Origin of the sequence: Micromonospora sp. WMMB482 (assembly GCF_019038635.1) — a bacterium.
Classification (GTDB): Bacteria; Actinomycetota; Actinomycetes; order Mycobacteriales; family Micromonosporaceae; genus Micromonospora; species Micromonospora marina.
In genome coordinates this window covers 4,420,574-4,535,281 of record NZ_JAHOPD010000020.1, presented here as the reverse complement: position 1 = coordinate 4,535,281, position 114,708 = coordinate 4,420,574, and the positions used below count along the sequence as shown (strand labels likewise).

Annotated in this window: 100 protein-coding genes (2 of these 100 only partly in view); 53 read left to right on the top strand and 47 right to left on the bottom strand. The window is 73.4% G+C overall.

The genetic code is table 11. The annotated features are described in order from the left end of the window. Positions 1–1,347, bottom strand: partial view of a glycoside hydrolase family 15 protein gene (locus KSK32_RS22525; protein ID WP_216932995.1) — the 5' portion only. The gene continues 477 nt to the left of window position 1, outside the view; 1,347 of the gene's 1,824 nt are visible here — the first part of the coding sequence; the start codon lies at positions 1,345–1,347; its stop codon lies beyond the left edge, outside the window. Positions 1,348–1,458: 111 nt separating this feature from the next. Between KSK32_RS22525 and KSK32_RS22520 the strand changes: the two genes are divergently transcribed. Continuing rightward, positions 1,459–2,046, top strand: a complete 588-nt coding sequence (locus KSK32_RS22520) for a general stress protein (protein WP_216932994.1) — start codon at positions 1,459–1,461, stop codon at positions 2,044–2,046. A 49-nt stretch (positions 2,047–2,095) separates the two neighbouring features. Here the strand turns inward: KSK32_RS22520 and KSK32_RS22515 are convergent, their stop codons facing one another. Then, positions 2,096–2,680, bottom strand: coding sequence for a DUF1684 domain-containing protein (locus tag KSK32_RS22515; protein ID WP_216932993.1), 585 nt, complete (start codon positions 2,678–2,680; stop codon positions 2,096–2,098). A gap of 113 nt (positions 2,681–2,793) precedes the next feature. On the opposite strand from KSK32_RS22515, the gene KSK32_RS22510 reads away from it, so the two are divergent. Both KSK32_RS22510 and KSK32_RS22505 read left to right on the top strand, forming a co-directional pair. Continuing rightward, entirely contained in the window at positions 2,794–3,276 is a 483-nt protein-coding gene (locus tag KSK32_RS22510) for a MarR family winged helix-turn-helix transcriptional regulator (RefSeq protein ID WP_216932992.1), read from the top strand. An 11-nt stretch (positions 3,277–3,287) separates the two neighbouring features. Further along, a complete protein-coding gene (locus KSK32_RS22505) occupies positions 3,288–4,274 on the top strand; it encodes a pirin family protein (protein ID WP_216932991.1) in 987 nt (328 codons plus the stop codon). 44 nt (positions 4,275–4,318) lie between these two features. On the opposite strand, the gene KSK32_RS34225 is transcribed toward KSK32_RS22505, so the two are convergent. Continuing rightward, a complete protein-coding gene (locus tag KSK32_RS34225) occupies positions 4,319–4,447 on the bottom strand; it encodes a hypothetical protein (RefSeq protein WP_256451503.1) in 129 nt (42 codons plus the stop codon). A gap of 138 nt (positions 4,448–4,585) precedes the next feature. On the opposite strand from KSK32_RS34225, the gene KSK32_RS22500 reads away from it, so the two are divergent. Next, positions 4,586–6,175: a phospholipase D-like domain-containing protein gene (locus tag KSK32_RS22500; protein WP_216932990.1), complete on the top strand. Its 1,590-nt coding sequence runs from the start codon at positions 4,586–4,588 to the stop codon at positions 6,173–6,175. Here KSK32_RS22500 and KSK32_RS22495 read toward each other — a convergent pair. After that, positions 6,124–6,861: a hypothetical protein gene (locus tag KSK32_RS22495; protein WP_216932989.1), complete on the bottom strand. Its 738-nt coding sequence runs from the start codon at positions 6,859–6,861 to the stop codon at positions 6,124–6,126. The two genes, KSK32_RS22500 and KSK32_RS22495, sit on opposite strands and share 52 nt — an antisense overlap. A 333-nt stretch (positions 6,862–7,194) precedes the next feature. On the opposite strand from KSK32_RS22495, the gene KSK32_RS22490 reads away from it, so the two are divergent. Next, complete coding sequence (locus KSK32_RS22490; protein ID WP_216932988.1) at positions 7,195–8,016, top strand: SigB/SigF/SigG family RNA polymerase sigma factor; 822 nt, start codon at positions 7,195–7,197, stop codon at positions 8,014–8,016. A gap of 135 nt (positions 8,017–8,151) precedes the next feature. Further along, the gene (hrpB, locus tag KSK32_RS22485; RefSeq protein ID WP_216932987.1) at positions 8,152–10,659 is read left to right on the top strand and encodes an ATP-dependent helicase HrpB; all 2,508 of its coding nucleotides are present in this window, start codon (positions 8,152–8,154) and stop codon (positions 10,657–10,659) included. A 3-nt stretch (positions 10,660–10,662) separates the two neighbouring features. On the opposite strand, the gene KSK32_RS22480 is transcribed toward hrpB, so the two are convergent. After that, a complete protein-coding gene (locus KSK32_RS22480; RefSeq protein WP_216932986.1) occupies positions 10,663–11,388 on the bottom strand; it encodes a PP2C family serine/threonine-protein phosphatase in 726 nt (241 codons plus the stop codon). A gap of 213 nt (positions 11,389–11,601) precedes the next feature. Between KSK32_RS22480 and KSK32_RS22475 the strand changes: the two genes are divergently transcribed. Further along, on the top strand, positions 11,602–14,208 hold the full coding sequence (locus tag KSK32_RS22475) for a glycoside hydrolase family 9 protein (RefSeq protein ID WP_216932985.1): 2,607 nt from the start codon (positions 11,602–11,604) through the stop codon (positions 14,206–14,208). A gap of 44 nt (positions 14,209–14,252) precedes the next feature. Then, positions 14,253–14,573 carry a multidrug efflux SMR transporter gene (locus KSK32_RS22470; RefSeq protein ID WP_216932984.1) on the top strand — a complete coding sequence of 107 codons (321 nt, stop codon included), beginning with the start codon at positions 14,253–14,255 and terminating at the stop codon, positions 14,571–14,573. A gap of 12 nt (positions 14,574–14,585) precedes the next feature. Here the strand turns inward: KSK32_RS22470 and KSK32_RS22465 are convergent, their stop codons facing one another. Then, positions 14,586–15,116 (bottom strand): DinB family protein, encoded by a 531-nt coding sequence (locus KSK32_RS22465; protein ID WP_216932983.1) that lies wholly within the window; start codon positions 15,114–15,116, stop codon positions 14,586–14,588. 737 nt (positions 15,117–15,853) lie between these two features. On the opposite strand from KSK32_RS22465, the gene KSK32_RS22460 reads away from it, so the two are divergent. The 3 genes from KSK32_RS22460 to KSK32_RS22450 all read left to right on the top strand — a co-directional run bounded on the left by KSK32_RS22460 (position 15,854) and on the right by KSK32_RS22450 (position 18,158). Next, entirely contained in the window at positions 15,854–16,186 is a 333-nt protein-coding gene (locus KSK32_RS22460; protein WP_216932982.1) for a hypothetical protein, read from the top strand. A gap of 131 nt (positions 16,187–16,317) precedes the next feature. Beyond that, on the top strand, positions 16,318–17,601 hold the full coding sequence (locus KSK32_RS22455; RefSeq protein WP_216932981.1) for an MFS transporter: 1,284 nt from the start codon (positions 16,318–16,320) through the stop codon (positions 17,599–17,601). Positions 17,602–17,624: 23 nt separating this feature from the next. Then, on the top strand, positions 17,625–18,158 hold the full coding sequence (locus KSK32_RS22450) for a GNAT family N-acetyltransferase (RefSeq protein WP_216932980.1): 534 nt from the start codon (positions 17,625–17,627) through the stop codon (positions 18,156–18,158). A 1-nt stretch (position 18,159) separates the two neighbouring features. Here KSK32_RS22450 and KSK32_RS22445 read toward each other — a convergent pair whose 3' ends face one another. The 5 genes from KSK32_RS22445 to KSK32_RS22425 form a co-directional block, all read right to left on the bottom strand. Continuing rightward, positions 18,160–18,417 carry a UBP-type zinc finger domain-containing protein gene (locus KSK32_RS22445; RefSeq protein ID WP_216932979.1) on the bottom strand — a complete coding sequence of 86 codons (258 nt, stop codon included), beginning with the start codon at positions 18,415–18,417 and terminating at the stop codon, positions 18,160–18,162. After that, entirely contained in the window at positions 18,414–19,994 is a 1,581-nt protein-coding gene (locus KSK32_RS22440) for a Na+/H+ antiporter (RefSeq protein WP_216932978.1), read from the bottom strand. Before KSK32_RS22440 ends, KSK32_RS22445 begins: the two co-directional genes overlap by 4 nt. Positions 19,995–20,031: 37 nt before the next feature. Then, complete coding sequence (locus KSK32_RS22435; protein ID WP_216932977.1) at positions 20,032–20,997, bottom strand: TIGR03885 family FMN-dependent LLM class oxidoreductase; 966 nt, start codon at positions 20,995–20,997, stop codon at positions 20,032–20,034. An 89-nt stretch (positions 20,998–21,086) separates the two neighbouring features. Continuing rightward, positions 21,087–22,499, bottom strand: a complete 1,413-nt coding sequence (locus tag KSK32_RS22430; protein ID WP_216932976.1) for an NADP-dependent succinic semialdehyde dehydrogenase — start codon at positions 22,497–22,499, stop codon at positions 21,087–21,089. Between the two features lie 12 nt (positions 22,500–22,511). After that, on the bottom strand, positions 22,512–22,775 hold the full coding sequence (locus KSK32_RS22425; RefSeq protein ID WP_216932975.1) for a DUF6343 family protein: 264 nt from the start codon (positions 22,773–22,775) through the stop codon (positions 22,512–22,514). Positions 22,776–22,937: 162 nt separating this feature from the next. On the opposite strand from KSK32_RS22425, the gene KSK32_RS22420 reads away from it, so the two are divergent. Continuing rightward, the gene (locus tag KSK32_RS22420; RefSeq protein WP_216932974.1) at positions 22,938–23,537 is read left to right on the top strand and encodes an antibiotic biosynthesis monooxygenase; all 600 of its coding nucleotides are present in this window, start codon (positions 22,938–22,940) and stop codon (positions 23,535–23,537) included. 98 nt (positions 23,538–23,635) lie between these two features. Then, complete coding sequence (locus tag KSK32_RS22415; protein WP_216932973.1) at positions 23,636–24,490, top strand: GDSL-type esterase/lipase family protein; 855 nt, start codon at positions 23,636–23,638, stop codon at positions 24,488–24,490. Here the strand turns inward: KSK32_RS22415 and KSK32_RS22410 are convergent. From KSK32_RS22410 to KSK32_RS22400, 3 genes are all read right to left on the bottom strand, one after another. Then, positions 24,467–25,210 carry an EcsC family protein gene (locus tag KSK32_RS22410; RefSeq protein WP_216932972.1) on the bottom strand — a complete coding sequence of 248 codons (744 nt, stop codon included), beginning with the start codon at positions 25,208–25,210 and terminating at the stop codon, positions 24,467–24,469. The two genes, KSK32_RS22415 and KSK32_RS22410, sit on opposite strands and share 24 nt — an antisense overlap. A gap of 38 nt (positions 25,211–25,248) precedes the next feature. After that, positions 25,249–25,386 (bottom strand): hypothetical protein, encoded by a 138-nt coding sequence (locus KSK32_RS22405; RefSeq protein WP_216936522.1) that lies wholly within the window; start codon positions 25,384–25,386, stop codon positions 25,249–25,251. A 103-nt stretch (positions 25,387–25,489) separates the two neighbouring features. Beyond that, positions 25,490–26,335 carry a peptidase M23 gene (locus tag KSK32_RS22400; RefSeq protein ID WP_216932971.1) on the bottom strand — a complete coding sequence of 282 codons (846 nt, stop codon included), beginning with the start codon at positions 26,333–26,335 and terminating at the stop codon, positions 25,490–25,492. Positions 26,336–26,727: 392 nt separating this feature from the next. On the opposite strand from KSK32_RS22400, the gene KSK32_RS22395 reads away from it, so the two are divergent. From KSK32_RS22395 to KSK32_RS22385, 3 genes are read left to right on the top strand one after another with little or no spacing between them, the layout of a single operon-like run. Then, positions 26,728–27,648, top strand: a complete 921-nt coding sequence (locus KSK32_RS22395; RefSeq protein ID WP_216932970.1) for a proteasome assembly chaperone family protein — start codon at positions 26,728–26,730, stop codon at positions 27,646–27,648. A gap of 38 nt (positions 27,649–27,686) precedes the next feature. Then, positions 27,687–28,484 (top strand): exodeoxyribonuclease III, encoded by a 798-nt coding sequence (locus KSK32_RS22390; RefSeq protein WP_216932969.1) that lies wholly within the window; start codon positions 27,687–27,689, stop codon positions 28,482–28,484. A 25-nt stretch (positions 28,485–28,509) separates the two neighbouring features. After that, complete coding sequence (locus tag KSK32_RS22385) at positions 28,510–28,824, top strand: antibiotic biosynthesis monooxygenase (RefSeq protein ID WP_018784922.1); 315 nt, start codon at positions 28,510–28,512, stop codon at positions 28,822–28,824. A gap of 134 nt (positions 28,825–28,958) precedes the next feature. Here KSK32_RS22385 and KSK32_RS22380 read toward each other — a convergent pair whose 3' ends face one another. Further along, positions 28,959–29,654, bottom strand: a complete 696-nt coding sequence (locus KSK32_RS22380) for a class F sortase (RefSeq protein WP_216936292.1) — start codon at positions 29,652–29,654, stop codon at positions 28,959–28,961. A 175-nt stretch (positions 29,655–29,829) separates the two neighbouring features. After that, the gene (locus KSK32_RS22375; RefSeq protein ID WP_216932968.1) at positions 29,830–30,411 is read right to left on the bottom strand and encodes a hypothetical protein; all 582 of its coding nucleotides are present in this window, start codon (positions 30,409–30,411) and stop codon (positions 29,830–29,832) included. Between the two features lie 139 nt (positions 30,412–30,550). Here KSK32_RS22375 and trmB point away from each other — a divergent pair, with 139 nt between their 5' ends. Both trmB and KSK32_RS22365 read left to right on the top strand, forming a co-directional pair. Beyond that, entirely contained in the window at positions 30,551–31,177 is a 627-nt protein-coding gene (trmB, locus tag KSK32_RS22370) for a tRNA (guanosine(46)-N7)-methyltransferase TrmB (RefSeq protein WP_254188419.1), read from the top strand. Between the two features lie 47 nt (positions 31,178–31,224). Then, positions 31,225–33,729 carry an RNA helicase gene (locus tag KSK32_RS22365; protein ID WP_216932966.1) on the top strand — a complete coding sequence of 835 codons (2,505 nt, stop codon included), beginning with the start codon at positions 31,225–31,227 and terminating at the stop codon, positions 33,727–33,729. Between the two features lie 67 nt (positions 33,730–33,796). On the opposite strand, the gene KSK32_RS22360 is transcribed toward KSK32_RS22365, so the two are convergent. After that, positions 33,797–35,440, bottom strand: a complete 1,644-nt coding sequence (locus tag KSK32_RS22360; protein WP_216932965.1) for a peptidase — start codon at positions 35,438–35,440, stop codon at positions 33,797–33,799. Positions 35,441–35,625: 185 nt separating this feature from the next. On the opposite strand from KSK32_RS22360, the gene KSK32_RS22355 reads away from it, so the two are divergent. Next, complete coding sequence (locus tag KSK32_RS22355; protein WP_194800963.1) at positions 35,626–36,273, top strand: hypothetical protein; 648 nt, start codon at positions 35,626–35,628, stop codon at positions 36,271–36,273. A 208-nt stretch (positions 36,274–36,481) separates the two neighbouring features. Next, positions 36,482–36,655 (top strand): manganese transporter, encoded by a 174-nt coding sequence (locus KSK32_RS22350; RefSeq protein ID WP_254187152.1) that lies wholly within the window; start codon positions 36,482–36,484, stop codon positions 36,653–36,655. A gap of 55 nt (positions 36,656–36,710) precedes the next feature. Here the strand turns inward: KSK32_RS22350 and KSK32_RS22345 are convergent, their stop codons facing one another. The 4 genes from KSK32_RS22345 to KSK32_RS22330 all read right to left on the bottom strand — a co-directional run bounded on the left by KSK32_RS22345 (position 36,711) and on the right by KSK32_RS22330 (position 40,766). Further along, positions 36,711–37,655 carry an ABC transporter substrate-binding protein gene (locus KSK32_RS22345; RefSeq protein ID WP_216932964.1) on the bottom strand — a complete coding sequence of 315 codons (945 nt, stop codon included), beginning with the start codon at positions 37,653–37,655 and terminating at the stop codon, positions 36,711–36,713. Positions 37,656–37,687: 32 nt separating this feature from the next. Continuing rightward, positions 37,688–38,575 (bottom strand): ABC transporter ATP-binding protein, encoded by an 888-nt coding sequence (locus KSK32_RS22340; protein ID WP_216932963.1) that lies wholly within the window; start codon positions 38,573–38,575, stop codon positions 37,688–37,690. Continuing rightward, complete coding sequence (locus tag KSK32_RS22335; protein ID WP_308163701.1) at positions 38,572–39,627, bottom strand: iron ABC transporter permease; 1,056 nt, start codon at positions 39,625–39,627, stop codon at positions 38,572–38,574. The genes KSK32_RS22340 and KSK32_RS22335 overlap by 4 nt, the downstream gene beginning before the upstream one ends. A gap of 92 nt (positions 39,628–39,719) precedes the next feature. Then, positions 39,720–40,766, bottom strand: coding sequence for an iron ABC transporter permease (locus tag KSK32_RS22330; protein ID WP_216932962.1), 1,047 nt, complete (start codon positions 40,764–40,766; stop codon positions 39,720–39,722). Positions 40,767–40,869: 103 nt separating this feature from the next. Between KSK32_RS22330 and KSK32_RS22325 the strand changes: the two genes are divergently transcribed. Next, entirely contained in the window at positions 40,870–41,229 is a 360-nt protein-coding gene (locus KSK32_RS22325; RefSeq protein ID WP_216932961.1) for a YciI family protein, read from the top strand. Between the two features lie 38 nt (positions 41,230–41,267). On the opposite strand, the gene KSK32_RS22320 is transcribed toward KSK32_RS22325, so the two are convergent. Then, positions 41,268–41,735, bottom strand: coding sequence for a cytidine deaminase (locus tag KSK32_RS22320; RefSeq protein WP_254187151.1), 468 nt, complete (start codon positions 41,733–41,735; stop codon positions 41,268–41,270). A gap of 146 nt (positions 41,736–41,881) precedes the next feature. Here KSK32_RS22320 and hrpA point away from each other — a divergent pair, with 146 nt between their 5' ends. Next, the gene (gene hrpA / locus KSK32_RS22315; protein ID WP_216932959.1) at positions 41,882–45,877 is read left to right on the top strand and encodes an ATP-dependent RNA helicase HrpA; all 3,996 of its coding nucleotides are present in this window, start codon (positions 41,882–41,884) and stop codon (positions 45,875–45,877) included. 50 nt (positions 45,878–45,927) lie between these two features. Here the strand turns inward: hrpA and KSK32_RS22310 are convergent, their stop codons facing one another. Then, positions 45,928–46,419 (bottom strand): FBP domain-containing protein, encoded by a 492-nt coding sequence (locus KSK32_RS22310; protein ID WP_216932958.1) that lies wholly within the window; start codon positions 46,417–46,419, stop codon positions 45,928–45,930. A 67-nt stretch (positions 46,420–46,486) separates the two neighbouring features. Between KSK32_RS22310 and KSK32_RS22305 the strand changes: the two genes are divergently transcribed. Continuing rightward, on the top strand, positions 46,487–47,065 hold the full coding sequence (locus KSK32_RS22305) for a TetR/AcrR family transcriptional regulator (RefSeq protein ID WP_216932957.1): 579 nt from the start codon (positions 46,487–46,489) through the stop codon (positions 47,063–47,065). On the opposite strand, the gene KSK32_RS22300 is transcribed toward KSK32_RS22305, so the two are convergent. After that, positions 47,062–47,994 (bottom strand): LysR family transcriptional regulator, encoded by a 933-nt coding sequence (locus KSK32_RS22300; RefSeq protein WP_216932956.1) that lies wholly within the window; start codon positions 47,992–47,994, stop codon positions 47,062–47,064. The two genes, KSK32_RS22305 and KSK32_RS22300, sit on opposite strands and share 4 nt — an antisense overlap. Positions 47,995–48,077: 83 nt before the next feature. Between KSK32_RS22300 and KSK32_RS22295 the strand changes: the two genes are divergently transcribed. The 8 genes from KSK32_RS22295 to KSK32_RS22260 all read left to right on the top strand — a co-directional run bounded on the left by KSK32_RS22295 (position 48,078) and on the right by KSK32_RS22260 (position 56,445). After that, a complete protein-coding gene (locus tag KSK32_RS22295; protein WP_308163807.1) occupies positions 48,078–48,761 on the top strand; it encodes a succinate dehydrogenase cytochrome b subunit in 684 nt (227 codons plus the stop codon). A 1-nt stretch (position 48,762) separates the two neighbouring features. Then, positions 48,763–50,697, top strand: a complete 1,935-nt coding sequence (locus KSK32_RS22290) for a fumarate reductase/succinate dehydrogenase flavoprotein subunit (RefSeq protein ID WP_216932954.1) — start codon at positions 48,763–48,765, stop codon at positions 50,695–50,697. Then, positions 50,694–51,446 (top strand): succinate dehydrogenase/fumarate reductase iron-sulfur subunit, encoded by a 753-nt coding sequence (locus KSK32_RS22285; protein ID WP_216932953.1) that lies wholly within the window; start codon positions 50,694–50,696, stop codon positions 51,444–51,446. Before KSK32_RS22290 ends, KSK32_RS22285 begins: the two co-directional genes overlap by 4 nt. Before the next feature lie 156 nt (positions 51,447–51,602). Continuing rightward, positions 51,603–52,787, top strand: a complete 1,185-nt coding sequence (locus KSK32_RS22280; protein ID WP_216932952.1) for a zinc-dependent alcohol dehydrogenase — start codon at positions 51,603–51,605, stop codon at positions 52,785–52,787. Next, on the top strand, positions 52,784–53,728 hold the full coding sequence (locus tag KSK32_RS22275) for an SDR family NAD(P)-dependent oxidoreductase (RefSeq protein ID WP_216932951.1): 945 nt from the start codon (positions 52,784–52,786) through the stop codon (positions 53,726–53,728). The genes KSK32_RS22280 and KSK32_RS22275 overlap by 4 nt, the downstream gene beginning before the upstream one ends. A 143-nt stretch (positions 53,729–53,871) precedes the next feature. Further along, positions 53,872–55,017: an MBL fold metallo-hydrolase gene (locus tag KSK32_RS22270; protein ID WP_216932950.1), complete on the top strand. Its 1,146-nt coding sequence runs from the start codon at positions 53,872–53,874 to the stop codon at positions 55,015–55,017. Between the two features lie 109 nt (positions 55,018–55,126). Continuing rightward, positions 55,127–55,804 (top strand): sugar transferase, encoded by a 678-nt coding sequence (locus tag KSK32_RS22265; RefSeq protein ID WP_289256362.1) that lies wholly within the window; start codon positions 55,127–55,129, stop codon positions 55,802–55,804. Continuing rightward, a complete protein-coding gene (locus KSK32_RS22260) occupies positions 55,801–56,445 on the top strand; it encodes an acetyltransferase (protein WP_216932948.1) in 645 nt (214 codons plus the stop codon). Before KSK32_RS22265 ends, KSK32_RS22260 begins: the two co-directional genes overlap by 4 nt. Positions 56,446–56,452: 7 nt before the next feature. Here the strand turns inward: KSK32_RS22260 and KSK32_RS22255 are convergent, their stop codons facing one another. After that, positions 56,453–57,964 carry a deoxyguanosinetriphosphate triphosphohydrolase family protein gene (locus KSK32_RS22255; RefSeq protein ID WP_216932947.1) on the bottom strand — a complete coding sequence of 504 codons (1,512 nt, stop codon included), beginning with the start codon at positions 57,962–57,964 and terminating at the stop codon, positions 56,453–56,455. Positions 57,965–58,065: 101 nt separating this feature from the next. Here KSK32_RS22255 and KSK32_RS22250 point away from each other — a divergent pair, with 101 nt between their 5' ends. Both KSK32_RS22250 and KSK32_RS22245 read left to right on the top strand, forming a co-directional pair. After that, positions 58,066–60,522: a Tex family protein gene (locus KSK32_RS22250; RefSeq protein ID WP_216932946.1), complete on the top strand. Its 2,457-nt coding sequence runs from the start codon at positions 58,066–58,068 to the stop codon at positions 60,520–60,522. Between the two features lie 122 nt (positions 60,523–60,644). Then, complete coding sequence (locus KSK32_RS22245) at positions 60,645–61,079, top strand: hypothetical protein (RefSeq protein WP_216932945.1); 435 nt, start codon at positions 60,645–60,647, stop codon at positions 61,077–61,079. Here KSK32_RS22245 and KSK32_RS22240 read toward each other — a convergent pair. After that, on the bottom strand, positions 61,042–62,052 hold the full coding sequence (locus KSK32_RS22240; protein WP_216932944.1) for a DUF389 domain-containing protein: 1,011 nt from the start codon (positions 62,050–62,052) through the stop codon (positions 61,042–61,044). The two genes, KSK32_RS22245 and KSK32_RS22240, sit on opposite strands and share 38 nt — an antisense overlap. A gap of 209 nt (positions 62,053–62,261) precedes the next feature. On the opposite strand from KSK32_RS22240, the gene KSK32_RS22235 reads away from it, so the two are divergent. The 3 genes from KSK32_RS22235 to KSK32_RS22225 are packed head-to-tail and all read left to right on the top strand — an operon-like array spanning position 62,262 to position 65,820. Continuing rightward, positions 62,262–63,392, top strand: coding sequence for a DegT/DnrJ/EryC1/StrS aminotransferase family protein (locus KSK32_RS22235; protein ID WP_216932943.1), 1,131 nt, complete (start codon positions 62,262–62,264; stop codon positions 63,390–63,392). Beyond that, positions 63,389–64,597, top strand: a complete 1,209-nt coding sequence (locus tag KSK32_RS22230) for a glycosyltransferase family 4 protein (protein ID WP_216932942.1) — start codon at positions 63,389–63,391, stop codon at positions 64,595–64,597. Before KSK32_RS22235 ends, KSK32_RS22230 begins: the two co-directional genes overlap by 4 nt. Further along, entirely contained in the window at positions 64,597–65,820 is a 1,224-nt protein-coding gene (locus tag KSK32_RS22225) for a glycosyltransferase (protein WP_216932941.1), read from the top strand. The genes KSK32_RS22230 and KSK32_RS22225 overlap by 1 nt, the downstream gene beginning before the upstream one ends. Before the next feature lie 61 nt (positions 65,821–65,881). Here the strand turns inward: KSK32_RS22225 and KSK32_RS22220 are convergent, their stop codons facing one another. From KSK32_RS22220 to KSK32_RS22195, 6 genes are all read right to left on the bottom strand, one after another. Then, a complete protein-coding gene (locus tag KSK32_RS22220) occupies positions 65,882–67,219 on the bottom strand; it encodes a glycosyltransferase (protein WP_256451502.1) in 1,338 nt (445 codons plus the stop codon). A gap of 53 nt (positions 67,220–67,272) precedes the next feature. Then, positions 67,273–68,595 (bottom strand): lipopolysaccharide biosynthesis protein, encoded by a 1,323-nt coding sequence (locus tag KSK32_RS22215; protein WP_216932939.1) that lies wholly within the window; start codon positions 68,593–68,595, stop codon positions 67,273–67,275. Next, positions 68,592–69,881: an O-antigen ligase gene (locus KSK32_RS22210; protein ID WP_254188407.1), complete on the bottom strand. Its 1,290-nt coding sequence runs from the start codon at positions 69,879–69,881 to the stop codon at positions 68,592–68,594. Before KSK32_RS22210 ends, KSK32_RS22215 begins: the two co-directional genes overlap by 4 nt. 91 nt (positions 69,882–69,972) lie before the next feature. Further along, positions 69,973–70,980, bottom strand: a complete 1,008-nt coding sequence (locus KSK32_RS22205; protein ID WP_216932937.1) for an SDR family NAD(P)-dependent oxidoreductase — start codon at positions 70,978–70,980, stop codon at positions 69,973–69,975. A gap of 48 nt (positions 70,981–71,028) precedes the next feature. Beyond that, positions 71,029–71,925 carry an NAD(P)-dependent oxidoreductase gene (locus KSK32_RS22200; protein WP_216932936.1) on the bottom strand — a complete coding sequence of 299 codons (897 nt, stop codon included), beginning with the start codon at positions 71,923–71,925 and terminating at the stop codon, positions 71,029–71,031. Next, positions 71,922–72,650, bottom strand: a complete 729-nt coding sequence (locus tag KSK32_RS22195) for a sugar phosphate nucleotidyltransferase (RefSeq protein ID WP_216932935.1) — start codon at positions 72,648–72,650, stop codon at positions 71,922–71,924. Before KSK32_RS22195 ends, KSK32_RS22200 begins: the two co-directional genes overlap by 4 nt. A gap of 149 nt (positions 72,651–72,799) precedes the next feature. Between KSK32_RS22195 and KSK32_RS22190 the strand changes: the two genes are divergently transcribed. After that, positions 72,800–73,729 carry an NAD(+)/NADH kinase gene (locus KSK32_RS22190; RefSeq protein WP_216932934.1) on the top strand — a complete coding sequence of 310 codons (930 nt, stop codon included), beginning with the start codon at positions 72,800–72,802 and terminating at the stop codon, positions 73,727–73,729. Between the two features lie 6 nt (positions 73,730–73,735). Here KSK32_RS22190 and pgm read toward each other — a convergent pair whose 3' ends face one another. Continuing rightward, positions 73,736–75,379 carry a phosphoglucomutase (alpha-D-glucose-1,6-bisphosphate-dependent) gene (pgm, locus tag KSK32_RS22185; RefSeq protein WP_216932933.1) on the bottom strand — a complete coding sequence of 548 codons (1,644 nt, stop codon included), beginning with the start codon at positions 75,377–75,379 and terminating at the stop codon, positions 73,736–73,738. A 34-nt stretch (positions 75,380–75,413) separates the two neighbouring features. Beyond that, the gene (gene glgC, locus KSK32_RS22180) at positions 75,414–76,646 is read right to left on the bottom strand and encodes a glucose-1-phosphate adenylyltransferase (protein WP_194800913.1); all 1,233 of its coding nucleotides are present in this window, start codon (positions 76,644–76,646) and stop codon (positions 75,414–75,416) included. Between the two features lie 94 nt (positions 76,647–76,740). Between glgC and glgA the strand changes: the two genes are divergently transcribed. The 4 genes from glgA (at position 76,741) to glgB (ending at position 83,064) form a co-directional block, all read left to right on the top strand. Beyond that, positions 76,741–77,934 (top strand): glycogen synthase, encoded by a 1,194-nt coding sequence (gene glgA, locus KSK32_RS22175; RefSeq protein WP_254187149.1) that lies wholly within the window; start codon positions 76,741–76,743, stop codon positions 77,932–77,934. A gap of 86 nt (positions 77,935–78,020) precedes the next feature. Next, the gene (locus tag KSK32_RS22170) at positions 78,021–78,767 is read left to right on the top strand and encodes a class I SAM-dependent methyltransferase (RefSeq protein WP_216932932.1); all 747 of its coding nucleotides are present in this window, start codon (positions 78,021–78,023) and stop codon (positions 78,765–78,767) included. Positions 78,768–78,853: 86 nt separating this feature from the next. Continuing rightward, positions 78,854–80,974 carry an alpha-1,4-glucan--maltose-1-phosphate maltosyltransferase gene (locus KSK32_RS22165; RefSeq protein WP_216932931.1) on the top strand — a complete coding sequence of 707 codons (2,121 nt, stop codon included), beginning with the start codon at positions 78,854–78,856 and terminating at the stop codon, positions 80,972–80,974. Next, entirely contained in the window at positions 80,962–83,064 is a 2,103-nt protein-coding gene (gene glgB, locus KSK32_RS22160) for a 1,4-alpha-glucan branching protein GlgB (RefSeq protein WP_216932930.1), read from the top strand. Before KSK32_RS22165 ends, glgB begins: the two co-directional genes overlap by 13 nt. Positions 83,065–83,393: 329 nt before the next feature. On the opposite strand, the gene KSK32_RS22155 is transcribed toward glgB, so the two are convergent. After that, entirely contained in the window at positions 83,394–84,470 is a 1,077-nt protein-coding gene (locus KSK32_RS22155) for a phosphatase domain-containing protein (RefSeq protein ID WP_216932929.1), read from the bottom strand. A gap of 82 nt (positions 84,471–84,552) precedes the next feature. On the opposite strand from KSK32_RS22155, the gene KSK32_RS22150 reads away from it, so the two are divergent. From KSK32_RS22150 to KSK32_RS22135, 4 genes are all read left to right on the top strand, one after another. After that, positions 84,553–86,157: a hypothetical protein gene (locus KSK32_RS22150; RefSeq protein ID WP_216932928.1), complete on the top strand. Its 1,605-nt coding sequence runs from the start codon at positions 84,553–84,555 to the stop codon at positions 86,155–86,157. A gap of 16 nt (positions 86,158–86,173) precedes the next feature. Next, entirely contained in the window at positions 86,174–86,977 is an 804-nt protein-coding gene (gene yaaA, locus KSK32_RS22145) for a peroxide stress protein YaaA (RefSeq protein WP_216936286.1), read from the top strand. 109 nt (positions 86,978–87,086) lie between these two features. Then, entirely contained in the window at positions 87,087–87,731 is a 645-nt protein-coding gene (locus tag KSK32_RS22140; RefSeq protein WP_216932927.1) for a hypothetical protein, read from the top strand. A gap of 128 nt (positions 87,732–87,859) precedes the next feature. Further along, complete coding sequence (locus KSK32_RS22135; protein WP_216936284.1) at positions 87,860–88,756, top strand: TAXI family TRAP transporter solute-binding subunit; 897 nt, start codon at positions 87,860–87,862, stop codon at positions 88,754–88,756. Between the two features lie 7 nt (positions 88,757–88,763). On the opposite strand, the gene KSK32_RS22130 is transcribed toward KSK32_RS22135, so the two are convergent. Together KSK32_RS22130 and KSK32_RS22125 are read right to left on the bottom strand one after the other, a co-directional pair. Beyond that, positions 88,764–90,152, bottom strand: a complete 1,389-nt coding sequence (locus KSK32_RS22130) for a HAMP domain-containing sensor histidine kinase (RefSeq protein WP_216932926.1) — start codon at positions 90,150–90,152, stop codon at positions 88,764–88,766. A 10-nt stretch (positions 90,153–90,162) separates the two neighbouring features. Beyond that, on the bottom strand, positions 90,163–90,819 hold the full coding sequence (locus KSK32_RS22125) for a response regulator transcription factor (protein ID WP_216932925.1): 657 nt from the start codon (positions 90,817–90,819) through the stop codon (positions 90,163–90,165). An 84-nt stretch (positions 90,820–90,903) separates the two neighbouring features. On the opposite strand from KSK32_RS22125, the gene KSK32_RS22120 reads away from it, so the two are divergent. Continuing rightward, positions 90,904–91,242: a DUF952 domain-containing protein gene (locus KSK32_RS22120; protein WP_216932924.1), complete on the top strand. Its 339-nt coding sequence runs from the start codon at positions 90,904–90,906 to the stop codon at positions 91,240–91,242. Positions 91,243–91,307: 65 nt separating this feature from the next. Beyond that, entirely contained in the window at positions 91,308–91,850 is a 543-nt protein-coding gene (locus tag KSK32_RS22115; RefSeq protein ID WP_216932923.1) for an acyltransferase, read from the top strand. A gap of 52 nt (positions 91,851–91,902) precedes the next feature. Here KSK32_RS22115 and KSK32_RS22110 read toward each other — a convergent pair whose 3' ends face one another. From KSK32_RS22110 to KSK32_RS22095, 4 genes are all read right to left on the bottom strand, one after another. Then, entirely contained in the window at positions 91,903–93,651 is a 1,749-nt protein-coding gene (locus KSK32_RS22110) for a CDP-glycerol glycerophosphotransferase family protein (RefSeq protein ID WP_216932922.1), read from the bottom strand. Between the two features lie 190 nt (positions 93,652–93,841). Continuing rightward, complete coding sequence (locus KSK32_RS22105; protein WP_216932921.1) at positions 93,842–95,125, bottom strand: nucleotide sugar dehydrogenase; 1,284 nt, start codon at positions 95,123–95,125, stop codon at positions 93,842–93,844. A gap of 3 nt (positions 95,126–95,128) precedes the next feature. Next, on the bottom strand, positions 95,129–96,697 hold the full coding sequence (locus KSK32_RS22100; protein WP_216932920.1) for a glycosyltransferase: 1,569 nt from the start codon (positions 96,695–96,697) through the stop codon (positions 95,129–95,131). Then, entirely contained in the window at positions 96,694–98,310 is a 1,617-nt protein-coding gene (locus KSK32_RS22095; RefSeq protein WP_374226722.1) for a glycosyltransferase family 4 protein, read from the bottom strand. Before KSK32_RS22095 ends, KSK32_RS22100 begins: the two co-directional genes overlap by 4 nt. 229 nt (positions 98,311–98,539) lie before the next feature. Here KSK32_RS22095 and KSK32_RS22090 point away from each other — a divergent pair, with 229 nt between their 5' ends. Next, positions 98,540–99,730, top strand: a complete 1,191-nt coding sequence (locus KSK32_RS22090; protein ID WP_216932919.1) for a glycosyltransferase family 39 protein — start codon at positions 98,540–98,542, stop codon at positions 99,728–99,730. Between the two features lie 4 nt (positions 99,731–99,734). Here KSK32_RS22090 and KSK32_RS22085 read toward each other — a convergent pair whose 3' ends face one another. Further along, the gene (locus KSK32_RS22085) at positions 99,735–101,636 is read right to left on the bottom strand and encodes a hypothetical protein (protein WP_216932918.1); all 1,902 of its coding nucleotides are present in this window, start codon (positions 101,634–101,636) and stop codon (positions 99,735–99,737) included. A 281-nt stretch (positions 101,637–101,917) separates the two neighbouring features. On the opposite strand from KSK32_RS22085, the gene KSK32_RS22080 reads away from it, so the two are divergent. Together KSK32_RS22080 and KSK32_RS22075 are read left to right on the top strand one after the other, a co-directional pair. Beyond that, entirely contained in the window at positions 101,918–103,360 is a 1,443-nt protein-coding gene (locus KSK32_RS22080; RefSeq protein WP_216932917.1) for a glycosyltransferase, read from the top strand. Then, entirely contained in the window at positions 103,357–105,507 is a 2,151-nt protein-coding gene (locus tag KSK32_RS22075; protein WP_254187146.1) for a glycosyltransferase, read from the top strand. Before KSK32_RS22080 ends, KSK32_RS22075 begins: the two co-directional genes overlap by 4 nt. Before the next feature lie 66 nt (positions 105,508–105,573). On the opposite strand, the gene KSK32_RS22070 is transcribed toward KSK32_RS22075, so the two are convergent. The 5 genes from KSK32_RS22070 to KSK32_RS22050 form a co-directional block, all read right to left on the bottom strand. After that, positions 105,574–107,193 carry a glycosyltransferase family 4 protein gene (locus KSK32_RS22070; protein WP_216932916.1) on the bottom strand — a complete coding sequence of 540 codons (1,620 nt, stop codon included), beginning with the start codon at positions 107,191–107,193 and terminating at the stop codon, positions 105,574–105,576. 50 nt (positions 107,194–107,243) lie between these two features. Beyond that, complete coding sequence (locus KSK32_RS22065) at positions 107,244–108,926, bottom strand: glycosyl transferase family 1 (protein ID WP_216932915.1); 1,683 nt, start codon at positions 108,924–108,926, stop codon at positions 107,244–107,246. After that, a complete protein-coding gene (locus tag KSK32_RS22060; RefSeq protein WP_091423607.1) occupies positions 108,923–109,954 on the bottom strand; it encodes a Gfo/Idh/MocA family protein in 1,032 nt (343 codons plus the stop codon). Before KSK32_RS22060 ends, KSK32_RS22065 begins: the two co-directional genes overlap by 4 nt. Continuing rightward, positions 109,951–111,060: a DegT/DnrJ/EryC1/StrS aminotransferase family protein gene (locus tag KSK32_RS22055; RefSeq protein WP_216932914.1), complete on the bottom strand. Its 1,110-nt coding sequence runs from the start codon at positions 111,058–111,060 to the stop codon at positions 109,951–109,953. The genes KSK32_RS22060 and KSK32_RS22055 overlap by 4 nt, the downstream gene beginning before the upstream one ends. Positions 111,061–111,211: 151 nt before the next feature. Further along, positions 111,212–111,844: a TetR/AcrR family transcriptional regulator gene (locus tag KSK32_RS22050; protein ID WP_216932913.1), complete on the bottom strand. Its 633-nt coding sequence runs from the start codon at positions 111,842–111,844 to the stop codon at positions 111,212–111,214. A 155-nt stretch (positions 111,845–111,999) separates the two neighbouring features. Between KSK32_RS22050 and KSK32_RS22045 the strand changes: the two genes are divergently transcribed. The 3 genes from KSK32_RS22045 to KSK32_RS22035 form a co-directional block, all read left to right on the top strand. Next, positions 112,000–112,902: an ABC transporter permease gene (locus KSK32_RS22045; RefSeq protein ID WP_216932912.1), complete on the top strand. Its 903-nt coding sequence runs from the start codon at positions 112,000–112,002 to the stop codon at positions 112,900–112,902. Next, positions 112,895–113,695, top strand: coding sequence for an ABC transporter ATP-binding protein (locus KSK32_RS22040; protein WP_216932911.1), 801 nt, complete (start codon positions 112,895–112,897; stop codon positions 113,693–113,695). The genes KSK32_RS22045 and KSK32_RS22040 overlap by 8 nt, the downstream gene beginning before the upstream one ends. A gap of 104 nt (positions 113,696–113,799) precedes the next feature. After that, positions 113,800–114,708: the 5' portion of a bifunctional cytidylyltransferase/SDR family oxidoreductase gene (locus KSK32_RS22035; protein WP_216932910.1), read on the top strand. The gene runs 594 nt beyond the window's last position; the window shows 909 of its 1,503 coding nt (coding positions 1–909); the start codon lies at positions 113,800–113,802; its stop codon lies beyond the right edge, outside the window.

The window sequence follows — 114,708 nt, the reverse complement described above, 5'->3', positions numbered from 1 at the left end:
CACCGCCGCGCGTACCTCGTCGCGGGCGGCGGCCCAGCGCGCCACGTCGGCGGGCTCGCCGATACGGGAGCCGAACCGGACCGCCCGGTCCAGCGCGGTCCAGCACTGCACCTTCGACGACACGTAGTGCCGCTCCGGGCCCCGCCCCTCCCACATCCCCGCGTCGGGCCGGTGCCAGCCGCGCCCGGCCTGGTCGGCGAGCGTGCGCAGCAGATCGCGGACCTCGGGCGACATCGGGTCGAGGTAGTACCGCATCAGCCAGGCGGCGTCGAGCACCTCGCCCAGGACGTCGTTCTGCCGCTGCCGCCAGGCGTCGTTGCCGACGAGCACCGGCCGGCTGTGCTCGTACCCGGCCAGGTGGTCGAGGTCGTGCTCGGTCAGGTCCCGCTCCCCCTCGACGCCGTACATGACCGGCACCGGCTCGTCCCCGGTCCGGCCCATCGCCCGCGCCACCCAGGTGAACTGCCGGTCCGCCTCGTCCGGGCAGGCGGCCCGCCACAGCGCCTGGAGGGTGAGGCTGAAGTCGCGCAGCCACACGTAGCGGTAGTCGTAGTTGCGGTCGCCGCCGAGCCGCTCCGGCACCGAGGTGGTGGCCGCCGCGACGACGGCGCCGCTGGGTGCGTACGTCATGCCCTGCACCGCGAGCGCGCTGCGCCGCACCTCTTCGCGGTACTCGCCCTGGTAGTCGTGCAGCGCCGACCACGACCGCCATCCGGCGATCGTCTCGGCCACCACCTCGGCGGCGTCGGGCAGCGCCGGAGCGGCGCCGGTGTACGCCGGGGCGTACCCGAGGGTGAAGCGGTGGGCGCTGCCGGCGCGGGCGGTGAACCGTCCGGCGGCGAACCCTTCGGCGATGGTCAGCGGGACGTCGGCGCGCAGCTCCAGCCGGTAGGCGCCGGCGGCCGCGGTCACCACACCGTCGCGTTCGGTCAGGTAGGCGCCGACCCGGCCGTACTCGAAACGCGGCGCGTAGTCCACGCGCATCGGCACCTCACCGGTGAGCCCCTCGACGAGGCGGGCGAGCACCCGGGGCGAGCGCATCCCGATCTCGTGACCGCGCGCGCCGGGCTCCAGCGCCAGCGCGTCGGTGACGGCGACCGTGCCGGCCGCCGTGGTGAAGACGGTACGCAGCACCAGCGAGTCGTCCAGGTAGGACCGGCTGCTGGTGGCCGCGTCCACGGGGCGGATGCTCCAGTACCCGGCATCCTCGTCGAGCAGGCGCCCGAACACCGACGGCGCGTCGAACCGGGGCGGGCACCACCAGTTGACCGCGCCGTCGGTGTCGACCAGGGCCGCGCTGCGCCCGTCGGCGAGGAACCCGTGCTCGCTGATCCGTCGGGTCGCCACGACAGTGGCTACCCGGCCCGGGTGCCGCCATGCCTTGCCACATCGGTCCCGGTCGGCGCGTTACCGCTGCCCGGGGGCGGGAACGCGGCGAGTTGACGAAGGAGGATGCTCATGACCAGACCCTCGACTCCGACCGCGGCCTGGCAACCCGGAATGCCGGGCAGCGACAACCTCCCGTCCGGTCCGGGCGGTCGCCCGACGCCACCGAGCGGGGACGGGCACGGCCCGCAGGCCGGGGCGGCGACCGTCACGATCGGCTCGTACCCGGACTATCCGTCCGCCCAGCGCGTCGTGGACTATCTGGCCGACAACCGGTTCCCGGTGGAGCGTACCTCGATCGTCGGCACGGACCTCACGCTCGTGGAGACCGTGATGGGACGGGTCACCACGGGCCGGGCGGCCCTGCTCGGGGCCGGCACCGGCGCCTGGTTCGGGTTGTTCATCGGGTTGCTGTTCGGCATCTTCACCGCGGGGAACTGGCTGGCGGTGATCCTCGTCGGACTGGTGATCGGCGCTATCTGGGGTGCGGTGTTCGGCGCTGTCGCGCACGCGATGACCGGTGGGCAACGTGACTTCACGTCGGCCAGTTCGCTGCGCGCCGCCCAGTACGGGGTGACTGTGGACGCGGAGCTGGCCGGGCAGGCCCAGCAGATGCTCAGCCGGATGCACCTGACACCGACCGGCGCCACCGCCCGCTGACCGGCGGTACGCGACACGAGGGAGGGCCCCGCCGGGGTCCTCCCTCGTGTCAGTGGTACGCCCGCTCCCCGGCCCGCAGCGGCACGTCCACCCGGTTCTCCGGCGGGGCCAGCGGGCAGGCCCACCTGTCGTCGTAGGCGCAACTGGGGTTGTAGAGGTAGTTGGCGTCCAGGCGGACCCGGTCGCCGGGCAGCACGGTCAGGCCGCGGCCGAACGTGCCCTTGACCGTGTCGGTGAGGTACCGGCCCCCGCCGTACGATCCGTCGCCGCAGGTGCCGTCGCGCAGCGGCACGAACAGCCCGCCCCCGTACGCCTCGATCCACCACAGCGTGAGCGGTCCCCATGGCGTCTCGGCGACCGCCACCCGCCGGTACGTGACCACCCCGTCCGGGCCGCCGGTGTCGATGCGCAGCTCACCGGAGGCGGGACGTAGCGGCGCCTCCACCACGGCCGACGGGTCGGGCGGGTACCAGCGCAGGCCGGTGAAGTCGGGCCGGTCGGCGGGCGGCACCGGGCTGCTCGGGTGGGTGCGGAACAGGTCGTCGCGCGCGGCCCGGAACCCGGTCAGATCGAGGTCGGACAGGTAGAGCCGGGCCATCCGCTCCCGCCAGTCGAGCAGGTCGAGATCGTCCATCCCCCGACCCTAACCGGGCCACCCGTTCAGGTTTCAAGGAGTCGACCCGTCCTTGCCGCCCGAACACGACAGGGACACTTGTTTAAATTTTAAATAGTGCTACTCTCGGAGCCATGATGGAGAGCCTGGACGCCGAGCGGACGGCCTGCTGGCGCGCGTACATCGAGTCGAGCCAGCGGCTGTTCACCCGCCTCGAGGACGACCTGCGCGCCGACAGCGACCTGAGCTTCGCCGACTACCACGTGCTGGTGCTGCTCTCCGAGGCGCCCGGCCAGCGGCTGCGCATGGGTGAGCTGGCCGACCGGCTGGTGTTCTCACCGAGCCGGCTGACCTACCAGATCGCCACGATGCGCAAGCGCGGCCTGGTGGCCAAGGAGGCGTGCCCGGCGGACCGACGGGGCAGTGAGGCGGTGCTCACCGCCGCCGGCCTGCTCGCCCTGCGCGAGGCCGCGCCGCACCACCTGCGCTCCGTCCGCGCCCACCTGATCGACGACCTCGACGACGCCGAGGTCGCCTGCCTCACCCGGGTCTTCGAGCGGCTCGGCCGGCGCCTGCGCGCCGACCACGCCGTGTCGTCCACCCCGGCCGACAAGTAAGGAGTCCCGCGATGCCCGCGATCACCGTCGACGACGTCCTCGTCCTGCCCCGCCTGCCGAAGCTCGGCGAGGCGACCGAATACCGCCCGGTCCGCCGGGTCACCACCGCCCCCAGCGGGTACGAGGGCGAGGGTTTCCCGGTCCGCCGGGCCTTCGCCGGAGTGCCGATGACCGAGCTGGACCCGTTCATCCACCTCGACCAGATGGGCGAGGTCGACTACGCGCCGGGCGAGCCGAAGGGCACCTCCTGGCACCCGCACCGCGGCTTCGAGACGGTGACCTACATGATCGACGGGATCATGGACCACCAGGACTCGACCGGTGGCGGCGGCACCATCACCGACGGCGACACCCAGTGGATGACGGCCGGCAGTGGCCTGCTTCACATCGAGGCGCCGCCCGAGCACCTGGTGACGAGCGGCGGGCTGTTCCACGGCCTCCAGCTGTGGGTCAACCTGCCCAGCGTCGCCAAGATGAGCGCGCCGCGCTACCAGGACATCCGCGGCCGGGAGTCGGCGCTGCTGACCACGCCCGACGGTGGCGGCCTGATCCGCGTCATCGCCGGCGAGGTGGCCGGGCACCAGGGTCCGGGGTCGACGCACACACCGATCACCATCGCGCACGTCACGTTGCAGCCCGGCGCGGAGCTGAGCCTGCCGTGGCGGTCGGACTTCAACGCGCTGGTGTACGTGCTGGCCGGCCGCGGCACCGTCGGCACCGACCGGCGGCCGATCCACCTCGGCCAGCTCGCCGTGCACGGGCCCGGTGAGGCGTTGCGGATCACCGCCGACCGGACGCAGGACTCCAACGCCCCGGCGCTGGAGCTGTACCTGATGGGCGGCCAGCCGATCCGCGAGCCGGTGGCGCACTACGGCCCGTTCGTGATGAACACCCGGGCCGAGCTGATCCAGGCGGTCGAGGACTTCCAGGCCGGCCGGCTCGGGGTGATCCCGACCGGGCGGGTGCCGCACAGCGACGGCCAGGGCGACCGGCCCTGACCTGCTCCGGGCGCCCCGGTTCGCCGGGGCGCCCGCGCGGGGCCTCAGGAGACGGCGAAGATGCCGGCCACCCCGAGGATCACCATCAACAGGACCGCCACCAGCGCACCCCGCTCCCCCTCCACCGCCTGCCGGCGGTCGTCGGTCACGGTGTTCGTCGTCTCGGCGGGCATGCGGTGCCTCCTCGGTTCGCGATCCAGGGGTCCGGCGCACCCCTGACGCGCGGCACCGACGCCGACCTGCTGCTCGACGTGCGGGGCCCTGCCGGGGGTCCTACCGTGTGAGGACGTCGTCGACCTCGGGGGTGAAGCGTGACTCTGCGGGACTGGTTCCTCACCGCACAGGAACGCGCCAACCCGGCATCTGAGTTACCCGTCTGGACCGATGGAAACCTCGCCGAGCCGCTGATTCACGGTGCCGCGTACTTCGACCGCCTGGTCAGCGAGGTGGAGTCGCTGTCGGCGGGTGACCACCTGTTCTTCACCGACTGGCGGGGTGACCCGGACGAGCGGATGCGCCCCGACGGCCCGACGGTGGCGCAGTTGTTCGCCCAGGCCGCCCAGCGCGGGGTGATCGTCAAGGGCCTGATCTGGCGCTCCCACCTCGACACGCTCTCCTACAGCGAGGCGGAGAACCGCGACCTCAGCGAGGCGATCTGCGCGGCCGGCGGCGAGGTGCTGCTCGACCAGCGGGTCCGGCGCGGCGGCTCGCACCACCAGAAGCTGGTGGTGCTGCGCCGTCCCGGCGACCCGCGCCGCGACATCGCGTTCGCCGGGGGCATCGACCTGTGCCACAGCCGCCGCGACGACGCGAGCCACGCCGGCGACCCGCAGCCGGTCGGCATGTCTCCCCGGTACGGCCCCACCCCGCCCTGGCACGACGTGCAGCTCGCGGTGCGCGGGCCGGTGGTCGGCGCGCTCGACACCACGTTCCGGGAGCGGTGGACCGATCCGATGCCGCTGGACTCGGAGAACCCGCTGGCGTACCTGCGGGACCGGCTGCGCGGCTCCGACCTGCGCCCGGACCCGCTGCCCGAGCAACCCGCCGACCCGCCGCCCTGCGGGCCGCACCACGTGCAGGTGCTGCGCACCTACCCGGCGGTGCGGCCCCGCTACTCCTTCGCCCCGGACGGCGAGCGCACGGTGGCCCGCGGCTACACCAAGGCGGTACGCCGGGCCCGGCGGCTGATCTACCTGGAGGACCAGTACCTCTGGTCGACCGAGGTGGCGGAGTTGTTCGCGCAGGCACTGCACGAGCATCCGGACCTGCACCTGGTGGCGGTCGTGCCCCGGCACCCCGACGTGGACGGCCGGCTCGCGCTGCCGCCGAACATGGTCGGCCGGGAGCAGGCGCTGTCGCTGTGCCACCGGGCCGCGCCGGAGCGGGTGCACGTCTTCGACGTGGAGAACCACGACGGCACGCCGGTGTACGTGCACGCCAAGGTCTGCGTGGTGGACGACGTCTGGGCCAGCGTGGGCAGCGACAACTTCAACCGCCGGTCCTGGACGCACGACAGCGAGCTGTCCTGCGCGGTGCTCGACGACACCCGCGACGAACGGGCGCCGGTCGACCCGGCCGGGCTGGGCGACGGCGCCCGGGTGTTCGCCCGCGACCTGCGGCTGCGGCTGTGGCGCGAGCACCTGGACCGCGATCCCGGCGGCGCGCAGGACGACGACCTGCTGGACCCGGCGGACGCGGTGGCGGCGATCACCGCGGCGGCCGACGAGCTGGACGGCTGGCACGCCGGGGGCCGGGCCGGTCCCCGTCCGCCGGGCCGGTTGCGGCCGCACCGCCCGGCGCGGCTGCCCTGGCATACGCGGCTCTGGGCGCTGCCCGCGTACCGGCTGGTCTACGACCCGGACGGCAGGCCGCTACGGGCCCGGCGGGCCGGCACCTGGTGAAGGTCCGCCACCTCGTGCGGCACGTCCGGGCGGGCCGGGTACGCGAACGAGACCCGCGGCGAGTAGAAGCCCCAGCAGACGTGCAGCGGGTTGGCCGGCCGCAGCGCGTGGACCGGGTGCTCCGGCACCGGGAACTCCACCGACTCGACCTCGAACGGTGACACCGGCTCCGCCACGTACGGGTAGTCGGTGACGATCAGCTCGCCGTCGTGGCGGGTGAGGTAGCGGTGGTGGCCGTAGTGCGCCTCGGTGCCGGTGTGCCCGACCCGGGCGGTGACCCGGATCAACAGCGTGCCGTCGGCGGCCCGGGTCTCGGCGATGAGCTGGTCGCCCCGCAGGTCGAGGCGGGTCTCTCCAATCGCGGCCGGTACGCCCCGTGCGGCGGCGTACCGCCGGACCCGCTCGCTGGAGGCGAGGTAGTGCGTCCACCAGCCGCCCGGCGTCTCGCCGTCGGGCGGGTCCATGTCCGCCAGTGAGACTCCCAGGTAGGTCAGCGAGTACGCCCCGAAGCCCGAGGTCTGCGTCTCGTCGTCGACCACGTACTGGTTGACGAAGACCTGTCGCTGCGGGTGCGGGCGCAGGCCCGCGGGCAGCAGTGTGTCGACCGCGCCGGGGTCCGCCGGGAGCCAGCTGAACAGCAGTGTCCGGGCGTTGATGACGAGTTGTGGCGCGGCGGGATCCAGCACGGTGCCTCCGTTGACGTGTCGCTACGGACGCTACGGGCGGTCCCGTCGGCGGGACAACGACAGAAAGGCGACACTTCGCCCACCTGTCGGATTCCACGTTGACCGGTCGGGGTACGACCCGGGCCGACCGGTCAGCGTCATTCGCCACCCCGCCGAGCGCGATATCAACCGGCTCACGTTTTTTCTGGCTGCTTACACCTTAAGTACATCGTACTTTCGGCTAGATTTCCGCAGGACGATCGGGCTATGGTGACTTCCGAACGTACGACCGACATCTAAACCTGAGCGTCACGTCTTTTTTCTTCCGTGGACGAGGTGCAGGGAGGACCAGTAATGACCGCTCCCACGATCAGCGCCCCGGCGACCACGCCGGCCGCCTCCGCGAAGCTCGACCCCCGCTCGCTCACCGACAGCGCCGCCGACCTGCTCGCGGCGATGGCCGCGCTGCCCGCCGACCACCCGTCGCGGCCGGCGCTGCGCGACCGCGCCATCGAGGCGTGGCTGCCGCTGGCGAACCACCTGGCCCACCGCTACAGCGGCCGGGGCGAGCCCAACGACGACCTGGCGCAGACTGCCGCGATCGGCCTGATCAAGGCGATCGACAAGTTCGACCCGTCGCGCGGCGTCGACTTCGCCGGCTACGCCATCCCCACCATCATCGGCGAGCTGAAGCGCCACTTCCGCGACCGCACCTGGGACATCCGGGTGCCCCGCCGGCTCCAGGAGCTGCGCCTGGCGATCTCCGACGCCAACAGCACGTTGCTCCAGACGCTCGGCCGCTCGCCGACTGTCGCCGACATCGCCGCCCACCTCAAGCTCACCGAGGAGGAGGTGCTGGAGGGCCTGGAGGGCGCCCGCGCGTACAACGCGGTGTCGCTGTCCACCCCGACCGGCGACGGCGAGCGGGCCACCGAGCTGGGCGACCTGCTCGGCGGCGAGGACGGCGAGTTCGAGCTGGCCGAGATGCGGGTGGCCCTCAGCCCGGCGCTCGCCACGCTCGACCAGCGCGAGCAGAAGATCCTCACGCTGCGCTTCTACGGCAACCTGACCCAGTCGCAGATCGCCGAGCAGATCGGCGTCTCGCAGATGCACGTGTCCCGGCTCCTGGCCCGGGCCCTCACCAAGCTGCGCGGGCAGCTCGACGGAACGTACTAGCAAGGAGGGCGGCGGCCGGGTCGGCGGACCGGGCGCGGCGGCCCACCCGGCCCGGTCGGCGGTGCGCCGGCCGGGCCGTTCCACGTCCCGGGGGGTGACGCGGACCGTCCGGCGGCGCGGTGCGAGAGTGGGCCGGTGCTCGCCGACATCCCGCTCGACCTGCCGGTGCGCCCGGTCCTGCCGGCGCTCGTCGGCGCGCTGCGCGAGCGCGGCGCCGCCGTCCTGGTGGCGCCGCCGGGTACCGGCAAGACCACCACCGCGCCGCTCGCCGTCGCCGACGCGGTCACCGGCCGCGTGGTGATCGCCCAGCCACGGCGGGTCGCCGCCCGCGCCGCCGCGCACCGGATGGCCGCCCTGCTCGGCGAGCGGGTCGGCGACCGGATCGGGTACGCGGTGCGCGGCGAGCGCCGGGCCGGACCACGTACCCGGGTCGAGGTGGTGACCACCGGCCTGCTGGTCCGCCGCCTGCACCACGACCCGGAGCTGCCGGGCGTGGGCGCGGTCCTGCTCGACGAGTGCCACGAACGGCACCTCGACGCCGACCTGGCGCTGGCGTTCAGCGTCGAGGCCCGCGCGACGCTGCGCCCGGACCTGTGGCTGCTGGCGATGTCGGCCACTCCGCGGACGGACCGCTTCGCCGCGCTGCTCGGCACCGGCGGTCCCGCCCCCGTGGTACGCGTCGAGGCAGCGCTGCACCCGGTCGAGCGGGTGTGGGCACCACCGCCGCGCCCGGTGACGCCGCCCGGCGCCGGGCGGGTCGATCCGGCGCTGCTCGACCACGTGGCCGCCACCGTGCGCCGGGCGCTGCGCGAACGCGACGGCGACGTGCTCGTCTTCCTGCCCGGCGCGGGTGAGATCGCCGCCGTCGCGGGCCGCCTGGCCGGCCTGCGCGAGGTCGCGGTGCTGCCGTTGCACGGACGGCTGCCGGGGCCCGCCCAGGACGCGGCGCTCACCCCGGCCGCCGGGCGGCGCGTGGTGCTCGCGACAGCGGTGGCGGAGAGCAGCCTGACCGTCCCCGGCGTACGGGTGGTGGTGGACGCCGGACTGAGCCGGGTGCCCCGCACCGACCTGGCCCGAGGGCTGGGCGCGCTGGTGACCGTGCCGGTGTCGCGGGCGGGCGCCACCCAGCGCGCCGGCCGGGCCGGACGACAGGCGCCCGGCGCGGTCTACCGCTGCTGGTCGGAGGCGACGCACGCGCGGCTCGCCCCGCAGCCCGAACCGGAGATCGCCACTGCCGACCTGACCGGGTTCGCGCTGGAGCTGGCAGCCTGGGGCACACCGGACGGCGCCGGGCTGGCGCTGCCCGACCCGCCGCCGCCGGCCGCGCTCACAGTGGCGCGGGAGACGCTGACCACACTCGGCGCGGTGGACCACGACGGCCGGATCACCGCGCGGGGGCGGGCGGTCGCGGCGGCCGGCACGCATCCCCGGCTGGCACGGGCGCTGCTGGACGGCGCTGTCCGGGTGGGCGCCGAGCGGACCGCCCAGGTGGTGGCGATCCTCGGCGAGGACACGCTGGGCGGGACGGGAGACGACCTGCCCGCCCGCTGGCGGCGGCTGCGTGACGGCGCCGACCCGGCCGCCACCGCGCGCTGGCGCACCGAGGTACGCCGCCTGCGCGCCGCTCTGCCCACCGACGGCGCGGACGAGCGGGAGCGTCTGCCGGACGATCTGGCCGCGGGGCTGCTCGCCGGGCTGGCGTACCCGGAACGGCTGGCCCGGGCGCGGCGGCCGGGCGGGTCCGCGTACCTGATGGCCGGCGGGACCGCCGCGGAGCTGGCGCCCGGGTCGGGGCTGGCCGGAGCGGCGTGGCTGGCCGTCGCGGTGGCCGACCGCTCCCCCGGCGCGCCCGCCGCCCGGGTGCGGCTGGCCGCGCCGATCGACGAGGCGACCGCCCGGGAGGCCGGGGCGGCGCTGCTGGACGCCGCACGGGAGGTGGCCTGGTCCGGCGGGGACGTGGTGGCTCGCGAGGTGGTCCGGCTCGGCGCTGTCGAACTGGCCGACCGGCCGCTCACCGCGCCGGACCCGGAGCTGGTCGCGGCGGCGCTGCTGGACGGGCTGCGGCAGGAGGGGCCGGGACTGCTGCGCTGGACCCCGGAGGCGACCGGGCTGCGCCGCCGGCTGGCGTTCTGCCGCCAGGCGCTCGGCGACGGCTGGCCGGACGTCTCCGACGCGGCGCTGCTCGCCCGCGCCGGGGAATGGCTGGGCCCGGAGCTGGCCCGCGCCCGGCGCCGGGCCGACCTGCACCGGGTGGACGTGGCGGCGGCGCTGCGGCGGCTGCTGGACTGGCGGCAGGCGGCGCGGCTGGACGAGCTGGCCCCGGAACGGGTAGCGGTGCCCAGCGGGTCGCGGATCCGGGTCGACTACGCCGACCCGGCCGCCCCGGTGCTGGCGGTCAAGCTCCAGGAGACGTTCGGCTGGCGGGACGTGCCGCGCATCGCCGACGGGCGGGTGCCGGTGCTGCTGCACCTGCTCTCCCCCGCCGGACGGCCGGCGGCGGTCACCGCCGACCTGGCGTCGTTCTGGCGCACCGGATATCCGCAGGTGCGGGCGGAGCTGCGCGGACGCTACCCGCGCCATCCCTGGCCGGAGGATCCGACCACCGCCGAGCCGACCCGGCGGGCGGCGCCGCGCCGGCGGTGACTGCTACTCCTCGACCACGTCGGCGATCACGACGGTGATGTTGTCCGGGCCGCCGGCCCGTAGTGCCAGGTCGATCAGCCGGGCCGCGCAGGCGTCGCGTTCCGGCTGCTCGCTGAGCACTTCGGTGAGCGTGTCCGCGCGGACCACGTTGGAGAGGCCGTCGCTGCACAGCAACCAGCGGTCACCGGCCCGGGGCACCATCGTGGCGTACGACGGGGAGACCTCGTCGCCCTGCAACGCCTGGGTCACCACCGCCCGGCGGGGGTGGCTGCTGGCCTGCTCGGCCGTGATGACGCCCTGGTCGACGAGCATCTGCACGAACGTGTCGTCGCGGGTGACCTGCTTGAGCACGCCCTCCCGGTAGAGATAGGCCCGGGAGTCGCCGACGTGCGCCAGCGCGAGGCAGCTGCCGGTGCGGGCGAACAGCAGCGCGGTGAGCGTCGTGCCCATGCCCTGGCGTTCCGGATCCTCCTCCACGGCCTGGCGGATCCGCACGGTGGCCAGTTCGATCCCGCCCTGGAGCGCGGCGACGAGGGCGTCCTCCGGCGTCTCCACGTCCAGCGGGGCGATCGCGTCGATGGCGATGCGGCTGGCCAGGTCGCCGGCCGCCATGCCGCCCATGCCGTCGGCGACCGCGACGAGCCAGGCGCCGGCGTGCTGTGCGTCCTGGTTGCCGCTGCGGATCAGCCCACGGTCGCTCGCTCCGACGGAACGAAGCTTCAGGGTCATGGGTCGCAGCCTGCCAGGTCGAGGGCTCGGATGTCTCTAGGAGATCACTGACATCGTACGTGGCGCGCCGAATCCCGCCGCGCGCGGGCGCGCAGCCCTCATCGGGCCGGATCGATTGACAGGGGCGGAACGCGGTGGAAACATCGGGCTGATATTGGGAGCGCTCCCAGCTTCCGGTCTCCCCCACCACCCCCGAGCACGGAAGGAACATCCGTGACCCGATCCCGTCGTCGGCTCGCCGCGCTCGCGGCCACCACGCTGGCGCTCACCGGCCTCACCGCCGGCCCGGCGAGCGCCGAGGTGCCGCCGGACGCCCCCGAACAACTCCGCAACGGCGACTTCAGCGCCGGTGTCTCACCCTGGTTCTCGTACGGCACCGGCGACCTCGCGGTCGTCGACGGCCGCCTCTGCACCTCCGTGGCGGCGGGCACCGCCAACCCGTGGGACGCCGGCATCGGCCAGGACGCGGTGCCGCTGACCCAGGGCGCCGAGTACGAACTGTCCTTCGACGTCTCCGCGACCCCCGGCGCGGCCGTCAAGGCGGTGCTCCAGCTCGGCAGCGCCCCCTACACCACGTACGCCAGTGTCGACGCGACAGCCACCGGCACCGCGCAGCGCGTCACCACCACGTTCACCTCCCCGGCCGACAACCCCACCGCCCAGCTCATCTTCCAGGTCGGCGGCAGCGCCCAGGCGCAGACGTTCTGCCTGGACAACGTATCGCTGCGCGGCGGGGAGCCAGCACCGCCGTACGAGCCGGACACCGGGCCCCGGGTCCGGGTCAACCAGGTCGGCTACCTGCCCGGCGGGCCCAAGCACGCGACTGTCGTCACCGAGGCCACCGAGGCCCTGCCGTGGCAGCTCAAGTCCGCCGCCGGCACCGTGGTCGCCAGCGGGCAGACCACGCCGCGCGGCACCGACGCCGCCTCCGCGCAGAACGTGCAGACCGCCGACTTCTCCGCGTACCGCACGCCGGGCACCGGCTACACGTTGACAGTGGACGGCGAGACCAGTCACCCGTTCGACATCTCCGGCGCGCTCTACGACCGGCTGCGCGCCGACTCGCTCCAGTTCTTCTACGCCCAGCGCAGTGGCATCGCCATCGACGGCGACCTGATCGGCGAGGAGTACGCCCGCCCGGCCGGCCACCTCGGCGTCGCGCCGAACCAGGGCGACACCGACGTGCCGTGCCAGGCCGGCGTCTGCGACTACTCGTTGGACGTGCGCGGCGGCTGGTACGACGCGGGTGACCACGGCAAGTACGTCGTCAACGGCGGCATCGCCGCCTACCAGCTGCTGAGCACCTTCGAGCGGACCAAGACCGCCGAGACCGCCGACGGCGGCGCCGCCCTGGGCGACTCCACGCTGCGGCTGCCCGAGCGCGGCAACGACGTGCCGGACGTGCTCGACGAGGCCCGCTGGGAGCTGGAGTTCCTGCTGCGCATGCAGGTGCCGGCCGGCAAGCCGCTGGCCGGGATGGTCCACCACAAGATCCACGACCGGAACTGGACCGGCCTGCCGCTGCAGCCCGAGGACGACCCGCAGCCGCGCGAGCTGCACGCGCCGTCCACCGCCGCCACGCTGAACCTGGCCGCCGTCGCGGCGCAGTGCCAGCGCCTGTACGCCCCGTACGACGCCGCGTTCGCCGCGCGCTGCGGCACCGCAGCGAAGACCGCGTACGCGGCGGCCGAGGCGAACCCGGCGATCTACGCCCCGGCCAGCGACAGCACCGGCGGCGGCGCGTACGACGACACGAACGTCACCGACGAGTTCTACTGGGCCGCGGCCGAGCTGTGGCTGACCACCGGCGACAAGGCGTACCTGGCCGACGTCACCGGCTCGCCGCTGCACACCGCCGACGTGTTCGCCGCCGGTGGAGCGTTCGGCTGGCAGAGCGTCGCCGCGCTGGGCCGCCTGGACCTGGCCACCGTGCCGAACACGCTGCCGGCCGGGGAGAAGACGCGCGTCCGCGAGTCGATCACCGCCGCCGCCGACCGCTACCTGGCCACGATCGCCGGCCAGGCGTACGGGCTGCCGTTCCCGGGCAGCGCCGACGCCTACGTCTGGGGCAGCAACAGCAACCTGGTCAACAACGCGATCGTGCTGGCGACCGCGTTCGACCTGAGCCGGGACGCGAAGTACCGGGACGGCGCGGTGCAGGCCGCCGACTACCTGTTCGGCCGCAACGCGCTGAACATGTCGTACGTGACCGGGTGGGGCGAGCAGCACGCCCGCAACCAGCACAGCCGGATCTTCGGCCACCAGCTGGACCCGGAACTGCCGCGCCCGCCGGCCGGCTCGCTCGCCGGTGGCCCGAACGCCGCGCTCCAGGACCCGTTCGCGGCGAACCTGCTCGCCGGATGCGCGCCGATGTTCTGCTACATCGACGACATCAACTCGTACGCGACGAACGAGGTGGCGATCAACTGGAACTCGGCGCTGGCGTGGCTCGCGTCGTTCCTGGCCGACCAGGGTGACGCCGGCGCGGTGCCGGCGCCGTCCTGCGCGGTCACCTACACCACGCACGGGAGCTGGCCGTCCGGCTTCACCACGCAGATGACGGTGCGCAACACCGGCACGACGGCGGTGAACGGGTGGAGCCTGCGCTGGGCCTTCCTCGGCGACCAGAAGGTGGGCCACGCCTGGTCGGCGCAGCTCGGCCAGAGCGGCGCCACGGTCACCGCGAAGAACCTGTCCTGGAACGCGAAGCTGGCGCCGGGCGCGTCCACCACGTTCGGCTTCAACGGGACCGCCTCCCGGTTCCCCAATCCGGATCCCGGGCTGGTCACCCTGAACGGCAAGGCCTGCACGGTCTCCTGACCGAGCTGACCGGACGCCATCGCAGGACCGGGTACGGTCCTGCGATGGCGTACCTGTTCCTGCTCGGCGCGATCACCGCCGAGGTGATCGGCACCAGTCTGCTCAAGGCCACCGACGGCTTCACCCGGCTCTGGCCCACCCTCGGCCTCGCCGTGGCGTACCTGTCCGCGTTCGGGCTGCTCTCGCTCGCGGTGAAGGACATCCCGGTCGGCGTCGCGTACGCGGCCTGGTCCGGCCTCGGCACCGCCGCCATCATGGCGATCGGCGCGGCGTTCCTGGGTGAACCGCTGAGCGTGACGAAGGTGGTCGGGGCGGGACTCGTCATCGCCGGGGTGGTGGTGCTCAACCTCGGCGGCGCGCACTGAGCGCGGCCCGGCTCAGCCCGGCCGCCCCGCCGCGCGCAGCAGCCGGAGCTGCCCGATCTCGGCCACGTTCTTCATCAGCTCGGCGTTCACCCACGCGGCCAGGTCCGCGGCGGTGAGCCCCGCGTCGGCGGGCCAGGGGTACGCGGCCGGCCGGTCCAGGCCGGCCCCGGTCAGCCCGTCCAGCGCGTCCGTCCACTCCGCCCGCAGCTCCCGCAGCCAGGCGACCGTGTCGTTGCCCGGCCCGGGCCACCGGATGTCGTCGCGGTCCCGGGCCGGCCGCTGCCGCACGTGGTCGGCGGCGACCGACCACCACCAGCCGATGTGCCAGGTCAGCCAGGCGACGGTGGGCGCCGGGACCGGGTCCGGCTCGGTGTCGGCCCAGTCGGGACGCCATCCGCCGTCCGGGCCCTGGCGCATCGTCCAGCAGAGCGCGGCCGGCTCCCAGAGGAAGTCCGCCGGCTCCAGCCGGTCGAGGTGGTACTCGGCGAGCGCCCAGGTCAGGTCGAACTGCCGGCGCAGCAGGGCGGTCACAGAGGCGGGCACCGCGCGATCGTGGCACGGCCCGCGCCCCCGGTCGACCGGGTTAACGCGCCTCCCGGGAGCGGCGTGTCGCCCCGGAACAGAAGAGTTGCCTCACCGGCGTTATGCCTCTCAGGCATATTTATGACTGAGAGGCATAACGATCAGAACTCATCCTTCCCGCGGTACCTGCCGACCGCGCGTCACCCCGCTTACGAGAATCCGGTGGACTCGCACCGGCACGTGCGCGACCGTGACCCTCGTGGGCAGCGATGCGGAACGTCGGGTGTGGGCGGCAATGCCAGCCGGTAGCCGCGATGCGCTCGCCGCGCTCCCGTCGGCGGACCTGCGAACGCTGCTCCTCGGCGTGGCCCGCGACCGCGCCGGGGCGGTCCGTCCGGCGCAGGTGTTGCGGCGCTGGCGTGAGGACCGGTTCGTCCGGCCGTCCGCGGCCGACCCCCGTGCCCTGTCCCGGGTGGAGGGGCGGATCTGGTCGTTGTTGCCGCCGGATGTGGCCGGGGTGGAGTTGTCGCCGGTGGCGCCACTCGGCACCTGCGCCGCCGTCGCACCGGTCCGCCAGCACCGCATCGTCTCCGCGGTGCGCGGCACGGAGGTGGTCAGCGACCCGACGAACGCGCTGGCGGTGGAAGCTGCGGCGCGGCGCGGCCGGGCCGACGAGGTGCACCTGGCCGCGACGCACAGGGTGCTGCGGGCGCAGGACTTCGGCCCTGGCGCCTCGGCCCACTTCCGTTTGGCGTGCAGTGCTGGCCGACCTGGTTCCGGCCGCAGCACCTCGGCTGCACGTCACGGTCCTGGACGAGATCGTCAGCGACCGGCTCGCCGACACGGTCCGTCCGATGCTCGGTGACGGGCCGGTTCCGCTGCACGACGAGCCCGAGCGGCAACGCGGTCGCGGCTACTACCGGGGTGCGGCGCTTCGGGTCACGGTCCGCGACGGCGAATGGGAGATCGGTGACGGCGGCTTCACCGACTGGACCGCACGGCTGCTCGGCGACGCCAAGGAGCGCTGCCTCATCTCCTGCGTGGCGACGGAACGCCTCGCCGAGGTGGCGGCTCCCGGACGCACCCCGTGACGGGAGACCGCCCGCGAACGACATGCCTTCCGGCCGAGCCCTCGGGTGTGACAGGCGTCGCCGGTTCCGGGGCGCCGCGACGGCCGGCCCACGCCTAGCGTCGATCGCATGGCCCTCGCCGGACCTCGCTGATGGGACGCGTCTCGCCGCTCCCGCCGCCCGGGCCGCTGCGCACCCTCGCGTACGCCACGCTTGTGAACACCGTCGGCGCGGGGCTGTGGCTGGCGGGCGGGGCGCTCTACCTGACCCGGGACGTGGGCCTCTCGGCCACCTCGGTGGGCGCCGGGCTCACAGTCGCCGGGCTGGCCGGGCTGAGCGCGAGCGTGCCGCTGGGCGGGCTGGCCGACCGGTGGGATCCGCGTACGCTCCGGGCCGTCCTCCAGGTGGGTCAGGCGGTCGCCGCGCTCGCGTACCTGCTGGTGGGCTCGTTCCCGGCGTTCCTGGCGGTGGCGGTGCCGGAGGCGCTGCTCGCGGCCGGCAACCTGGCGGTACGGGCGGCGCTCGTCGCGGCCGTGGGCGGCCCGGACGGCCGGGTGCACGCCTTCGCCACGCTAAGGGCGGTGGCGAACCTGGGCATCACCGTCGGTACCGCGCTGGCCGGGATCGCGCTCGCCGTGGACACGCACCGGGCGTACCAGGTGCTGATCGTCGGCAACGCGGCCACCTACCTGCTCTCGGCGGCGCTGCTGCTGCGCCTGCCGCCGCAACCGGCCGCCGGCGGCACGCGACGCACGCCGGGCACGCGACGCACGCCGGACACGCTGCGGCGCGGCGGACGGCGAAGGCCCGGCGGGCCGCTGCGGGACGGACGGTTCCTCGCGGTGAGCGGCACGTCGGCGGTGCTGAGCACGCACGTCACGGTGCTCGTGCTCGTCGTGCCGCTCTGGACGGTGGACCGGACCGGCGCACCGCCACCGGTGGTCTCGGCGGTGCTGCTCGTCAACACAGTCCTCACCGTGCTGCTCGCGGTGCGGCTGAGCCGGGGCGCGGAGCGTGCCGCCCCGGCTGCCCGGAAGCTGCGCCGGGCCGGGCTGGTGCTCGCGGCGGCGGCTCCCCTGTACGCCGTGACCGGCGTCCTGCCGGTGCTCCCGGCGGTCGTCCTGCTGCTCGCCGCCACGGCGGTGTGGACGGTGGGCGACCTGTGGCACAGCGCGGCCGGGGCGGGCCTCGCCTACGACCTGGCCCCGCCTGGTGCGATCGGCGCCTACCAGGGCGCGGACGGCCTGCTGGCCGGGCTGGCCCAGGCGCTCGGCCGAGGCCTGCTCACACTGCTGGTGCTCGGCGGCGGTCCGGCCGGCTGGCTGGTGCTCGGCGGGATCTTCGTCACCGCCGGGCTGGCCGCCCCGGCGCTGGCCCGCCGGGCGGTCGCGGACCGGCCGGTGCCGGAGGCACGACCCGCCGGGGTGCCCGGCTGAGCCCGGTGTAGCAGCATGGCGGGATGACCGACCGGCAGAGCATCACCATCCGCCCGGGTGGACCCGGCGACGCCCCCACGCTGCTGCGGCTGCTCGACAGCGCCACCGCCTGGCTGGCCGAACGCGGGCGTACCGACCAGTGGGGCGCCGAGCCGGCGTCGATCGACCCGCGCCGCATCGCCCAGGCCGACGCGTGGGCGGCCGGTGACGGCCTGCACCTCGCCGAGATCGACGCGACTGTGGTGGGCGCGCTGGTGGTGGGCGCGGCGACCGAGTACGTGCCGCCGGCCACCGAGCCGGAGCTGTACGTGAACCTGCTGGTCACCGACCGGGCATACGCGGGGCGCGGGGTCGGGGCGCGGCTGCTGGCGTACGCGGCGGACCTGGCCCGCGAACGCCGCGTCGGCCTGCTGCGGGTGGACTGCTTCCGCAGCCCGGACCGGGCGCTCGTGCGGTTCTACGAGCGCTGCGGGTTCACCGCCACCGAGCCGTTCGTCGTGGAGCGGCCGGGCCGCCCGACGTGGACCGGGCAGGTGCTGGAGCGCCGGCTCGGCTGAGTCAGCCGATCTCCTCGTCCTCGAAGCACCAGCGCCACGACTCCCCCGGCTGGACCGACCGCATCACCGGGTGCCCGGTGGACTCGAAGTGCTTCGTCGCGTGCTGGTACTGCGAGGAGTCGCAGCAGCCCACGTGCCCGCAGGCCAGGCAGGCACGCAGGTGCACCCAGTCCGGGTTGCCGATGGCCACGCAGTCGGGGCACTCGGTCGTGGTGTCCGGCTCGGCCGTGCCCGCCTCGGCCAGGTGGCGGCAGCTCATTCGACGGCCTCCTGTCGCAGCATGGACTCCTCCAGATCCAGATCACGATAGGCGCGGGTGAGCACCTTCTCCGGGATCTGCCCGGAGTCGCGGGCGGCCCGGAACACCTCCCGCTCCGCGTCGATCATCTCCTGCCGCAGGCGCGCGTACGCCTGGGAGGGGGTTTCCCGTGCGGTGCCGCCGAGCCGTTCCCAGGCCAGGTTCGCGCGGGAGGTGGTCAGCCCGCGCAGGCGTTCCACCACCGCCGCCGGCGCGCCGGCGGCCAGTTCGTCGAGCCGGTCCCGGGCCGCCCGGCTGGCCCGCTGCTGCACTCCGGCGGCGGACAGCGCGTCCTGCACCGGGTCGTCCGGGGGCAGCCGCAGCCGCCGGGCCACCCAGGGCAGCGTGGCGCCCTGCCCGACCAGCGTCGCGACGATCACCGCGAAGGCCAGCCAGATGAGCAACCCGCGCGGGTACGGCGCGTCGTCGGCGAGGGTGAGCGGCAGGCCCAGCGCGGCGGCCAGCGTCACCACGCCCCGCATGCCGGCCCAGCCGATGACGACCGGGAACTGCACCGGCGGCGCCGGGTCGCGCCGGCGGATCCGGGGCACGAGCCGGGCCAGGTAGGTGGCCGGGAACACCCAGACGAACCGGGCCAGGAAGACCGCGGCCAGCACCGCCGCGGTGATCGCCGCCAGCGATCCGAACGGCTCGTCGAGGTCACGGACCACCTCCGGCAGTTGCAGGCCGACCAGCAGGAACACCAGTCCTTCGAGGAGGAACCGGATCAGCCGCCAGAACGCGGTCACCTGGAGCCGGGAGGCGGCCGACAGCAGCGTGGGCAGTCTGTGCCCGATGCCGAGGCCGGTCACCACCACCGCGACCACGCCGGAAGCGTGGATCTCCTCGGCGGCGAACACCACGGCGAAGGGCACGATCAGCGACAGCGCGTTGTCCAGCACCGGGTCGGTGGTGCGCTTGTGCAGGTAGCCGAAGACCACCACGCCCAGCAGGCCGACCAGGATGCCGCCGCCGGCCGCGACGACCACCTCCCGGGCCACGTAGCCGGCGCCGACGCCGCCCGTGGTGGCGGTCGCCGCGACGATGGCCACCCGCAGCAGCACCAGCGCGGTGGCGTCGTTGACCAGGCTCTCGCCCTCCAGGATGGTGACGACCCGCCGGGGCAGGCCGACGCGCCGGGCCACGGCGGTGGCGGCGACCGCGTCCGGCGGTGCCACCACCGCGCCGAGCGCCAGGCAGATCGCGTACGGCAGCTCGGGCAGGAACAAGTGCACGACGGTGCCCACGACGAACGCGGTGAAGATGACCAGCCCGACCGCGAGCAGCAGGATCGGCCGTAGGTTGAGCCGGAACGCCGGCACCGACGTCTCCAGCGCCGCCACGTAGAGCAGCGGCGGCAGGATGCCCACCAGCACCAGGTCCGGGTCCAGCCGCACGTGCGGGAAGAACGGCAGGAAGGACAACGCGAGGCCGAGCACGACCAGCAGGATCGGCGCCAGCAGGCCGAGCCGGCGGGCCAGCGCCGCACCGAAGGTCGCGATGGCCAGGAAGACCACGACCTCGAACAGAGCATCCACGAACGACGAGCCTAGGCGCCGGAGGGCCGGAGTGTGATCAGGCGGCGGAGCGCAGCTTCGGCAGCACCCCGGTGCCGAACGTGTCGATGAACGCGCGCTGCTCCTGCCCGACGTGGTGCAGGGCGATCTGGTCGAAGCCCAGCGCCACGTACTCCTCCAGCCAGCCGGTGTGCCGGCCCAGGTCGGCGGAGACGTTCACGGACTCGGCGACCTTGGACATCGGCACGGTGGCGCTCGCCACGTCGAAGTGCTCGGGGGTCTCCAGATCCCAGCAGACCGGCGGCGCGAACACGTTGCTGCGCCACTGCTCGTACGCGATCGCCTCGGCCTGCTCCTGCTCGGGCGCCCAGCTCACGTGCACCTGGAGGTGCAGCGGGCCGCGCCCGCCCGCGTCCCGGTAGGCGTCGATCATCCGCCGCAGGTGCTCCACCGGCGCGTTGACGGTGATCAGCCCGTCCGCCCACTCGGCGCACCAGCGCGCGGTGGCGACGCTGACGGCGGCGCCGACCAGCGCGGGCGGCTCCTCCGGCCGGGTCCACAGCTTCGCCCGGTCCACCGTGACGAGGCCGTCGTGGCTGACCTCCTCGCCGGCCAGCAGCGCCCGGATCACGTCCACGCACTCGCGCAGCCGGGCACTACGGACGTCCTTGCGCGGCCAGCCCTGACCGGTGATGTGCTCGTTCGACGCCTCCCCGGTGCCCAGCGCGGCCCAGAACCGGCCCGGGTACATGGCGCCGAGCGTGCCGATGGCCTGCGCGATGACGGCCGGGTGGTAACGCTGGCCGGGCGCGTTCACCACGCCGAAGGACAGGTTCGTGGCCTGGAGCGCGGCGCCGAGCCAGGACCAGGCGAACCCGGACTGGCCCTGCCGCTCGCTCCACGGCGAGAAGTGGTCGGAGCACATGGCCGCGTCGAACCCGGCGCGTTCGGCGTGGATCACCGCCTCCAGCAGCCGGGCCGGGTGGATCTGCTCGTGGGATGCGTGGAAGCCGAACGCCGTCATGGTCGCCAGTCCTACCCACCCCGGTCCGGATGTAAGCAGGGGCCCCTTCTTAACGCCTCCGGTAGAGGAAGGGCCCCCTGTTAACACCTCTACTCGGAGTGCGCGCCGGCGCCCGCGCCGGCCTCGCCCGCACCGATCCACACGGTCTTGGTGTTGCAGAACTCGCGCATGCCGGCGGCGGACAGCTCGCGGCCGTACCCGGAGTTCTTCACACCGCCGAACGGCAGCTCCGGATAGGACGTGGTCATGCCATTGATGAACACGTTGCCCGCGTCCAGGTCGACGGCGAAGCGCTCCTGCTCGGCCGGGTCGTTGGTCCAGGCGTTGGAGCCGAGGCCGAAGCTGGTGCCGTTGGCGACGGCGATCGCCTCGTCGTACGAGCCGACCCGGTAGAGCCCGGCGACCGGCCCGAACACCTCCTCGGCCCACATCCGCATCTCCGGGCGCAGGTCGGTGACCACGGTCGGCGGGTAGTACCAGCCGTCCCCGGCCGGCTTCTCGCCGCCGCAGAGCACCGTCGCGCCCTGGTCCGCCGCGTCGCTGACCTGGGCGTGGACCTCGTCGCGGCCCCGCTCGCTGGCCAGCGGGCCGACGTCGGTGCCGTCGTCCATCGGGTCGCCGACGCGCAGCGCCGCCATCCGGGCGGCGAACTTCTCGGCGAACGCGTCGAACACGTCGGTGTGCACGATGAACCGCTTCGCGGCGATGCAGGACTGCCCGTTGTTCTGGCAGCGGGCGGTGGTGGCGACCTCGGCGGCGGCGTCCAGGTCGGCCGAGGGCATCACCACGAACGGGTCGCTGCCGCCCAGCTCCAGCACCGTCTTCTTGATCTCCCGGCCGGCGATCTGGGCGATGGACCGGCCCGCCGGCTCGCTGCCGGTGAGCGTGGCGGCGCGGACGCGGGGGTCGCTGAGGATCCGGTCGACCGCGTCGGAGCCGACCAGCAGCGTGGTGAACGCGCCCTCGGGGAAACCAGCCCGGCGGAACAGGTCCTCCAGGTAGAGCGCGGTCTGCGGCACGTTCGACGCGTGCTTGAGCAGGCCGGTGTTGCCGGCCATCAGGGCCGGGGCGGCGAACCGCATCACCTGCCACAGGGGGAAGTTCCACGGCATCACCGCGAGCACCGGGCCGATCGGCTGGTAGCGCACGTACGCCCGCTTCGCCTTGACCGCGGCGGCGTCGGCCGGCTCGTCGGCGAGCATCCGGGGCGCGTTCTCGGCGTAGAAGCGGCAGGCGGTCGCACACTTGGTGACCTCGGCCTTCGCGGCGGCGTACGTCTTGCCCATCTCGGTGGTCATCAGCCGGGCCGTCTCGTCGCGCTCGGCGTCGAGCAGGTCGGCGGCGGCGGTGAGCCACCGGGCCCGCTGCGCGATGGTGGTGTCGCGCAACTGGCGGAAGGCGAGGTCGGCCCGCTCGATGGCGGCGTCGATCTGCTCGTCCGACATCGCCTCGTACGTCTTGAGCACCTGTCCGGTGGCGGGATTGGTGGTGGCGATGGGCATGTCGTACTCCTGTCACTCGAACAGCGAGTGCCGCACGCCCGGCTCCTCCCGGCGGCGCGCGGCGCGGCGGCGCTGGATCACGACCAGGTCGACCACCGCCACCACGGCGAGCAGCACGCACACGACACCCAGCCAGACGATCTCCGCGCCGAACGCGAGCACCGCGAAGACGGTCATCACGACCAGACCGAACGTGGCGAGCGCGAGCCGCAGGTTCAGGGCGCTGTTGGCGTGGCCGACCGTGCCGCGGGCGCGGCGGGGCTGTGATCGGGTCATTCCTGGGGGCTACCCCGGCACGGGCGGGGATAACCGGCCGGCGCGGGAACACCGGTGATCCGGGACACCCGGCGGGCAGCCGCCGGATGCTCCCGGCGGGCGGGTGCGTTACATCGGTGCGCCGGTACCGGCGGAGATCCCGCGGACGGTGGAGAGGATGGCATGACCACGACGCAGGCCGTACCCGTGACCGTCGCCGTGTCCCGGCGCGCCGACCCGGCGCGTACCGACGAGGTGGTGGCGTGGATGCGGGCGGGAACGGCGCTCGCGGAGAGCTTCCCGGGCTTCCTCGGCGCCGGTTTCGTCCGCAGCGCCCCCGATTCCGGCGAGTGGCACGTGATGTACCGCTTCGCCGACGCGGACACGCTGCGCGACTGGGAGGACTCGCCGCAGCGGCGCTGGTGGCTCGGCTCGGCGCAGGGCATCGTCGAGCACACCCGGGTGGAACGGCGCACCGGCATCGAGGGGTGGTTCGACCCGCCGGTGGACCACGTGGTCGAGACGTTCGGCGAGCCCGAGCCCGAGCCGGCCGCGCCGCCGCGCTGGAAGCAGGCGGTCACGATCTGGCTGGCGTTCTTCCCGCTCAGCCTGGCCGCCACGCTGCTGACCACCCGGTTCCTCGCCGGTGTGCCGCTGGCCGGGCGGACGCTGCTGATGACGCTCGTGCTCACCCCGCTGATGACCTATCTGGTGCTGCCCCGGATCACCCGGGCGCTGCACCGGTGGCTGCACGGCCGGCCTGCGCCGACACGACAGATGTGAACGACTGTGGTCGATGCCGATAGCCGACAGAACCGCCGCCGGGGCCCCGCCGCGGCATAGGGTCGACGCGCCCGTTGCCGCCGCCGGACGGGGGACCGATGAGACGCTGGACCGCCGCGCTGGCCTGCCTGGCGGCGCTCGTCGCGCTCGCCTGTGACGGCTCCGGCGAGGCGTCGCCCCGGCCGTCCGGCACACCCCGCCCCGGCGAACCCCGGGTGCTGGCCGCGCTCGGCGACTCGGTCACCAGCGGCTACGGCTCCTGCCTGGTGCTGGTGAGCTGCGAACGCAACTCCTGGTCGACCGGGGACGGCCTGCGGGTGGAGAGCCTCTACCGGCGGCTGCGCGCCGACGCGCCGGGGCTGCGGGCGTCCAACCGGGCGGTGCCCGGGGCTCGCGCGTCCGCGCTGGCCGGCCAGGCCCGGTCGGCGGTCCGCGACCAGGCCGACCTGGTCACCGTGCTGATCGGCGCGAACGACGCCTGCCGGGGCGACGTCGGCGACATGACGCCTGTCGCGACGTTCCGCGACCAGGTCGACGCGGCCCTGGCGGTGCTGCGCGAGGGCCGGCCGAAGGCCCGGGTGCTGGTGGTCAGCATCCCGGACCTGTACCGGCTCTGGCAGGTCGGGCACACCGAACCCCGCGCCGTGCGGGCCTGGTCGCGGGGCGTCTGCCCGTCGCTGCTCGCCGACGCCACCTCGGCCGCGCCCGCCGCTGTCGCCCGCCGGGCCCGCGTCAGGGACCGGATCGAGGCGTACGACGGGCAGCTGCGCGCCGCCTGCCGGGCGTACGGGTCACGCTGCCGCTGGGACGGCGGCGCGGTGCACCGCCACCGCTTCACCCTGGACCAGGTGAACGCGCTGGACTGGTTCCACCCGAACGCGGCCGGGCAGGGCCGGCTGGCCGAGGTGGCCTGGAACGCCTCCGGCTGGTCAGGGCCGGCGCGGACCCGGTAGCTGCCGGGGACCGGCGGCGCGGTAGAGGGCGCGGGTGCGGTCGGCCAGTTCCTTCGTGGCCGACGAGTTCGCCCAGGTGCCGAGCACGATCGCCGCGCCCGGCACGACCTTGGCGAACATCCGTTTGGCGGCGCGCACCCCGGCCATCCGGGCCAGCCGGACGCCGAGCTGGAGCATCACCCGGCCCAGCGCCCGGTCACCGGCGGAGCCGAACAACGCCCCGGCCCGCTCCCGCCCTGCGGCCACCCCCAGCGCGAGACGGGCCGTCTCGGCGACCTTGTGCACCCGCTGGAGCACCAGCAGGTCGGTGGCCCGGTCGGGGTGCGTCGGGTCGGCGCCGTAGGCGGCCGCGACGTGCAGCACCAGCCGGGCCTGGGTCCAGGCCAGCACGCCCACGTCGATCACCGCGCCGGGCAGCCCGGCCGCGCCGGACACCGCGCCGGAGAGCCGGGCGTGGTTGACGAACTTGCGGACCGCCTGGTCGGCGAGCTGCTCCGGCGGCGCGTCCGGCCGCAGCGCCCGCTCCCGGGCGGCCCACTGCGCGGCCTCCGGGCCGAGCCGGCGGACCGCCTCCAGGGCGAGGTGCTCCGGCGCGTACTGCGGGTCGTCCCGCATCCGGTCCCACAGCTTGGCCGGTGGCGCCTCGGGCGCCTCCACCGGTGGGACGGGGGCGGCGGGGACGGCGTTGGGCTCCCCGTCGACGGGGGCGGGGTCGGTCACGAAGGGCTCCGGAGACTCGTGCGGCGGGGTGACGCGGGTCAGCGCCGGCGCGACTGCAGCCGGGACGCGATCTGCCGCAGCCGGGCCTGGTTCTCCGGCTTCGACATCTCACGCCGGCCGCGATCGACCAACTGCTGGCCCCGCGGCGACCGCAGGAAGGCGGTGATTCGTTGCATCAGCGACATGAGAGTCCTCCCGTCCCGCGGTCCCCTTCATGTGTACCTGGGACCGGCAAGCCCCTGATACCCGAATCGGCCCTTCGGCAACCACCCGTCCGGGTCAGCCCAGGATCTCGGCCACCACCTCGCCGGCCCGCCACTCGTGCTGGGCGTACGCGTCCGGGAACGCCGAGATCTGCACCGCCTGCGCGGCCACCGAGAGCGGGAGGTTCTGCCAGCCGGGGATCTCCGCCAGCGCGGACAGGAACGCCTTGGTCGCGTACTCGGGGTCCATGAGCTGCTCGACGGTGCCCCAGCCGCTGCTCGGACGCTGCTGGAACAGCCCGACCGAGTCGTGGTCCCAGCCGATCGCCTGGTGCGGGTAGCTCTGCGACTCGGGCAGCACGCCGCTGGCGTAGTTGAGCAGGGTGCTCTCCTGCATGGCGGTCGCCACCGCGATGACCAGGGCGCGGCGCGGCACGCCCATCTCCTTGCCGGCCTGCACGATCTTCTTGGCGTTGTTCATCTGGGTGCGGTCCAGCCCGGCGACCGGGACGATCTGCCGGACCGTCTTCTTCGGCTTGGGCTTGGCGGTCGCCTTCGGGCTGGCCGTCACGGAGGGGCTGGCGCTGGGGGTGGTGGGGGCGGTGCTCGGCCGGGCCATGGCACGGGAGGCCGGGTCGACCGCCGCGCGCTCGGCGACCTCCGCCGAGGGCGCCGGGGCGGCGGCCCGGTCCGGCGCGCCGAAGCCGGCCTGGCTGGCGCCGACCAGGCCCAGGCAGCAGGCCGCGCCGGTGGCGACCGCCAGCTTCGTCCGGCCGGGCCGGGCGTTCGTGGGTGCCCAGAAGCGGGTACGCCGGACCAGTCCCCGGAGTGTGGCCAACCGGTTGGCGGAGGGAGTATCGTCCGAACGGTCAGCCGTGCGGCCGGAGCCGAGCGGGTCGTCGAGGTTGCCGTCGTTACGCATCCGACGAGGCTAGGCAGGGCAAACCGGGATCACCCAGGCCGAAAGGGTGGCCCTCACCACACTTCGGCCGGTCCGGACCGGACGAGCCGCCCCAGCCCGGGGCGGTGCACCACGGACCTCGGATACCGGACCAATCGCCCGGGCGCCGGCGCGCGCAGCGGCCTGGGCAGGAACGCCGCAGACCTCCCGGTCCCACCCGATGATCGACTAACTCGTCCGTTCGGACGATCGGGATATGGGCCGCCGGACCGGGGCGTAGCCGAATCGTGATCATCATCCGGGCATCGGACGTGGCCGTAACGGAATGGACCACCCACCCCGGTACGTTGGCCGAACCGGGGAGGCCGGACGCTCGGCGCTCCCCGTACGCGTCGACAGGGAGGATCCCACCGGTGCTCGATCCACACGAGCTCTACGAACTCACCGACGAGCTGCCCGAGCTCGGCCAGCCGGTGCTGATCCAGGCGCTCACCGGCTTCGTCGACGCCGGCAACGCCACCCGGCTGGCCCGGGAACAGCTCCTCACCTCGCTCGACGCCCGGGTGATCGCCCGCTTCGACGTGGACCAGGTCTACGACTACCGCTCCCGCCGCCCGGTGATGACGTTCGTCGAGGACCACTGGGAGTCCTACGACGCCCCGGCGCTGGAGCTGCACCTGCTGCACGACGACGACGAAACCCCGTTCCTGCTGCTCACCGGCCCCGAGCCGGACGTGCAGTGGGAGCGTTTCGTGGCCGCCGTCGCCGGGCTCTGCGCCCGCCTCGACGTCCGGCTCACCGTCGGGCTCAACTCGATCCCGATGGCGGTGCCGCACACCCGGCCCAGCGGCGTCACCGCGCACGCCACCCGTAAGGAACTGATCGCCGGGCACGAGCCGTGGTTGCAGAAGGTGCAGGTGCCGGCCGGCGTCGGGCACCTGCTCGAGTACCGCCTCGGCGAGCAGGGGCGCGACGCCCTCGGCTTCGCCGCGCACGTGCCGCACTACGTGGCCCAGGCCGAGTACCCGGCCGCCGCCGAGGCACTGCTGTCCGCCGTGTCCCGCAGCACCGGCCTGCTGCTGCCCGTCGAGGAGCTGCGGACCGCCGCCGAGGCGGTCCGGGTGGAGATCGACCGCCAGGTCACCCAGACCGAGGAGGCGGCGACGCTGGTCCAGGCGCTGGAGGAGCAGTACGACGCGTTCGCCCGTGGCCGGGGCGAGAAGAGCCTGCTCGCCGGCGAGACCGGGCCGCTGCCCACCGCCGACGAACTCGGCGCCGAGCTGGAACGCTTCCTCGCCGAGCAGACCCGCCCCGGCGACACCCCGGAGCGCTGAGGCGGGCGGGGCGGGCGGGGATGCGGCAGGCTGGGGGCATGCGCCTGGCGACCTGGAACGTCAACTCGGTGAAGGCCCGCCTGCCCCGGCTGCTCGACTGGCTGGCCACCACGAAGCCCGACGTCGTGTGCCTGCAGGAGACCAAGTGCCCCGACGGGGCGTTCCCGGTCGCCGAGGTGGGCGAGCTGGGCTACGAGGTGGCCAGTCACAGCGACGGGCGGTGGAACGGCGTCGCCGTGCTGTCCCGGGTCGGGCTGGCCGACGTGGCGGTCGGTTTCCCGGGCGAGCCAGGGTTCCCCGAGCCCGAGGCCCGCGCCATCTCGGCCACCTGCGACGGGCTGCGGGTCTGGTCGGTGTACGTGCCGAACGGCCGCGCGCCGGACGACCCGCACTACGTGTACAAGCTGGCCTGGTTCGCGGCGCTGCGCGACGCGCTCGAATCGGAGGTGGGCGGCGCGCTGCCGGTGGCCGTCTGCGGTGACTTCAACGTGGCGCCCACCGACGCGGACGTCTGGGATCCCGCGCTGTTCGTCACCTCCACCCACGTCACACCGGCCGAGCGGGCCGCCCTGGCCGCGTTGCGTGACCTGGGGCTGGAGGACGTGGTGCCCACCCCGATGAAGGGGCCGCACCCGTTCACCTACTGGGACTACCGGGCCGGGATGTTCCACCAGAACAAGGGCATGCGGATCGACCTGGTGTACGCCAGCGCGTCGTTCGCCCGCGCGGTCCGTTCCGCGTACGTGGACCGGGAGGCCCGCAAGGGCAAGGGGCCGTCCGATCACGCCCCGATCGTGGTCGACGCGGACCTGGCACCGGCCGTCGAGACGTTCTGAGGGCGGCGCTCGTTAGGGTGGACGCATGGCTGTCGTGAAGATCAACGCGATCGACGTCCCGTCCGGCGCCGGCGAGGAGCTGGAGAAGCGGTTCGCGGCCCGGGCCGGCGCGGTGGAGAACTCCCCCGGTTTCCTCGGCTTCGAGCTGCTGCGCCCGGTCGCCGGAGACACCCGCTACTTCGTGTACACGCGCTGGGAGAGCGAGGAGGCGTACCAGGCGTGGGCGCAGGGCCCGTCCCGGGCCGCGCACGCCGAGGGCGGCGAACCCCGCAAGCCCGTCGCCACCGGCGCCACCCTGCTGGAGTTCGAGGTGGTCCAGCAGGTCCCCGCCAAGCCCTGACCCTCTTTCCCCTTCTCCGCCGCGCCGACCCCGTCGATCATGAAGTTGACGGCGCTCCGCGTCCGTTTTGTCGCCGCCAACTCCATGATCGACGCGGTTGGTCGGCCGGCGGGTGAAGGGCTGGGGCGGGGCGGTCAGCGGGTGAGGGACGCGAAGACGATCACGTTGTCCTGGTAGCCGGTGCGGCCGCCGACCCACTCGCCGCCGCACGTGATCAGGCGCAGCTCGGCCGGACCCGAGTCGCCGTAGACCCGGGCGGCGGGCAGGTTCGCCTTGTCGAAGTACTCGACGCTGTCCACCGTGAAGGTCACCACGCTGCGGTCGGCGCGGGTCACCTGGATCCGGGCGCCCGGCTTGAGCGAACGCAGCCGGTAGAAGACGGCCGGGCCGCTCTTGGTGTCGACGTGGCCCACGATGATCGCCCGGCCCGGGTCGCCGGGCACCGCTCCCCTGTCGTACCAGCCGGTCTGGTCGTCCTCGGTCAGCGGCGGTACGTCCACCGAGCCGTCCTTCGCCTGCCCGACCGGGGTGACCGGCGCGTTGACCTTGATGGCGGGCACCGCCAGGCGTACCGGCCGGCTCGCCGGCTTCCGGACCGGCGCGGCAGCACCCGCGGGGGCCGCCGCACCCGACCCGCTCGACGCGGTCGACGCGTCGGCGAAGTCGAACGGCCCGGCCGTGCGGCCGAGCCCGGCCCCGGTGGCGAACACGCCGACCAGCACCAGCACCACTGCCAGCGGCTTCGACCAGGAGCTGCGGCCCCGGCCCCGTCCACCCGGCGACGCCGGTGGCGGCCCGGCCGGTGGCGGCCCGGCGGGCCCCGGGCGCAGGGCCGGCGCATCGGCCGAGGGCGGGTACCACGGTCGCGACGCGGCGGGCGAGCCGGCCCGGGACGGCCGGGTGGCGTCAGTGGGCGGCGCGGCGGGCGGAGGCAGGGCGAGGAACAGCCGGCCGGAGCGCCGTGCTCCGGCGGGCGGCGGGACGAAGTGCTCGGCCATGGCGGCCTCAGCCTCCGGCGGCGCCGCGGGCGTGCCGGCGGGACGCGGCCACGCCGAGCCCGGCGCCGACCACCGTCACGGCCAGCCCGACGGGCACCAGCAGGCCACCGAGCCCGGGGCCGGCGGTGCCGCCGAAGCCGGTCGCCGGGCCGCGGCTGGGCAGATGACTGGGCTGGTGGGTCGGCTGCCGGGTCGGCTGGCCGTGCTTCACCACCTGGAGCATGGTCGAGGCGGTCTCCCCACCGGGGCACTCCAGCTTGACCCGGTAGTTGCCGGGCCGGGTGCGCTCGTGCACCATCGGCGAGGCGGTGAGCAGGCCGCGCTGCGGCTGCACCTGGATCTTGCCGAACGCGTCCGAGGTCACGATCGCCGGTACGGTGTTGTTCCGGCAGCTCGCCCGGATGCCGACGAGATAACCGGGCGAGACGGTGCCCGGGGTGACCTCCACGAAGATCACGTCGGCCGGGGGCTGTTCCGGCACCGGTTCGGCGGCGCGCGGCGCGGCCTGGGCGGCCACCGCACCGACCAGCGGGGCGGCGCACGCGGCGACCGCGACCAGCAGCGCCTCACGTACCCTGAACGACCCCATGACCCCTCCCGGCGTACGGGATGAATCCTCTCACCCCCGGCCGCACATCACATCCGATGCGGGCTAGGCTCGGGTCGCTGTGACCCTCCCCGACATCGCCGCCGGCCGCATCCGCACCTTCCATCCGCGTCGCGGACGGATGAGCGAGCGGCAGCGCGACGCGCTCACCCGGCTCTGGCCCGCGTACGGCCTCGAGATCGCCGCCCTCGACGGGCCGTGCGATCCGACGGCGCTGTTCGGACGACGGGCGCCGCTGGTGCTGGAGATCGGCTCCGGCATGGGCGACGCCACCGCCGCCATGGCGGCGGCCGACCGGGACCGACACTATCTGGCGGTCGAGGTCCACACGCCGGGAATCGCCAACCTGCTCGACCTGGTGGAACGCCACGGTCTGGACAACGTGCGGGTGGCCGAGGGGGACGCGCTGGACCTGGTCCGGGCCATGCCGGAGGGCTGCCTGGACGCGGTGCACGTCTACTTCCCGGACCCGTGGCCGAAGACCCGCCACCACAAGCGGCGGATCATCGCGCCGGCGCACGTGGCGCTGCTGCGGTCCCGGCTGGCGCCCGGCGGCACGCTGCACTGCGCGACGGACTGGGCCGAGTACGCCGAGTCGATGCGCCAGACGCTCACCGCCGATCCGGAGCTGGCCGACGTGTACGGCGGCTACGCGCCCCGTCCGGCGCACCGGCCGGTGACCAAGTTCGAGCGGCGCGCGCTGACCGCGGGCCGGGAGGTCTTCGACCTGATCCACCGGCGGCGCTGAACCCGGTTGGCGCGGCATGGTGTGATCCAGGCACGATGGGAGCCGCCATGACTCTCACCGCCGCGCTGCCGAAGACCGCCGATCCCGACACCCTCTACGACGCGTTCGCCTCCTGGGCGTCCGAGCGCGGCCTCGACCTCTATCCCCATCAGGAGGAGGCGGTCATCGAGATCGTCTCCGGCGCGAACGTGATCATGAATACGCCCACCGGCTCGGGCAAGAGCCTGGTGGCGATCGCGGCGCACTTCGCGGCGCTGGCCGACGACCGGACGACCTTCTACACCGCGCCGATCAAGGCGCTGGTCTCGGAGAAGTTCTTCGCGCTCTGCGAGGTCTTCGGCGCCGAGAACATCGGCATGCTCACCGGCGACGCGAGCGTCAACGCGGACGCGCCGATCATCTGCTGCACCGCGGAGATCCTGGCCAACCTGGCGCTGCGCGAGGGCCGCCGCGCCGACGTCGGCCAGGTGATCATGGACGAGTTCCACTTCTACGCCGAACCGGACCGGGGCTGGGCGTGGCAGGTCCCGCTGATCGAGCTGCCGCAGGCCCAGTTCGTGCTGATGTCCGCCACGCTCGGCGACACCACCCGCTTCGTCGACGACCTGACCCGGCGCACCGGGCGGCCGACCGCCGTCGTCCGCTCGGCCGAGCGGCCGGTCCCGCTCCTCTTCTCGTACGCGACCACGCCGCTGCACGAGACCCTGGAGGAGCTGCTGGAGACCAAGCAGGCCCCGGTGTACGTCGTGCACTTCACCCAGGCCGCCGCGCTGGAACGGGCGCAGGCGCTGATGAGCGTGAACGTCTGCACCCGCGCCGAGAAGGACATGATCGCGCAGGCGATCGGCAACTTCCGGTTCACCTCCGGCTTCGGCAAGACGCTGTCCCGGCTGGTCCGGCACGGCATCGGCGTGCACCACGCCGGCATGCTCCCGAAGTACCGCCGCCTGGTCGAGACGCTCGCCCAGGCCGGCCTGCTCAAGGTCATCTGCGGTACGGACACGCTCGGCGTCGGCATCAACGTGCCGATCCGTACGGTGCTGTTCACCGGCCTCTCGAAGTACGACGGGGTGCGGACACGGCTGCTCAAGGCCCGCGAGTTCCACCAGATCGCCGGCCGGGCCGGGCGGGCCGGGTTCGACACGCTGGGCCGGGTCGTGGTGCAGGCCCCCGAGCACGTGATCGAGAACTTCAAGGCGCTCGCCAAGGCCGGTGACGATCCGAAGAAGCGCCGCAAGGTGGTGAAGAAGAAGCCGCCGGAGGGCTCGATCGGCTGGGGCGAGCCGACGTTCCAGCGCCTGGTCGAGGCCGAGCCGGAGCCGCTCACCTCCAGCTTCCAGGTCAGCCACTCGATGCTGCTCAACGTGATCGGCCGCCCCGGCGACGCGTTCGCCTCGATGCGGCACCTGCTCACCGACAACCACGAGGACCCGGCCGCCCAGCGCCGGCACATCCGCCGGGCCATCGCGATCTACCGGGCGCTGCGCGCCGGTGGGGTGGTCGAGGAGCTGCCCGAGCCGGACGAGACCGGCCGGCGGGTACGGCTCACCGTCGACCTCCAGCTCGACTTCGCGCTCAACCAGCCGCTGTCGCCGCTCGCGCTGGCCACCGTCGAACTGCTCGACCGGGAGTCCCCCTCGTACGCGCTGGACGTGCTCAGCGTGATCGAGGCGATCCTGGACGACCCGCGGCAGATCCTCTCCGCGCAGCAGTTCAAAGCCCGCGGCGAGGCGGTCGCCGCGATGAAGGCCGAGGGCATCGAGTACGAGGCGCGCCTCGAACTGCTCGACGAGGTGACCTGGCCCAAGCCCCTGGCCGAGCTGCTGGAGTCCGCGTACGAGATGTACCGGCAGGGCCACCCCTGGGTCGCCGACCACCAGCTCTCCCCCAAGTCCGTGGTCCGCGACATGTACGAGCGGGCCATGACGTTCCCCGAGTACGTGCAGTTCTACGGGCTGTCCCGGTCCGAGGGGCTGGTGCTGCGGTACCTCGCCGACGCGTACAAGACGCTGCGGCAAACCGTCCCCGAGGACGCCAAGACCGAGGAACTGGTCGACCTCATCGAGTGGCTGGGCGAACTGGTCCGCCAGGTCGACTCCAGCCTGATCGACGAGTGGGAGCGGCTGCGCAACCCGTCGGACGTGGCCGAGGTGGCCGCCTCGCTGGACGACCGGCCGCCGGCGGTGACCCGCAACGCGCGGGCGTTCCGGGTGCTGGTGCGCAACGCCATGTTCCGCCGCGTCGAGCTGGCCGCGCTGCGCCGCTGGGATCTGCTCGGCGAGCTGGACGCGGGCGACGGCTGGAACGCCGACGCCTGGGCCGACGCGCTCAAGCCGTACTTCGAGGCGTACGACGCGATCGGCGTGGGACCGGACGCGCGCGGGCCGGCGCTGCTGATGATCGAGCAGGGCCGCGAGACGTGGACCGTACGGCAGATCCTGGACGACCCGGACGGCGACCACGACTGGGGCATCAGCGCCGAGATCGACCTCGCCGCCTCGGACGAGACCGGCGCGGCGGTGGTCCGGGTGACCGACGTGGGTCAGTTGTAGCGGTGTCCGGCTGACGTACGCCGCGGGGGCGGAACCGGTCCGGTTCCGCCCCCGCGACCGTGCCGGATCAGTCGCGCGGTGCCTGGAACGCCACGCGACGACGACGGAACAGGACGAACAGGACCGCGCCGGCCGCGAGCACGGCGGCGCCGACCCCGGCGAGCGTGGCCGCCGGCGCGCCGGTGATCGGCAGGCCGCCGCCGGTGCCACCGTTGCCGTCTCCGGAACCACCGGTGCCCGGGCCGCCGTTGCCGACGGCGACGACGATACGAGCGGTGTTGTTCTCCGGCTTCGACTCGGTCGAGGACGTGGCGCCGTCGACCACGATCGTGCCGTCAGTACCCGGCGTCGACTTGATCTTCAACTTGACGGTGGGCGTGATCCGGCCGTAGCCGGAGGCGACGCTCGGGAACTCGCTCTCGAAGTTGCACCGCAGCTTCGCCGACTCGGGCAACGTGTTGCCCGGCTGGCCGTCGGTGTAGCACCACTCGCTGGGCAGCAGGACGGTGCCGCTCGGCGCGGTGATGACGACTCCGGGGCCACCCCCGTCGGACGGGCCGTTGTTGACGACCTCGTAGGTGAGGTCGACGGTCTGGCCGACCGCGCCCTTCACCGGCGGGACGGTGACGGCGACGTCGAGGGTGTTCTTCTTGCTCCAGTATCGGAAGTCGGCGTAGTTGTCCGACTCGTCGAGCTCGCGCTCCACGACGGACTTGCGAGCCAGGCCCGCCCGTACCGCCTTGGCGTGCAGCTTCTCGGCGGCGGCGGCGAACGACGGGCCGTTGCCCTTGGTGGCCGCGGCCTTCTTGGCCGTCTCGGCCTCGCCGGCCAGGGCAGTGCTGAACGAGGCGTAGTTCTCGTCCGGGCCCGGCAGGTTGCGGCCGAACGTGATGTTGAACAGCGACTCGCCCGTCTCGTCGTCGAACAGCAGCAGCCCCTCACCGGGCTTGAGCGTCAGCGGCACGGGGCAGGTGACCTGGCCCGGCCCGTAGACGTAGGGCAGGCCGACGTTCTTCGGGTAGTAGCCGACATAGGTGCAGTCGCTGTACCGCTCGACGAAGGTGGCGCCGGTGGGCAGGTCCACCCGGACGGTGAAGTCGGTCGCCGGGCTGTCGCCCTCGTTCAGCACCCCGCTGTAGAGCGGAACCCGGTCGCCCTCGCCGACCGGCTTGGACTTGTCGTTCAGGTCCGCGGCGGCGGCGACCAGGTCGGGCCCCGAGGCGACGATCGTGACCGGGAAGCTGACGGTGTTGTCGCCGGGGTTGGCGTCGTCCTGCGCGCCGGCGATGGTCACGCCCACCGAACCGGCGTCGCCGGGGGCCGCACCGGTGCGGCTGGCCAGCGACAACGGGTAGGTGTGCTCGGTCTGGCCGGGCGCCAGGCCACCCACGGTGCAGGTGACCTTCTGGGCTGCCAGCTTGCAGGAGTCGTTCCAGTCCGGCACCGAGGCGACCACGTCGGACGACAGCTTGCCCAGGTCGAGCGTGACGGTCACCGCCGTCGCGTCGGCCTGGCCGTAGTTGGAGACGTACATCCCGACCGTGGTGCCGCTGTTGTCGATCTCCGCGACGGGGTCGGTGGAGAAGGAGACGGACAGGTCGGGCAGCTCGTCGGCGGCGTGCGCCGGGGCCGACGGGGCGAAGAGCGCGGTCGTGGCCAGCAGCGCCGCGCCGACGGCGAGGCGGGGCCATCGGGCCGTGAGGGATCGCATCGATACTCCGAAAGAGAGGCGTGGAAGAACCGCACTCTAGGGGACGGATCGCGCGCGCGGTGTCCCGTCCGGTCGGTGGGCCGACTGCGAACGGGTCGGCTATGCCCCTTTCGCACCCTGGGCGATGTCAGATCCGTCGATTAGAATGTATGTACTAATCGAGCTTCTGACCTGGGAGGATGCTCGTGACCGCGCCCACCTCCGCGACCCCTGTCACCCCCTACGCCACCCTCCTCGGATTCACCCGGTACGTCGACCGCACCGGGCCCACCAAGGCCACGTTCGTCGGCGGGCTGCGCCGGCAGCGAGCCAGCCGGCACGGCTTCAACCCGCACGGCCAGTTCGTCAAGGCGCTCAAGGCCGACGTCGCGTTCCACACCGGCGGCACGCACCTCGCACAGGTCGCGGATCTGGTCAAGCCGCGCTGGCGACCGCTCTACGAGGCGCTCGTGCCGGGCGCGACCCGCTGGCTGCACTCGCTCGGCGAGCCGGCGGGGGTCGACCTGGCCCAGACCCGCGACGCGCTGGCCATGCTGGGCGACCTGCCCGTGAAGATCAACCCGCAGTTCGGCGTCCGGTACGCCGACGGCCGGGCCGAAGCGATCCGGCTGCACTTCGACGAGGCGCCGCCGAGCGAGGAGGCGACGCTCGCCACGCTGCACCTGATGGCCCGGCACATGGACGCGGTGCTGCCGCACGCCGAGCCGGTCCTGGTCGACGTGCGGCGCGGCGAGGCGCACCGGATGCCCGCCGACGTCAAGCCCGAGCAGATCGAGCAGTGGCTGGCCGGTGAGGCAGCGGCGTTCCGGGCCATCTGGTCCACCGCTGCCTGACCGACCGCCACGACCTGCCATCCGGCGATCCGGGCCGCCGCCCGGCCGACGGCCGTCCCGCTCCCCGGGGCGGCCGTTCGCCGTCCCGGGCGCGGCCGGAGCGTGACGCGGGCCGTTCGATGCCTCACCGGTCGGGGCGCTCGTCGAGCAGGCCGGCCCGCCCGGCGAGCGCGGCGGCCTCCACCCGGTTGGCCGCCCGCTGTCCCAGGTGGTGCTGAGCTTCGGCATCCCGTTCGCGCTGATCCCGGTGGTGATGTTCACGCGCCGCCGGGACCTGAGGGGCAGCCTGGTCAACCGCCGGGCCACCACCGCCGCCGCGGTGGCGATCACGGCGTTCGTGGTGGCGCTCAACGCGTTCCTGCTCTGGCAACTGGCCGCCTGAACACACGCGCGCCCGTCCGGCCATGTACGGCTGGACGGGCGCGGGTGATCGGGGCTCAGGCGGCCAGGTACTTCTCCAGGTCGTCCAGGATCTTGCCGGCGGCGCCCACGCCGATGCCGGTCATCCAGATCTCGTCGGAGACCACGTGCGCCTTGCCGGCCTGGACCGCGGACAGGCCCTTCCACAGCGTGCCGCCGGTGACCTTCGCCTGCTCGGCGGCGGCCTTCTCGCCGTACGCGGTCACGAACACCACGTCGCCGTCGGCCTCGGCGATGCGCTCCGGGCTGACCCGGTCCATCCGCTTGTCCTCCTTGCCGGCGAGCATCTGCCGCTCGGGGCGGCCCAGGCCGGTGTCGCCGACGACGATGCCGGAGAACGAGTCCGGCCCGTACAGGCGGATCTCGGTCGGCATGAAGCGCACGATGGAGACCTTGCGGGACGGGGCGTCGCCGAGCTTCGCGCCGAAGTCCTCCGCCCGCTTCTCGTACCCGGCCAGCAGGTCCTTGGCCTGCTGCTCCTTGCCCAGTGCCGCGCCGTCGAGGAGGAAGTTCTCCTTCCAGGTGATGCCCACCTTCTCGGTGAACACGGTCGGGGCGATCTTGGACAGCTCGTCGTAGAACTTCTCCTGGCGGAACTTGCTGCCCAGGATCAGGTCCGGGTTGAGCGCGTTGATCGCCTCCAGGTCCGGCTCGGTGAGCACGCCGACCTCGGTGATGCCGGCGAGCTTGTCCGCGCCGAAGTAGGTGGGCCAGCTCTTCGCCTCACCGGCGGTCGCCGCGCCGACCGGGGTGACGCCCAGCGACAGCGCGGTGTCGATCTTGTCGGTGTCGAGCACGACCACGCGCTTCGGCTCGGCGGGCACCTTCGAGGTGCCCATGGCGTGGGTGATCTCCCGGGTCTCCCCGGTGCCGGTGCCGGCGACGGGGTCGCTCTCCCCGCAGGCGGTGAGGCCGACGCCGAGAGCGAGGGCGGCGGTGAGTGCGACGGCGAGACGACGCATCAGGTTCCTTTCAGCGGTGCGGGTCGACGCGCTCAGGCGTCGCCGACGGGGGCGCCGGCCGGGGCCGGCGTGACGGCCGGAACGGCCGAGGTCTGGGCGGGGGCGGTCTCAGCCGGCGCGGCCTGGGCCGGCGCGGCCTGGGTGAGGGCCGGCACCACGAGCGGGGCACCGCTGACCGGGCAGGGCACGACCACGCAGTCGAGCCCGAACACGGCGCGGACCAGGTCCGCGGTGAGGATCTCGCGGGGCTTGCCGGCGGCCACCACCGCGCCGTCGCGCATGGCGATCAGGTGGTCGGCGTACCGGGCCGCCTGGTTGAGGTCGTGCAGCACGGCCACCACGGTCCGGCCCCGTTCGGCGCGCAGCCGGTGCAGCAGGTCCAGCACCTCCACCTGGTGGGCCAGGTCGAGGAACGTGGTCGGCTCGTCCAGCAGCAGCGCGTCGGTGTCCTGGGCCAGCGTCATGGCGATCCACACCCGCTGGCGCTGCCCGCCGGAGAGCGTGTCCACCGCGCGGTCGGCGAGTGCGCCGACGTCGGCCAGCCGCATGGCCTCCTCGACCGCCCGCCCGTCCTCGGCCGACCACTGCCGCCACCACCGCTGATAGGGCTGCCGGCCGCGCCCGACCAGGTCGGCCACGGTGATCCCCTCGGGCACCAGCGGGCTCTGCGGCAGGACGCCGAGCCGCCGGGCCACGTCCCGGGTCGGCAGGTCCCGGATCGCCGCGCCGTCCAGCAGCACCGCGCCGCGCCGGGGCGTGAGCAGCCGGGCCATCGTGCGCAGCAGCGTCGACTTGCCGCAGGCGTTCGGGCCGACGATCACGGTGAACGTGTCGGCCGGCAGGTCGAGGTCGAGTCCGTCCAGCACGGTGCGGCCCTCGTAGCCGACGACCAGGTCGCGGGTGGACAGCAGCGCGGTCACGACCGCCTCCCTCGGGTGCGCAGCAGCACGAAGATCAGGTACGGCCCGCCGATCGCCGCGGTCAGCACACCGGCCGGCAGTTGGGTGGGCGCCAGCAGCCGGCGGGCGCCCAGGTCGGCGAGGACCAGCAGCAGCGCCCCCAGCAGCGCGGCGCACAGCAGTGGCGGACGCTCGGCGCGGACCAGCCGCCGGGCCACCTGCGGGGCCACCAGCGCGACGAAGTCGACGGCGCCGACCTGAGCGGTGACCATGGCGGCGGCCAGCACACCCGTCCCGGCCAGGCCGACCCGCCGGGCCACCGGCCGCAGGCCGATCCCGCGCGCGGTGTCGTCGTCGAGCGTGCTGCTGCGCAGCGCCCACCCGGCCCACAGCAGCACCGGCAGCAGGACGGCGAGCGTGCCGGCGATCCACGCCGCCTCGCTCCACCCCTTGCCGGCGAGCGTGCCGATCAGCCAGACCTGGGCGCGCAGGCCGTCGATCGGGTCGGCGGTGAGCATGACCACCTCGATCAGCGCCCGGAACGCGAACGCGACCGCCACACCGGCCAGCACGAACCGCTGGGCGGCCAGGCCGTGCCGGGCGCCGAGCGCGAACACCACCACCGCGGCGGCCAGGCCGCCGAGCAGCGCCGCCGGCGCCACCAGCACCGCCGCCGCGCCGCTGGTCAGCGCGATCGTCGCGGCCAGCCCGGCGCCCTGGGTGACACCGATGACGTCGGGGCTGGCAAGGGGGTTGCGGGCGACGCTCTGGATCAGCGTGCCGGCCACGCCGAAGGCCGCCCCGGCCACCGCCGCGAGGACCGCGCGAGGCAGTCGCAGGTCACGCACCACGAGGTCGTACGGGGTGCCCGCGCCGGAGAGCGACCGCACCACGTCCACCGGGGCGACGTACGGCGTACCCAGCGACAGGCTGACCACCACCGCGAGGCAGAGCAGCACGAACAGAACAAGCGCCACCACAAGGGGCCGCCACCGGAACGGCACCACCACCGCCCCGGCCCGCAGCACCCCCCGCCCGCGCGGCCACCTCGCCCCGCCTCGTTGATCTTGCACTTCGGGCCCTCGAGGTGCCGGGAATGCCCCCTTCGTCGGGGCAGCAAGTGCAAGATCGCGGGAGCGGGGGGTGGGGGTGGGGGTGGGGGTGGTCATGTGGTCACCGTCTTGGCTCGGTGGACCAGGAAGGCCAGGAGCGGGGCGCCGAGCAGGGCGGTGACGATGCCGGCGGGGATCTCGCCGGGCGGGGCGATCAGACGGCCGGCCACGTCGGCCGTGAGGAGCAACGCCGGGCCGAGCAGCGCGGCGACCACCAGCGTCCACCGCTGGTCCGCGCCCACCATGGCCCGGGCCATGTGCGGCACCGCCAGCCCGACGAAGGCGATCGGCCCGGCGGCGGCCACCGCCGCGCCGGTGAGCAGCACACCACCGGCCCCGGCGGCGATCCGGACCAGGGCGACCCGGTGCCCGAGCCCCCGGGCCACGTCGTCGCCGAGGGCGAGCGCGTCCAGACCGCGGGCGGCGAGCGCGGCCAGCAGCACCCCGGCCGCCACGAACGGCAGCACCTGCCCGGCCACGCCGACGTCGCGGCCGGTCAGCCCGCCGACCACCCAGAAGCGGTACTCCTCGAACGTGCGGGCGTCGATGCTGAGCAGCGCGTACACGACGGCGCCGAGACCGGCGTCGAGCGCCGCGCCGACGAGCGCGAGAGTGACCGGGCTCGCGCCCGCGCGGGCGCGGTTGGCGACGGCGAACACGAGCAGTCCGGCGAGCAGCGCGCCCGCGATGCCGAACCAGACGTATCCGGCGAGCGTGCCCACCCCGAACACGGCGATGGCCAGCACCACGCCGAACGACGCCCCGGCGCTGACGCCGAGGATGCGCGGCTCGGCCAGCGGGTTGCGGGTGACCGCCTGGAACAGCACCCCGGCCAGCGCCAGCGCCAGGCCGACGACGAGCCCGAGCGCGGTACGCGGCAGCCGCAGCTCCCGGACCACAGTGGTGGCGTCGCCGCCGTCCGGGGAGACCAGTGCGTCCCAGACCTGGTGGACGGGGAGGTGCCGGCTGCCGAGCGCCAGGCTGGCCAGCAGTGCCAGCAGGAGCAGGAGCGCCGCCGCCACGGTGACCGCGACGCGGCGGACGGTGCCGCGGCGGACGGGAGCCCCGGCCCGCGCGGGCCGGACGGCGACGGTGGTCACGAGGGTTCTTCGCCTTCCGATCAGGTGCGCCTCACCCTAGCTGACCTGGTAAGGCGTACCTAACCCGCCGGTGTCGATGCCCGGCACGCCCTAGCCTGAGGACATGCGATTCGACAGGCACACGGTGGTGCTCCTGGTCCGCCCGGACGACGCGCCGGACCTGCCGCAGGACGCCCTCGACCGGATCCAGGACGCCCACCTGGCACACCAGGCCGGGCTGGTGGAGCAGGGCGCGGTGCTCGCGGCCGGGCCGTTCCTCGACGGCGACGACGCCCGGATCCGCGGCTTCGTGGTGCTGTCGGTGGACCCGCAGATGGCCCGTGAGCTGTACGCGAACGACCCGGCGGTCCGCGCGGGCCGGCTGGTCGCGCAGGTGAGCAGCTGGATGGTGCCGGAGGGCCAGGTCCGCTTCGAGCAGGTGCCGGTCCCCCGCTCGATGCTGGAGGCAGCGGCCGGCGACTGAGTCTCGCGGCTCGCCGCGCCCGGACCGGGGCGGGCGGGTCAGTCCTCCGGGGCCTGCCTGCTGCCCGGCACGACCGGCGTCGGCCACACGCCGGCGCGGGTGGCCACCGGCACCTCGACCTGCTGTTCGGACCAGACGTACGTCTCAGGAAGCAGGTCGGCGACCGGGATCGCGCGCAGCCCGTCGGGCGGGCCGACGATCACCTTGATCGACGGGAAGTAGTCGAGCAGCACCTGACGGCAGCGCCCGCACGGCGGCAGGACGCCCCGGCCCCGGTCCCCCACCGCGACGATCGCCTCCAGCTCGCCGGCGCCCTGGGTCGCGGCGGCCCCGAGGGCCACCACCTCGGCGCACGGGCCGCCGGTGAAGTGGTAGACGTTCACCCCGCTGAACACCCGGCCGTCGGTGCTGCGTACGGCGGCGGCGACGGTGTGGTTGTCGCTGCGGCAGCGCAGCTTCGCGACGGCGGTGGCGGCCTGCACGAGCGCCCGGTCGGTGTCCCGCATGATCATCCCCGCCCCTCGTGGGCCTCGTCCGTCGGCCTCGTCGGCGGCAACTTTATCCGGCGGGGACGGCCCGGCCAGGGAGGGCACGCCCGGCGCCGGTAACCCGGGGGCGGTCCGCCGCGCGGCTGCCTATCCTTGGCGACGACATGCAGAATCCAGCCGTACCCGCCGCCCCCGAGACCGCCCGCGACCTGCACCGCCGCCTCGCCCCCCTGATGTTCCGCGACCAGCGGCGGCTCCAGCGGCGGCTCGACGGCGTGCGCAAGCTGCGCGACCCGCAGCGGCGGGAGGCGGCGCTGGCCGAGATCGGGGCCGAGGTGACCCGGGCCGAGGCGCGGCTGGAGTCCCGCCGGGCGGCCGTGCCGGCGATCACCTATCCGCCGCAGCTGCCGGTCAGCGAGCGCAAGGACGACATCGCCGCCGCGATCCGCGACCACCAGGTGGTGATCGTGGCCGGCGAGACGGGCTCCGGCAAGACCACCCAGCTCCCCAAGATCTGCCTGGAGCTGGGGCGCGGCATCACCGGCCTGATCGGCCACACCCAGCCCCGGCGGCTCGCCGCCCGCACGGTCGCCGACCGGATCGCCGACGAGCTCGGCACGGAGCTGGGCGACGTGGTCGGCTACAAGGTGCGCTTCACCGACCAGGTGGGCGACAACAGCCTGGTCAAGCTGATGACCGACGGCATCCTGCTGGCCGAGTTGCAGACCGACCGGATGCTGCGGCAGTACGACACGCTGATCATCGACGAAGCGCACGAGCGCAGCCTCAACATCGACTTCATCCTCGGCTACCTCAGGCAGCTCCTGCCCCGCCGGCCCGACCTCAAGGTGGTCATCACCTCGGCGACCATCGAGACCGACCGGTTCGCGAAGCACTTCGCCGACGCGGAGGGCAACCCGGCGCCGGTGGTCGAGGTGTCCGGGCGCACGTACCCGGTGGAGGTCCGCTACCGGCCGCTGGTCGAGGTCACCGAGGCCGAGGAGGAGGACGAGGCCGACGAGGAGAACGTCCGGGACCAGATCCAGGCCATCGGCGACGCGGTCGAGGAACTGGCCGCCGAGGGGCCGGGCGACATCCTGGTGTTCCTCAGCGGGGAGCGGGAGATCCGCGACACCGCCGACGCGCTGGGCAAGCTGGTGCAGAAGAAGCGGTCCCTGCTCGGCACCGAGATCCTGCCGCTGTACGCCCGGCTCTCCACCGCCGAGCAGCACCGGGTCTTCGCCGCGCACAGCAACCGCCGGGTGGTGCTGGCCACCAACGTCGCGGAGACGTCGTTGACGGTGCCCGGCATCAAGTACGTGGTGGACCCGGGCACCGCCCGGATCTCCCGCTACTCCAGCCGGCTGAAGGTGCAGCGGCTGCCGATCGAGCCGGTCTCGCAGGCCAGCGCCAACCAGCGCAAGGGCCGCTGCGGGCGTACCTCGGACGGCATCTGCATCCGCCTCTACGACGAGGCCGACTTCACCTCCCGTCCCGAGTTCACCGACCCGGAGATCCTGCGCACCAACCTGGCCTCGGTCATCCTCCAGATGACCTCGATCGGGCTCGGCGACGTCGCGGCGTTCCCGTTCATCGACCCGCCGGACCGGCGCAACGTCACCGACGGGGTCAACCTGCTGCACGAGCTGGGCGCGCTCGACCCGGCCGAGACCGACCCGGCGAAGCGGCTGACCGCGCTGGGGCGGCGGCTGGCCCAGCTCCCGGTCGACCCCCGGCTGGCCCGGATGGTCCTCGAAGGCGAGCGCAACGGCTGCGCCACCGAGGTGGTGGTGATCGCCGCCGCGCTGTCCATCCAGGATCCGCGCGAACGCCCGGCCGACAAGCAGGCCCAGGCCGACCAGGCGCACGCCCGGTTCGCCGACAAGGAGTCCGACTTCGTCGCGTACCTCAACCTGTGGCGCTACCTGCGGGAGAAGCAGCGGGAGCTGTCGTCCAGCGCCTTCCGCCGGATGTGCAAGGCCGAATACCTCAACTACCTCCGGGTACGCGAGTGGCAGGACATCGTCAGCCAGTTGCGCCAGGTGCTGCGTACCTCGGACAAGGGTGAGGGCCGGCGGGGCGCCGGTGCGGACCTGCCCGAGGAGATCGACACCCCGAAGGTGCACCAGTCGCTGCTGCCCGGCCTGCTGTCGCACCTCGGTCTGAAGGACGCGCAGAAGCACGAGTACCTCGGCGCGCGGGGCGCGAAGTTCGGGATCTTCCCCGGGTCGGCGCTGTTCAAGAAGCCGCCGCGCTGGGTGATGGCGGCCGAGCTGGTGGAGACGTCCCGGCTGTGGGGCCGGGTGGCCGGACGGGTCGAGCCGGAGTGGGTCGAGCCGCTGGCCCAGCACCTGGTCAAGCGCAGCTACAGCGAGCCGCACTGGGAGAAGAAGCAGGCCGCGGTGATGGCCTACGAGAAGGTCACGCTGTACGGCATCCCGATCGTCACCTCCCGCAAGGTGAACTTCGGGCGGATCGACGCAGGTCTGAGCCGGGAGCTGTTCATCAGGCACGCCCTGGTCGAGGGCGACTGGCAGACCCACCACCAGTTCTGGCGGGACAACCAGAAGCTGCTGACCGAGATCGAGGAGCTGGAGAACCGGGCCCGGCGCCGCGACATCCTGGTCGACGACGAGACCATCTTCGCCTTCTACGACCAGCGCGTGCCCGCCGACGTGGTCTCCGGCCGGCACTTCGACTCGTGGTGGAAGAAGACCCGCCGGGAGCTGCCCGACCTGCTCACCTTCACCCGCGAGCTGCTCGTCAACGACGGCCGGGGCGCTGTGGACGAGGAGGACTACCCGGACGAGTGGCGGGCCGACGGCGTGACGCTGCCGCTGACGTACACGTTCGACCCGGCCGCGCCCACCGACGGCGTCACTGTGGACATCCCGCTGCCGCTGCTCAACCAGGTGCCGGCGGAGAGCTTCGACTGGCAGGTGCCGGGGCTGCGCGAGGAGCTGGTGATCGCGCTGATCCGGTCGCTGCCCAAGCCGGTACGGCGCAACTTCGTGCCGGTGCCCGACTACGCCCGCGCCGCGCTCGCCGCGATCACGCCGGGCGAGGAGCCCCTGCTGTCGGCGCTGACCCGGCAGCTGCGCCGGATGACCGGCGTGACGGTTCCGGCCGACGCGTGGGACCTGGGCCGGCTGCCGCCCCACCTGCGGGTCACGTTCCGGGTGCTCGGCGACGACGACAAGCCGGTCGCCGAGGGCAAGGACCTGCCGGCGCTGCAACGCGAGCTGCGCCAGGAGGTACGCCAGGTCGTGGCCGCCGCCGCGCCGGACGTCGCCCGTACCGGGCTGACCGGGTGGTCGATCGGCGCGCTGCCGCGCACCATCGAGCAGGTACGCGCCGGATTCGCGGTGACCGCGTACCCGGCGCTGGTGGACGAGGGCGCGACGGCTGGGGTGAAGGTGTTCGACTCCGCCGCCGAGCAGGAGGCCGCGCACTGGGCCGGCACCCGGCGGCTGCTGCGGCTGACGCTGCCGTCACCGGCGAAGTTCCTCCAGGGGCGGCTGAGCAACGAGGCGAAGCTGGCGCTGTCCCGCAATCCGCACGGCGGCGTGCCGGCGTTGATCGAGGACGCCACCGGCGCCGCCATCGACAAGCTCATGGCGGACGCGGGCGGCCCGGCCTGGGACGCCGACGGGTTCGCGGCGCTGCGCGACCGGGTCCGCGCCGATCTGGTCGACACCGTGGTCGAAGTGATGAACCGGGTCCGGCAGGTGCTCGCCGCCGCGTACGCGGTCGAGCAGCGGCTCGGGGCGACGCGCAACCTGGCCGTGGTGGCCGCGCTGGCCGACATCCGCCAGCAGCTCGGCGGACTGGTGCACGCCGGCTTCGTCACCGAGGCCGGCTACGCGCGCCTGCCCGACCTGCTGCGCTACCTCACCGCGATCGAGCGCCGGATGGACCGCCTGCCCGGCAACCCGCAGCGGGACAAGCAACAGCAGGATCGGATCGCCGTGGTGCAGAAGGAGTACCAGGACATGCTCGCCGCGCTGCCGCCGGCCCGGCGCGCTTCGACCGCCGCGCGGCAGATCCGCTGGATGATCGAGGAGCTACGGGTGAACGTCTTCGCCCAGGCTCTCGGCACCCCCTACCCGGTCTCGGAGCAGCGCATCTACCGAGCCATGGACGACGCCGAGGCCCGCTGACCCTGCCCACCCTCCCTCCCCCGCCCCGTGTTGGGGACGGAGGGAAGGGGTCACGTGGTGACGCGGGTGATGAAGGCGGTGAGGTGGGAGAGGGTGCGGTCGATCTTCTCCTCGAGGGTGATCGACTCGGGCAGGCGGGCGCCCGGGCCGGCGTCCCTGCGGCCCCGTAGGTAGAGCGAGCAGGCGAGATCGTCGCAGAGGTAGATGCCCACGGAGTTGCCCTGCTGTCCAGCCTTGCCCGCCTTGCGCGCGACCATCAGGCTGACGCCGCCGGCCGGGTTGGTCAGGCACACCGAGCACATGTTGCGGCGTTGCCGCCCGGGCCCGGGGCTCGGGCGGCGCAGGGCGAGGGCGACCGGACGGCCTTGCGGGGCGGCGACCAGGTAGGCACGGTCGGGCGCCTGGGGATCCCGCCAGCCGAGGTAGTCGAGGTCGGCCCAGGGACGGGCGCCGAGGTCGCGCGGGACGTGCAGCCGCTTCGCCTCGCCCTTGGTGCAGTTCACGAAGGCGGCACGGATCTCGGGTTCGGTCAACGGTGTCATACACCCGAGGGTAATTTGCCTAAAGGTATTAGGCAAAGCCATAATGAGTCTTGGTGAGAGGAGACTCATGGCCCGCGCGGGACTCAATCGAGGACGTCTGATCCAGGCCGGGGCGGAGCTGGCCGACGAGGTCGGCTTCGACCAGGTGACCGTCTCGGCGCTGGCCAGGAGGTTCGGCGTGACGGTCGCCAGCCTCTACTCGCACGTTCGCAACTCCCACGACCTGCGGGTCGGGATCGCGCTGCTCGCGCTCGGTGAACTCGCCGACGAGGCCGCCGACGCGCTCGCCGGGCGGGCCGGCAAGGAGGCGCTGACCGCCTTCGCGAACGTCTACCGCGACTACGCCCACCGCCACCCGGGCCGCTGGGCCGCAGCCCAGTTGCGGCTCGACCCGCAGACCGCAGCCGGCAGCGCCGGCGTCCGGCACTCCCAGATGATGCGGGCGATCCTGCGCGGCTACCGCCTGCCCGAGCCGGAGCAGACGCACGCCGTCCGCCTGCTCGGCAGCGTCTTCCAGGGTTTCGTCGGCCTGGAGATGGGGGGTGGCTTCGACCACAGCGCACCCGCTCCGCCGGAGAGCTGGGAACGGGTCTTGGACGCCGTCGACGCTCTGCTGCGCAACTGGCCGGCGGTCGGCGCCACCTAGGCCAACGGTTCCACGCCGGGCGGGAGCTGGCCGGTGGCGGTGGCGTCGTGGACGTACTCCAGGAGGATGCGGCGCAGCTCGCGCCCGGCGTGGGTGGGCACCACGTCGCGGCGGCGGGCCACCGCGATGGTCCGGCGGACGCCGGGCGGGACGAGCCGGGTGACCCGGATGCCGGCGCGCCGGGCCACCACGATGCCGGGCACCAGCGCGACGCCGAGCCCGGCCTCGACGAAGCTGAGCACCGCGTCCATCTCCCCGCCGTCGACGGACAGGGTCGGCTCGAACCCGGCCGCCCGGCACGCCTGGAGGGTGGCGTCGCGCAGGTCGTAGCCCTCGCGGAACATGACCAGCGGCTGGTCGCGCAGGTCGGTGATGCGCAGCTCCCCGGTGGGCGAGGCGCCCGGCAGCGGGTCGACCGAGGCCACCACCAGGCTCTCCCGCAGGATCGGGTCGGCGCGCAGCCCCGGGTCGGCGCCGGCCGCCGGCATGATGATCAGGGCGAGGTCGAGGTCGCCGCGGAGCAGGTCCCGGACGAGGTCCTGTGAACCGCCCTCCTCCACGCGCAGGTCGACGGTGGGGTGCGCGTCGCGGAACCGGCGCAGCACCGGCGGGGCGAGCGAGGTGGCCAGGCTGGGCGTGGCGCCGAGCCGGACCCGGCCCCGGCGCAGCCCCACCAGCTCCTGCACCTCGCGGGTGGCCGTCTCCACGTCGGCGAGGATCCGCTTGGCCAGCGGCAGCAGCACCTCACCGGCCGCGGTGAGTGTGATGTTGCCCCTTACCCGCTCGAACAGCGGGGCCCCCAGGTCGGTCTCCAGAGCGTGAATTTGCTTACTCAACGAGGGCTGGGTGATGCCGACAAGATCGGCTGCCTGGGTGAAATGTCGTACTTCGGCGACCGCCACGAAGTACCGAAGCTGATGGAGCTGCATCTACATAGCCTACGGCTATCAACACTGCGATTTCGATGCATTGGACGCCTGATCGAAGTGCTCTTAGCGTCGAGCCTGTGGTAATCACGAAAACTCGGTCGCCCATCCGCTCGAACGTCGGCCTCAAGGCCGTCATGGCGGTGACGGGCATCCTTCTTGTGCTGTTCCTGATCGCGCACATGCTCGGCAACCTGAAGATCTTCACGGGCGAGACGTCGTTCGACCACTACGCGCACTGGCTGCGGGACATCGGCACGCCGCTGCTGCCGACCACCTGGTTCCTGTGGATCCAGCGCGCGGTGCTCACCGCGGCCGTCCTCGGGCACATCGGCGCGGCCGTCGTGCTGGCGAAGCGGTCCCGGGCCGCCCGCCCGGTGCCGTACGCGCACCGCCGCAAGATCCACGTGAACTACGCGGCCCGCACGATGCGCTGGGGTGGTGTGATCATCCTGCTCTTCGTGATCTACCACATCCTCGACCTGACCACGGGTCACCTGAACCCGCAGGGCGACCCGGCCAACCCGTACGGCAACGTGGTCGCCGACTTCGCGCCGGAGCGCTGGTACGTCACGCTCTTCTACACCCTCGCGCTGGTGACCCTCGGCTTCCACCTGCGCCACGGCGCCTTCAGCGCGTTCCGCAGCCTCGGCCAGCAGACGCCCAAGGGCGAGCGCCGGGCCCGGATCGCCGCGCTCGTCTTCGCCGTCGCACTCGTCGGCGGCTACCTGCTGGTCCCGTTCGCCGTGATCACCGGATTGGTGGCCTGACATGGATCTCTACACCGAGGGCGACCCGATCGCCGACACCCGGGCCCCGGACGGCCCGATCGAGACGCGGTGGGACCGCCACCGCTTCGAGATGAAGCTGGTCAACCCGGCCAACCGCCGCAAGATGACGGTGATCGTGGTCGGCACCGGCCTGGCCGGCGGCTCCGCCGCCGCCACGCTGGCCGAGCAGGGCTACCGGGTGAGGTCCTACTGCTACCAGGACAGCCCGCGCCGGGCCCACTCGATCGCCGCGCAGGGCGGCATCAACGCCGCCAAGAACTACCGCAACGACGGCGACTCGGTGCACCGCCTGTTCTACGACACGGTCAAGGGCGGCGACTTCCGCTCCCGCGAGTCGAACGTGCACCGGCTGGCCGAGGTGTCGGTCAACATCATCGACCAGTGCGTGGCCCAGGGCGTGCCGTTCGCCCGCGAGTACGGCGGCCTGCTGGACACCCGCTCCTTCGGCGGCGCCCAGGTGCAGCGCACCTTCTACGCCCGGGGCCAGACGGGCCAACAGCTGCTGCTCGGCGCGTACCAGGCCCTGGAGCGGCAGATCGGCCTGGGCAACGTGGAGATGAACGCCCGCCACGAGATGCTCGAACTGGTCCTCGTCGACGGCCGCGCGCGCGGCATCGTGGTCCGCGACATGGTCACCGGCGAGATCAGCACCGAGATGGCCGACGCGGTCGTGCTCGCCTCCGGCGGCTACGGCAACGTCTTCTACCTCTCCACGAACGCCAAGGGCTGCAACGTCACCGCCTCCTGGCGGGCGCACCGCAAGGGCGCGTACTTCGCCAACCCCTGCTACACGCAGATCCACCCGACCTGCATCCCGGTCTCCGGCGACCACCAGTCGAAGCTGACCCTGATGAGCGAGTCGCTGCGCAACGACGGCCGGGTGTGGGTGCCCAAGGCCAAGGGCGACCAGCGCAGCCCGCGGGACATCCCCGAGGACGAGCGGGACTACTACCTGGAGCGGATCTACCCGTCCTTCGGCAACCTGGTCCCCCGCGACATCGCCTCCCGCGCCGCGAAGAACGTCTGCGACGAGGGACGTGGCGTCGGCCCGACCGGCCTCGGCGTCTACCTGGACTTCGCCGACGCGATCAACCGGCTCGGCCGCAAGGCCATCGAGGCCAAGTACGGCAACCTCTTCGAGATGTACGAGCGGATCACCGGCGAGGACCCGTACGAGGTGCCGATGCGGATCTACCCCGCCGTGCACTACACGATGGGCGGCCTCTGGGTCGACTACGACCTCCAGTCGAGCATCCCCGGCCTGTTCGTGATCGGTGAGGCCAACTTCTCCGACCACGGCGCGAACCGGCTCGGCGCCTCGGCGCTGATGCAGGGCCTGGCCGACGGCTACTTCGTGCTGCCGAACACGCTCGCCAACTACCTGGCCTCCGGCCCGCTGGACCAGGTCGACGCCAGCCACCCCGAGGCGGTCGCGGCGCGGACCGACGTCGAGGACCGGATCAAGCGGCTGCTGGCGATCAACGGCGACCGCACCGTGGACTCGTTCCACCGCGAACTGGGCCAGATCATGTGGGAGCACTGCGGCATGGAGCGCTCCGAGGCCGGGCTGCGCAAGGCGATCGACGAGATCCGCGCCCTGCGCGAGCAGTTCTGGCAGCGGGTGCGCGTCCCGGGCGACGGCGAGGGGCTCAACCAGTCGCTGGAGAAGGCCGGCCGGGTGGCCGACTTCTTCGAGCTGGCCGAGCTGATGTGCATCGACGCGCTGCACCGCGAGGAGTCGTGCGGCGGGCACTTCCGGGCCGAGTACCAGACCCCGGACGGCGAGGCGCAGCGCGACGACGACCGGTTCGCCTACGTGGCGGCCTGGGAGTACACCGGCACCGGTGAGCCCGTGCTGCACAAGGAAGACCTGACCTTCGAATACGTCCACCCCACGCAGCGGAGCTACAAGTGAACCTGACCCTGCGCATCTGGCGCCAGCACGGCCCCGAGGACAAGGGTCGGATGGTGACCTACCCGGTGCAGGACGTGTCCCCGGACATGTCCTTCCTGGAGATGCTCGACGTGCTCAACGAGCGGCTCATCCTCGACGGCGAGGAGCCGGTCGCGTTCGACCACGACTGCCGCGAGGGCATCTGCGGCGCGTGCAGCCTCATGATCAACGGTGAGGCGCACGGCCCGCAGCGCGGCACCACCGCCTGCCAGCTGCACATGCGGCAGTTCTCCGACGGCGACACGATCGACATCGAGCCCTGGCGGGCCCGCGCGTTCCCGGTCGTCAAGGACCTGGTGGTCAACCGCAACGCCTTCGACCAGATCATCGCCGCCGGCGGCTACGTGACCGCGCCGACCGGTAGCGCCCCGGAGGCGCACTCGGTGCCGGTGCCGAAGGCCGACGCGGACGCGGCGTTCGAGTCGGCGGCCTGCATCGGCTGCGGCGCCTGCGTGGCGGCCTGCCCGAACGGCTCCGGCATGCTGTTCACCGCCGCGAAGATCACCCAGCTCTCGCTGCTGCCGCAGGGCCAGCCGGAGCGCTACACCCGGGTGATCGGCATGGTGGACGCGCACGACGACGCCGGCTTCGGCGGCTGCACCAACGTCGGTGAGTGCGCGTCGGCCTGCCCGAAGGGCATCCCGCTGAACACCATCGGCCGCCTCAACCGGGACTACCTGAAGGCGACGGCCAAGCGCGCCGGCTCCTGACCGGACACCGCACGACCCACCCGACCGCCGCGTCCCGCATCCGGGGCGCGGCGGTCGCGCTTGTCCGGGGCACCAGGCCGCCGGCCCGCCGCCGATTCAACCCGCCTCTCGCGGGTAGCAGTCCGATGGACGGCACCGGAGAGGGGACATACGGGCATGAAGGCACTGACCTGGCACGGCAAGCGGGACGTCCGCGTCGAGGACGTCCCGGACCCCCGGATCGAGGAGCCGACCGACGCGATCGTCCGGATCACCTCGACCGCCATCTGCGGTTCCGACCTGCACCTGTACGAGGTGCTCGGGCCGTACCTGAAACCCGGCGACATCCTCGGGCACGAGCCGATGGGCATCGTCGAGGAGGTCGGGCCCGGCGTGACCCGGCTGAAGAAGGGCGACCGGGTGGTCGTCCCGTTCAACATCTCCTGCGGCTCGTGCTGGATGTGCGAGCGGCAGCTCTACGCGCAGTGCGAGACCACGCAGGTGACCAGCCAGGGCAAGGGCGCGTCCCTGTTCGGCTACACCTCTCTGTACGGCTCGATCCCCGGCGGCCAGGCCGAATACCTGCGCGTCCCGCAGGCCCAGTTCGGCCCGATCACGATCCCGGACAGCGGCCCGGACGAGCGCTGGCTCTACCTGTCCGACATCCTGCCCACCGCCTGGCAGGCCGTGAAGTACGCGGACGTCCCGCCCGGCGGCACGCTCGCCGTGTTCGGGCTCGGCCCGGTCGGGCAGTTCAGCGCCCGGATCGGCCGCCACCTGGGCGCAGGCCGGGTGATCGGGCTGGACCTGGTGCCCGAGCGGCTGGAGATGGCCCGGCGCCACGGCATCGAGGTGCTCGACGTCAGCCAGCTCGACGACGTGCCCGGAGCGCTCATCGACCTGGTCGACGGGCGCGGCCCGGACGCGGTGATCGACGCGGTCGGCATGGAGGCGCACGGCGCGCCGCTGGGCAAGATGGCCCAGACCGCCGCCGGGCTGCTGCCGGACAAGCTGGCCCAGGCGATGACCGACAAGGCCGGCGTGGACCGGCTGGTGGTGCTGCACGCCGCGGTCAAGGCCGTGCGGCGCGGCGGCACCGTGTCGATCTCCGGCGTGTACGGCGGCGAGCAGGATCCGATGCCGCTGATGGAGATGTTCGACCGGGGCATCCAGCTGCGCATGGGCCAGTGCCACGTGCGGCGCTGGGTCGACGAGATCATCCCGCTGCTGGAGCGCGACGACGACCCGCTGGGCGTGGAGGACCTGCGGACCCACCGGCTGCCGCTGACCGACGCGCCGGGCGCGTACGAGATGTTCCAGAAGAAGGAGGACGGCTGCGTCAAGGTCGTGCTCGCGCCGTGACCCGGACGGTGGTCGTCACCGGCGCGACCAGCGGGATCGGCCGGGCGACGGCCCGGGAACTGGCGGGCCGAGGGGACCGGCTGGTCCTCGCGGCCCGCTCCCCCGCCACGCTCGACGAGGTGCGCGACGAGTGCCGGGCGGCGGGCGCGACGGTGATCGCCGTACCGGTGGACGTGACGGAGCCCGGCGCGGTGGCCGCGCTGGCCGACGCGGCGCGGACCGAGTTCGGCGGCGTGGACGCCTGGGTGCACACCGCGGCGGTGATGTCCTACGGCCGCTTCGACGAGACCCCGGCCGAGGTGTTCGAGCAGGTGGTCCGCACCGACCTGCTGGCCGCCGCCGCGGTGGCCCGGGAGGCGCTGCGCCGGTTCCGGGACGCCGGCGGCGGCACGCTCGTGCTCACCGGCTCCGTGCTCGGGCACATCACCGCGCCCTACATGAGCGGCTACGTCGCCGCCAAGTGGGGCCTGCAGGGGCTGGCCCGCACGCTCCAGCAGGAGGCGCGGGAGACGCCCGGCATCGCGATCTGCCTGGTCAACCCGGGCAGCGTCGACACGCCCGTCTACCGGCAGGCGGCCAACTACCTGGGCCGGATCGGCCGCCCGCCGCCCCCGATCGCGTCGCCCGAACGGGTGGCACGGGCCATCGCGCACTGCCTCGACCGGCCCCGCCGGGAGGTGTCGGTGGGACGGCTGAACGTGGTCATGCGCTTCGGCTTCACCGTCCTGCCCGGCGTGTACGACGTGCTGGTCGGGCCGCTGATGCGCCTGGCCGGGCTGACCCGGCAGCCGGTCGCCGCGCACCAGGGCATCGTGTTCACGCCCAACCCGGCCGGCGAGGCGGTCCGGGGCGGGTGGCTGCCCGACGTGTCCCAGGTGGTCCGGGCCGTCGGCGGACGCGCGGCGACAGTGGCCTCCGCGGTACGCCGCCGGCTGCCCTGACCGCCGCGCTGGACCGTCGCACGGGCGGACCGTCCCGTGGGCGGACCGTCCCGCTGGCGGACCGTCGCGCGGGTGGCTGTCGCGTGGGCGGGCCGGGACGAGGGTGGTTACCGTGTACGACGGGACACGGCGGAGGGACGAGCATGCGGCAACCAACAGGGCGGGAACCGGACCGGACGCGCGGCGGGCGGGTCTGGAAGCTCGCCGGGCTGGCCGCCGTCGCCGGCCTGGCCTGGGTGGCGCGGGACGTGCCGGCCCAGCTCGGCGGCCGGCTCACCGGCGCCCGGGCGGAACGGGCGGCCCGGTCACCGCGCTTCCGCGACGGCACCTTCCACAACCCGGCCGGCGCCACCGCCACGATGGTCGCCGACCCGGGCCGCAACCTCGTCCGGGAACTGATCTTCGGCAAGCAGAAGCGGCGGCCGGGCAGTCCGGTGCCGCTGCTGCGCCCGGCCCCCGCGCCGGCCGGCGACCCGGCCCGCGAGCTGAACGTGATCTGGTACGGCCACGCCTCCACGCTCGTCGAGATCGAGGGGCACCGGGTGCTGCTCGACCCGGTGTGGAGCGACAGGTGCTCCCCGTCCGGGTTGGTCGGGCCGCGGCGCATCCACGAGCCGCCGGTCCGCCTGACCCAACTGCCCCCGCTGGACGCGGTGCTGATCTCGCACGACCACTACGACCACCTGGACATGGAGACCGTCCGCCGGCTGACCGACCTCCAGTCCGCGCCGTTCGTGGTGCCGCTCGGCGTCGGCGCCCACCTGGCCCGCTGGGGCGTACCCGAGCACCGCATCGTCGAGCTGGACTGGTCGGAGAGCCACCGGGCCGGCGCGCTGACGCTCACCGCCACCGCCGCGCAGCACTTCTCCGGGCGCGGGCTGCGCCGCGACGGCACGCTCTGGAGCTCCTGGACGATCACCGGGACGCACCGGAAGGTCTTCTACACCGGCGACTCCGGCTACTTCGACGGGTACGCCGCGATCGGCGCCGAGCACGGCCCGTTCGACGTGACGCTGATGCAGATCGGCGCGTACGACCGGGCGTGGCCGCACATCCACATGTTCCCGGAGGAGGCGGTCGCCGCCCACCTCGACGTCCGCGGCGGACTGCTGGTGCCGGTGCACTGGGGCACGTTCAACCTGGCCCTGCACGACTGGTCCGAGCCGGTGGACCGGCTCTGGGCCGAGGCGAAGGCGCGCGACGTCCGGCTCGCCGTGCCGCGTCCCGGCGAGCGGGTGGTGGTGGACGAGCCGCCGTCGGTGGACGGGTGGTGGCAGTCGGTCGCCTGAACCACGCCGAAAAATTCGGACAAGGCATGCTTCTGCGCATATTTGCGTACTCTGTTCGCTGACGAGTCAGCGGCCGGAGGACAGCATGCAGGTTCGCCTCTCCCCAGGCGTGGAAGATCCCCACACACCCACCTCGCAGGCGAGCGTCGCCGCGGCCGTCAAGCGGGGCGTCGACGTCGCCGTCTCGGCCACGGCCCTGCTGGTAGCGGCGCCGATCCTGGCCGTGGTCGCGGTCGCCGTGCTGCTCGGCATGGGCCGCCCGATCCTCTTCCGTCAGCAGCGGATCGGCCGGTACGGCCGCGAGTTCACCATCCTGAAGTTCCGGTCCATGGCGGGTGGTGACGACCGCTTCTCCCCCGGCGACGACCAGGCGCGGCTGACGCCCCTGGGACGGTGGCTGCGGGCGACCAGCCTGGACGAGCTACCCAGCCTCTGGAACATCCTGCGCGGCGACATGAGCCTCGTGGGTCCGCGCCCGTTCCCGACCAGCTACCGCGACCTCTACACGCCGGCGGAGTTCCGCCGGCACGACGTCCGGCCCGGCCTGACCGGACTCGCGCAGGTGAACGGCCGCAACGAGCTGGGCTGGGCGGAGCGTTTCGCCTACGACCTGCACTACGTGGAGCGCTGGAGCCTCCACCTGGACGCCCGCATCCTGGCCCGGACCGCGGTGGCAGTCCTGCGCCGGCAGGGCATCAGCGCGCCCGGCGCCGCCACGGCCCACGAGTTCCGTGGCACCGCCACGGAGGAGGCGGTGCCGGCGACTGCGGGAAGCGGCTCCCGGTGAGCCTCGACCTGGTCGTCGTCGGGTGCGGCGGCCACGGCCGGGAGATCGCCCAGATCGTGGCGGCGGTGAACGAGTCGGCCGTGCGGCCGCCGTGGCGGCTGGTCGGCTTCGTGGACGACAACCCGTCCGAGCGGAACCGCAAACGCGCCGAGTCGTGCGGCGCCCCCTACCTGGGAACCGTGGCGGCGCTCGGGCAGCTGCCGCCCGAGACCCACGTCGTGCTCGGCCTGGGCGACCCACGCGTCCGGCAGAAGGTGAGCGCGCGGGTCGACGCGTACGGCAGGCCGGCGGCGAGTCTCGTCCACCCGGATGCCACAGTCGGACCGGACCTGGTGTCGGCCGAGGGTCTCGTGGTGTTCGCCGGTGGCCGGATCACCACGAACGTCACCGCCGGGCGGCATCTGCACGTCAACCAGAACGCCACCCTCGCGCACGACTGCGTGGTCGGTGACTACGTCTCCCTGCATCCGCTCGCGGCGGTCTCCGGCGACTGCCGCCTCGACACCGCCGCGCTGATCGGCGCGGGCGCCGTGGTGCTACCGGGGCTGCGGGTCGGCACCGGCGCGACGGTCGGCGCCGGCGCGTGCGTGGTGCGCGACGTGCCGCCGGAGATCGTGGTCAAGGGCGTGCCGGCTCGCTGAGCGGTCCTCAGAGTACGAAGGCGTCCGTCCAGAGCGCGCCCGAGCGGCCCGACAACGCGTCCAGCATCGCCACCGCCTGACCGTCGGTGAGCTGCGCGACGAAGTCGATGATCGCCCGGCCCCGGGCCCGGCCGATCCGGTCCGGGGTACGCGGGTGCAGCTCCGCCTCGGCCAGTTCCACCAGGTCGTGCAGCCGGCGCGGCAGCCGGGACTCCTCGTCCGGGTCCAGCAACCACTCCCAGAGCGCCTCCACCAGCGTGCCCAGCAGCCGGGCCTGACCGCGCTGGTGCAGGGCCAGGTCCGGGCGGGCCAGCACGAACCGGTGGTGCACGAACTTGAGCACCTGCACCTCGTGCCACTGCGCCTTCGCCAGCAGCACGTACCCGGAGCGGACCCCCGGGTCGGGCGTCACCGTGATGGCGTCCACGAAGCGGGTGGACCAGCGGGCGGAGAACCGGGCCACGTACTGTTCCGCCTCGATCGAGCCGTCGAACGGCAGCGCCAGCAGCCCCTCCACCAGTTCCTCGCGGACGTGCTCGACAGCGGCGGCGAACGCCTCGTCGTCGGCGATCCAGCCGTCCTTGCGGTGCAGCTGCCGGCGCAGCCGCTCGATCGCCGCACCGGGCCGCCGGCCCGCCCCCTCCAGCGCCGACGCCGTGATCGACCGCAGGTGCCCGCACTCGCGCTGCCAGGCCATCAGCTCGGCCGCCACCGCACCCTGCTGGAGCACCCCGACGCGGTAGAAGTCCTCCACGTCGTGGATCGCGTACGCGATGTCGTCGGCGGTGTCCATCACCGACGCCTCGGGGGTCTGCTGCCAGTCCGGGATCCGGCCGGCGAACGGCTCCCGCGCCTGCCGCAGGTCGTCCAGCTCGGTGCGGTACGCCCCGAACTTCACCGACCCGCTGTCCGGATCCTCCGGCGGCGCCGCCGCGCCCCGGGGCGCGGGGTTCAGGTGACGCGGGTGCGGGTCGGGATGATCCAGCCGGGTCCACGGGTACTTCAGCATGGCCGCCCGGACCGCCGCGGTCAGGTCCAGCCCGGTGGTCGCCGCGCCGCGGATCTCGGTGCTGGTGACGATCCGGTACGACTGGGCGTTGCCCTCGAAGCCGTCGGGCAGCCCGAGGCGCTGCCGGGCCAGCCGGTCGAGCACCCGCTCCCCCAGGTGCCCGAACGGCGGGTGCCCGAGGTCGTGCGCGAGCGCGGCGGCCTCCACCACCTCCGGGTCGCAGCCGCCGAGCTTCTCCAGCAGGTCCCGGTGCGTCGGGTCGGCCGTCAGCCGCTCCGCTATCGCCCGGGCCACCTGGGCCACCTTCAGGCTGTGGGTGAGCCGGTTGTGCACGAGCAGCCCGGAACCACCCGGGCTGATCACCTGGGTCACGCCGCCCAGCCGGGTGAAGAACGGCGACCCGACGATCCGGTCCCGGTCGGCCCGGAACGGGCCGGCGGCCAGGTCGCCGAGCGCCCGGGCGCTGCCGCCGAACAGCCGCCGGGCCCGCGGATCCGCAGGTGCCTCCATGATCGCCACGCTAGCGCAGCCGGCGGCGGGCCGGGCACGGGCGGTCGGAGGCGAACGGCACAATGCACTGCGGAAACCACCCGAGAAGGCGGATGACAATCGTGACGCAGACTGTGCACCAGCGGATCGCCGAGGAACTCGGCGTCGCCGAACGGCAGGTACGGGCGGCAGTCGAGCTGCTCGACGGCGGCGCCACAGTGCCGTTCATCGCCCGCTACCGCAAGGAGGCCACCGGCCTGCTCGACGACGCGCAGCTGCGCACGCTGGAGGAGCGGCTGCGCTACCTGCGCGAGCTGGACGAGCGGCGCGCGGCCGTGCTGGAGTCGATCCGGAGCCAGGGCAAGCTCGACGAGGCGCTGGAGGCGCAGATCCTCTCCGCCGACTCCAAGTCCCGCCTGGAGGACATCTACCTGCCCTACAAACCGAAGCGGCGCACCCGCGCGCAGATCGCCCGCGAGGCCGGGCTGGAACCGCTCGCGGACACGCTCCTGGCCGATCCGGCCCAGGATCCGAAGACGGTCGCCGCCGGGTTCGCCGACCCGGACAAGGGCGTCGCGGACCCCGCCGCCGCTCTGGACGGGGCGCGGGCCATCCTGATCGAGCGCTTCGCCGAGGACGCCGACCTGATCGGCACGCTGCGCGAGCAGATGTGGTCGCGGGGCCGGCTGGTCTCCCGGGTACGCGACGGCCAGGAGACCGCCGGCGCGAAGTTCGCCGACTACTTCGACTTCGCCGAGCCGTACCCGAAGCTGCCCTCGCACCGCATCCTCGCCATGTTCCGCGGCGAGAAGGAGGGCGTGCTGGAGCTGACCATGGACCCGGAGGCCGACGGGGACGCCGACGCGGCCACCGGCCCCAGCCGCTACGAGGCGGCCGTGGCCGGACGCTTCGGCATCAGCGACCAGGGACGGCCCGCCGACAAGTGGCTGGCCGACACGGTGCGCTGGGCCTGGCGTACCCGGATCCTGATCCACCTGGGCGCGGACCTGCGGATGCGGCTGTGGCAGGCGGCCGAGGAGGAGGCCGTGCGGGTCTTCGCCACCAACCTGCGTGACCTGCTGCTCGCCGCGCCCGCCGGGGCGCGGGCGACGATGGGCCTCGACCCGGGCCTGCGTACCGGCGTGAAGGTGGCGGTGGTCGACGCCACCGGCAAGGTGGTCGCGACCGACACCATCTATCCGCACGAGCCGCGCCGGCAGTGGGACGCCTCGCTGCACACGCTCGCCACGCTCGCCGCCGCGCACGGCGTCGAGCTGGTCGCGATCGGCAACGGCACCGCCAGCCGGGAGACCGACAAGCTGGCCGGTGACCTGATCAAGCGGCACCCGGAGCTGAAGCTGACCAAGGTGGTCGTCTCCGAGGCCGGCGCGTCGGTCTACTCCGCCTCCGCGTACGCCTCGCAGGAGCTGCCCGGCCTGGACGTCTCGCTGCGCGGCGCGGTGTCGATCGCCCGCCGCCTCCAGGACCCGCTGGCCGAACTGGTGAAGATCGACCCGCGGTCGATCGGCGTCGGGCAGTACCAGCACGACCTGTCCGAGGTGAAGCTGTCCCGCTCGCTCGACGCGGTGGTCGAGGACTGCGTCAACGCGGTCGGCGTGGACGTCAACACCGCCTCCGCGCCGCTGCTCACCCGGGTCTCCGGCATCGGCGCCGGGCTGGCCGAGAACATCGTGCTGCACCGCGACGCCAACGGGCCGTTCCGTACCCGTGGAGAGCTGAAGAAGGTGCCGCGACTCGGACCGAAGGCGTTCGAGCAGTGCGCCGGCTTCCTGCGCATCCCCGGCGGCGACGACCCGCTCGACTCCTCCAGCGTGCACCCCGAGGCGTACCCGGTGGTGCGCCGCATCCTCTCCTCCACCGGCCAGGACCTGCGCGGCCTGATCGGCAGGTCGGCCATCCTGCGCGGCCTGCGCGCGACCGACTTCGTGGACGAGACGTTCGGCCTGCCCACGGTCGCCGACATCCTGACCGAGCTGGAGAAGCCGGGCCGCGACCCACGTCCGGAGTTCCGCACCGCGACGTTCGTCGAGGGCGTGGAGAAGATCGGCGACCTGACGCCGGGCATGGTGCTGGAGGGCGTGGTGACGAACGTGGCCGCGTTCGGCGCGTTCGTCGACGTCGGCGTGCACCAGGACGGGCTCGTGCACGTCTCGGCCATGTCGCACACCTTCGTCAAGGATCCGCGCGACGTGGTGAAGTCCGGCGACGTGGTCAAGGTCCGGGTGCTCGACGTGGACGTGCCGCGCAAGCGGATCTCGCTCACGCTTCGGCTGGACGACGAGGCGCCCGCCGGTGGCGGACGCCCGGCGGGCGGCGACGGCCGACGGGACCGGGGCGGCGCCAGCCCTCGGCCGGGCGGCCAGGGGCGGGGCGGCCAGCGCGGCGGGCAGAGCGGAGGCGGCCAACGCGGCGGCTCGGGCGGTGGCGGACAGGGCGGTGGCGGGCAGGGCGGCGCGTCGCGCGGTGCCCAGCAGCAGCGGCCCGGGCGCGGTGGCGGTGCCGGTGCCCCGGTCAACGACGCCATGGCGGAGGCGCTGCGCCGCGCCGGACTGGCCTGACACCACCCTTGATCAACACAATCTCGCCGAGGTGGTGGGATCGGAGGCTCCACGACACCACCACCTCGGCGAGCTGGAGTTGACCACGCCGGGCGGCGCCGGTTCCGCGTACCCTCACGGTCGTGGGGGCCGAGGACGACGAACGGTGGCGGGAGCGGCGACGCCACGCGGTGCGGGCGCACGCGGAGGCCGCCGACCGGGAGCGCGCCGCGGAGCAGGCGGAGGCCGCCGATCTCGTGGCCCGGTTCGCCGCCGAGGCGCTGCGGCGAGGGCTGCGTGCCGACCGGCTGACGGCCACCGGCCACGACGGGCGCGGGCGCTACCGCACGCGGATCACCGGCTGGTACGTGGACCGGGCGCACAGCCGCGCGGTGGACACCGAGGGGCGCTTCTATCTGCTCACCGTGCCGCCCGGCCTGCGCTCGCGGCTGCTCGGGGCCGACCCGCGGCCCAGCGCGCCGCCGGTTGTGGTCGGCCGGGGCGGCCGCGACGGCGAGTCGGTGCCGCTGGCGGCGCTGCTCAGCCGACGTCTCGACGCGGGCGACGACTGGCCCTGACCGGCGACGGCCGCTGTTCGGCCCGCTGCCGCGGTACCGCGTGCGCGGCCCGCCGGGACACGTGCCGCCACCAGCACAGCTGGACCACCAGCGTGATCAACCCGGCGAGCACGATCGCCGCCAGGTTGATCACCAGTTGGAGGGCGGAGCCCGCCGCCTCGTACCAGACGCCGTACGCCGACGCGACAGCGACGTTCGCCGCCGCCGGCACCGTGGTCACCGAGATCAGTACGCCGACGAGCGACCCGGACTTCTTCGACGTCAGCGACAGCATGCCCGCGACACCGGCGAGCAGGCCCACCACCCATGACAACGCATCCGGGCGCCAGATGAAGTCGGTCATCGGCCGTTCCGCCAGCAGCATGTCCCGGTCGACCAGGCCGGCCGCGGTGAGCGCCCAGGTGCTCAGCACGGTGGCCACCATGGCGACGACGAAGCCGACGGTCAGGGCCTGCACCGAGCGGCCGGCCACACGCGGCTGCCGCCGCAGCAGCGCCACGCAGAGCGCGGCGAGCGGTCCGAACTCGGGCCCGACCACCATCGCGCCGACGATCAGGATGGGCTGGTCGAGCAGCACGCCGATCCCGGCGATCATGGTGGCGACCACGATCAGGGCGAGGAACGTGCCGGTGAGCACCGTCTGCTCGCCGGTCTTCGCGGCGATCTCGTCCCAGACCACGGCGTCCTCGCCGTGCCCGGGTGCCTCCTCGGCGGCCCGGTCGGCCGCCTCGGACAGGGTCAGCTCCACGTCGTCGGCGGCGATCGCGCCGTGCGCCTCGACGCCGAGTTCCTGGAGCCGGCTCAGCACGCCGTCGGCGCTCTCCCGGACGACGTCGCAGGTGACGTAGTCACCGGCGGGCTGGCGGGCGGCGCCGGGCAGTACCACGAGGTGCGTGACGCCGGGATCGGCGGCCAGCAGTTCCACGACCGCCGACGACTGGTCGCTCGGCGCGATCACCCTCACGTGCAGCACTCGGGACTCCTGGATCGTCGATTCCTGGCAGGGCCGCCGCACTCTACTCGGTACCGGGGCGCCGATCGCGGCCCGACGGGCGCGGCACGATCGTGTGCTTTTCGGCATGAACCCGACGTACGCCATCACCCCTCGGCGGGTTTGACCGTTTTACCGTCCGTGACCCTTCGCTGCCACGACCGTGATCCCGCTGCGGGGACGGAGGCTCGATGACCGGCCGGATCTACCTGTCCCCGCCCGATGTCGGGCCCCTGGAGGAGTCCTACGTGCTCCGCGCGATCCGCTCGGGCTGGGTGGCGCCGCTCGGGCCTGAGGTGGAGGCGTTCGAGCGGGAGGTGGCGGAACGTGTCGGGGCGGCGCACGCGCTGGCCCTCAACTCCGGCACCTCCGCGCTGCACCTCGCGCTGCTCACACTCGGTGCCGGGCCGGGAAGTGTGGTGGTGGCGCCCACGATGACGTTCGCGGCCACCGCCAACGCCGCTGTCTACACCGGCGCCGAGCCGGTCTTCGTCGACTGCGACCCGGCGACCGGGAACATGGACGTGAGCGCGCTCGCCGAGATGCTCGACATGTTGAGCCGGGCCGGCGAGAGGGTCGCAGCGGTCCTGATCGCGGACATGTTCGGCACCTGCGCCGATTACCACGAGCTGCTGCCGGTGTGCGAGGCGGCAGGCGTGCCGGTGGTCGAGGACGCCGCGCAGGCTCTGGGCGCCACCTACCGCGGGCGTCCCGCCGCCACCTTCGGCCGGCTCAACGCGCTGTCGTTCAACGGCAACAAGATCATCACCACGTCCGGCGGCGGGATGCTGCTCTCCGACGATGAGACGTTGCTCGCCCGCTGCCGGCACCTTGCCACCCAGGCGCGCGAGCCCGTACCGCACTACGAGCACGTCGACGTGGGTTACAACTACCGCCTCAGCAACCTGCTCGCCGCCTTGGGCCGGGCGCAGCTGCACCGGCTGGACGGGATGATGCGCCGCCGCCGGCTGCTGCGCGAGCGCTACGCCAAGCTGTTCTCCGGCGTGCCCGGGGTCCGACTGCTCGGCGACGGGGACGAGGGCTCGAACTGCTGGCTGACCAGCATCGTGGTCGACCCCGAGCAGACCGGGTGGCCAGCCGCGGAACTCGGGGCGCACCTGGCCGCGCGGGACATCGAGACCCGGCACGTGTGGAAGCCGATGCATCGGCAGCCGGTGTTCGCCGGGTGCCGGGCTGTCGTGACCGGCGCCTCGGACCGCCTGTTCGCCCGAGGGCTCACCCTGCCCAGCGGCTCCGCCCTGGACGACGACCGCCTGGCGCGGGTCGTCGGCGCGGTCGAGCAGTTCCTGGACGCCCGGTGACGGCCGGCGCGGGCACTCGCCCGCTGCGGATCGCCGTCCTGCTGAAGACCGACCAGGGCGGACTCTGGATCATCCCGCAGGTAGAGGAACTACGCCGCCGTGGGCACGAGGTGACGGCGGTCCTGCCGCGCCGGACCGGGCGGCTGACCGAGGAACTGCGGCGGCGAGGTGTCGAGGTGCACGACTCGCCGTTCGACTTCCGCTTCCGGCCGCGCCCGTCGACGCTGCGGGATCTGTGGCGGCTCCGCCGCCTGATCAGGCGGCTCCGCCCGGACGTGCTGAAGTACCACCTCTACGCGTCCGCGCTCGCCGCCCGCTTCGCGAGTCTGCGACTGCCGCTTCGCCGGGTGCACATGGTGGCCGGACCGCTGTACCTGGAGTCTCCGCTGATCAAGCTCGTCGAGCGGGTGCTGTGGCGGCTCGACGACGTCACCATCTGCGGCACCGGCCACACCTCGGGCCTCTACGGCGCGCTCGGGTGTCCCGCGCCCCGGCGCCCGGTCGTCACCTACGGCGCCCGGACCGCGCACTTCGCCGACCTGGCCGGCTCGGCTGACCGGCGGGAGGTGCGGGCCAAGGCGCGCGCCGAACTCGGCATCGAGGAGGATGCCTTCGTCGCCATCATGGTCGCCTACGTCTATCCGCCCCGGAGGCTGGTCCATCAGGGCCGCGGCATCAAGGGCCACGACGTGCTGCTTGCGGCCTGGCAAAAGTTCCGCGTCGACCACCCGGACGCCCGGCTGCTCCTGGTGGGCGCCGGTTTCTCGGCGGACGGAGAGGCCCACCGCCGCGAGTTGATCCAGCGCTTCGAGGTCGATCGGGATCCGAGCGTGACGTGGTTGACGTCGGTGTCGGACGTGCGCGACTGCTACCGCGCCGCCGACGTGAGCGTCAGTCCCTCGCTGTCCGAGGGGCACGGCGCCGCCTGTGAGGCGGGGGCCACCGGGGTGCCCTGCATCGTCAGCGACGCCGGCGGTCTGCCCGAGACCGTCGATGAGACGACCGGCTGGGTGGTGCCACGCAACGACGTGGCGGCGCTGGTCGCCGGACTGCGGCAGGCCTACGGCGAGTTCGCCGACGGCCGGCTCCGGCTGCGGGGTGAGCGGGCCCAGCGGTTCGCGCTGCGGCACTTCGACAACACCGTTGCCGCCGGCGATGTCGCCGACGTGGTGGAGGCCGCCTGCCGGGCCGACGGGAGAGCCTGATGCGGGTCGTGGTGACATCGGAGTCGCGCTTCAGCCGGACTCGAGACGGCGCGGTCTGGGTCGAAGCAGGCCCGGACAACGCGATCTGGCGGCGCTACCTGGTCGCCTTCGACAGCGTACGCGTCGCCGCCCGGGTCCGGGACGTCGCGCGGCGACCAGCGGCCGCGGCCCGGGTCGACGGGGACGGCGTCGAGGTCTGGGCGTTGCCGTACTACGTCGGGCCGCGGGGTTACCTGTTGGGACGGCGGGCGATCGCCGCAGCGGTGTCCGCCGCGGCGGAACCCACGGACGCCGTGGTGCTCCGGGTGCCCTCGCCGATCGGCTCACTGCTGGCTCGGGCCCGCGACCGGGCCCGCCTCCCGTACGCGCTCGAAGTGATAGGCGATCCGTACGACGTGCTCGCCCCGGGAGTCGTCCGGCATCCGCTGCGGCCACTGCTGCGCATGGTGTCCACCCGGACACTGCGCCGACAGTGCCGTGCGGCCGCCGCCGTGGCGTACGAGACGGAACGTCGCCTGCAACTCCGCTACCCCACGTTGCCGACCACGCCGACGGCCGGCATCTCCAGCGTCGACCTGCCACCGGCGGCGTTCGTGCCGCGGGCCCGGCCGGTCCGGCAACTTCCGCCAGTGGCGACACTGGTATCGGTCGGGTCGCTCGAACAGCTCTACAAGGGAATCGACACGCTCGTCTCCGCGCTGGCGCTGATGCCCGCCGACGGGCCCAGGGCCCGGCTCGTGCATGTCGGCACGGGCGTCTACCGTCCCCATCTGGAGCAGTTGGCCGACCGGTCGGGAGTGGCCGACCGGGTGACTTTCACCGGCCCGCTACCCGACGCTGAGGCGGTCCGCCGCCAACTGGACTCGGCGGACCTGTTCGTGATGCCGTCGCGTACCGAGGGCCTGCCCCGGGCGCTCATCGAGGCGATGGCCAGAGCGCTGCCGGCGGTCGGTTCGACCGCCGGCGGCATCCCGGAGCTGCTCGAGCCGGACTGCCTGGTGCCGCCCGACGACCCGGCCGCGCTCGCCTCCACGGTCACCGCGATGCTGGCCGACCCGGACCGGCTCGCGGCTGCCTCGGCCCGCAACCTCCGCCGGGCCCGTGGCTTCTCCGCCGAGACGCTCGACGCCCGCCGGGCGTCGTTCTACCGGACTGTCGCTGAGTTCACCGCCGCCGGCCGGGCGGGCCGCAGAACACCGGCCCCCCTTCCGTCCGCGCGCTGACGTCCCGCGAACCGGACGGTACGCGCATCAACCGATGCGGGCACCGTCCGGTCGGGACCGTTCAGGTGGCGGGGTGCCGGACGCCCTCTCGCGCGGCGTCCCGAAGGATGTCGAGGTAACGGCCGAGCTGGTCCTCACGGAACAGCCCGTCCAGCGCGGCGGCCGGCACTGCCGGCACCCGTCCAGTGCGTTCCTTGACGGCCAGCCACTCCCGCAACCGGGCTGCGATCGCGGCCGGGTCGTTTGCCACGACACCCGCGCTCCGTTCGCGCAGCAGGCGCGCGGCCACGCCGTTCTCATAACCGAGCAGGAGGACGGGGCGGCGGGCCTGGAGGTAGTCGAAGATCTTGCCGGTCACCGTGCCGGCGTCTCGCGGATCGTTCCACATGAGCAGGACGAGCGCGTCCGCGTCCGCCTGGATCCGCCACGACTTCTCCGGCGAGACCTGGCCGAGAAGGGTGACGCAGTCGGTCACGCCGGCCCGTTCGGCGGCGGCGCGGGTGATGCCGTGGTCCTCCCCCGCGAAGATCACGTGCACCTTCGCGGCGTCCGCGCCGAGCAGTGCGATCGCGTCGATCAGCGGACTCGGATCACGCTTTCCCGGATAGATGTAGCCGGTGTGTGCGAGCGTCAGCGTGGTAGTCGACGCCTCGACGCCGACCGAGGTCGCCAAGGACGCCATCGGTACGGGGCGGCGATCGATGCCGTTCATCACCACGTGCGTCTGCACCCTGAAGGTGCGGCGGATCGTCTCCGCCAGCGGCTCCGAGACCGTCACGCACGCCGCCACGGTCCGCAGGACGCGCCGCTCCAGCCTCTTGTCGACCGCTCGGCGCAGTGCCGAGCGCGCCCAGTACTCGTTGCCGACGGACCACAGGTCCCGGTAGTCAGCGACCCACGGCACCCGGAACCGCCGGGCGAGGGCGGCGGCCACGACGAATCCGGAGAAGGGCGGGCCGGACACGAGGATGACGTCCGGGCGCCATCCAGCGGCGCCCCGGTCGAAGTTCCGTACCGGTGGCCGGATCCAGTTGAGCTGTGGGTCCGGCAGCAACAGTTCCATGCCGGCCTTGACCAGGAGTCGATCGGCGCCGGAGCGGATCCGCCCGAGCCGGGACGGCGGTGGGGCGACGCCGTCCGGCACCGGCTCTCCCGCACTCCGGCCGGGCCGGCGGAGGCGCGGCGACGGCGCGATCCGGATCAGGTGCTCCTCGGGCACCGGTACGGGCGCGCCGCCCTGGTCGGCCCTGACTGCGGTCAGCACCCGGACGTCCCATCCCTGCTGCTTCGCGAAGGCCGCGAGGGCCGCGGGCCGCCGTGCGCCCACGGTCTCCGCAGGCGGGAAGTGATAAGAGACGATCAGCAGGCGCGGGGCCGGCTCCGGGTGCGCATTCCTCATATCGGGATAAACGATTTGTTCCTGCACAAGACGTGACGGAGAACGTGAATGCCTCAGCCCTGCGGCGCGAGTTGCGGCGCGGGACGAGCACGGCCGGGATCCCGGCCGGCCGCCGTCACGACCCGCAGCGACATCAGCCATCCGACGCCGTACGCCAGCGCACCGGACACCCCGAACGCCCAGACCGCGGTCAGCGGTGACCCGCCCACGAGCGCCACCACCGACACGGCTCCCGCCACCACCGCGACCCGGCCCGCGTCCCAGGCGAGTTGCAGAGCCTGGCGTTCGAACACGACGAGCGTCTGCGACAGCGGCGAGACGACGAGCTGAGCCGCCATGAAGACGGCCAGGGCCTGGGCGTAGGCGCCGCTGCTGTGCCACTGCGGACCGAAGACCAGGCTGAAGGCCGCCGGCGCGCCGACAAGCACGAGCAGTGCGCCGGGACCCGCGATCAGGGCCAGTCTACGGCTGGCGGCGAGAAACACGCGCCGACCGCGGCGGGGTTGTTCCCGGGCGATCCGGGCGACCTCCCCCAGGTAGACCTGGGCCACCGCGGACGCCACCAGGGCGGCGGGCATGGCGATCACCCGCTGGGTCAGTCCCAGCCAGCCAGCCACCGTGGAGCCGTAGCAGTAGGCGATGAGCAGCACCGGCAACTGCGTGCCGAGGACGTTGAGCAGACCGGACGGGGCCAGGAGAAACGGAAAGCGCCGGTACCGGCGTGCCACCGCCGGCAGGGGTGACGTCCGCCGGTCGGCCCTGGCGGTCGCGCCGCGCCGGCGGGCGTCCCGAAGCAGGACCGCGGCGGCCGCGACCTGACCGAATCCGAACCCGAGCGCCAAGCCGCCGGGACGAAGCCCTGCGACACCGGCCACGATCTGGGAGACCACCACCGACAGGGACTGGAAGAGGTTGCGCCGGCCGATCGCCCCGTAACGACGGTGCCGCACCGCGAACTGGTTGAGCACGAGGACGACACCCATCGCCGCGGCGGAGGGCGGCACCACCCAGAGCCAGTGGGCCAGCTCGGGCTGACTGAACCAGAGGGCCACCCGGTCCCCTGCCAGCAGGACGACGAGCGACCCCAGGACCGCTGTGCTGGCGGACGAGACGAGACCGAGCCGCACCAACGCCCGGGCGTCCGCCTCGCGTTCGGGCAGTGGAACGGCCATCTCGAACCGGAGCGCGGCCACCGTGCCCACTGTGACCACGAGCGCGGCGACCACTGCGAGGACGCCGAAGTCGGCCGGGCGGTAGAGCCGCGTCAGTAACGGTACCGCTGCCAGCGCCAGCATCTGGCCGCCGGCCGATCCGGCGGCGATGCCGAGTACTCCGCGCCGCTCACTGGACAGGGCGAGCCGCGCCCGCCACCTCACCCAGCGACCCCCGGGCGCCCGGCCGCCCGTGCCCGCCCGGCGCGGGCCCGTACGCCGCCGGGCAGTGTCGCGCCGGCCAGCACGAGCACGCCGAGCGCCAGCGCGGCGAAGAGCGGACGGCCGGCGTTCACGTCTCCGGAGGTCGACACTGCCACCACGTTGAACGCCAGTACGGCCAGCACGAACCCGGCGACCGGGTCACGCCTGGTCGCGCGCCACAGTCCTGCCGCCACGACCACCGTCGCCAGGATGAAGGCACCACCCACCAGCCAACCCGCCTCGGCCGGCAGTTCCAGCCACAGATTGTGCGGATAGTTGTGGATCAGCATGCCGGAGTAGTCGCCCCAGTTGCCGTAGCCGACGCCACCGGGATACTCGGCGATCATCGGTACGCTGACCTCGCGCATCTCCGCGCGGGCGGTGTCGAAGAGTTCCTCGCTCGGGTCGGTCAGGAGCGCGTAGACCCGGGGCGGCAGGATCGACGGTAGCGCGACGACGGCAGCCACCAGGGCGCCCATCAGACCCACGCCGACCCACTCGCGCCGGCCCCGCCGGATCTTCAGACGGAACCCGGCCAGCACCAGGACGAAGAGAGCCACCACGGTGGCCAGGAGCGGTCCCCGGGAGCCGGTCGCCAAGAGACCGAGGCCGAGGAACGCGGCCAGGCCAGCCGCCCACCAGGCCGCCACCCGCTTCTGCAGGTAGAGCCACGTGAGCGCGACGAACGCGCCGCCGATGGCCCGGGCCAGCCAGATCGGGTTGGAGCCGAAGCCGTCGGCCCGGCCGTCCTGCGGATCGCCGTTGAGCGCGGCGATCGCGAGCACCACCCCCGACAGCACGAACACGGCGGCGAACATCTCGACGTCGCGTCGCCCGCGCAGCACCGCCACCGCCAGCGTGGCGAACACGGTCAACGTCACGAGCAGCAGGAACTTCTGCCGGCCGTAGTCCGTCACAGGGGGGTGCAGGATCCCCGGTGCCGCGAGGACGCCGAAGACCACGAGGGTCCAGAAGATCACTGTTCGGGCCCGCGAGGCCGGACGGAGGATCTCGTGCAGGAGCAACGGCACCGCGAGCACCACCGCGGCGATCAGGAACCCGCGGCCGACCAGACGAGGGAACTGGTCGAAGTTGAGCAGCAGCACCACGGCGGTACCGCGCAGCACCGCCGAGACGAGACCATTCGTGCGCCACGCTGGCGTCTCCGCCCCGACGAGCCCACCGGGGCTGCCGGGACCGCGGACCGTGCCGATCGCCGACGACCGGCGGCTGTCCTGCATCACCATCACGTTCAAGCCTCCTGCGGCACCGACCGTCCGGCCGGGCAAGGTGGGGTAACGGGCGGCGCCGGGCCACCCACAAGCGGGCGGGAAACCGTCACACCGCCCGATCGGAGCGGTAGCGCGCGAGGTTGGCCGGATCGAGGAACCACTCGACTGTCGCCTTCAGGCCCTCGTCGATGCTGGTGGCCGGCTGCCATCCGGTCCGCGACCGGAGCAGGCCGGCGTCGCCGAGCAGGCGTTCCACCTCGGACTCCGCGGGACGGAGCCGGGACTCGGTGACCACCACCTCCGGTTGGACGCCGAACATCGCGGCGATCTTGCGGACCAGGTCACCGACCGAGGTCTCCCGACCGGTCGCGGCCTGGAACACACCACCCACGACGGCATCGTCGGGTGCTGTGCCGACCGCCTGGAAGGCCGCCACGGTGTCCGTCACGTAGAGCAGATCGCGGGTGGTACGCAGCGCGCCCAGCCGGACCACCCCGCCGTCCTTCGCCAGCTGGCTGATGATGGTGGGAATGACCGCCCTGGTGGACTGGCGGGGACCGTACGTGTTGAACGGGCGGAGCGTGACCACCGGAAGGCCGAAGCTGAGGTGGTAGCTCTCGGCCAGCTTGTCCGCGCCGATCTTCGAGGCCGAGTACGGCGACTGCCCGCGCAACCGGTGCTGCTCGGTCATCGGGACGGTGGTGGCAGTTCCGTACACCTCGCTCGTCGACGTGACCACCACCCGGCCCACGCCAGCCGTGCGCGCACTCTCCAGCACGTTGAGCGTGCCGGTGATGTTCGTATCCACGTAGGACTGAGGAGCGAGGTACGAGTACGGGATGCCACCCAGCGCGGCCAGGTGGTAGACGGTGGAGGCGCTGTCGACGAGCCGCTGCACCAACCCTCGGTCGCGGATGTCGCCCGCGACGACCTCGACGCCGGCCAGTTGGTCCGGGCCGAACGTGTCCAGCCAGCCGTGCGACCCGGCGCCGTTGTAGCGCACCAGGGCGCGTACCCGGTGGCCCGCGGCGGCGAGCGCCTCGACCAGGTGGGATCCGATGAAGCCACCGGCTCCGGTCACCACCACCGGGCTGCCGGTCGAGTCTGCCGTCATGGTTCGCTCCTCCTCTTCGCCGGTCCGGCCGTACCGGTACCGGTCGGGTCAACGAGCCGGTGTCGCCGCCGGAGCCGTCTGGCTCCATAGCGCACCGACCGAGTCGGACAGGTCGAGATCGGGCGTCCAGCCCAGGACCGAGGCCGACCGGCCGACATCGGCGCATATCCAGTCCACGTCGGCGGAACGGGGGGACGGTGGGCGGTCCTCCCGAACGTGAACCGATCGGCCGGACACCGACACCAACAGCTGAACGGCGTCGCGTACCGGCACCGCCCGGCCGCTCGCCACGTTGAGGACACGGGACTGCGGCGCCGTGACCGTCACCGCCCGCCCGACCGCGGCGGCTACGTCCCGCACGTCCACGAAGTCGCGGTACGCGCCGAGCGGGCCGGTACGCAGGTCCCCGCCGGGCGTGAGGTGGGACAGCAGCGCCGCCACCCGCCCGAGCAGCGTCGTGTGGGGCATGCCGGGACCGACGGGGTTGAACACCCGGAGCACGACCGCGTCCACCCGGCCGGCGGCAGCCGCCAGTTCCACGAGCCGGGTTGCCGCCGCCTGGCTCACGCCGTAGGCGCTGACCGGTGCCGGGGGAAGGTCTTCGACGGCCGCGGTGCCGAACGGAACGGGACCGTACTCGGCGGCGGAGCCGAGACGGACCAGCCGTGCGCCGGGCGCGGCGTCGGCGACCGCGCCCACCAGCCTGGCGGTCGCCATCGTGTTCGCCCGGACGAGATCCGCGGCCTCGCCGCTCACCGCTCCCGCGCAGCTGACCACCGCGTCCGGCCGGACCGTGCCGAGCAGCGCCCGCAAAGCCTCCGGCGTCGCGGTGACCAGGTCGCACTCGCCGCGCGACGGGCACACCAGATCGGCTTCGGTCTCGAGTTCCCGTCGTACGTGACCGCCGATGAAGCCGGAGGCGCCGAAGAGGAGTACGCGCATCATGCCCCGGCCGGTGCGCCGGCGGGCAGGAGCAGATCCCGGAGCTCGGGGAAGCAGCGGTTGGCCTCGTCGTAGTCCTCGGGGCGGCCGATGTCCAGCCAGTAGCCGTCGAACTCGTAGCCGGCCGGCGGTTCGCCCCTGCCGAGCAGGTCCAGCACCAGCTGGTCGAACCCGAACGGCTGCCCCGCCGGGTAGTGGGCGATGGTGCTGCGGGACAGCCCGTAGACGCCCATGCTCACCCGGTAGTGCAGGACGGGCTTCTCCGAGAACGACGTGATCTTGTCGCCGGCCAGCTCCAGGACCCCGAAGTCGATCTTGACGGTACGCCGGAAGGTCGCCACCGTCAGCGGCGCGCCCGACCGGGCGTGTGTGGTGAGCAGGTCGGCGTAGTCGAGGTCGGTGAGCACGTCGCCGTTCATCACCAGGAAATGCTCGGGCAGGCGTTCCCGGATGCCGAAGAGCGGGCCGATCGTCGACAGCGGCCTGTCCTCCTCGACGTAGTCGACGACCAGGCCGAACCGGGAACCGTCGCCGACAAACGCCCGGATCAGCGCGCCCAGGTGATTGATCGCCAGGGTGACGCGGGTGAAGCCGCGGTCGGCGAGCTGACGCAGGACGATCTCGAGGATCGCGTAGCTCTCGCCGATGGGCACGAGCGGCTTAGGGAGGGTGGAGGTGTAGGGGCGCAGCCGTACGCCCGCACCGCCCGCCATGATCACGACATGCATCGGCTCTCCACTCGTCCCCCGCCCTACCTCGCGTCCAACGAGCCGGACCGGCACCGGGGTACGGAAATCACCTGTTCGAGGCACCGTCCCGGGCTTCGAGGCTCCTGGTAAGCCCGGCGGGCGGCACGCCGCTGTGATGAGCTGTAGCGGTGGCGGGCGATGTGCTGGGGCTGGTGCTGCACCCGACCCGGGACGTCTCCGAGGTGGTGCGGATCATCACGGACTGGGCGGCCCGGCACCGGATCACGCTCGCGGTACGCGCCGAGGACCGCGCGCGCGTACCGGCCTCGGTGGAGGCGTTCGCCGCGGACGAGATGGCCGGGCGGTGCGCCGCGCTGATCAGCATCGGCGGCGACGGCACCATGCTGGGCGCGCTGCGGATGGCCGTCCGCGACCCGAAGCCGGTGCTCGGCGTCCACCTGGGCAAGCTCGGTTTCCTGGTCGAGGTGGAGCCGCCGGACCTGCCCCGCGCCCTGGAACGGCTGGTGGAACACGACTTCACCGTCGAGTCGCACGCCTGCCTGGCCTGTGACGTCTGCGGCGACGACGTGGTGGCGTTCAACGACATCGCCCTGGTCCGGCAGCCCGGCGCCGGCTTCGTCGCGGCCACGCTGGCGGTGGACGGCCAGCGGTACGGCTACTACCGGTGCGACGCGCTGGTGGTGAGCACGCCGGCCGGTTCGACAGCGTACAGCTACGCCGCCGGTGGGCCGCTGATCTCACCGGCCACCGAGGCGATGGTGGTGACGCCGTCGGCGCCGATGGCCGGGATCTCCCGCTCGGTGCTGCTCTCCGCGCACGAGACGGTGCACCTGGAGTTGCGCGCGGACTCGGCGCCGGTGGCGGTGGAGATGGACGGCCTGCTGCTCCGGCAGGCGGCGACGGAGGGTTCGGTGCACGTCCGGTACGTCAAGGACGCCGGCCGGGTGGTCCGCCTCGACCCGCGCCGCTACCAGGAGCGCAACCAGCTCAAGCTGAGCCTGCTGGACCTGCCGCTGCTGCCGGACCAGTTGCGGGAGCTGTTGCCGGACGGGTTGCGGGAGCAGCTCAACCGCCGCGAGCTGCCCCCGCCCCAGTGAGCCGGGTCAGGCGGTGGCCAGCACCCCGTCGACCAGCGCCTTGGCCTCCTCCTGGATCCGGGCCAGGTGGTCCGGGCCCTGGAACGACTCGGCGTAGATCTTGTAGACGTCCTCGGTGCCGGACGGGCGGGCGGCGAACCAGCCCGACTCCGTGGTCACCTTGAGGCCGCCGATCGCGGCGCCGTTGCCGGGCGCGGTGGTGAGGATCCCGGTGATCGGCTCACCGGCCAGCTCGGTGGCGGTGACCTGCTCCGGCGACAGCTTCGCCAGGACGGCCTTCTCCGCCCGCCCGGCCGGCGCGTCGATCCGGGCGTAGGCGGGCGCGCCGAAGCGGTCGGCCAGCTCGGCCCAGTGCTCGCTCGGCGTACGGCCGGTGGTGGCGATGATCTCCGCGGCGAGCAGGCAGAGCAGGATGCCGTCCTTGTCGGTGGTCCAGGTGCCGCCGTCGCGGCGCAGGAACGACGCCCCGGCGCTCTCCTCGCCGCCGAAGCCGACGGTGCCGTCGAGCAGGCCGGGCACGAACCACTTGAACCCGACCGGCACCTCCAGCAGCGGGCGGCCGAGGTCGGCCGCGACCCGGTCGATCATCGAGGAGGAGACGAGCGTCTTGCCCACCGCCGCGGCCGGGCCCCACTGCTCCCGGGTACGGAACAGGTGGCCGATCGCCACGGCCAGGTAGTGGTTGGGGTTCATCAGTCCGCCGTCGGGGGTGACGATGCCGTGCCGGTCGGCGTCGGCGTCGTTGCCGGTGGAAACCGCGTACTCGTCCCGGGCGGCGATCAGCGAGGCCATCGCGTTCGGCGACGAGCAGTCCATCCGGATCTTGCCGTCGCCATCCAGCGTCATGAACCGCCACGTCGGGTCCACCAGCGGGTTGATCACGGTGAGGTCGAGGCGGTGCCGGTCGGCGATCTCACCCCAGTACGCCACGCTCGCCCCGCCCATCGGGTCCGCGCCGATGCGCACCCCGGCGTCGCGGATCGCGTCGATGTCCAGCGCGGCGGGCAGGTCGTCGACGTACCGGGCGAGGAAGTCGTACTCCCCGGTGGTGTCGGCGGCGCGCGCCCGCGCGTACGGGATGCGTTTCACCTCCTTGAGCCCGGCGGCGAGGATGGCGTTCGCGCGGTCCTGGATCCACTTGGTGGCGTCGGTGTCGGCGGGCCCGCCGTGGGTGGGGTTGTACTTGAACCCGCCGTCGGACGGCGGGTTGTGCGACGGCGTGATCACGATGCCGTCGGCGAGGCCGCCGGTGCGCCCCCGGTTGTGGGTGAGGATGGCGTGCGAGACGGCGGGGGTCGGGGTGTAGCCGTCGCGGCTGTCGCGCAGCACCGTGACGTCGTTGGCGGCGAGCACCTCCAGCGCGTCGGCCTCGGCGGGCGCGGAGAGCGCGTGGGTGTCCCGGCCGAGGAACAGCGGCCCGTCGAGGCCCTGTTCGCGGCGGTAGTCGCAGAGCGCCTGGGTGACGGCGAGGATGTGGTCGGAGTTGAAGGCGTTGCGCAGGCTGGAGCCGCGGTGCCCGGAGGTGCCGAAGGAGACCTGCTGCGCCGGGTCGTCCGGGTCCGGGTGCTCGGCGTAGTAGGCGGTGACCAGCCGGGGCACGTCGACCAGGTCGGCGGGCTCGGCGGGCTGGCCGGCACGGGGGTGGGCCACTGCGGGATCCTCCTCGGTGATGCGGCGGGACTGCTCAGGGCTCGACGCGCTGGCCCTTGCCGATGACGACGATGCCGTTGTCGGACACGGTGTAGCGCTGGCGGTCCTTCTCCAGGTCGACGCCGATCTCGGCGCCCTCCGGAACGTGGACGTTCTTGTCCAGGATCGCGCGCCGGACGACCGCGTGGCGGCCGATCTGGACACCCTCCATCAGCACGGCGCCGTCGACGTGCGCCCAGGAGTGCACCTTCACCTTCGGCGCCACGATCGAGTTCTCCACCAGGGAGCCGGAGATCACCGAGCCGGGCGAGACCATCGAGCTGACCGCGCGGCCCACGCGCTCGCCCCAGGCGTGCACGAACTTGGCCGGCGGGTACGGCGGCTGCTCGGTGTAGATGGGCCACTCGAAGTTGTAGAGGTTGAACACCGGATGCACGTTGATCAGGTCCATGTGCGCGTCGTAGAACGAGTCGAGCGTCCCCACGTCCCGCCAGTAGCCGCGGTCGCGGTCGGTGCTGCCCGGTACCTCGTTGTCCTTGAAGTCGTAGACGTTGGCCTCGCCGCGCTCGACGAGCATCGGGATGATGCTGCCGCCCATGTCGTGCTTGCTCGTCTTGTCCGCCGCGTCGCGCTCGACCGCCTCGCACAGGGCCCGGGTGGTGAACACGTAGTTGCCCATCGAGGCGTAGATCTCGTCCGGCGCGTCGGGCAGTCCGACCGCGTCGGTGGGCTTCTCCCGGAACGCGCGGATGCGCTTGCCGTCCTCGCCCACCTCGATCACGCCGAACTGGTCGGCCGTCGACAGCGGCTGCCGGATGCCGGCCACGGTCACCCCGGCGCCGGAGGCGATGTGGTCCTCGACCATCTGCCGGGGATCCATCCGGTAGATGTGGTCGGCGCCGAAGACGATCACGTAGTCGGGCTGCTCGTCGTTGATCAGGTTGAAGCTCTGGTAGATCGCGTCGGCCGAGCCGGCGAACCACCACGGGCCGCGGCGCTGCTGTGCGGGCACCGGCGTGACGTAGTTGCCCAGCAGCGTCGACATCCGCCAGGTCTTGGTGATGTGGCGGTCCAGCGAGTGGGACTTGTACTGGGTCAGCACGACGATCTTGAGGAAGCCGGCGTTCGCCAGGTTGGACAGGACGAAGTCGACCATGCGGTACATCCCGCCGAAGGGGACGGCGGGCTTCGCCCGGTCGGTGGTCAGGGGCATCAGGCGCTTGCCCTCCCCGCCGGCCAGGACGATCGCGAGCACCTTGGCAGCCATGCTCAGACGCTAACCACCCGGAACCGACTTCACCACTCGGACGCCCACACTTGCGTACCGGGTGCGACACGGCGCTCTGCACTAGGGTGCGGGCATGGCACCGATGCGCGTCGACCTGCTCACCCGCGAGTACCCGCCGGAGGTGTACGGCGGCGCCGGGGTGCACGTGGAATACCTCGCCCGCGAGCTGCGCCGGCTCGCCGACGTGCGGGTGCACTGCTTCGGCGCGCCCCGCGACGAGCAGGGCGTCACCGCGTACGCCGAGCCGGCCCCGCTGGCCGGCACGAACGCGGCGCTGCGGGTGATGGGCGTCGACCTCGAGATGGCCGCCGGGACGGCCGGCACCGACGTGGTGCACAGCCACACCTGGTACGCCAACCTGGCCGGGCACACCGCGAAGCTGCTGCACGGGGTGCCGCACGTGGTGACCGCGCACAGTCTGGAGCCGCTGCGGCCGTGGAAGGCCGAGCAGCTCGGCGGCGGGTACGCGCTCTCCTCCTGGTGCGAGCGCACCGCCTTCGAGGCGGCCGACGCGATCATCGCGGTGAGCGCGGGGATGCGGCGCGACGTGCTCACCGCCTATCCGGCGGTGAACCCCGACCGGGTACGCGTTGTCTACAACGGCATCGACACCGCGCAGTACGCCCCGGACCCGGGCACCGACGTGCTCGACCGGCTCGGCATCGACCCGGCCCGCCCCAGCGTGGTCTACGTCGGGCGGATCACCCGGCAGAAGGGCCTGCCGTACCTCCTGCGCGCGGCCCGGGAACTCCCCGCCGACGTCCAGCTCGTGCTGCTCGCCGGCGCGCCGGACACCCCGGAGATCGCCGCCGAGGTCGAGGGTCTGGTGGCGGAGCTGCGGGAGAAGCGCTCCGGGGTGGTGTGGGTGGCGGCGATGCTGCCCAAGCACGAGGTGATCCAGGTACTCACCCACGCCACGGTCTTCGCCTGCCCGTCCGTCTACGAGCCGATGGGCATCGTCAACCTGGAGGCGATGGCCTGCGAGACCGCCGTCGTGGCGACCGCCACCGGCGGCATCCCCGAGGTGGTGGCCGACGGCGAGACCGGGCTGCTGGTGCCGATCGAGCAGGCCGGTGACGGCTCCGGCACCCCGCTGGACCCGGAGCGTTTCGTCGCCGACCTGGCCGCGCGGATCAACGAACTGCTGGCCGACCCGGCCCGGATCGCGGCGTTCGGCGCGGCGGGACGGCGGCGGGCGGTCGAGCACTTCTCCTGGGACGCGATCGCCCGGCAGACGATCGAGGTGTACCGCTCGGTGGGGGTGTAAGGAAGGGCACCTTGTTAACGCCTCCGGTAGAGGAAGGGCCCCTTCCTAACAGCCCGGTCGCGGCGGCCGGCGGATACAGTCACCGGATGCCGGATGCGATCTTCGCCCATCCTCGCCTCGCGCCGGTCTACGACGCGTTCGACGGCGACCGGGACGACCTGGACGCGTACCTCGCGATCGCCGACGAGCTGGACGCGCGCGTGGTGCTCGACGTCGGGTGCGGCACCGGGAGCCTCGCCCTCCTGCTCGCCCGGCACGGCCGTACCGTCGTGGGGGTCGACCCGGCCGGGGCGTCCCTCGCCGTCGCCCGGTCGTCGGACCGGGAAGGTCGCGTCCGCTGGCTCCACGGCGACGCCACGACGCTGCCGCCGCTGCGCGCCGACCTGGCCGTGATGACCGGCAACGTGGCACAGGTCTTCCTGGCCGACACCGACTGGGCGCGAGCCCTGCGGGGCGTGCACGGCGCGCTGCGGCCGGGCGGGCACCTCGTGTTCGAGACCCGGCGTCCCGAGCGCCGCGCGTGGGAGGAGTGGGCGGCGGACACCACTCCGGTGACCCGGGACGTGCCGGGCGCCGGACCGGTGGAACGATGTCTCGAGGTCACCGCTGTGGACCTGCCGCTCGTGTCCTTCCGGTACACGTACCGGTTCCTGGCCGACGGCGCCGTCGTCACGTCGGACTCGACGCTGCGGTTCCGCGACCGCGACGAGGTGGAGGCGAGCCTGGCCGCCGCCGGATTCCGGGTGGTCGACGTGCGCGAGGCACCCGACCGCCCGGGCCGGGAATTCGTGTTCGTCACCCAGCGGTCGACCTGGACGTCGCCGTCGGGCTGAGCGTCGTCGACGCCCTCATGAGCGCGGGTTGAGGGCTGAGGTGAAGTCGCCGAGCGCGAGACGATCTCGCGCAGTAGGTTGAGCGGGTGACTGGACGGTTCCCGATCGAAGACGTCTCCCCCGTCGTCTCCTGCGGTCGCTACCCGGCCAAGGCGGTGGTCGGCGAGGTCGTACCGGTGTCGGCGCGTGCCTACCGCGAGGGCCACGACGCGCTCGGCTGCAACGTGGTCTGGCTCGGCCCGGCCGGCGCGGCCCGCCCGTTCACCCGGATGCGCCCCGGCGAGCCCGGCCAGGACCGCTGGCACGCCACGATCCGCCCGGACGCGGTGGGCCTGTGGCGCTTCGCCGTCGAGGCGTTCCAGGATCCGTACCTGACGTGGCAGAACGCGGTCACCAAGAAGATCGCCGCCGGCCAGGGCGCGGCCGAACTGGCGAACGACCTGGCCGAGGGCGTACGGGTACTGACCGCCGCGCTCGACCTGGTGCCGGAGGCCGACCGCGAACGGGTACGCGAAGCCGCGAGAGTGCTGACCGACGACGCCGAAAGCCTGCCCCGCCGGGTCGGCCCGGCGCTCGACCTGGCCCCGCTGCTCTGGGAGCACCCGGTGCGCGAGCTGGTCACCACCGGCGAGGAGCGCACGCTGTGGGTGGACCGGCCCCGGGCACTCTTCTCCGCCTGGTACGAGTTCTTCCCCCGCTCCGAGGGCGCGATCCCGGCCACCGTCGACGCGCCCGCCCGTTCCGGCACGTTCGCCACCGCGATCGAGCGGCTGCCGGGTGTCGCGGCAATGGGTTTCGACGTGCTCTACCTGCCGCCGATCCACCCGATCGGCCGGGTCAACCGCAAGGGCCGCAACAACGCGCTCACCGCCGGGCCGGACGACGTCGGCTCGCCGTGGGCGATCGGCGCGGCCGAGGGCGGCCACGACGCCATCCACCCCGATCTGGGTACGCCGGAGGACTTCCGCGACTTCGTCGCGGCCGCCGCCGAGCAGGGGCTGGAGGTGGCGATGGACCTGGCGTTGCAGTGCGCGCCGGATCACCCGTGGGTCACCGAGCACCCGGAGTGGTTCACCACCCGGGCCGACGGCAGCATCGCGTACGCGGAGAACCCGCCCAAGAAATACCAGGACATCTATCCGCTGAACTTCGACAACGACCCCGAGGGCATCCGGGCCGAGGTGCTGCGGGTGGTGCTGCACTGGGTCGGCGAGGGCATCCGGATCTTCCGGGTGGACAACCCGCACACCAAGCCCTTCGACTTCTGGCACTGGCTGATCGCCGAGGTCAAGAAGGTCGACCCGGACGTGCTGTTCCTGGCCGAGGCGTTCACCCGGCCGGCGATCATGCACGGGCTCGGCAAGATCGGCTTCACCCAGTCGTACACCTATTTCACCTGGCGCACGACGGCGGCCGAGATGCGGGAGTACTGCGAGGAGCTGGTCGCCTCGGTCGACTGGATGCGGCCGAACTTCTGGCCCAACACGCCGGACATCCTGCACTCGTCGTTGCAGCACGGCGGCCCGCCGATGTTCAAGATCCGGGCGGTGCTGGCGGCGCTGCTGTCCCCCTCCTGGGGCATGTACGCCGGGTTCGAGCTGTTCGAGCACGTGGCCCGCCCGGGTGCCGAGGAGTACCTGGACAACGAGAAGTACGAGCTGCGGCCCCGGGACTGGGACGCCGCGCTGGCGCAGGGCCGGTCGCTGGCGCCGTTCATCACCACGCTGAACCGGGTACGCCGCGACAACCCCGCCCTGCACCGGCTGCGCAACCTGCGGTTCCACGACATCGACAACCCGGCGCTGCTGTGCTGGTCGAAGCACGACCCGGACAGCGGCAACACGGTGATCGTGGTCTGCTCGTTCGACTCCCGCGAGGTGCAGTGGGGCAACACCACGCTCGACATGCCGGCGCTCGGCCTGGACTGGCACGAGCGGTTCGCCGTGCGCGACGAGCTGACCGGCACCGAGTACGACTGGGGGCAGCGCAACGCGGTGCGCCTCGACCCGTACCTGCAACCGGCGCACGTGCTCACCGTGCGGCGCCCGGCCGCGCCCGAGCCGGCGCAGCCGGCCGCAGCGGCCCCCGCCGAGCCGGAGCAACCGGCCGCGCCCGACCTCACAGTGGAAGACGTACCCGCCGACCTCTCCGGCGGCACCGCCCCGACCGCACCGGCCGACAAGGACGACGCCCGATGGACCAGCTGATCGCCGGCGAGGTACACGACCCGCATTCCGTGCTCGGCGCGCACCCGGCCGACGGGAGTACCACGATCCGGACGCTGCGCCGGGGCGCGGGCGAGGTGACGGTGCTCGCCGACGGCGAACGGCACCCGATGAAGCGGGTCCACGACGCCGGTGTCTTCGAGGCGGTGCTGCCCGGCGAGGTGCTGGACTACCGGGTCGAGGTGGACGGCACGACGCACGACGACCCGTACCGTTATCCGCCCACGCTCGGCGACCTCGACCTGCACCTGATCGGCGAGGGCCGGCACGAGCGGCTCTGGGCGGCGCTCGGTGCCCGGGTCTTCGACGAGGGCGTCGCGTTCACCGTCTGGGCGCCCAACGCGCGGGCCGTGCGGCTGGTCGGCGACGTCACCGGCTGGGCGCCGGACGACGGGTGGCCGATGCGGTCGCTCGGGTCCAGCGGCGTGTGGGAGATCTTCGTGCCGGGCCTGCCGGTGGGCAGCCGCTACAAGTATCGCGTCCTCGGCGCCGACGGCCGGTGGCGGGACAAGGCCGACCCGATGGCCGCGCGCACCGAGGTGCCGCCGGCCACCGCGTCGGTGGTGCACGAGTCACGGTACGAGTGGGGCGACGCGGACTGGCTCGCGCGCCGGTCCCGGCAGGCGCCGCACCAGGAGCCGATGAGCGTGTACGAGGTGCACCTGGGCTCCTGGCGGCCCGGCCTCGGCTACCGGGAGCTGGCCGAGCAGCTCACCGCGTACGTGCTGGAGATGGGCTTCACCCACGTGGAGTTCCTGCCGGTGATGGAGCACCCGTTCGGCGGCTCGTGGGGCTACCAGGTCACCGGCTACTACGCGCCGACCGCCCGGTTCGGCGACCCGGACGACTTCCGCCATCTGGTGGACCGGCTGCACGCCGCGGGCATCGGCGTGCTCCTGGACTGGGTGCCGGCGCACTTCCCGAAGGACGAGTGGGCGCTCGCGCGCTTCGACGGCACCCCGCTGTACGAGCACCCGGACCCGCGCCGGGGCGAGCACCCCGACTGGGGCACGTACGTCTTCGACTTCGGCCGCAACGAGGTCCGCAACTTCCTGGTCGCCAACGCGCTGTACTGGCTGGACGAGTTCCACATCGACGGGCTGCGCGTGGACGCGGTCGCCTCGATGCTCTACCTGGACTACTCCCGGTCCGACGGGCAGTGGGCGCCGAACGTGCACGGCGGCCGGGAGAACCTGGAGGCGATCGCGTTCCTCCAGGAGGTCAACGCCACCGTCTACCGGCACCACCCCGGCGTGCTGATGATCGCCGAGGAGTCCACCGCCTGGCCGGGCGTCACGAAGCCGACCTCGGACGGCGGGCTCGGCTTCGGGTTCAAGTGGAACATGGGCTGGATGCACGACACCCTGCTGTACACCTCGAAGGACCCGATCTACCGGCAGCACCACCACCATCAGCTCACGTTCTCGCTGGCGTACGCGTGGAGCGAGAACTACGTGCTGCCGATCAGCCACGACGAGGTGGTGCACGGCAAGGGGTCGCTGGCGGGCAAGATGCCCGGCGACACGTGGCAGCGGCTGGCCACGGTACGGGCGCTGCTGGCGTACATGTGGGCGCACCCGGGCAAGCAGTTGCTCTTCATGGGCTGCGAGCTGGCCGACGACCGGGAGTGGAGCGAGGAGCGCGGCCTCGACTGGTACCTGTCGCACGACCCGGCCCGCGCGGGCGTGCAGCGGCTGGTCGCCGACCTGAACCGGGTCTACCGGGCCAGCCCGGCGCTGTGGGCGCAGGACACCGACCCGGCCGGCTTCCGCTGGATCGCCGGGGACGACGTCGCCAACAACGCGGTGTCGTTCATCCGGATCGCCCCGGACGGGCAGACGCTGGTGTGCGTGGCGAACTTCTCCGCGACCCCGCTGGAGGACTACCGGATCGGTCTGCCGGCCGGCGGGACGTGGACCGAGGCCCTGAACACCGACGCCCACCACTACGGCGGGTCGGGCGTGGGCAACCTGGGCGAGGTGCACGCCGAGAACGTCCCCTGGCACGGCCTGCCCGCGTCGGCGTCCCTGCGCATCCCCCCGCTGGGCGTCCTCTGGCTCCGCCCGGCCTGAGGGCGCAGCCCAGCCGCCCGGACGGGCGGCCCACGGCGGCGGCAGGCCACCCCGGACGGCGGCCGGCCCCGGACGGCGGGCCAAGGGGACGCACGGGTCACGGGGAAGGCGGCCAACCGGGCCGAGCGGCCGTCTGAAGGTTTCGTCTTGAGCGCGGTATGACTCAGAGGCATAAGTATGCCTCTGAGTCATACCCGTCTCGGAGAGTCGCTTCCCGGTCAGCACGACGCTCTGTGATATCTCGGCGTCGGAACGACCGCGATCTGGCGGTCGCTCTCCACACCCAGGCTGTCGGCGCGTGACCGTCCGTCGCCGGGTGGCCGCAGGAGTCAGACCAGGTCGGCTTCGCGGAGGAGCTTCCAGAGGCCGGCGCCGTCGGGGGCGCTCAGCCACTTCTGGCCGATCGGGCCGGACGACGACCGTCCCGCGGGGGCGGGGAGGCTGCCGGCGAGCACCGACTGGGCCGGGGACAGCCGCCGGATCGCCACGCCTGCCACGTTGTCGGGGTGCGCGGCGGCGAACTCCCGGTAGATCTCCGGGTCGTGCTGCCCGTCGTCGCCGATCAGCAGCCACCGCACCTCGGGGAACTCCCGGGACAGCCGGGCCAGCGTGGCCCGCTTGTGTTCCCGGCCGCTGCGGAACCACCTGTCCGCGGTCGGCCCCCAGTCGGTGAGCAGCAGCGGCCCGGCCGGGTAGAGGTGCCGGGACAGGAACCGGGTGAGCGTCGGCGCGACGTTCCAGGCGCCGGTGGACAGGTAGAAGACCGGCGCGCCCGGGTGGGCGGTGGCCAGCCGCTCGTACAGCACGGCCATGCCGGGCACGGCGTTGCGGGCGTGCTCGTCCAGCACGAACGTGTTCCACGCGGCGAGCAGCGGCCGGGGCAGCGCGGTCACCATGACGGTGTCGTCGATGTCGGAGATGATGCCGAACCGCACCGCCGGGTCCAGGACGCGGACCAGCGCCTCCACCGGCTCGGCGTCGGCCACGCTGAGGCGTACGCAGCCCCAGCCGGGGGCGAAGTCGGCCTCGATCACGGTGTCGACGAAGCCGCTGCGGTCGGCGGTCACCTCCTGGCGCACGCCGTCGGCCTCGATGGTCACCTTCACGTGCTTGGCCGGCAGCGTGGCGAAGCTGCGCCAGCCCCGCACCTTGTCCAGCCGGCCCCGCCGCCGCGTGTCAGGACGCCCGAGCAGCACCCGGCAGAGCACGCGCGCCCAGCCCGGGGCGCCGTAGCCCGCGTACGCGATGATGTTGGGCTGCCACCCGGTGCGCCGCAACCGGCGCTCCACCAGGCCGTGCACGGCGTCCTCGAAGCGCGCGGCGCGGTGCAGTTGCGGAACGGCCAGCTGGTCCGGTGGTGTGGGCGGCACACGGCAACAGTGCCACAACCGGCCCGGCCGGGCCACGCGAGTGATCCACGCCGATCCGCCCCGGCGCCCGGCGCCGCCGTGACAGACTGCGGTCGGGACGACGACGGGGGCGTTGGTCGTGTCGACGACGAAGCGGAACCCGGTACGACGGCGACCGGACGCGCCGGCGCTGGCGGCGCTGCTGCTCGGCATCGCGGGGGTCGGGTACCGGCTGGTGCTGACGCTGCTCACGGTGCCCGCGTCGAACAGCGACGAGGCCACGTTCGGCCTGGCCGCGCTGCACATCGCCACCGGTCGTGAGCGGCCGGTCTTCCTCTACGGCCAGCGCTACATGGGCGTGCTGGAGTCGTACCTAGCCGCACCGCTGGTCGGCTGGGCCGGGCCGAGCTGGCCGGTGCTGCGGCTGCCGATGCTCGCGCTCTTCGCGGTCTTCCTGTGGCTGGCGTACCGGCTGACCCGCCGCCTGTTCTCCCCCTGGCTGGCAGTGGTCGTGGTGGGCCTGCTGGCGCTCGGCTCGGAGCGGGTGGTCCGCGACCAGCTCACAGTGGTCGGCGGCCGTCCGGAGGTCAAACCGGCGGTGCTGGCGATGCTGCTGATCGCGGTGGCCCTCGGCGGCCGGCGGGTCCGGCACCACTGGCCGGCCACCGGCGCGTTCGGGCTGCTCGCCGGGCTGGCGCTCTGGTCGGACTGGCTGATCGCGCCCTACCTGCTGGTGGCGGGCGTGGTGCTCGCGGTGGCCGTGCCGCGGGATCTGATCGGCTGGCCGGGCGTGCTGTTGGTGGCGGGCTTCCTGGCCGGGATCGCCCCGATGATCAAGGACAACCTCGTCGCGCCGCCCGGCCAGGACTCGCTGTCGGTGTTCCGCGAGATCAGCACCAAGGAGGGGGTCGCGCCGTCGCTGACCGAACGGCTGCGCGGCGGGCTGCTGGAGGGGGTGCCGCTGGCGTCCGGCATGTGCCCGATGGACGGCTGCGCGCGCTGGGCGCAGTGGTTCGGCGTGCTCTACCCGGTGCTGCTGGTGGCCGCCGCCGGGCTCGGGGTGGTCGCGTACCGCCGGGCCGCGGACCACGCCGCGCGGGTCCGGGCCGTGGCGGTCCTCGCGCTGGTCGTGGGCGCGGCGCTGACACTTCTGGCGTACGTGCGCAGCCCGCTCGCCGCGACCGACCCGCTCGGCAACGCCCGCTACCTGTCCGTGCTCCAGATCTCGCTGCCGGCCGTGCTGTGGCCGCTCTGGCTGGCCGCCGCGCACGCGCTGCGGGGTACCGCCGGGTGGGCCGCCCGGCTCGGCGGCGCCACGGCGGCGGTGGTGCTGGCCGGGCTGACCGCCGCGACGGTCGCCGGGACCGTGGCGTTCCTGGCCGGGGTGCCGGGCGTACGCGACGAGGAGCTGACCGCCCGCCGCCTGGCCGACACCGTGCGGGACGCCGGACTGCGCGAGGTGTACGGGGACTACTGGATCTGCAACCGGCTGATCTTCAACACCGGGGAGACGGTGGCCTGCGGTGTGCTCGACGGCGCGCTGACGCCGGGGCAGAACCGCTATCCGGCGTACTGGCAGCGGGTGGCGCGTGCGCCCCGGCCCGGGTACGTGGTGGCCGTCGGTTCCCCCGCCGAGCGAACCCTGCGGCGGCTGCTGGGCGACAACGCCGACGCGGCGGTGGTGGCCGAGGTGGGCGGCAGTCGCGTGTACCACCCCGACCGTGCCGTGCGGCCGTGGCGCTGACCCCGGCCCGTACGCTGTGCCGGTGCTCATCCTGCTGCCCCCGTCGGAGGGGAAGGCCGAGGCCGGCACCGGCCGCCGGCTGGACCCGTCCCGGCTGTCCCTGACCGAGCTGAACCCGGCCCGGGAGGCGGTCCTGACCGCGCTCGTCGACCTGTGCGCCGGGCCGGACGAGACGGCGGCCCGGGCCGCGCTGGGCCTCACCGAGGGGCAGCGCGGCGAGCTGCGGCGAAACGCCCGGCTGCGGGAGGCGGCGACCGCCCCGGCCGGGCGGCTCTACACCGGGGTGCTCTACGAGGCGCTCGGCCTGGACACGCTGCCCCCGGACGCGCAGCGGGCGGCCCGCCGCCAGGTGCTGATCAGCTCCGGCCTGTGGGGCGCGGTGCGCCTCGCCGACCGGATCCCGCCGTACCGCTGCCCGATCGGGGCGAGGCTGCCGGGGATCGGGGCGCTGTCGGCGTACTGGCGGGAGGCGCTCGGCCCGGTGCTGGAGCCCGCCGCCGGGCGCGGCCCGGTGCTGGACCTGCGCTCCGGCGCGTACGCGGCCACCTGGACGCCGCGCGGGGCGCTCGCCGAACGCACGGTGACGGTGCGGGTGCTGCACGAGCGGATCGTGAACGGCACGCCGGTCCGGTCGGTGGTGAGCCACTTCAACAAGGCGACGAAGGGCCGGCTGGTGCGGGATCTGCTGCTCGCCGGTGCCCGGCCGCGTACCGCCGACGCGCTGGTGGGAGCGCTGCGGGAGCTGAAGTACACGGTCGAGGAGGCGCCCCGGTCGCCCGGCCGGCCCCGGCAGGTCGACCTGGTGGTCACCGAACTCTGAGACGCGGCCTTCCCGCAAATTTTGCTCAAGGCTCGGGCCCAGCGGTTCCCGGCCCGGCGCTCGGAGGCGACGGTAGAGGCACCCCGACTCTGACCGAGGAGCCGCGCCGATGCTCACCACGCTGCTCGACCGCTCGCGCCCGTCGCCGCCGCTGGACTGGCTGACCCTGACCGATGCCTTCGAGATCGCCTGCATGGTGCGCTGCACGCCGCCGCCGGCCGCCGACGTGGGCCGCCTCGGCTCCGGACCGTACCGGGGCGGGATCGCCGAGTTCAACCGCGAGGACGCGGCGCAGCGGATGCGGCAGCTGCTGGGCCGCCTCGACGTGCCGGTGGAGCACGAGCTGACCACCGGCGGCCTGCGCCGCCGCTACGAGTTGCACCGGCTGTCGGTGCCGCCGCAGCACCGGGCGACGTACGCGAATCTGCTGGGCGCGGGCTGGCGGCAGGGCCGCCGGGAGCTGCTCGGCGGGCCGTTCCCGGGCGCCTCGGCGCCGCGGCGGCTGTGGCGGCCCCGGCTGGCCGCGGCGGCCTGGCGGGCGGCGCTGCTGGCGGGCGGCCGGCACGTCCGGCGGCACTGCCTCGGCATCCGGCTCGCCGACCGGGACCTGGCGGCGGTGCTGGTACGCGGCGCGGCGCTGCTGGACGTGCCGGCGGCGCTGCGGCCGGGCTCGGGCTGTTTCCTCGTGGTGGTGCCCAACGGCGAGTACCGGGAGCGGATCACCGAGAGCGCGGAGCTGGCCCCGGCGAGCTGACGCGCCCGGCCCCGGCCTGCGCGGCGGTGTGCTGCACCGCGTGGGCTTGCGCCGCGGCGGGTGCACGGCGCAGAGTGCAGCCCGTGAGCCGACACTGGCCTGTGCGCGCCGCCGCCCCGCTCGTGCTGATGCTCCTGCTCGTCGCCGGGCTGTCCGGGTGCCGGGACGAGCCGTCCGAGCCGACCCGCATCCGCATCGCCACCGGCAGTCCGACCGCCGTCTACCACGCCTTCGGCCAGTCGCTCGCGGCGCTGCTCAACCGCGAGGTGCAAGGGGTACGGGCCGAGGTGGTGGTCACCGCCGCCTCGGCGCAGAACGTCCGGCTGGTCGGTGCCGGGGAGGCGGAGCTGGGCTTCACCCAGGCCGACGTGCTGCCGCCGCGCGAGCCCGAGCATCCGTCGGTGCTGGCGGTGGCCCGGGTGTACGACGACCTGCTGCACCTGGTCACCCGCGCGGGCGGGCCGATCCGCAGGCTCGGTGACCTGCGCGGACGGCGGGTGTCGGTGGGCGCCGACGGCTCCGGCACGGAGATCACCGCCACCCGCCTGCTGGCGGTGGCCGAGCTCGGCGGCGACCGGGTACGTCAGGAGCACCTGGGACTGGACGACTCGGTGGCGGCCCTGCGGGAGGGGCGGATCGACGCGTTCTTCTTCTCCGGCGGGCTCCCCGTGCGCGGCGTCGCCGAGCTGGCCCACCGGACCTCGCTGCGGATCGTCGACCTGGGCGACTGGACCGAGCCGCTGCGCCGGGCGTACGGGCAGGTCTACGTGACCCGGGACGTGCCGCGCTCGGTGTACCGGGCCGACCCGGTCAGCACGGTGGCGAACCCGAACTACCTGATCGTCCGCGCCGACCTGCCCGCCGCGCTGGTGCGGGAGGTGACCCGGCTGCTGATGGACCGCAGGCAGGAACTGGCCGCCGCGCATCCGGCGGCGGGACGGATGAGTCCCCGGTCGGCGATCGTCACCACCCCGCTGCCGCTGCATCCGGGCGCGGCGCAGTGGTACCGCGCCGCGAAGCCCTGACGCCGGGTCAGCGCCGGACCGCCTCGTCGTCGTGCGCCGGGAACCACAGCTCGGCGACCAGGCCCCGGGGTTCGCCCTGGCGCATGGTGAGCCGGCCGTCGGAGGCGTCCACGAGCACCGCCGTGATGGTCAGCCCGAGGCCCGCCCCGTCCACGTTCTGCACGTCCGGCGCCCGCCAGAACCGCTCGGTGGCCTGGTCGAGCTGACTCGCCGTCATGCCCGGGCCGGTGTCGCCGACGGTCAGCACCGTCCCGCCGTCGGCGGCGCGTACGGTCACCGTCACCTCTCCCCCGCTGCCGCTGAACTTCACCGCGTTGTCGATCAGTGCGTCGAGCGCCTGGTCGATGGCGGTCGGCACGGTCCGGGCGTACACCGGCGCGTCCCCGGCGTCGAGGCAGAGCGTGACCTCGCGGTGCCGGGCCAGCGGCAGCCAGGCCGTCACCCGGGACGCGGCGGCGGCGGTGGCGTCCACTGTCACCCGCTGGTTCTCCTCCCGCTCGGCGCGGGCCAGGGTGAGCAGCGCGTCGAGCACCGTGGCGAGCCGGTCGGTCTCCTCCAGCGCCAGCCGGTGCTCGGCGCGCCCGTCCGGGTCGGTGAGGCTGGGGCCCAGTTCCTCCACCCGCAGCCGCAGCGCGGTGAGCGGGTTGCGGAGCTGGTGGCTGGCGTGCGCGACGAAGGCGCGTTGCCGGTCCATCACATCGGACACCGCGTCGGCCATGTCGTTGAAGCTGGTCGCCAGCCGGCGCAGCTCGGGCGGGCCGAGCCCGGCGCGGACCCGCGCGGCGCGGCGGCCCTCGGCGATCTCGTGCGTCACCGCGTCCAGCTCGGTGACCGGGCGCAGCACCCAGCCGGCCAGCCCGAACGCGGTCGAGACGCAGGCCAGCACCGCCAGCAGGCCGATGCCGGCGAGCAGCAGCCACCACACGGTGACGGTGCGGCGCACCCCGTCCGCCGGGCTGGTCGTGACCACGGCGCCGAGCACCTCGCCGCCGTCGTTGATCGGCACGGCCGTCACCACCGGCCCGCTGACCCAGGGCCAGACCGACTCCGGGCCGCTGAACTGCTGCCCGGACAGCGCGGTGTCGAGCGCCGGGCCGGTGCCCGCGCCCGGCTGCCAGCCGGACGAGGCCACCACGGTACGGCGTTCCCGGTCCACCACCGCCGCGCCGATTCCGTAGAGCGCGTCGTAGGCGGCCAGTTCCCCGTCCAGCGGGCCGGGACTGCCACCCCGCAACGCCGGCCCGGCCAGCGAGGCGAAGCGGGTGGCGTCGGCGAGGCGGTCGGCGCGTACCCGGTCGGTCTCCCGGGTCGCGAGCGTGGCCGCCAGCGGGGTCTCCAGGGCGAGCAGGACCAGCACCATCAGCAGCAGGTAGCTGATCACCAGCCGGCGGCGCACGGGCCCCTCCTCACGCGTCGCGGAGCCGGTAGCCGACCCCGCGCACGGTCTCCACGAGCGTCGGGTCGCCGAGCTTGGCGCGCAGCGACCCGACGTGCACCTCCACTGTGTGCCGGTCGGCCCAGGTGGTGCCCCACACGTCGAGCAGGATCCGCTCGCGCGGCACCGCCACCCCCGGCTGGCGGGCCAGGGACAGCAGGATGTCGAACTCCTTGCGGGTGAGCGTGACGTCCCGGCCGGCCACGTTGACCGTCCGGCCGCCCACGTCGATGCGGACCGCGCCGGCCTCGATCAGGTTGCGCTGCGGCGCGGTGTGCGCGGCCCGGCGCAGCACCGCCTCGATCCGCGCCTGCAACTCCACCATCGAGAACGGCTTGACCACGTAGTCGTCGGCGCCGAGCCGCAGTCCCAGCACCCGGTCGCGTTCCTCACCGCGCGCGGTCACCGCGATGATGCCGAGCCGGCTGCTGCGCCGACGCAGCTCGCGGCACAGGTCGGTGCCGTCGCCGTCGGGCAGGCCCAGGTCGAGCAGCACCAGGTCGCAGGGGGCGGCGGAGAGCGCGGCGGCCACCGTCGCGGCATGTTCCACCTGGTAGCCGCGCCGGGTCAGCGCGGACGACAACGCCGCCGCGACCCGGCGGTCGTCCTCGACCAGGAGGATCCGCACCCGTGCCTCCCTCCGTCCGACGTGTTGCCCTGCGAATGGTGGCAGACGCGCCGCGCGGGCGCGAGGCCGCTCTAGGCTGCTGCCGTGATCTACAAGATTCTCTCCGACGACGAGTGGACGCAGGCGCGGGCGGCTGGCCGGTTCGCCGGCACCGCGATGGACCGCCAGGACGGCTATGTCCACCTCTCCGCGGCCGACCAGGTAGTGGAGACCGCCCGGCGCTTCTTCGCCGGGGTCACCGGCCTGACCCTGCTCGCTGTCGACGAGGCCCGGCTCGGCGACGCGCTGCGCTGGGAGACGTCCCGCGGCGGGGCGCTGTTCCCGCACCTGTACGCGGCGCTGCCGGTGGACGCGGTGGTCGCGGCGCATCCGCTCCCGGCCGACCGGCCCGCCGCCGACGCGGTGGCCGAACTGCTCGCGTGAGCGCTCGTTATGCTGCGTCGAGCCCGCCCGACGGCGCGACGCGCCCTGGCATGATGCGAGTTGAGATGATTGACAGCAACGACCGGTCCGCCTCCGTCTTCGTCCACCCGACGGCCGACGTGGAGTCCGGCGCCCAGGTCGGCGACGGCACCAAGGTCTGGCACCTGGCGCACATCCGGTCCAGCGCCCAGGTCGGCGCCGGCTGCGTGATCGGCCGCAACGTCTACGTCGACGCGGGCGTGACAGTCGGTGACCTCGTGAAGATCCAGAACAACGTCTCGGTCTACCAGGGCGTGACCATCGAGGACGAGGTGTTCGTAGGCCCCTGCGCGGTGTTCACGAACGACTTCCGCCCGCGCGCCCAGAACCCGGACTGGACGATCACCCCGACGCTCGTCCGCCGGGGCGCGTCGATCGGCGCGAACGCCACGCTCGTGTGCGGCATCGAGGTCGGCGAGTACGCGATGATCGCCGCCGGGTCGGTGGTGACCCGCGACGTCAAGCCGTACCAGCTGGTGGCCGGCAACCCGGCCCGCCCGAAGGGCTGGGTCGACGCCAAGGGCGAGGTCATCTCCCGCGACGTCGACAACCCGCCGCACCAGGGCTGAACGGACGAGAGGGGCGACGACCGGGCCGGTCGTCGCCCCTGCTCGGTACGCCTCAGCCGCAGAGCCGGCCGACCTCGTCCCGGAACCGGTCCATCGGGTTCGACCCGGCCGGCCCGAGCAGGTACTCCTTCAGCTCCCGCCGCGCCCCGGTCATCGGGTCGTCCCCGGCCCGGTTCACGTCGAGGATCTTCGTCAGCTCACCGCAGTCCGCCGAGAGCAGGTACGCCGCCCGCGCGGTCGGGAACTGACGCCGGAACTCGTCCTCGGGCAGGCCGGCCGGATTCGCCACCACGTACGGGCGCTCGCTCTGCACGAAGTCGGAGACCACGCTGGACACGTCGCTGACCAGCAGGTCGGTGACGTTGAAGCAGTCGAACAGCCCCGGCGTACGGCCGGTGACCACCAGATGCGCGGCGCCGTCCAGCGAGGACGGATCGGTCTCGCCGCCGGCGGCCTTGATCCGGGACACGATCCGCTCGTGCACGGCGCGGGCCCTGGGCGAGCGCGTCCCGGTCAGCGGATGCGGCTTGTAGATCACCCGCACGTCCCCGGCGGCCAGCAGTCCGGACACGATCCGCTCCCCCATCAGCACGAGCGACGTGTGGTACGGGTCGTCGTCGAGCCAGCCCTCCCAGGTCGGCGCGTACAGCACCGTGAAACGGTGGCCGGCGTCGCCGGAGCCGAACGTGTGCACCCCGGCGAGCTGCGGCCGGCCGACCTCCACGATGTCGCGGTCGAGAACGCCGACGTCGGCCCGGGCGTACCGTTCCCGCCCGGCCGGCCCGGCCACCCAGACCTCGTCGTACACCTTGCTGTACGGGTTCACGCTCGCCTGCTTGTCGCTGTCGCCGTGGCCGACGAAGACGTGCTTCACGCCCGGCTCGCGCAGCAGGTGGATGTTGGCGCCGACGTTGGCGGCGTACAGCGCCACACGCAGCGAGCCGAGGTCCAGGTTCATGAAGTCCACACCGGCCGGCACGCAGATCACCGGCAGCCGGGTGTCGGCGAGCTGCTCGAACGCGTCCGCGGCGCGTAGCAGCACGACCGCGCGGCGGCCGGTCGCCTCCACCGGCGCGAGCCACATGTTGGCCTGGTAGACGTCCTTGGCCGGGCCGGCGAAGTACAGCGCCACCTCGGGCCGTTCCCGGGCCATCCAGTCGTGCACGGCGGGCAGCACACCCGGGGCCTTGCCCCGGCCGCGCAGCGCGGTCAGCGCCAGCACCGCGGCGGTGACCAGACCGGCGGTGAGCGTGACCAGGCCGGTGACCACCACCGGGGCGACCCGGTCCAGCGCGGCGGCCACCACTGCCGCCGGCACCAGCAGCACGTTCAGCAGCGGCATGCGCAGCCCGGCCAGCCCACGCGCCCAGGCCGGCGGCACCGGAACCCGCCGCAGCGCGCCGAGGTCGATGTTGCGGGTGTACGCCGGAGGGTCGACCCCGCCGTCGATCACCTTGGTCAGCGCGCCTGTGGCGACGGCCACGGTCCACAGCGCGGCGGGCAGCAGCAGGACGGCGACGGTGCCGGCCACGCCGGGCCGCACCACGGCGATCACCAGCAGGGCCACCGACAGGTCCCGTACCAGCCGCCGGAAGGTCTCGCCGAGGCCGGCCTTGTCGAGCAGCGTGGCGGTCCCGGTGTGCCGCCCGGCCAGGGCCAGCTCACCGGCGACGGCGACCACCGCGGCCACCGCGTACGGGACCACCAGGCCGAGGACTCCGGCGAGGACCATGACCGCGTAGCCGAGGAGCGTCGCGCCGACCGCGGCGAGACCCTGCTGGCTGCGTACTCTGCTGAACAACGACACGCTCCCTGTCTGCCCCACCGATGTCGGTGCGAGTCGATCTCCGACGGCTGCGACCCTAAACGGGGCACATGACACAAGTATTGCCGGGGTGTCCGGCAGGTGAACGCCGGACGGCACCTCCCGGCGGCGGCACGCGACGGGCCCCGGCCGTCTCAGACGGCCGGGGCCCGTGGAGTCGGTGGGGTCAGCCCCCGATGACCACCCGGCGCACGCCGGTCCAGCGCGCCGGGTCGGTGACCCGGCGGCCGTCGACCAGCACGGTCACGCCCGGCAGGTCGGCCGGGGCGAGGGTGCGGTACTCGGCGTGGTCGGCCTGGATGACAGCGGCGCCGACCGGCTCGCCGTCGTAGCCGGGCAGGCCGTGCGCGACCAGCTCCTCGTTGGTGTACATCGGGTCCGAGACGTACGGCACCGCGCCCCGGCGGCGCAGCGCCTCCACCGTCGGGAAGACGCCGGAGAACGCGGTCTCCTTGACGCCACCCCGGTAGGCGGCGCCCAGCACCAGCACGCCCACCCCGGTCAGGTCGCCGTACGCGGCGGCGAGCAGGTCGACCGCGTACTCCGGCATGGCCGCGTTGGCCTCGCGCGCGGAGCGGACCACTGTGGCGGCCGGGTCGTTCCACAGGTACATCCGCGGGTAGATCGGGATGCAGTGGCCGCCGACCGCGATGCCCGGCGAGTGGATGTGGCTGTACGGCTGCGTGTTGCACGCCTCGATGACCTTGGTGACGTCCACGCCGACGGTGTCGGCGAAGCGGGCGAACTGGTTCGCCAGGCCGATGTTCACGTCCCGGTAGGTCGTCTCGGCGAGCTTGGCCAGCTCGGACGCCTCGGCCGAGCCGAGGTCCCACACGCCGTTGGGGCGGTCCAGGTCGGGCCGCTCGTCGAAGTCGAGCACCGCCTCGTAGAACCGCACGCCGTGCGCGGCCGACGCCTCGTCGATGCCGCCGACCAGCTTCGGGTAGCGGCGCAGGTCGGCGAAGACCCGTCCGGTGAGTACCCGCTCGGGGCTGAACACCAGGTGGAAATCGGTGCCGGCGGTCAGGCCGGAGCCCTCGGCGAGCATCGACGCCCACCGGTCACGGGTGGTGCCGACCGGCAGCGTGGTCTCGTAGCTGACCAGCGTGCCCGGCTTCAGCCCACGGGCGATCGACCGGGTGGCGTCGTCCATCCAGCCGAAGTCCGGCACGCCCTCGGCGTCCACGAACAGCGGCACGACCACGACGACCGCCTCCGACTCGGCGACCGCGGCGGCGGTGTCGGTGGTGGCCGACAGCAGGCCGGCGGCCACCGTCTCCTTGAGCTTGACGTCCAGGTCGGCCTCGCCCGGGAAGGGCACGGCACCGTCGTTGACCAGCTGGACGACCCGCTCGGAGACGTCGGCGCCGATCACCCGATGCCCCTTGGACGCGAACTGCACGGCCAGCGGCAGACCGATCTTGCCGAGCGCGACGACGCAGATGTTCATGAACTACTTTCCTCCAGAGGGCCAGATTCGGCGCAGGCGGGCAAGGAACCGACCGGGGGTCACCGGCGTGATCGCGACGATCACCTGGCCCTTGTGGTTCGTGGTGGGTGTGACGAGGTGCCAGCGGACACCGCGCCGGGCAACCAGCCGGGGTGCGGCGACGGGGCGGCCGGTGCGCAACGGCGCCGAGCCCGTCCCGCCCAGGGCGGATACCTCGGCGCGTACGATACGACGCTCGCCCGTCCCCGCGACGACCGCCAGCAGCCGGTCCACCGCGAAGTCCGTTCGTACGACGGTACCGGTGCCGGCGGGCTCGACCGACGTGACACCCGTCAGGTCGCCCACACTGACCCGCAGCGCCTCCGCGCTCAGCTCGGCCAGCTCGGCCCAGCGGCTGCGCGCGGTGAGCACCAGGGCCCGCGCCCCGGCGGCGTCGCGTCCCCAGGCCAGCCCGGTCGCGGTCAGCTTGGCCAGTATCGCGGCGGCCCGCTCGGTGACGTCGTACCAGTCGTCCGGGTAGCCGAACGCCGGGTCACGGAAGCCGACGTGGCCGGCGTACCAGCGGTCGCCGTCGACCACCACCTCGGGCAGCGACCGGTCGGACTGCTGCCCGATGAGCGTGCACAGCGCGTCCAGGTCGCCGTCGCGCGCCACCGCCACCCGCAGCCGCTCCTCGGACGCCATCCGCGCGGTCACCCCGTCGGTCAGGTACGCCTCGGCCAGCTTGCGGATCCGGTCGTGGACGTGCCGCTGCACGTCCGGGGCGAGGGCGAGGAACTCCGCGCGGAGCAGCTTCGCCACCTCCCAGGTGAAGTGGCGCACCAGCACCGCGTCCCGCCGCGGGCCGGGCTCGATCAGCCCGGCGACGAACCCGACGAGCTCCTCGGCGCAGCGCAACCGCTCCTCGAACCGGCTGGCGTACGTGATGTTCTGGGCGTTGTCCCGCTTGACCGCGTAGTAGTACTCGTAGTCGCCGAGGACCGACACCTTCTTCGCCCGGAAGCACGCTTCCAGCGTGAACGGCTGGTCGCTGCCCATCGGCATGTCCGTGCGGAACCGCAGGCCGTACCGCTCGATCAGATCCCGCCGGAACAGCTTGGTGTTCGACAACGACCAGGGCAGGTCGCTGTCGAACAGGTCGAGCCGCTCCCGGGTGGTGGCGTAGACGGCCTGGTGCACGTAGCGCTTGTTGGTGCCGACCATCCGGCCCAGCACCACGTCGGAGTCCCACCGGTCGGCGGCCTCGACGAGGCGCTCCAGCGCCTCCGGGCCGAGGTGGTCGTCCGAGCCGATGAAGAAGACGTACCGGCCGCGGGCGTGGTCGAGCGCCAGGTTGCTCGGCGCCGCCGGGCCGCCGGAGTTGGCCTGGTGCAGCACCCGGACCGTGCCCGGGTAACGCTGCGCGTAGCGGTCCAGTTCGGCGCCGCTGCCGTCGGTGGAGCCGTCGTCGACGGCGACGACCTCCAGCCGGTCCCGGCCGATGGTCTGCCCGACGAGCGAGTCGAGGCAGGCGGTCAGGTACGGCATGGTGTTGTAGACGGCGACCACCACCGTCACGTCCGGCCCGGTCACGCGCCCACCTCCACCTGTGCCGGCTCCACCGGGGCGTGCGCCGGCATCGGCCGGGGCGGCGCGCCGGGCAGCAGCCGGGAGTAGACCTCGTCGAGCACCCGCGCCTGCGCCTCCCAGGTCCAGCCGGCCAGCAGGCCCGGCCGGTCGTACGCGGCGCGGTACCGCTGCGGGTCGGCGAGCACCGCGGTCACCGCGCGGACGAAGTCGGCCACGTCCTCGGCGCGGAACACCTCGCCCTGACCGGTCTCCCGGACAGTCTCGGCCATGGTGCGCACGTCGGAGACGACCAGTGGCAGACGGGCGTGTGAATACTCGAAGAACTTGGTGATCAGCGCGATCTCGTGGTTCGGCCAGTGCTGGATCGGGATGACGCCGACCTGCGCGCCGCTGAGGTACCGGACCACCTGGTGGTGCGGCACGTACGGCAGCACGTGCACCCGGTCCGCCACGCCCAGCTCACCGGCGCGGGTGACCAGGCCCCGGACGTACGCCGAGTCGGGCTTGTTGACCACGAACGCGACGTGCGCGCCGGGCAGCCGGGGCAGTGCCTCGACCATCACCCCGAGACCGCGCTTGGCGGCGGCCACCCCGCTGTAGACCAGCAGCGGCTCGTCCGGCCCGAGCCCGCAGCGGGCGCGGATGTCCGGCGCCGGCTCGTCCGCGTCCGCGGGCAGCTCGTCCACCGCCGGGGCGTTGAGCACGACCGCCGGCCGTTCGGCCAGCCCGTGCTCGGTGCGCAGCAGGTCGGCCAGGCCGCCGGAGACGGTCATCGTGGCGTCGGCGTACGGCACGTACTCCCGCTCGTGCGCCACGTTGCCGGGCAGCCAGCGGGCGTTGTCGCGCCACGGCTGCACGCCGGGCAGGTACTCGTGGGCGTCCCACAGCAGCGCGATCCGCCGGCCCTTCGCGGCGGCCCGGACCTTCGCGCGGGCGCCGACGCCGAGCATCCGGAAGTCGTTGGCGTGGATCAGGTCCGGCGCCAGTTCGTCGACCACCGGGCCGTAGGCCAGCTCGTAGTCCCACAGGCCCGGTTCCAGGCGCCGCCACGCCCCGTCGCCGCGCAGCCTGCGCCAGAACGACGTGTACGAGCGGTCCCACAGGCCGTCCAGCTTGCGGCCCTTGCGGGCCCGGGTGAGCTGACGGTTGCGGAACCCGACCCACTTGCGGGTCAGGCCGGACAGCTTCTCCTCGGCGCGCAGCGCGGCCCAGGGCAGCCCGCCCGGCCGGCCCGCGCCGGACTCGCGGGCCGCGACGGTGAGCGCCGCCCGGCGTACCGCCAGGTCCGCGCGCCAGGCCTTCACCGCCTGGGTACGCTGCGCCGCGATGCCGCTGGGCGGATAGGCGAGCGGGTGCCGCAGCCAGGCCCGGCGGAACTCGTGCCGGCGGCGGGCCAACGGCTCGGGCATCGGCACGAGGCGCACCTCGGCGGCGCCGAGGCGCCAGCTCTGCGGGCTGCCGACCGGCGCGCGGCCGAGCAGCACGACGTCCCAGCCGGCGTCGGCGGCGGAGCGGGCCGCCTTCTGCACCCGGGAGTCACCGATGACCCCGTTGTCCACCAGCATCACGACCCGTCCCCGGGTGCCCGCCGCTGCGGTCGTGCCGTCAGATCCCATTCCTGCCCGTTTCGTCGTCGCCAGCACCGCGCCCGCGGACCCGAGCGAGTCTACGACAGCGGATCGGGCCCGGACGCCCGCCGCCGCCGGTGCCCCACGACCTGGTGTGACGGTTGCTACCCTCCATCCTGTTCAACGACCGGCGCCCGCTCCGGGTCGTCCGCCGGGTCGCCGGCCGCGCCACGCGGGCCTCCGGGCAATCGCAGCTCAGCGCGAACGGGACCGCACAATGGACGTGGTGACCACCGAGGAACCCAGCCGACCCGCGCCAGCCCCGCAGACCGGGCCGGCCACAGCCGACCGCGCCCGGCGCGGCCCCGTCCGGCGGCTGCGCGACGCCGCCCGGGACGCGGCGCCGGCGCTGGCGTTGTACGCGGTCGTCCGGCTGATCGGCGTGGCCGTCGTCTGGCTGTGGGCCCGCAGCGTCGACGTGTCGCCCGTCGCGCAGCTCACCCGGGCCGACGGCAACTGGTACCTCGGCATCGCGCAGCACGGCTATGACGGGTACGAGAAGACCCAGAGCAACATGGCGTTCTTCCCGCTCTACCCGGGCCTGACCGCGGCCCTGGAGCGGCTCTCCCCGTTCAGCCCGCGCGAGTCGGCGCTGGTCGTGGGGTGGCTGGCCGCGCTGGCCGCCGCCTGGGGCCTGTACGCCATCGGCAGGCACCTGCACGACAGGCGTACCGGCATCCTGCTCGCCGCGCTCTGGGGCGCCGTGCCGCACGCCGTCGTGGAGTCGATGGGCTACAGCGAGAGCCTGTTCACCGCGCTGGCCGCCTGGACGCTGTACGCGCTGCTGCGCCGGCACTGGGTGACCGCCGGTGTGGTGTGCCTGTTCGCCGGCCTGACCCGGCCCACCGCCTCGTCGCTGATCCCGGTGGTGGGGCTGGCCGCGCTGCTGGCGGTCGTCAGGCGGCGCGACGGCTGGCGGCCCTGGGCGGCGCTGCTGCTCGCCCCGGCCGGTTGGCTGGGCTACCTGGCCTGGGTGGGCACCCGGACCGGCCGCCTGGACGGCTGGTTCCACATCCAGTTCGCCGGGTGGGGAACGACGTTCGACTTCGGCGTCTACACCGTCGACCGGGGCCGGGAGGCGCTGGTGCAGGTGGCCGCGTTGCCGCTGCTGGTGGTCACCGTGGTGGCGCTGCTGTCGATCATGTTCTTCGCGTTGAGCGTGATCGACCGGCAGCCGTGGCAGCTGCTGCTCTACAGCGGCCTGGTGCTCGCCACCACGCTCGGCGCGGCCGGCTACTACCACTCCAAGGCGCGGTTCCTGCTGCCGGCGTTCCCGCTGCTGCTGCCGGCCGCCGTGGGCCTGGCCCGGGCCGGATGGGCCCGGGCCGGCACGGTGCTGGCCACGCTCGTGGCCTTCTCCGCCTACTTCGGCGGCTACCTGCTGCTGATCTGGACGAAGTCGCCGTGACCGGTCAGCGGGTGAACGGCCGGACGTCCCACACCCAGACGTCCTCGACCCGCTCCCCCGGGCCGTAGAGCGCGTCCAGCACGGTCTTCAGGTCGTCGTGGCGGCGGGCGCCGCGGTCGGGCAGCACCACGGCGTCGGCCTTCCAGTAGCGGACGTCGGCGCGCGCCTGGTCGATGTCGGCCTGGCCGACTGTGGTGTCCCGCTCACCGAGCGAGACGGCGGTGAGCAGCTTCGCGGTGGGCTGCGGGTCGACGCCCCAGCGGCCGGTGTTGTCGGTGGCGGAGACCGGCGCGAGGAAGTAGCCCTCGGGGACGGCGAAGCCGGCTACCGCGGCGGAACTCCAGTACAGCGACGTCATGCCGTTCACCGGCACGGGCACCAGCGTGCGGCCGGGCGCCACGTGGTCGCGCCAGGTGCCGGCGGTGACGAAGTCCGGAACCGGGGTTCGGCCCTTCGCGTCCAGCGGCATCGGCAGGATCGGCAGCAGCGCGGCGGCCACCGCCACGGCCCCGACGCGGGCGGCCAGCCGGCCGGCCGGTTCCGTGCGGCGGGCGGCGAGCCGGTCACCGGCGACCGCCAGCAGCACACCGAGCGCCACCGTGGTGATCAGCGCGAACCGGGACACCACCACGGAGTCGAACACGGGCAGGTCCTGCACCAGGGCGAACGGCGCGGGGACGTCGGTGCGCCGGGTGCCGACGGTCCAGGTGGTGCCGATGGAGAACAGCGCCGACACCAGGCCGACGGCCCCGAGCACCCGGACCGTGGTCTCCCGGCGCAGCCACCAGAGCACCCCGGCCGCGAGCACCACCAGGGACCAGCCGTAGAAGCTGGCCTGCTCGGTGGTGTTCGGCGCCCAGCCGATCGCGCTGGTCGGGCCACCGGCGATCGACTTGGTGGCGAACTCGACGAACGAGCCGAGCTTGAGGGCGTAGAGGTCCGGGGTGCCGGGGTGGCCGACCCGGTGCTGCGGGCCGGCGAACTGCATCCACAGCGGATACGCCGCCGCGGCGGACACGAGCACGGCGGTGATCGCCAGCCCGGACAGCAGCGGGCGCAGCCGGCGTACCGCCTCGCGGGGCCGGAAGGCGAGGTAGGCCAGGACCAGCATCAGGCAGCCGAGCGCGGTCAGGAAGAGGATCTCCAGGCTGATGAAGAACTGGGCCACCACCAGCCCGCCCAGGATCAGACCGTCGCGGACCACCCGCTCGCCGCGGGACAGCGCGATCACCCGCCAGACGATGAACGGCACCAGCCACTGGGCGGTGATGTGCGGGTGGCCGTTGCTGTGCGAGATCAGCGCCGGGGCGAAGGCGCAGAACAGTCCGCCGACGAACGCGGCCGCCCGGGAGTCGACCACGTGCCGGGACAGCACGTGGTACCAGGCGTACCCGGTGCCGGCCAGGTTCAGCGTGATGAACAGCAGATAGGAGAAGGACGCGCCGAAGAGCAGGGTGACCGGGGTGAGCACCAGGCCGGGCAGCTGCATCCCGACGTTCGTCATCAGGTTCACGCCGGCCGGGGCGTTCTGGAGCGTGGTGAAGAACGGGTTCTCCAGGTTGGTGACCGCGTGCGCCGCGTACGCCAGCATCCACTCGTTGAAGCCCTGGTCGTTCGGGCGGCTGCCGAGCAGCCGGCCGTCGTGGTCGCGCCAGCCCCGGGCGGTGACCCAGAACGCTCCGGCGAGGTAGACCAGGGCCACCAGCGCGTCGACCCGCCGCCACCGGCCGCCGCGCCGCTTTTCGGCCGCCGTGTCCGGCTCCGGCTGCTCCGGCTGCTCAGCTGCCGCAGTCGTCGTCGGGTTCGGGGTGGACGACCCCGGATCGGACGAGTCGTCGGCCGCGGAACCGTCGCCGCCGGTGGGGGCGGGCTCACGGTCGCGGGTGTCGGGCGCAGGCGCGGTCATGGCGTAGGAGTCTACGAAAGCGGGGGCCACGGTCGAGGACCGGCCGAGACGGCGTGTTCGCACCGGCCGGAACCGCCGGTGACGGAACCTCGGTGATCCGGGGCACGGCGCACCCGCCGGCCACCGGGCGGCGGCAGGTCCGGCGCCCGCAACGGCGTTATTGTAGTGTCCGCACGCGCTCCGGCGGTCGTTACGCGGCCACCGGCACAGCAGGTACCGCGTCCGGCCGAGCCGTCCAGGCCGCGACACGGCATCTCCCCACCTCCCCAGGATCGGAATCGATGAACAACGGGCGAACTCTCTGGGACTCGTTGAAACTCCCCCGGCCGCGACGGTCCGGGTCCCGGCCGCACATGGTCTACCTCGCGATCGGTTTCCCACCGGCGGCCAAGAGCTGCGCCTACCGCATGCGGGAGACCGCCAACCAGTTCGCCGCCGCGGGCTGGGACGTGACCGCGGTCACCATCGCGGACGAGGCATGGGAACGGGAGTACGGACTCGACCACACCCTCTCCCAGGGGGTGGAGCCCAGCGTGCGCGTGGTGAAGCTGCCGCTGTTCCGGGACGACCTCGAGACCGACATCCGCACGTTCACCGAGCAGCGCGCCCTGGCGCACAAGGACTACCTGGCCGACCTGCGCAAGCAGAACCTCAAGGTCTTCCCCGAGCCGGTCTTCGGAGGCTGGCGCCCGGCGCTGGAGAAGGCCCTGCTCCGGATCCACCGGGAGCGGCACGTCGACCTGCTGGTGACCACCTGCGCGCCGTACGTCAACCTGTCCGCGACCTGGAAGCTGTGGGAGACGCACCGGGTGCCGTACGTGGTGGACTTCCGCGACGGCTGGTCGGTCGACGTGATCAACAACGGTGAGGCGTTCACCCGGGAATCTGTCTCCGGGCAGTGGGAGATCAAGCTGCTCACCAACGCCGTCGCGATCTGGAACGTCAACGAGCCGATCTCCCGCTGGTACCGCGAGCGCTACCCGGAGCTGGCGCACAAGATGCGGGTCGTGCGCAACGGCTACGACGCGGCGAGCATCCCGGCCCAGGTGCGCCCCGCCCCGCCGGACCGGCCGCTGACCTTCGGCTACCTCGGTGCGCTGAACCTTCCCGTACCGCTGCTGAGCGCCGTGCTCGAGGGCTGGCGCACCGCCCGCACCGAGGATCCGGCGCTGGCCGACGCCCGCTTCGAGGTGCGGGGCCACATCGGCGCCGCCTGGGCGCGCGGCGACAACGCCCACGCGGAGCTGCTCAGGGCCGCCGCCGTCGACGGCGTGCTGGTCGGCGGCTCGGTGCCGAAGGCCGAGGTGGTCGACCTCTACTCCCGCTGGGACGCGGTGGTGCTGATGGTGACCGGCGGCCGGTACATGACCTCCGGCAAGGTGTACGAGTACATGGCGACCGGCCTGCCGGTGGTCTCCGCCCACGAGGCCGACCACGACGCCTCCACGGTGTTGTCCACCTATCCGCTCTGGACCGGCGCGGTCGGGCTGGACCCGGCCGAGCTGACCGGCGCCTTCCGGCGGGCCGCCGCGATGGCCCGTACCGCCGACGCGGCCGAGCGGGAGAAGGCCCGCGCCGAGGCGCGGCAGTACGCCCGCGAGGAGCAGCTCATCCCCGCCGTCCGGGAGGTGACCGAGCTGGTGCTCGGCGCCGGCGGTCCGGCCGGCACCCCACAGCCCTCCCCCGCCGGCGCGCGCGTCCTGGCCCGAGAAGGTAGGTCATGATCGAGGTCCTGATGGTTATGGGCACCGTCCCCGGGCGGGTGGCGGTCCTGACCGACGCGCTCCAGCAGTTCCGCGACAGGGGCGTCACCGTACGGGTGGCCACCACCTTCGACCCGGTGGAGAAGATCCCGGCGGCGACCGAGCTGGCCGAGGTGCATCTGCTGCCCACCGCCACCGAGCTGGGCCCCCGCTTCGGCCGGGCGGTCAAGCGGGCGGCCCCGGCCCGGCGCCCGTGGCTGCGCGCCCAGCGCGACCCGTGGGTACGCCGGCACGCCAGGCGGGCCGACGTCCTGGTCGCGCTCGACGCGCAGGCCCTGCACACCGTCTGGCAGCTCGCCCAGCGCTACCGGCGGGCCGACGCCGTCTACGGCATCGCCCCGGCGCTGCGGGCGGTGGAGAAGCGGTCCGCCGACCCGGCGCGTTACCGCCGTCCCCGGCTGAACACCGTCGGCCCGGCCCCGACCGTGCTGGCGAGCGCCACCCGCAGCCAGACCGTCGACCTGGCGAAGCGGGTGTTCGAGATGAGCACCGGCAAGCGAGCCATGAAGCTCAGCCCGGTGCGCTGGTTCTGGCAGGGTGCCGTCACGGCGCCCGGCCTGCCGGAGCGGCACCGCGGCAAGATCGCCCGGCGGGTCACCGGCAACATGCTCAAGACCGGGCACGGCGCCAGCGCGAAGCGGCTGGCGCTGGCGGCGCAGGGCCGGCTGAAGAGCCCCGCGACCAGGGGGCAGCTCCTCGGCCCGATCGTGGACGCGGAACTGAGCCAGGGCAAGGTGCCCGAGCATCTGATGACCGTGGTGCGGGGGCAGCTCAAGCTGGCCGACGGCTTCCTCAAGAAGCGCAACCCGGGCAAGGCCGCGCCGCACGTGCTGCGCGCGTTCAACCTGATGTTCCACCGGATCGTGCAGTTCGACGGCACCACCTCGCCGCTGGCCGAGAACCCGGAGAAGTTCCTCGCGCCGCTGCACAACAGCGAGGCCGGCCGGGCGATGGCGACGCCGCGCGGGCGGCAGAGCCCGGCGGCGTTCCCGCCCGCCGGCCGGCCGCACCGGATGCTCTTCTTCACCGGGCTGAACGACAACTTCCTCGGGCCGATCCTGGAGCGCTACGAGGCGATGCCCGGGGTGGAGGTCCGCCGGCTGAACCTGATGGAGGAGTCGATCCTCCCGGTGCTCAGCAACGGCCGCACCAACGTGACGCTCCACATGCTCGCCGGGGCGTCCAAGCGGGCCGGGGAGGTCCAGGAGGCGTGGGGTCCCCACCTGGAGTGGGCGGACACGGTCTTCGTGGACTGGTGCAACCTCGGGGCCGCGATGCTGACGATGATCGACCCGGGCACCACCCGGGTGATCGTCCGCCTGCACAGCTTCGAGGCGTTCAGCTGGTGGCCGCACCTGACCGACTGGTCGCGTGTGGACGACGTGGTCTTCGTCTCCGAACACCTGCGCGACCTGGCGCTGGCCGCGGTGCCGCGGCTGCGCGCGCCGCAGGGCCCGCGGACCCACATGATCAGCAACGCGATGGACCTGCACCGGTACGTGGCGCCGAAGGTCTCCGCCGACAGCCGGTTCACGCTCGGGCTGGTCGGGTTGAGTTCGCTGGCGAAGGACCCGCGCTGGGCCCTGGCGGTGTTGCGGGAGCTGCGCCGGCACGACGAGCGGTACCGCCTCAAGCTGGTCGGCGACGACCTCAACCCGGAGCTCAGCCCGGCGATTGGGGCCTACGTCCGGGAACTCGACGCCGAACTGGCCGAGCTGGAGCCGTCCGGCGCGGTGGTGCGGACCGGCCGTACCGAGGACGTCCCCGGTGCGCTCACCGACGTCGGTGTCGTCCTCAGCACCTCGCTGCGGGAGAGCTTCCACTGTGCGCTCGTCGAGGGCGCGGCCAGCGGCGCGGTGCCGGTCGTGCGCGACTGGCCGTTCTTCGCCGGCCGCCCGCACAGCGCCCGGAGCCTGTTCCCGAGCGACTGGGTGGTGGGTACGCCGCAGGAGGCCGCCGAGCGGATCCTGGCCCTCACCGCCACCGAGGAGGCCTGGCGTGAGGCGGGCCGGGCCGCGGCGTCGCACGTGCTGAGCACCTGGGACTGGTCGGTGACGCAGAAGGACTTCGACCGGCTGCTGTTGGAGCCGCCGGCCACGTCCGCCTGACCGCCGTTCACGCGATCGGCCGGCTCCCCTTCGCGGGGAGCCGGCCGAACCGTTCTGTGCCGGGGGTCAGCGCGAGGTGGCCGCGTACTCCCGCTCGTCGCCGGGACGCCGGGACGCCGGAGGACGCGCCCCGCTCGCGGCGGGCGTGCCCAGCAGCGAGCCGTACACCTCGTCGAGGATCCGGGCCTGGGCCTCCCAGGTCCAGCCCTCCAGCAGGCCGGGCTTGTCGTAGGCGGCCCGGTAGCGCTCCGGGTCGGCGAGCACGGCCCGGACGGCCCGGACGTAGTCGGCCAGATCCTCGGCGGTGAACACCTCGCCCTGCCCGGTGGCCCGCGCGGTCTGCGCCATGGTCTTGACGTCGCTGACCACGATGGGCAGCCGGGCGTGCGAGTACTCCAGGAACTTCGTGATCAGCGCCAGCTCGTGGTTGGGCTTGTGGTGGATCGGGATGACCCCGGCGTCCGCGCCGGACAGGAACGGCACCACCTGCCAGTGCGCCACGTACGGCAGCAGGTGCACGCGGTCCGCGACGCCGAGTTCGGCGGCGCGCTCCCGCAGCGCCTCGGAGAACTGGTTGTCGCCGTTCGGGTTCATGGTCACGAACGCGACGTGCACGTCGGGCAGCTCCGGCAGCGCCTCCACCATGATCTGGCAGCCCCGGCTCGGGTTCACCGCGCCGGAGTAGACGAGCACCGGCGTACGGTCGTCGACGCCGCACAGCGCCCGCAGGTCCGGGACGTCGCCCTCGGCCTCGGCCGGCGGCGCCATCGGCGCGTTGAGCACCACCGCCGGCCGGTCGGGCAGGCGGTGGGTCTCCTGGAGCAGGTCGGCGAGGGTGTCGGAGACGGTCACCACGGCGTCGGGGTAGGCGGCGTACTCGGCCGTGTAGGCGATCTGGGCCGGCAGCCAGCGCGGGTTGTCGGCCCGGCCGGTGATGCCGCCGACGAACTCGTGGGCGTCCCAGACCAGCTTGGTCCGCCGGCCGGCGGCGCGGGCCCGCAGCGTCGCCCGCGCGCCGATGCCGAGCATCCGGAAGTCGTTGGCGTGGATGATGTCCGGCTCGAGTTCGTCGAGCGTCTTGCGGAAGGCCAGTTCGAAGTCCCACAGGCCCGGGTCCAGCCGGCGCCAGGCGCGGTCGCCCAGCAGCCCCTGCCAGAACCGCACGGGCAGGCGGCTGAACAGCGCCTCCGGGTCGGTCTGCGCCTTGCGCAGCCGGCGGGTCTCCCCGCTGCGGAACCGGACCCAGCGGGCGAGCGCGGTGGCGGCGGCGCGGGACGGCAGCTGGGCCGCCCGTCCCACGGTGGCCGGCAGCCCGCCGCCCAGCGCCTGGGCGCGGACGCGGCGCTCGTACAGATCGGCCTGCCAGGCCTTGATCTCCTGGACCCGGTAGGCGGCCTTGGTGGTGGACGCGTACGCCAGCGGACGGCGCAGCGACCGGCTGTACTCCCGGGGCAGCCGGTGCAGCGGCTTGGGCACCCGCAGCAGCCGCACCTCGGCGCCGCCGATGCGCCAGGTGTCCACGTCGGAGCGGGCGTTGCGGATGCCGAGGAGGAAGACCTCCCAGCCGGCGTCGGCGGCCGAGCGCGCTGCCTTCTGCACCCGGGAGTCGCCGTGGACGCCGTTGTCGACCAGCATCACCACCCGGCCCCGGGTCGGTCGGGCATCGCTGTTAGCGCCAGCTTGCATCGGGTGCTTCTCCTCATTGACGGTGCTTGCGTGGGTGGTGGGTGGGCGTGTCACCGGAGGAAGGCGTCGAAGACCTCGGCGGTGCGTCGCCCGTCGTGGTGGTCACGGACGTAGCGGGTGCCCTCCGCGGCCAGGGCGGCCGCGGCGGACCTGTCGTCGAGCAGCGACTCGATGGCCTTGACGAGCGTGCCGGGGGTGGCGTCGGCGATCGGCGGCCGGACTCCGGCGGCCCGGTGCGGGCCCTCGCTCAGGTATGCCACCACGACCCGGCCGGCGGCCATCCCCTCGCAGGAGAAGGTGCCGTAGCTGCCCATCACCAGCTGGTCGACCACGATGTCGCACTCCTGCACCTGACGCCGCATCTCGTGGTGCGGCAGCCCTTCCACCAGGCGCAGTTCGATGATCCGTCGATCGTGCAGCTCCTGCAACCGGGGCAGGAGCCGGTCGGTGCCCTTGGTCCACCGCTTCGACGGCGCGTGCAGCACCACCGGCCGCGCGCGTTCCAGCACGGGGCGGTCGCAGGCCCAGGCGTCCACGTCGACGATCAGCGGCGCCCAGGTGGCGAACGGCACGTCGTCCAGCAGGTCGGGCGTGGTCACGAAGAACGGCAGTCCGCTCTCCTCGGCGGTGCGCCGGTTCCGCTCGGCCACGGTGGTGAGCTGCCCGATCAGATCCTCCGGGGCGTCCCGGAACGCGGACTCGGCATGCCGCTCCAGGTGCGCGCCCGGATGGCGGATCTCGCTGCCGTGCGCCAGCAGCGCGACCTTCAGCCGGGCCCGGCGCAGCGCGGGCAGGTCCGCGGCGATGTCGTCGCCGTTGGCGCGGCCGAGCACCGGACGGAACGCGTCCACGATCAGGTGGGTGTACCAGCCGAGCACCCGCTCGGCCCGCGCGATCTGCACGTCGAGGCGGTGTTCGCCGGGGTGGTTCAGGTAGCTGTCGGCCGGGTAGCGGTAGGTGGCGGGTGGCTTGGCCATCACCAGCTCCACGCCGACGTCGGCGCGGGCGGTGGTGATCGCCACCGCCAGGGCGGAGAGCTGCCCGGCGTAGTTCGCCGTGCCCAGCCCCAGCCGGATCGGTCCGGCGCCGAGCGGACGCCAGGGGCCGGGCCGGCCGGCCTCGATCGGCGCGACCGGCGGCTCCTGGTCCGGCGGGGCCTCGTCGCCGCCGCGCTGCCGGGCCCGTTCCACCGCCTTCGTGAACGAGGGCAGCGAGCCGGGCGCGAAGAAGTCGCCGCCGCCGTGCCGCGCCAGGTGCTCGCGCGCCACCCGACTGTCGGCGGCGACCACCCGCAGCCCGGCGGCGAGGAAGGTGTCCAGCAGGTCGAGACCGGCGTCGGGGTCGAACCCGAACACCGCCACGTCCGCCGGGGCGACGAACGCGGCCGTCACCGTACGCGGACGCGGCACCACGTGGACCCGGCGGCGCGCCTTGCCGGCGCGGCGGACCAGGTCCTGGGCCGACGCCCGCTCCGCCTCGTCGCAGACCAGAGCCAGGTGGAACTCGGGCAGCCGGTCGAGTGCGCGCAGCACGCCGTCCAGCGCCCGGTCGCCGGTGATCCCGCCGGCGTGCACCAGCAGCGGCGTGCCGGCGGAAAGTTCACACAGTTCGCGTACCGAAGGGGTCTGCCAGGGCCGCGCGCCGGCGGCGGCCCGGCGGAGCGCGACGCGCCGCCGCCGGGGGATCCGCCGCCGTACCGCGGAGACCGTCCGCCGCACCGGCGCCGGGCTCATCGCAGGGCCGGCTCCGCGTCGCTGCCGCTGGCCGCGACGGACACGACCTTGCCGTCGGCGGACGACTCCAGCAGGGCGGCGGCGACCTGCACGGTACGCAGACCCTGCCGCAGCGTGACGATGTCGCTCTGCTTGCCCTCCACCGCGTCCCGGAAGCGCTCGTGCTCGACCAGCAGCGGCTCCCGCTTCGGGATGGCGTAACGGACCATGTCGCCCTCGGCGACGCCGCGGAACGCGCGCAGCGCCTCCCACTCGGTGTCGATGGCGGCGTTGGCGTAGAACGTCAGGTCGGCGGTGAGCGTGTCGGCCACGAAGCAGCCCTTGTCACCGGTGACGACCGTCGACCGCTCCTTGAGCGGGCTGAGCCAGTTCACCAGGTGATTGACCATCGTGCCGTCGGCGAGCTGGCCGACCACGGCGACCATGTCCTCGTGCAGCCGGCCGCTGCGCGAGACCGTGCGGGCGGCGACCGAGCTGTACTGCTGGCCGGTCACCCAGGCGGTCAGGTCGATGTCGTGGGTGGCCAGGTCCATCACCACGCCGACGTCGGCGATCCGGTGCGGGAACGGGCCCTGGCGCCGGGTCACGACCTGGAACACCTCGCCCAGCTCGCCCGCCTCCAGGCGGGTACGCAGGCTCTGCAGCGCCGGGTTGTAGCGCTCGATGTGCCCGACGCCGGCGACCAGGCCGGCGTTCTCGAACGCCTCGACCAGCCGGGTGGCCGCGTCGACGGACTGGGCGAGCGGCTTCTCGATGAGCGCGCAGACGCCGTTCGCGGCCAGCTCCATGCCGATCGGCTCGTGCAGTGCCGTCGGGCAGGCCACCACCGCGTAGTCGACGCCGAGGGCGAGCAGGTCGCTCAGCTCGGGTACGACGGGCGCGCGCAGTGTGCCGGTCACGTCGCCGGCCGGGTCGACCACGCCGACCAGCTCGACGCCGTCCAGGTTGGACAGCACGCGGGCGTGGTTGCGGCCCATCGCGCCGAGGCCGATCAGACCGGCCCGCAGCTTCCGTCCGCCGTCACTCATCGGGCACCGCCCGCGAGGTTCGCGCCCTCGGCGATCCGCTCCAGGTCGGCGGGGCTCAGCGACGGGTGCACCGGCAGCGAGACCACCTCGGCGGCGGCCCGCTCGGTCTCCGGCAGGTCCCACGGGCCGGGCTTGCCGTCCTGCGTCAGGTACGGCTTGAGCCGGTGGATCGGGGTCGGGTAGTAGACCGCGTTGCCGATGCCCAGCTCGGTGAGGCGCGCCATGGCGGCGTCCCGGTCGCCGGTCACGCGCACCGTGTACTGGTGGTAGACGTGGCGGGCGGCGTCCGCGACCGGCGGCGTGACCATGCCGGTGATCTTCGAGTCGAGGTACTTGGCGTTGGCGCGGCGCTGCTCGGTCCACTCGCCGAGCTGGGTGAGCTGCACCCGGCCGATCGCGGCGGCCACGTCGGTCATCCGCATGTTGGCGCCGACGATCTCGTTGGCGTACCGCTGCTCCATGCCCTGGTTGCGCAGCAGCCGCAGGGTCCGGGCCAGCTCGGCGTCGGCGGTGCTGATCATGCCGCCCTCCAGGGCGTGCATGTTCTTCGTGGGGTAGAAGCTGAAGCAGCCGGCGGTGCCGAACGCGCCGACCGGGGTGCCGTGCAGGGACGCGCCGTGGGCCTGCGCGGCGTCCTCGACCACGGCCAGGCCGTGCTGCTGCGCGATCGCCATGATCCGGTCCATCGCGGCCGGGTGGCCGTAGAGGTGCACCGGCATGATCGCGACGGTCTTCGGCGTGACGGCGGCGGCGACGGCCGCCGGGTCGACGCAGAAGCTGCCCGGCTCGATGTCCACGAAGACCGGCTCGGCGCCGACCAGCCGGACCGCGTTCGCGCTCGCGGCGAAGGAGAAGGACGGGACGATGATCTCGTCGCCCGGGCCGAAGCCGAGCGCCATCAGCGTCAGCTGGAGCGCGGAGGTGCCGGAGTTGACAGCGACGCAGTGCCGGCCGCCGACGAGGTCGCCGAACTCCTCCTCGAACGCGGCGACCTCGGGGCCCTGCACGACCCGGCCGCTCCGCAGCACCCGGACGGCCGCCTCGATCTCGGCCTCGCCGATGATCGGCCGTGCGGGGGGAATGAACTCTGGATGCGGCCCGGCCATGGGGCTTCCTCCTGTCGACGCGTGGTTCATGGGAGACATTTCGGGGGATGGTACCGGTCTGTCGGGAGAAACAGCGGGTTGCACTGATTGTCCGACCGGCTGTGACCTTCTGTTCATGATCGACGACGGCCCTCCGGGGGCGGCCCGGGGTTCAGACTTCCACCTCGTCGCGTACAGGCCCCACGCATGCTACCCGCAGCGCGGCGACGATAGCGGCCGCCATCCGGGGCACCTCGGTGGGCTCCAGCGGGGCCCGGGCGATCGCCATCCGCCAGTAGACCGGGCCGACGATGAGATCGACGGCGGCGCGCCGGTCGGTGTCCGGGGACAACTCACCGCGCTCGACCGCCCGGCCGATCAGGATGCGGCCCACGGCCTGCTGGTAGTCGTCCAGGGCGGCCTGTAGCTTCTCCGCGATCTGCGGGTTGCGGGCCGCCTCGGCCAGCAGGTCCGGGATGATCTGCGCGGCCAGCCGGTGACGCAACGCACGCGCCATCACGTGCAGCAGGATCTCCAGGTCGCCGAGGAGGCTGCCGGTGTCCAGCAGCGGGATGTTGCGCCCCGCCACCGCCGAGACCATGTCCAGCACCAGGTCGAGCTTGGAACGCCAGCGGCGGTAGATGGCGGTCTTGCTCACACCGGCCCGGCGGGCCACCGCCTCGATGGAGAGGCGACCGTAGCCCACCTCGGCCAGTTCCTGCATCACGGCGGCGCGGATGGCACTGGTGATCTCCCCGCGCAGCACCGCCGCGCCGGCCGGGGCACGCCTCTTCTCGGTCGTCACGTGGAACAATGTAGCGCAACGACGGTACGGTTGCGTCCCGACGTTCGGTGGACTACCTTCCATGCAGCAGCGAGGGGGCTCCTCCCCGCCCGGCCACGCTGGATCTCATTCACCGCACTGCTCCCCATCAGCACGAAAGATCGGAGCGCCTGAACATGGCCAACACCGCGGTGGCCGACCCCGAATCCGGACTGACCAGGGCCCAACTGGCCCAGCGGTACGGGCTACGGGTGGCCGGGGAACGACCGGCTCTGGGCGAGTACGCCCGCCGGTTGTGGGCGTACCGGCACTTCATGACCGCGTACTCCCGGGCGAAGGTCGCCTCCTCGCTGAGCAACACCCAGCTCGGCCAGCTCTGGCAGGTGCTGACACCGCTCACCAACGCGGCCGTCTACTTCCTGATCTTCGGCCTGATCCTGGCCCAGAGCCGGCACGTGCCGAACTTCATCGCGTACCTGTGCACCGGCGTCTTCGTCTTCATCTTCACGCAGACGGCGGCGACGAACGGCGTGAGCGCGATCACCGGCAACCTGGGCCTGATCCGGGCGCTCCAGTTCCCCCGGGCCGCGCTGCCGATCACCGTCACGCTGGTCCAGCTCCAGCAGCTGCTCATGTCGATGGTGGTCCTGGCCGCCATCGTGCTGATCACCGGCGAGCCGATCACCCTGCGCTGGGTCCTGATCGTCCCGATGCTGCTGCTCCAGACGATCTTCAACGTCGGGCTGAGCATGGTCATGGCCCGCCTCGGCTCCAAGGCCGCCGACCTCAAGCAGGTCATGCCGTTCGTGATGCGCACCTGGCTGTACGCCTCCGGCGTGCTCTACCCGGTGGCGCTCATCCGCGAGCACCTGCCGAGCTGGGCGGCGAACATCCTGGAGTGGAACCCACCGCTGGTCTTCATCGAGCTGGCCCGCTACGCGCTGCTCGACTCGCACCAGGCGAACCTGATCAGCTCCCCGCTGAAGCTGTGGGTGATGGGCCTGCTCTGGGCGATCGTGATGGGCGTCGGCGGATTCGTCTACTTCTGGCGCGGAGAGAAGGAGTACGGCCGTGGCTGAGCAGACCCTGCCGCTGAACGCCGGCCCGGTGACCGACTCGGGCCGCGTCCCCACCGTGGTGGTGGACGACGTGCACGTGATCTACCGGATCCACAAGGGCGCGAGCGGCGGCACCAGCGCGGTCTCCGCGCTCAAGCGGATCGTCTCCCGCACCAAGGCGCCGAACATCCGCGAGGTGCACGCGGTCAAGGGCGTCAGCTTCACCGCGTACGAGGGTGAGGCGATCGGCCTGATCGGCAGCAACGGCTCCGGCAAGTCCACACTGCTGCGGGCCATCGCCGGGCTGCTCCCGCCGGCCCGCGGCGCCGTCTACACCCAGGGCCAGCCGTCGCTGCTCGGCGTGAACGCCGCGCTGCTCAACGACCTGTCCGGCGAGCGCAACGTGGTGCTCGGCTGCCTCGCCATGGGCATGCCGCCGGAGGAGGTCAAGCGGATCGCCCCGGAGATCATCGAGTTCTCCGGGATCAACGAGCGCGGCGACTTCGCCTCGCTGCCGATGCGCACCTACTCCTCCGGCATGGGCGCGCGGCTGCGCTTCGCGATCTCCTCGGCGAAGAAGCACGACGTGCTGCTCATCGACGAGGCCCTGGCCACCGGCGACCGCAAGTTCCGCGCCCGCAGCGAGCAGCGGGTCCGCGAGCTGCGCGACAGCGCCGGCACCGTCTTCCTGGTCAGCCACTCGATCGGCTCGATCCGGGACACCTGCGAGCGGACCATCTGGCTGGAGAGCGGCGTCCTGAAGATGGACGGCCCCACCAAGGAGGTCTGCGACGCCTACGAGAACCAGAAGTAGCGCCCCGGAGCGCACCGCACCGGGTTCCGCCCGGAGCGGTGCGCTCCGGCGTACGCGTTAAGGTTTTCGGACCCATCCCCTTTCACCCAGAGTGAGGTACGGCAATGACGCAGGACCACACCACCGCACCGGACGCCGCGCCGGCGAGCCCGGCACCCTGGCGCCCCGCGCGTACGGTGGCCGTGATCCTCGCCGGGGGGACCGGCACGCGCCTCGGACTGGGCATCCCGAAGCAGCTCCTCAAGATCGCCGGTAAGCCGATCATCGAGCACACCCTGGCCGTCTTCGAGACCGCGCCGGAGATCGACGAGATCATCGTGCTGATGGCCACCGGGCACGTGCCGGACGCGCAGCGCATCGTCGCCGACGCCGGCTTCCGCAAGGTCACCAAGGTGATCGAGGGCGGCGAGACCCGCAACGACACCACCCGGATCGCGCTCGACGCGGTCGGCGAGGGCGACGTCAACATCCTCTTCCACGACGCGGTCCGCCCGCTGGTCAGCGCCCGGATCGTGCGCGAGTGCGTGAACGCGCTCTGGACGTACTCGGCTGTCGACGTGGCCATCCCGTCCGCCGACACGATCATCCAGGTGGACGCGGACGACTGCATCACCGACATCCCGGTCCGGTCCCGGCTGCGCCGCGGCCAGACCCCGCAGGCGTTCCGCTCCGGCACCATCCGCGAGGCGTACCGCCGGGCCGAGGGCGACCCCGACTTCGCCGCCACCGACGACTGCGGCGTGGTGCTGCGCTACCTGCCCGGCACGCCGATCAAGGTGATCGACGGCTCGGATGAGAACATCAAGGTCACCCACCCGGTCGACGTGCACCTGGCCGACAAGCTGTTCCAGCTCGCCGCCGCCCAGGCGCCCCGCCTCACCGACCACCGCAGCTACGCCGAGGAGCTGACCGGCCGGACCATCGTGGTCTTCGGCGGCAGCTACGGCATCGGCCACGACCTGGCCGAGCTGGCCCGCGGCTACGGCGCCCAGGTCTTCCCGTTCAGCCGCTCC

What these genes read in the sequence shown, in the direction of transcription:
- KSK32_RS22520 (WP_216932994.1), top strand. Translation starts at nt 1,459, where the DNA reads ATGACCAGACCCTCGACTCCGACCGCGGCCTGGCAACCCGGAATGCCG.
- KSK32_RS22515 (WP_216932993.1), bottom strand. Translation starts at nt 2,680, where the DNA reads ATGGACGATCTCGACCTGCTCGACTGGCGGGAGCGGATGGCCCGGCTC.
- KSK32_RS22510 (WP_216932992.1), top strand. Translation starts at nt 2,794, where the DNA reads ATGATGGAGAGCCTGGACGCCGAGCGGACGGCCTGCTGGCGCGCGTAC.
- KSK32_RS22505 (WP_216932991.1), top strand. Translation starts at nt 3,288, where the DNA reads ATGCCCGCGATCACCGTCGACGACGTCCTCGTCCTGCCCCGCCTGCCG.
- KSK32_RS34225 (WP_256451503.1), bottom strand. Translation starts at nt 4,447, where the DNA reads ATGCCCGCCGAGACGACGAACACCGTGACCGACGACCGCCGGCAGGCG.
- KSK32_RS22490 (WP_216932988.1), top strand. Translation starts at nt 7,195, where the DNA reads ATGACCGCTCCCACGATCAGCGCCCCGGCGACCACGCCGGCCGCCTCC.
- KSK32_RS22480 (WP_216932986.1), bottom strand. Translation starts at nt 11,388, where the DNA reads ATGACCCTGAAGCTTCGTTCCGTCGGAGCGAGCGACCGTGGGCTGATC.
- KSK32_RS22470 (WP_216932984.1), top strand. Translation starts at nt 14,253, where the DNA reads ATGGCGTACCTGTTCCTGCTCGGCGCGATCACCGCCGAGGTGATCGGC.
- KSK32_RS22455 (WP_216932981.1), top strand. Translation starts at nt 16,318, where the DNA reads ATGGGACGCGTCTCGCCGCTCCCGCCGCCCGGGCCGCTGCGCACCCTC.
- KSK32_RS22450 (WP_216932980.1), top strand. Translation starts at nt 17,625, where the DNA reads ATGACCGACCGGCAGAGCATCACCATCCGCCCGGGTGGACCCGGCGAC.
- KSK32_RS22445 (WP_216932979.1), bottom strand. Translation starts at nt 18,417, where the DNA reads ATGAGCTGCCGCCACCTGGCCGAGGCGGGCACGGCCGAGCCGGACACC.
- KSK32_RS22435 (WP_216932977.1), bottom strand. Translation starts at nt 20,997, where the DNA reads ATGACGGCGTTCGGCTTCCACGCATCCCACGAGCAGATCCACCCGGCC.
- KSK32_RS22430 (WP_216932976.1), bottom strand. Translation starts at nt 22,499, where the DNA reads ATGCCCATCGCCACCACCAATCCCGCCACCGGACAGGTGCTCAAGACG.
- KSK32_RS22425 (WP_216932975.1), bottom strand. Translation starts at nt 22,775, where the DNA reads ATGACCCGATCACAGCCCCGCCGCGCCCGCGGCACGGTCGGCCACGCC.
- KSK32_RS22420 (WP_216932974.1), top strand. Translation starts at nt 22,938, where the DNA reads ATGACCACGACGCAGGCCGTACCCGTGACCGTCGCCGTGTCCCGGCGC.
- KSK32_RS22415 (WP_216932973.1), top strand. Translation starts at nt 23,636, where the DNA reads ATGAGACGCTGGACCGCCGCGCTGGCCTGCCTGGCGGCGCTCGTCGCG.
- KSK32_RS22405 (WP_216936522.1), bottom strand. Translation starts at nt 25,386, where the DNA reads ATGCAACGAATCACCGCCTTCCTGCGGTCGCCGCGGGGCCAGCAGTTG.
- KSK32_RS22400 (WP_216932971.1), bottom strand. Translation starts at nt 26,335, where the DNA reads ATGCGTAACGACGGCAACCTCGACGACCCGCTCGGCTCCGGCCGCACG.
- KSK32_RS22390 (WP_216932969.1), top strand. Translation starts at nt 27,687, where the DNA reads ATGCGCCTGGCGACCTGGAACGTCAACTCGGTGAAGGCCCGCCTGCCC.
- KSK32_RS22385 (WP_018784922.1), top strand. Translation starts at nt 28,510, where the DNA reads ATGGCTGTCGTGAAGATCAACGCGATCGACGTCCCGTCCGGCGCCGGC.
- KSK32_RS22375 (WP_216932968.1), bottom strand. Translation starts at nt 30,411, where the DNA reads ATGGGGTCGTTCAGGGTACGTGAGGCGCTGCTGGTCGCGGTCGCCGCG.
- trmB (WP_254188419.1), top strand. Translation starts at nt 30,551, where the DNA reads ATGAGCGAGCGGCAGCGCGACGCGCTCACCCGGCTCTGGCCCGCGTAC.
- KSK32_RS22365 (WP_216932966.1), top strand. Translation starts at nt 31,225, where the DNA reads ATGACTCTCACCGCCGCGCTGCCGAAGACCGCCGATCCCGACACCCTC.
- KSK32_RS22360 (WP_216932965.1), bottom strand. Translation starts at nt 35,440, where the DNA reads ATGCGATCCCTCACGGCCCGATGGCCCCGCCTCGCCGTCGGCGCGGCG.
- KSK32_RS22345 (WP_216932964.1), bottom strand. Translation starts at nt 37,655, where the DNA reads ATGCGTCGTCTCGCCGTCGCACTCACCGCCGCCCTCGCTCTCGGCGTC.
- KSK32_RS22325 (WP_216932961.1), top strand. Translation starts at nt 40,870, where the DNA reads ATGCGATTCGACAGGCACACGGTGGTGCTCCTGGTCCGCCCGGACGAC.
- KSK32_RS22320 (WP_254187151.1), bottom strand. Translation starts at nt 41,735, where the DNA reads ATGCGGGACACCGACCGGGCGCTCGTGCAGGCCGCCACCGCCGTCGCG.
- hrpA (WP_216932959.1), top strand. Translation starts at nt 41,882, where the DNA reads ATGCAGAATCCAGCCGTACCCGCCGCCCCCGAGACCGCCCGCGACCTG.
- KSK32_RS22310 (WP_216932958.1), bottom strand. Translation starts at nt 46,419, where the DNA reads ATGACACCGTTGACCGAACCCGAGATCCGTGCCGCCTTCGTGAACTGC.
- KSK32_RS22305 (WP_216932957.1), top strand. Translation starts at nt 46,487, where the DNA reads ATGGCCCGCGCGGGACTCAATCGAGGACGTCTGATCCAGGCCGGGGCG.
- KSK32_RS22300 (WP_216932956.1), bottom strand. Translation starts at nt 47,994, where the DNA reads ATGCAGCTCCATCAGCTTCGGTACTTCGTGGCGGTCGCCGAAGTACGA.
- KSK32_RS22290 (WP_216932954.1), top strand. Translation starts at nt 48,763, where the DNA reads ATGGATCTCTACACCGAGGGCGACCCGATCGCCGACACCCGGGCCCCG.
- KSK32_RS22280 (WP_216932952.1), top strand. Translation starts at nt 51,603, where the DNA reads ATGAAGGCACTGACCTGGCACGGCAAGCGGGACGTCCGCGTCGAGGAC.
- KSK32_RS22270 (WP_216932950.1), top strand. Translation starts at nt 53,872, where the DNA reads ATGCGGCAACCAACAGGGCGGGAACCGGACCGGACGCGCGGCGGGCGG.
- KSK32_RS22255 (WP_216932947.1), bottom strand. Translation starts at nt 57,964, where the DNA reads ATGGAGGCACCTGCGGATCCGCGGGCCCGGCGGCTGTTCGGCGGCAGC.
- KSK32_RS22235 (WP_216932943.1), top strand. Translation starts at nt 62,262, where the DNA reads ATGACCGGCCGGATCTACCTGTCCCCGCCCGATGTCGGGCCCCTGGAG.
- KSK32_RS22225 (WP_216932941.1), top strand. Translation starts at nt 64,597, where the DNA reads ATGCGGGTCGTGGTGACATCGGAGTCGCGCTTCAGCCGGACTCGAGAC.
- KSK32_RS22220 (WP_256451502.1), bottom strand. Translation starts at nt 67,219, where the DNA reads ATGAGGAATGCGCACCCGGAGCCGGCCCCGCGCCTGCTGATCGTCTCT.
- KSK32_RS22210 (WP_254188407.1), bottom strand. Translation starts at nt 69,881, where the DNA reads ATGGTGATGCAGGACAGCCGCCGGTCGTCGGCGATCGGCACGGTCCGC.
- KSK32_RS22205 (WP_216932937.1), bottom strand. Translation starts at nt 70,980, where the DNA reads ATGACGGCAGACTCGACCGGCAGCCCGGTGGTGGTGACCGGAGCCGGT.
- KSK32_RS22200 (WP_216932936.1), bottom strand. Translation starts at nt 71,925, where the DNA reads ATGATGCGCGTACTCCTCTTCGGCGCCTCCGGCTTCATCGGCGGTCAC.
- KSK32_RS22195 (WP_216932935.1), bottom strand. Translation starts at nt 72,650, where the DNA reads ATGCATGTCGTGATCATGGCGGGCGGTGCGGGCGTACGGCTGCGCCCC.
- glgC (WP_194800913.1), bottom strand. Translation starts at nt 76,646, where the DNA reads ATGGCTGCCAAGGTGCTCGCGATCGTCCTGGCCGGCGGGGAGGGCAAG.
- glgA (WP_254187149.1), top strand. Translation starts at nt 76,741, where the DNA reads ATGGCACCGATGCGCGTCGACCTGCTCACCCGCGAGTACCCGCCGGAG.
- KSK32_RS22170 (WP_216932932.1), top strand. Translation starts at nt 78,021, where the DNA reads ATGCCGGATGCGATCTTCGCCCATCCTCGCCTCGCGCCGGTCTACGAC.
- glgB (WP_216932930.1), top strand. Translation starts at nt 80,962, where the DNA reads ATGGACCAGCTGATCGCCGGCGAGGTACACGACCCGCATTCCGTGCTC.
- KSK32_RS22140 (WP_216932927.1), top strand. Translation starts at nt 87,087, where the DNA reads ATGCTCACCACGCTGCTCGACCGCTCGCGCCCGTCGCCGCCGCTGGAC.
- KSK32_RS22135 (WP_216936284.1), top strand. Translation starts at nt 87,860, where the DNA reads ATGCTCCTGCTCGTCGCCGGGCTGTCCGGGTGCCGGGACGAGCCGTCC.
- KSK32_RS22115 (WP_216932923.1), top strand. Translation starts at nt 91,308, where the DNA reads ATGATTGACAGCAACGACCGGTCCGCCTCCGTCTTCGTCCACCCGACG.
- KSK32_RS22105 (WP_216932921.1), bottom strand. Translation starts at nt 95,125, where the DNA reads ATGAACATCTGCGTCGTCGCGCTCGGCAAGATCGGTCTGCCGCTGGCC.
- KSK32_RS22095 (WP_374226722.1), bottom strand. Translation starts at nt 98,310, where the DNA reads ATGGGATCTGACGGCACGACCGCAGCGGCGGGCACCCGGGGACGGGTC.
- KSK32_RS22090 (WP_216932919.1), top strand. Translation starts at nt 98,540, where the DNA reads ATGGACGTGGTGACCACCGAGGAACCCAGCCGACCCGCGCCAGCCCCG.
- KSK32_RS22085 (WP_216932918.1), bottom strand. Translation starts at nt 101,636, where the DNA reads ATGACCGCGCCTGCGCCCGACACCCGCGACCGTGAGCCCGCCCCCACC.
- KSK32_RS22080 (WP_216932917.1), top strand. Translation starts at nt 101,918, where the DNA reads ATGAACAACGGGCGAACTCTCTGGGACTCGTTGAAACTCCCCCGGCCG.
- KSK32_RS22075 (WP_254187146.1), top strand. Translation starts at nt 103,357, where the DNA reads ATGATCGAGGTCCTGATGGTTATGGGCACCGTCCCCGGGCGGGTGGCG.
- KSK32_RS22070 (WP_216932916.1), bottom strand. Translation starts at nt 107,193, where the DNA reads ATGCAAGCTGGCGCTAACAGCGATGCCCGACCGACCCGGGGCCGGGTG.
- KSK32_RS22065 (WP_216932915.1), bottom strand. Translation starts at nt 108,926, where the DNA reads ATGAGCCCGGCGCCGGTGCGGCGGACGGTCTCCGCGGTACGGCGGCGG.
- KSK32_RS22060 (WP_091423607.1), bottom strand. Translation starts at nt 109,954, where the DNA reads ATGAGTGACGGCGGACGGAAGCTGCGGGCCGGTCTGATCGGCCTCGGC.
- KSK32_RS22055 (WP_216932914.1), bottom strand. Translation starts at nt 111,060, where the DNA reads ATGGCCGGGCCGCATCCAGAGTTCATTCCCCCCGCACGGCCGATCATC.
- KSK32_RS22045 (WP_216932912.1), top strand. Translation starts at nt 112,000, where the DNA reads ATGGCCAACACCGCGGTGGCCGACCCCGAATCCGGACTGACCAGGGCC.